The 113,458-nt window shown below is 73.0% G+C and carries 99 protein-coding genes, 1 tRNA gene and 1 pseudogene (1 of these 101 cut by a window edge); 43 read left to right on the top strand and 58 right to left on the bottom strand.

What is annotated here, in order from left to right; all coding sequences use genetic code 11:
- Window positions 1-574, top strand: the 3' portion of a protein-coding gene (locus G6W55_RS19270) for a S1 family peptidase (RefSeq protein WP_175522090.1). Its footprint begins 509 nt before the window's first position; the window shows 574 of its 1,083 coding nt (coding positions 510-1,083); the start codon falls outside the window, past its left edge; the stop codon is at window positions 572-574.
- 75 nt (window positions 575-649) lie between these two features.
- On the opposite strand, the gene G6W55_RS19265 is transcribed toward G6W55_RS19270, so the two are convergent.
- The gene (locus tag G6W55_RS19265; RefSeq protein ID WP_175522089.1) at window positions 650-1,699 is read right to left on the bottom strand and encodes a DUF3533 domain-containing protein; all 1,050 of its coding nucleotides are present in this window, start codon (window positions 1,697-1,699) and stop codon (window positions 650-652) included.
- A gap of 133 nt (window positions 1,700-1,832) precedes the next feature.
- Here G6W55_RS19265 and G6W55_RS19260 point away from each other — a divergent pair, with 133 nt between their 5' ends.
- From G6W55_RS19260 to G6W55_RS19250, 3 genes are all read left to right on the top strand, one after another.
- Entirely contained in the window at window positions 1,833-5,366 is a 3,534-nt protein-coding gene (locus G6W55_RS19260; RefSeq protein WP_175522088.1) for a DNA polymerase III subunit alpha, read from the top strand.
- On the top strand, window positions 5,363-6,331 hold the full coding sequence (locus G6W55_RS19255; protein ID WP_175522087.1) for a hypothetical protein: 969 nt from the start codon (window positions 5,363-5,365) through the stop codon (window positions 6,329-6,331). The genes G6W55_RS19260 and G6W55_RS19255 overlap by 4 nt, the downstream gene beginning before the upstream one ends.
- 188 nt (window positions 6,332-6,519) lie before the next feature.
- Window positions 6,520-7,389, top strand: a complete 870-nt coding sequence (locus G6W55_RS19250) for a triacylglycerol lipase (RefSeq protein WP_175522086.1) — start codon at window positions 6,520-6,522, stop codon at window positions 7,387-7,389.
- A 76-nt stretch (window positions 7,390-7,465) separates the two neighbouring features.
- Here G6W55_RS19250 and G6W55_RS19245 read toward each other — a convergent pair whose 3' ends face one another.
- From G6W55_RS19245 to G6W55_RS19235, 3 genes are all read right to left on the bottom strand, one after another.
- Window positions 7,466-8,536, bottom strand: a complete 1,071-nt coding sequence (locus G6W55_RS19245; RefSeq protein ID WP_175522085.1) for a lytic polysaccharide monooxygenase — start codon at window positions 8,534-8,536, stop codon at window positions 7,466-7,468.
- A 142-nt stretch (window positions 8,537-8,678) separates the two neighbouring features.
- Entirely contained in the window at window positions 8,679-9,200 is a 522-nt protein-coding gene (locus tag G6W55_RS19240) for a DUF402 domain-containing protein (RefSeq protein WP_175522084.1), read from the bottom strand.
- Window positions 9,181-10,110, bottom strand: coding sequence for a GNAT family N-acetyltransferase (locus G6W55_RS19235; protein WP_175522083.1), 930 nt, complete (start codon window positions 10,108-10,110; stop codon window positions 9,181-9,183). The genes G6W55_RS19240 and G6W55_RS19235 overlap by 20 nt, the downstream gene beginning before the upstream one ends.
- A gap of 70 nt (window positions 10,111-10,180) precedes the next feature.
- Here G6W55_RS19235 and G6W55_RS19230 point away from each other — a divergent pair, with 70 nt between their 5' ends.
- On the top strand, window positions 10,181-10,549 hold the full coding sequence (locus G6W55_RS19230) for a GntR family transcriptional regulator (protein WP_175522082.1): 369 nt from the start codon (window positions 10,181-10,183) through the stop codon (window positions 10,547-10,549).
- A 44-nt stretch (window positions 10,550-10,593) separates the two neighbouring features.
- On the opposite strand, the gene G6W55_RS19225 is transcribed toward G6W55_RS19230, so the two are convergent.
- From G6W55_RS19225 to G6W55_RS19200, 6 genes are all read right to left on the bottom strand, one after another.
- Window positions 10,594-11,367: a DUF72 domain-containing protein gene (locus tag G6W55_RS19225; protein ID WP_175522081.1), complete on the bottom strand. Its 774-nt coding sequence runs from the start codon at window positions 11,365-11,367 to the stop codon at window positions 10,594-10,596.
- Window positions 11,368-11,393: 26 nt separating this feature from the next.
- The gene (locus G6W55_RS19220) at window positions 11,394-12,488 is read right to left on the bottom strand and encodes a DUF5925 domain-containing protein (RefSeq protein ID WP_175522080.1); all 1,095 of its coding nucleotides are present in this window, start codon (window positions 12,486-12,488) and stop codon (window positions 11,394-11,396) included.
- Between the two features lie 158 nt (window positions 12,489-12,646).
- Window positions 12,647-13,447: a polysaccharide deacetylase family protein gene (locus G6W55_RS19215; RefSeq protein ID WP_175522079.1), complete on the bottom strand. Its 801-nt coding sequence runs from the start codon at window positions 13,445-13,447 to the stop codon at window positions 12,647-12,649.
- Window positions 13,444-14,511 (bottom strand): glycosyltransferase family 2 protein, encoded by a 1,068-nt coding sequence (locus G6W55_RS19210; protein ID WP_254876332.1) that lies wholly within the window; start codon window positions 14,509-14,511, stop codon window positions 13,444-13,446. Before G6W55_RS19210 ends, G6W55_RS19215 begins: the two co-directional genes overlap by 4 nt.
- Window positions 14,508-15,350, bottom strand: a complete 843-nt coding sequence (locus G6W55_RS19205) for a glycosyltransferase family 2 protein (RefSeq protein WP_175522078.1) — start codon at window positions 15,348-15,350, stop codon at window positions 14,508-14,510. The genes G6W55_RS19210 and G6W55_RS19205 overlap by 4 nt, the downstream gene beginning before the upstream one ends.
- Before the next feature lie 496 nt (window positions 15,351-15,846).
- Window positions 15,847-17,055 carry a S8 family peptidase gene (locus G6W55_RS19200; protein WP_078636887.1) on the bottom strand — a complete coding sequence of 403 codons (1,209 nt, stop codon included), beginning with the start codon at window positions 17,053-17,055 and terminating at the stop codon, window positions 15,847-15,849.
- Window positions 17,056-17,371: 316 nt separating this feature from the next.
- Between G6W55_RS19200 and G6W55_RS19195 the strand changes: the two genes are divergently transcribed.
- Window positions 17,372-18,184: an SGNH/GDSL hydrolase family protein gene (locus G6W55_RS19195; protein WP_175522077.1), complete on the top strand. Its 813-nt coding sequence runs from the start codon at window positions 17,372-17,374 to the stop codon at window positions 18,182-18,184.
- A 3-nt stretch (window positions 18,185-18,187) separates the two neighbouring features.
- Here the strand turns inward: G6W55_RS19195 and G6W55_RS19190 are convergent, their stop codons facing one another.
- The 4 genes from G6W55_RS19190 to G6W55_RS19175 all read right to left on the bottom strand — a co-directional run bounded on the left by G6W55_RS19190 (window position 18,188) and on the right by G6W55_RS19175 (window position 24,825).
- Entirely contained in the window at window positions 18,188-19,804 is a 1,617-nt protein-coding gene (locus tag G6W55_RS19190) for a serine/threonine-protein kinase (RefSeq protein WP_175522076.1), read from the bottom strand.
- A 60-nt stretch (window positions 19,805-19,864) separates the two neighbouring features.
- Window positions 19,865-21,574, bottom strand: coding sequence for a sulfite exporter TauE/SafE family protein (locus G6W55_RS19185; RefSeq protein WP_175522075.1), 1,710 nt, complete (start codon window positions 21,572-21,574; stop codon window positions 19,865-19,867).
- Window positions 21,571-23,115 (bottom strand): lipopolysaccharide assembly protein LapB, encoded by a 1,545-nt coding sequence (locus G6W55_RS19180; protein ID WP_175522074.1) that lies wholly within the window; start codon window positions 23,113-23,115, stop codon window positions 21,571-21,573. The genes G6W55_RS19185 and G6W55_RS19180 overlap by 4 nt, the downstream gene beginning before the upstream one ends.
- A gap of 159 nt (window positions 23,116-23,274) precedes the next feature.
- Window positions 23,275-24,825, bottom strand: coding sequence for a DUF4331 domain-containing protein (locus G6W55_RS19175; protein WP_175522073.1), 1,551 nt, complete (start codon window positions 24,823-24,825; stop codon window positions 23,275-23,277).
- Window positions 24,826-25,041: 216 nt separating this feature from the next.
- Here G6W55_RS19175 and G6W55_RS19170 point away from each other — a divergent pair, with 216 nt between their 5' ends.
- The 3 genes from G6W55_RS19170 to G6W55_RS19160 all read left to right on the top strand — a co-directional run bounded on the left by G6W55_RS19170 (window position 25,042) and on the right by G6W55_RS19160 (window position 26,801).
- Window positions 25,042-25,584: a sigma-70 family RNA polymerase sigma factor gene (locus tag G6W55_RS19170; RefSeq protein ID WP_030797466.1), complete on the top strand. Its 543-nt coding sequence runs from the start codon at window positions 25,042-25,044 to the stop codon at window positions 25,582-25,584.
- Window positions 25,581-26,402, top strand: coding sequence for an anti-sigma factor domain-containing protein (locus tag G6W55_RS19165; RefSeq protein WP_175522072.1), 822 nt, complete (start codon window positions 25,581-25,583; stop codon window positions 26,400-26,402). Before G6W55_RS19170 ends, G6W55_RS19165 begins: the two co-directional genes overlap by 4 nt.
- A 126-nt stretch (window positions 26,403-26,528) precedes the next feature.
- Complete coding sequence (locus G6W55_RS19160) at window positions 26,529-26,801, top strand: hypothetical protein (protein WP_175522071.1); 273 nt, start codon at window positions 26,529-26,531, stop codon at window positions 26,799-26,801.
- Window positions 26,802-26,810: 9 nt separating this feature from the next.
- Here G6W55_RS19160 and G6W55_RS19155 read toward each other — a convergent pair whose 3' ends face one another.
- The 4 genes from G6W55_RS19155 to hmgA all read right to left on the bottom strand — a co-directional run bounded on the left by G6W55_RS19155 (window position 26,811) and on the right by hmgA (window position 31,340).
- Window positions 26,811-28,007 carry a CaiB/BaiF CoA-transferase family protein gene (locus tag G6W55_RS19155; protein WP_175522070.1) on the bottom strand — a complete coding sequence of 399 codons (1,197 nt, stop codon included), beginning with the start codon at window positions 28,005-28,007 and terminating at the stop codon, window positions 26,811-26,813.
- A 72-nt stretch (window positions 28,008-28,079) separates the two neighbouring features.
- Window positions 28,080-29,222 carry a type ISP restriction/modification enzyme gene (locus G6W55_RS19150; protein WP_175522069.1) on the bottom strand — a complete coding sequence of 381 codons (1,143 nt, stop codon included), beginning with the start codon at window positions 29,220-29,222 and terminating at the stop codon, window positions 28,080-28,082.
- A 12-nt stretch (window positions 29,223-29,234) separates the two neighbouring features.
- A complete protein-coding gene (locus tag G6W55_RS19145) occupies window positions 29,235-29,984 on the bottom strand; it encodes a GntR family transcriptional regulator (RefSeq protein ID WP_175522068.1) in 750 nt (249 codons plus the stop codon).
- Window positions 29,985-30,011: 27 nt separating this feature from the next.
- Window positions 30,012-31,340 carry a homogentisate 1,2-dioxygenase gene (hmgA, locus tag G6W55_RS19140; protein ID WP_175522067.1) on the bottom strand — a complete coding sequence of 443 codons (1,329 nt, stop codon included), beginning with the start codon at window positions 31,338-31,340 and terminating at the stop codon, window positions 30,012-30,014.
- Window positions 31,341-31,503: 163 nt separating this feature from the next.
- Here hmgA and G6W55_RS19135 point away from each other — a divergent pair, with 163 nt between their 5' ends.
- From G6W55_RS19135 to G6W55_RS19100, 8 genes and pseudogenes are all read left to right on the top strand, one after another.
- A complete protein-coding gene (locus tag G6W55_RS19135) occupies window positions 31,504-32,040 on the top strand; it encodes a hypothetical protein (protein ID WP_175522066.1) in 537 nt (178 codons plus the stop codon).
- A 98-nt stretch (window positions 32,041-32,138) separates the two neighbouring features.
- Complete coding sequence (locus tag G6W55_RS19130) at window positions 32,139-32,756, top strand: TetR/AcrR family transcriptional regulator (RefSeq protein WP_078632982.1); 618 nt, start codon at window positions 32,139-32,141, stop codon at window positions 32,754-32,756.
- Between the two features lie 95 nt (window positions 32,757-32,851).
- Window positions 32,852-35,083 carry a molybdopterin oxidoreductase family protein gene (locus tag G6W55_RS19125; protein ID WP_175522065.1) on the top strand — a complete coding sequence of 744 codons (2,232 nt, stop codon included), beginning with the start codon at window positions 32,852-32,854 and terminating at the stop codon, window positions 35,081-35,083.
- A 153-nt stretch (window positions 35,084-35,236) separates the two neighbouring features.
- Window positions 35,237-36,632 (top strand): annotated as a pseudogene (locus tag G6W55_RS19120) (CitMHS family transporter).
- A 56-nt stretch (window positions 36,633-36,688) separates the two neighbouring features.
- Complete coding sequence (locus tag G6W55_RS19115) at window positions 36,689-37,915, top strand: MFS transporter (RefSeq protein ID WP_175522064.1); 1,227 nt, start codon at window positions 36,689-36,691, stop codon at window positions 37,913-37,915.
- A 234-nt stretch (window positions 37,916-38,149) separates the two neighbouring features.
- The gene (locus G6W55_RS19110; RefSeq protein WP_175522063.1) at window positions 38,150-39,502 is read left to right on the top strand and encodes an ABC transporter ATP-binding protein; all 1,353 of its coding nucleotides are present in this window, start codon (window positions 38,150-38,152) and stop codon (window positions 39,500-39,502) included.
- Between the two features lie 121 nt (window positions 39,503-39,623).
- Complete coding sequence (locus tag G6W55_RS19105) at window positions 39,624-41,012, top strand: aldehyde dehydrogenase family protein (RefSeq protein ID WP_175522062.1); 1,389 nt, start codon at window positions 39,624-39,626, stop codon at window positions 41,010-41,012.
- Between the two features lie 11 nt (window positions 41,013-41,023).
- The gene (locus tag G6W55_RS19100) at window positions 41,024-42,103 is read left to right on the top strand and encodes a Zn-dependent alcohol dehydrogenase (RefSeq protein WP_175522061.1); all 1,080 of its coding nucleotides are present in this window, start codon (window positions 41,024-41,026) and stop codon (window positions 42,101-42,103) included.
- A gap of 486 nt (window positions 42,104-42,589) precedes the next feature.
- Here G6W55_RS19100 and G6W55_RS19095 read toward each other — a convergent pair whose 3' ends face one another.
- The 3 genes from G6W55_RS19095 to G6W55_RS19085 form a co-directional block, all read right to left on the bottom strand.
- Window positions 42,590-43,522 (bottom strand): DMT family transporter, encoded by a 933-nt coding sequence (locus tag G6W55_RS19095; RefSeq protein ID WP_175522060.1) that lies wholly within the window; start codon window positions 43,520-43,522, stop codon window positions 42,590-42,592.
- A gap of 63 nt (window positions 43,523-43,585) precedes the next feature.
- Window positions 43,586-44,296 carry a helix-turn-helix transcriptional regulator gene (locus G6W55_RS19090; protein ID WP_175522059.1) on the bottom strand — a complete coding sequence of 237 codons (711 nt, stop codon included), beginning with the start codon at window positions 44,294-44,296 and terminating at the stop codon, window positions 43,586-43,588.
- Between the two features lie 61 nt (window positions 44,297-44,357).
- Complete coding sequence (locus G6W55_RS19085) at window positions 44,358-44,999, bottom strand: TetR/AcrR family transcriptional regulator (RefSeq protein WP_085208219.1); 642 nt, start codon at window positions 44,997-44,999, stop codon at window positions 44,358-44,360.
- 99 nt (window positions 45,000-45,098) lie between these two features.
- Here G6W55_RS19085 and G6W55_RS19080 point away from each other — a divergent pair, with 99 nt between their 5' ends.
- The 3 genes from G6W55_RS19080 (at window position 45,099) to G6W55_RS19070 (ending at window position 47,270) form a co-directional block, all read left to right on the top strand.
- Complete coding sequence (locus G6W55_RS19080) at window positions 45,099-46,250, top strand: acyl-CoA dehydrogenase family protein (protein WP_175522116.1); 1,152 nt, start codon at window positions 45,099-45,101, stop codon at window positions 46,248-46,250.
- 60 nt (window positions 46,251-46,310) lie between these two features.
- Window positions 46,311-46,556, top strand: coding sequence for a YiaA/YiaB family inner membrane protein (locus tag G6W55_RS19075; protein ID WP_030797424.1), 246 nt, complete (start codon window positions 46,311-46,313; stop codon window positions 46,554-46,556).
- An 87-nt stretch (window positions 46,557-46,643) separates the two neighbouring features.
- The gene (locus G6W55_RS19070; RefSeq protein ID WP_175522058.1) at window positions 46,644-47,270 is read left to right on the top strand and encodes a TetR/AcrR family transcriptional regulator; all 627 of its coding nucleotides are present in this window, start codon (window positions 46,644-46,646) and stop codon (window positions 47,268-47,270) included.
- A 61-nt stretch (window positions 47,271-47,331) separates the two neighbouring features.
- Here G6W55_RS19070 and G6W55_RS19065 read toward each other — a convergent pair whose 3' ends face one another.
- Window positions 47,332-47,793, bottom strand: a complete 462-nt coding sequence (locus tag G6W55_RS19065) for a MaoC family dehydratase (RefSeq protein WP_175522057.1) — start codon at window positions 47,791-47,793, stop codon at window positions 47,332-47,334.
- Between the two features lie 130 nt (window positions 47,794-47,923).
- On the opposite strand from G6W55_RS19065, the gene soxR reads away from it, so the two are divergent.
- Window positions 47,924-48,394, top strand: a complete 471-nt coding sequence (gene soxR / locus G6W55_RS19060) for a redox-sensitive transcriptional activator SoxR (RefSeq protein WP_175522056.1) — start codon at window positions 47,924-47,926, stop codon at window positions 48,392-48,394.
- A gap of 46 nt (window positions 48,395-48,440) precedes the next feature.
- Here soxR and G6W55_RS19055 read toward each other — a convergent pair whose 3' ends face one another.
- Complete coding sequence (locus tag G6W55_RS19055; protein WP_175522055.1) at window positions 48,441-49,508, bottom strand: RNA ligase (ATP); 1,068 nt, start codon at window positions 49,506-49,508, stop codon at window positions 48,441-48,443.
- Window positions 49,509-49,687: 179 nt separating this feature from the next.
- The gene (locus tag G6W55_RS19050; RefSeq protein WP_175522054.1) at window positions 49,688-50,290 is read right to left on the bottom strand and encodes a hypothetical protein; all 603 of its coding nucleotides are present in this window, start codon (window positions 50,288-50,290) and stop codon (window positions 49,688-49,690) included.
- A gap of 242 nt (window positions 50,291-50,532) precedes the next feature.
- On the opposite strand from G6W55_RS19050, the gene G6W55_RS19045 reads away from it, so the two are divergent.
- Window positions 50,533-53,322 carry a penicillin acylase family protein gene (locus tag G6W55_RS19045; protein ID WP_175522053.1) on the top strand — a complete coding sequence of 930 codons (2,790 nt, stop codon included), beginning with the start codon at window positions 50,533-50,535 and terminating at the stop codon, window positions 53,320-53,322.
- A 24-nt stretch (window positions 53,323-53,346) separates the two neighbouring features.
- Here the strand turns inward: G6W55_RS19045 and G6W55_RS19040 are convergent, their stop codons facing one another.
- Both G6W55_RS19040 and G6W55_RS19035 read right to left on the bottom strand, forming a co-directional pair.
- Window positions 53,347-54,669, bottom strand: a complete 1,323-nt coding sequence (locus G6W55_RS19040; RefSeq protein ID WP_175522052.1) for a serine-threonine protein kinase — start codon at window positions 54,667-54,669, stop codon at window positions 53,347-53,349.
- A gap of 112 nt (window positions 54,670-54,781) precedes the next feature.
- Window positions 54,782-56,029, bottom strand: a complete 1,248-nt coding sequence (locus tag G6W55_RS19035) for a DUF1343 domain-containing protein (RefSeq protein ID WP_175522051.1) — start codon at window positions 56,027-56,029, stop codon at window positions 54,782-54,784.
- 167 nt (window positions 56,030-56,196) lie between these two features.
- Between G6W55_RS19035 and G6W55_RS19030 the strand changes: the two genes are divergently transcribed.
- A complete protein-coding gene (locus G6W55_RS19030; protein WP_175522050.1) occupies window positions 56,197-56,958 on the top strand; it encodes an SDR family oxidoreductase in 762 nt (253 codons plus the stop codon).
- Window positions 56,959-57,112: 154 nt separating this feature from the next.
- On the top strand, window positions 57,113-57,706 hold the full coding sequence (locus G6W55_RS19025) for a TetR/AcrR family transcriptional regulator (protein ID WP_175522049.1): 594 nt from the start codon (window positions 57,113-57,115) through the stop codon (window positions 57,704-57,706).
- A 58-nt stretch (window positions 57,707-57,764) separates the two neighbouring features.
- On the opposite strand, the gene G6W55_RS19020 is transcribed toward G6W55_RS19025, so the two are convergent.
- From G6W55_RS19020 to G6W55_RS19010, 3 genes are all read right to left on the bottom strand, one after another.
- Complete coding sequence (locus G6W55_RS19020) at window positions 57,765-58,979, bottom strand: acyl-CoA dehydrogenase family protein (protein ID WP_175522048.1); 1,215 nt, start codon at window positions 58,977-58,979, stop codon at window positions 57,765-57,767.
- A 5-nt stretch (window positions 58,980-58,984) separates the two neighbouring features.
- A complete protein-coding gene (locus tag G6W55_RS19015) occupies window positions 58,985-60,007 on the bottom strand; it encodes a phosphotransferase family protein (protein ID WP_175522047.1) in 1,023 nt (340 codons plus the stop codon).
- A 166-nt stretch (window positions 60,008-60,173) separates the two neighbouring features.
- Window positions 60,174-60,470, bottom strand: a complete 297-nt coding sequence (locus tag G6W55_RS19010) for a hypothetical protein (RefSeq protein ID WP_175522046.1) — start codon at window positions 60,468-60,470, stop codon at window positions 60,174-60,176.
- Window positions 60,471-60,606: 136 nt separating this feature from the next.
- Here G6W55_RS19010 and G6W55_RS19005 point away from each other — a divergent pair, with 136 nt between their 5' ends.
- Window positions 60,607-61,542, top strand: a complete 936-nt coding sequence (locus G6W55_RS19005) for an NADP-dependent oxidoreductase (RefSeq protein WP_175522045.1) — start codon at window positions 60,607-60,609, stop codon at window positions 61,540-61,542.
- A gap of 44 nt (window positions 61,543-61,586) precedes the next feature.
- Here the strand turns inward: G6W55_RS19005 and G6W55_RS19000 are convergent, their stop codons facing one another.
- Genes G6W55_RS19000 through G6W55_RS18985 form a run of 4 tightly spaced genes read right to left on the bottom strand, consistent with a single transcriptional unit; the run spans window position 61,587 to window position 63,821 of the window.
- On the bottom strand, window positions 61,587-61,910 hold the full coding sequence (locus tag G6W55_RS19000; protein WP_175522044.1) for a DUF202 domain-containing protein: 324 nt from the start codon (window positions 61,908-61,910) through the stop codon (window positions 61,587-61,589).
- Window positions 61,907-62,299: a DUF202 domain-containing protein gene (locus G6W55_RS18995; protein ID WP_030797395.1), complete on the bottom strand. Its 393-nt coding sequence runs from the start codon at window positions 62,297-62,299 to the stop codon at window positions 61,907-61,909. The genes G6W55_RS19000 and G6W55_RS18995 overlap by 4 nt, the downstream gene beginning before the upstream one ends.
- Before the next feature lie 43 nt (window positions 62,300-62,342).
- A complete protein-coding gene (locus G6W55_RS18990; RefSeq protein ID WP_175522043.1) occupies window positions 62,343-62,891 on the bottom strand; it encodes an NUDIX hydrolase in 549 nt (182 codons plus the stop codon).
- A gap of 36 nt (window positions 62,892-62,927) precedes the next feature.
- On the bottom strand, window positions 62,928-63,821 hold the full coding sequence (locus G6W55_RS18985) for a DMT family transporter (RefSeq protein ID WP_175522042.1): 894 nt from the start codon (window positions 63,819-63,821) through the stop codon (window positions 62,928-62,930).
- A gap of 362 nt (window positions 63,822-64,183) precedes the next feature.
- On the opposite strand from G6W55_RS18985, the gene G6W55_RS18980 reads away from it, so the two are divergent.
- The 3 genes from G6W55_RS18980 to G6W55_RS18970 all read left to right on the top strand — a co-directional run bounded on the left by G6W55_RS18980 (window position 64,184) and on the right by G6W55_RS18970 (window position 66,583).
- Window positions 64,184-65,164, top strand: coding sequence for a hypothetical protein (locus G6W55_RS18980; RefSeq protein ID WP_175522041.1), 981 nt, complete (start codon window positions 64,184-64,186; stop codon window positions 65,162-65,164).
- Between the two features lie 74 nt (window positions 65,165-65,238).
- Complete coding sequence (locus G6W55_RS18975; RefSeq protein ID WP_175522040.1) at window positions 65,239-65,979, top strand: molybdopterin-dependent oxidoreductase; 741 nt, start codon at window positions 65,239-65,241, stop codon at window positions 65,977-65,979.
- On the top strand, window positions 65,963-66,583 hold the full coding sequence (locus tag G6W55_RS18970) for a cytochrome b/b6 domain-containing protein (protein WP_175522039.1): 621 nt from the start codon (window positions 65,963-65,965) through the stop codon (window positions 66,581-66,583). Before G6W55_RS18975 ends, G6W55_RS18970 begins: the two co-directional genes overlap by 17 nt.
- 34 nt (window positions 66,584-66,617) lie before the next feature.
- Here G6W55_RS18970 and G6W55_RS18965 read toward each other — a convergent pair whose 3' ends face one another.
- Complete coding sequence (locus G6W55_RS18965; protein WP_175522038.1) at window positions 66,618-68,015, bottom strand: gluconate:H+ symporter; 1,398 nt, start codon at window positions 68,013-68,015, stop codon at window positions 66,618-66,620.
- Window positions 68,016-68,059: 44 nt separating this feature from the next.
- The gene (locus tag G6W55_RS18960; protein WP_175522037.1) at window positions 68,060-68,584 is read right to left on the bottom strand and encodes a gluconokinase; all 525 of its coding nucleotides are present in this window, start codon (window positions 68,582-68,584) and stop codon (window positions 68,060-68,062) included.
- 128 nt (window positions 68,585-68,712) lie between these two features.
- On the opposite strand from G6W55_RS18960, the gene G6W55_RS18955 reads away from it, so the two are divergent.
- Entirely contained in the window at window positions 68,713-69,414 is a 702-nt protein-coding gene (locus tag G6W55_RS18955) for a FadR/GntR family transcriptional regulator (protein WP_085208240.1), read from the top strand.
- Window positions 69,415-69,421: 7 nt separating this feature from the next.
- Here the strand turns inward: G6W55_RS18955 and G6W55_RS18950 are convergent, their stop codons facing one another.
- The 3 genes from G6W55_RS18950 to G6W55_RS18940 form a co-directional block, all read right to left on the bottom strand.
- Entirely contained in the window at window positions 69,422-69,844 is a 423-nt protein-coding gene (locus G6W55_RS18950; protein WP_175522036.1) for a YchJ family protein, read from the bottom strand.
- Window positions 69,845-69,874: 30 nt separating this feature from the next.
- Window positions 69,875-71,215: a M1 family metallopeptidase gene (locus G6W55_RS18945; protein WP_175522035.1), complete on the bottom strand. Its 1,341-nt coding sequence runs from the start codon at window positions 71,213-71,215 to the stop codon at window positions 69,875-69,877.
- A 118-nt stretch (window positions 71,216-71,333) separates the two neighbouring features.
- On the bottom strand, window positions 71,334-75,200 hold the full coding sequence (locus G6W55_RS18940) for a Pls/PosA family non-ribosomal peptide synthetase (RefSeq protein WP_175522034.1): 3,867 nt from the start codon (window positions 75,198-75,200) through the stop codon (window positions 71,334-71,336).
- A gap of 309 nt (window positions 75,201-75,509) precedes the next feature.
- On the opposite strand from G6W55_RS18940, the gene G6W55_RS18935 reads away from it, so the two are divergent.
- Window positions 75,510-76,388 carry an ABC transporter substrate-binding protein gene (locus G6W55_RS18935; protein ID WP_244368132.1) on the top strand — a complete coding sequence of 293 codons (879 nt, stop codon included), beginning with the start codon at window positions 75,510-75,512 and terminating at the stop codon, window positions 76,386-76,388.
- Between the two features lie 57 nt (window positions 76,389-76,445).
- Here the strand turns inward: G6W55_RS18935 and G6W55_RS18930 are convergent, their stop codons facing one another.
- Both G6W55_RS18930 and G6W55_RS18925 read right to left on the bottom strand, forming a co-directional pair.
- Window positions 76,446-79,226, bottom strand: coding sequence for a SpoIIE family protein phosphatase (locus G6W55_RS18930; RefSeq protein ID WP_175522032.1), 2,781 nt, complete (start codon window positions 79,224-79,226; stop codon window positions 76,446-76,448).
- Between the two features lie 177 nt (window positions 79,227-79,403).
- Window positions 79,404-79,491 (bottom strand) — tRNA-Leu (locus G6W55_RS18925).
- A 228-nt stretch (window positions 79,492-79,719) separates the two neighbouring features.
- Here G6W55_RS18925 and G6W55_RS18920 point away from each other — a divergent pair.
- The 3 genes from G6W55_RS18920 (at window position 79,720) to G6W55_RS18910 (ending at window position 82,511) form a co-directional block, all read left to right on the top strand.
- The gene (locus G6W55_RS18920) at window positions 79,720-81,045 is read left to right on the top strand and encodes a M20/M25/M40 family metallo-hydrolase (RefSeq protein ID WP_175522031.1); all 1,326 of its coding nucleotides are present in this window, start codon (window positions 79,720-79,722) and stop codon (window positions 81,043-81,045) included.
- A 156-nt stretch (window positions 81,046-81,201) separates the two neighbouring features.
- Window positions 81,202-81,435 (top strand): chaplin ChpH, encoded by a 234-nt coding sequence (gene chpH / locus G6W55_RS18915; protein ID WP_030797370.1) that lies wholly within the window; start codon window positions 81,202-81,204, stop codon window positions 81,433-81,435.
- Window positions 81,436-81,623: 188 nt separating this feature from the next.
- On the top strand, window positions 81,624-82,511 hold the full coding sequence (locus tag G6W55_RS18910; protein WP_175522030.1) for a chaplin: 888 nt from the start codon (window positions 81,624-81,626) through the stop codon (window positions 82,509-82,511).
- Window positions 82,512-82,598: 87 nt separating this feature from the next.
- Here G6W55_RS18910 and G6W55_RS18905 read toward each other — a convergent pair whose 3' ends face one another.
- Window positions 82,599-82,787, bottom strand: coding sequence for a DUF5703 family protein (locus G6W55_RS18905; protein WP_030381515.1), 189 nt, complete (start codon window positions 82,785-82,787; stop codon window positions 82,599-82,601).
- 47 nt (window positions 82,788-82,834) lie between these two features.
- On the opposite strand from G6W55_RS18905, the gene G6W55_RS18900 reads away from it, so the two are divergent.
- Complete coding sequence (locus G6W55_RS18900) at window positions 82,835-83,545, top strand: hypothetical protein (RefSeq protein WP_175522029.1); 711 nt, start codon at window positions 82,835-82,837, stop codon at window positions 83,543-83,545.
- 93 nt (window positions 83,546-83,638) lie between these two features.
- Here G6W55_RS18900 and G6W55_RS18895 read toward each other — a convergent pair whose 3' ends face one another.
- Together G6W55_RS18895 and G6W55_RS18890 are read right to left on the bottom strand one after the other, a co-directional pair.
- The gene (locus tag G6W55_RS18895) at window positions 83,639-85,801 is read right to left on the bottom strand and encodes a helix-hairpin-helix domain-containing protein (RefSeq protein ID WP_175522028.1); all 2,163 of its coding nucleotides are present in this window, start codon (window positions 85,799-85,801) and stop codon (window positions 83,639-83,641) included.
- A complete protein-coding gene (locus tag G6W55_RS18890) occupies window positions 85,798-86,784 on the bottom strand; it encodes an aldo/keto reductase (RefSeq protein ID WP_175522027.1) in 987 nt (328 codons plus the stop codon). Before G6W55_RS18890 ends, G6W55_RS18895 begins: the two co-directional genes overlap by 4 nt.
- Before the next feature lie 199 nt (window positions 86,785-86,983).
- Between G6W55_RS18890 and G6W55_RS18885 the strand changes: the two genes are divergently transcribed.
- Together G6W55_RS18885 and G6W55_RS18880 are read left to right on the top strand one after the other, a co-directional pair.
- Entirely contained in the window at window positions 86,984-88,039 is a 1,056-nt protein-coding gene (locus G6W55_RS18885) for an LLM class F420-dependent oxidoreductase (RefSeq protein ID WP_030795403.1), read from the top strand.
- 253 nt (window positions 88,040-88,292) lie between these two features.
- Entirely contained in the window at window positions 88,293-89,081 is a 789-nt protein-coding gene (locus G6W55_RS18880; protein WP_175522026.1) for a ferritin-like domain-containing protein, read from the top strand.
- Window positions 89,082-89,137: 56 nt separating this feature from the next.
- Here G6W55_RS18880 and corA read toward each other — a convergent pair whose 3' ends face one another.
- Window positions 89,138-90,133, bottom strand: a complete 996-nt coding sequence (gene corA, locus G6W55_RS18875) for a magnesium/cobalt transporter CorA (protein WP_175522025.1) — start codon at window positions 90,131-90,133, stop codon at window positions 89,138-89,140.
- A gap of 62 nt (window positions 90,134-90,195) precedes the next feature.
- On the opposite strand from corA, the gene G6W55_RS18870 reads away from it, so the two are divergent.
- From G6W55_RS18870 to G6W55_RS18850, 5 genes are all read left to right on the top strand, one after another.
- The gene (locus G6W55_RS18870; protein ID WP_175522024.1) at window positions 90,196-90,882 is read left to right on the top strand and encodes a histidine phosphatase family protein; all 687 of its coding nucleotides are present in this window, start codon (window positions 90,196-90,198) and stop codon (window positions 90,880-90,882) included.
- An 87-nt stretch (window positions 90,883-90,969) separates the two neighbouring features.
- Window positions 90,970-91,560 carry a DUF3090 domain-containing protein gene (locus G6W55_RS18865; RefSeq protein WP_175522023.1) on the top strand — a complete coding sequence of 197 codons (591 nt, stop codon included), beginning with the start codon at window positions 90,970-90,972 and terminating at the stop codon, window positions 91,558-91,560.
- Window positions 91,524-92,357 carry an SCO1664 family protein gene (locus G6W55_RS18860; RefSeq protein ID WP_175522022.1) on the top strand — a complete coding sequence of 278 codons (834 nt, stop codon included), beginning with the start codon at window positions 91,524-91,526 and terminating at the stop codon, window positions 92,355-92,357. Before G6W55_RS18865 ends, G6W55_RS18860 begins: the two co-directional genes overlap by 37 nt.
- Before the next feature lie 124 nt (window positions 92,358-92,481).
- Entirely contained in the window at window positions 92,482-93,711 is a 1,230-nt protein-coding gene (gene mshC / locus G6W55_RS18855; RefSeq protein ID WP_175522021.1) for a cysteine--1-D-myo-inosityl 2-amino-2-deoxy-alpha-D-glucopyranoside ligase, read from the top strand.
- Between the two features lie 181 nt (window positions 93,712-93,892).
- Window positions 93,893-94,870 carry an SMP-30/gluconolactonase/LRE family protein gene (locus G6W55_RS18850; RefSeq protein ID WP_175522020.1) on the top strand — a complete coding sequence of 326 codons (978 nt, stop codon included), beginning with the start codon at window positions 93,893-93,895 and terminating at the stop codon, window positions 94,868-94,870.
- 24 nt (window positions 94,871-94,894) lie between these two features.
- Here the strand turns inward: G6W55_RS18850 and G6W55_RS18845 are convergent, their stop codons facing one another.
- The 7 genes from G6W55_RS18845 to G6W55_RS18815 all read right to left on the bottom strand — a co-directional run bounded on the left by G6W55_RS18845 (window position 94,895) and on the right by G6W55_RS18815 (window position 102,597).
- Complete coding sequence (locus G6W55_RS18845) at window positions 94,895-95,821, bottom strand: PAC2 family protein (protein ID WP_030795428.1); 927 nt, start codon at window positions 95,819-95,821, stop codon at window positions 94,895-94,897.
- Between the two features lie 191 nt (window positions 95,822-96,012).
- A complete protein-coding gene (locus G6W55_RS18840; RefSeq protein WP_175522019.1) occupies window positions 96,013-97,347 on the bottom strand; it encodes an amidohydrolase in 1,335 nt (444 codons plus the stop codon).
- Window positions 97,344-98,096, bottom strand: coding sequence for a nucleoside phosphorylase (locus G6W55_RS18835; protein ID WP_175522018.1), 753 nt, complete (start codon window positions 98,094-98,096; stop codon window positions 97,344-97,346). Before G6W55_RS18835 ends, G6W55_RS18840 begins: the two co-directional genes overlap by 4 nt.
- Window positions 98,093-98,959 carry an ABC transporter permease gene (locus tag G6W55_RS18830; protein WP_175522017.1) on the bottom strand — a complete coding sequence of 289 codons (867 nt, stop codon included), beginning with the start codon at window positions 98,957-98,959 and terminating at the stop codon, window positions 98,093-98,095. Before G6W55_RS18830 ends, G6W55_RS18835 begins: the two co-directional genes overlap by 4 nt.
- Window positions 98,959-100,005: an ABC transporter permease gene (locus tag G6W55_RS18825; RefSeq protein WP_175522016.1), complete on the bottom strand. Its 1,047-nt coding sequence runs from the start codon at window positions 100,003-100,005 to the stop codon at window positions 98,959-98,961. The genes G6W55_RS18830 and G6W55_RS18825 overlap by 1 nt, the downstream gene beginning before the upstream one ends.
- A gap of 17 nt (window positions 100,006-100,022) precedes the next feature.
- Complete coding sequence (locus tag G6W55_RS18820; protein WP_175522015.1) at window positions 100,023-101,564, bottom strand: ABC transporter ATP-binding protein; 1,542 nt, start codon at window positions 101,562-101,564, stop codon at window positions 100,023-100,025.
- Window positions 101,545-102,597, bottom strand: coding sequence for a BMP family ABC transporter substrate-binding protein (locus tag G6W55_RS18815; protein ID WP_175522014.1), 1,053 nt, complete (start codon window positions 102,595-102,597; stop codon window positions 101,545-101,547). The genes G6W55_RS18820 and G6W55_RS18815 overlap by 20 nt, the downstream gene beginning before the upstream one ends.
- Before the next feature lie 323 nt (window positions 102,598-102,920).
- Between G6W55_RS18815 and mtnA the strand changes: the two genes are divergently transcribed.
- Window positions 102,921-103,952 carry an S-methyl-5-thioribose-1-phosphate isomerase gene (mtnA, locus tag G6W55_RS18810; protein WP_175522013.1) on the top strand — a complete coding sequence of 344 codons (1,032 nt, stop codon included), beginning with the start codon at window positions 102,921-102,923 and terminating at the stop codon, window positions 103,950-103,952.
- A gap of 31 nt (window positions 103,953-103,983) precedes the next feature.
- On the opposite strand, the gene mtnB is transcribed toward mtnA, so the two are convergent.
- The 7 genes from mtnB to G6W55_RS18775 form a co-directional block, all read right to left on the bottom strand.
- Window positions 103,984-104,592 carry a methylthioribulose 1-phosphate dehydratase gene (gene mtnB / locus G6W55_RS18805; RefSeq protein WP_175522012.1) on the bottom strand — a complete coding sequence of 203 codons (609 nt, stop codon included), beginning with the start codon at window positions 104,590-104,592 and terminating at the stop codon, window positions 103,984-103,986.
- Window positions 104,589-105,332: an acireductone synthase gene (mtnC, locus tag G6W55_RS18800; protein ID WP_175522011.1), complete on the bottom strand. Its 744-nt coding sequence runs from the start codon at window positions 105,330-105,332 to the stop codon at window positions 104,589-104,591. The genes mtnB and mtnC overlap by 4 nt, the downstream gene beginning before the upstream one ends.
- On the bottom strand, window positions 105,329-105,928 hold the full coding sequence (locus tag G6W55_RS18795) for an acireductone dioxygenase (RefSeq protein ID WP_175522010.1): 600 nt from the start codon (window positions 105,926-105,928) through the stop codon (window positions 105,329-105,331). The genes mtnC and G6W55_RS18795 overlap by 4 nt, the downstream gene beginning before the upstream one ends.
- Window positions 105,929-106,226: 298 nt before the next feature.
- Window positions 106,227-107,840, bottom strand: coding sequence for a glycerol-3-phosphate dehydrogenase/oxidase (locus tag G6W55_RS18790; RefSeq protein ID WP_175522009.1), 1,614 nt, complete (start codon window positions 107,838-107,840; stop codon window positions 106,227-106,229).
- A 45-nt stretch (window positions 107,841-107,885) separates the two neighbouring features.
- Complete coding sequence (glpK, locus tag G6W55_RS18785; RefSeq protein WP_175522008.1) at window positions 107,886-109,427, bottom strand: glycerol kinase GlpK; 1,542 nt, start codon at window positions 109,425-109,427, stop codon at window positions 107,886-107,888.
- Window positions 109,428-109,601: 174 nt separating this feature from the next.
- The gene (locus tag G6W55_RS18780; RefSeq protein WP_175522007.1) at window positions 109,602-110,396 is read right to left on the bottom strand and encodes an MIP/aquaporin family protein; all 795 of its coding nucleotides are present in this window, start codon (window positions 110,394-110,396) and stop codon (window positions 109,602-109,604) included.
- 360 nt (window positions 110,397-110,756) lie between these two features.
- Entirely contained in the window at window positions 110,757-111,521 is a 765-nt protein-coding gene (locus G6W55_RS18775; RefSeq protein ID WP_030795467.1) for an IclR family transcriptional regulator, read from the bottom strand.
- Window positions 111,522-112,341: 820 nt separating this feature from the next.
- Between G6W55_RS18775 and G6W55_RS18770 the strand changes: the two genes are divergently transcribed.
- Window positions 112,342-113,458: homocysteine S-methyltransferase family protein (locus G6W55_RS18770; RefSeq protein WP_175522006.1), on the top strand; the 1,117-nt coding region annotated here is incomplete at its 3' end.

The raw sequence follows: 113,458 nt of genomic DNA, 5'->3' as shown, positions 1-113,458 counted from the left end.
CAAACCCTTCGTGGCCGGCGGCGACGCCATCACCGGCGGCGGTGGCCGCTGCTCGCTCGGCTTCAACGTGGTCAAGGGCGGCGAGCCGTACTTCCTGACCGCGGGGCACTGCACGGAGTCCATCTCGACCTGGTCGGACTCCTCGGGCACCGAGATCGGCACCAACGAGACCTCCAGCTTCCCCGGTGACGACTACGGCCTGGTCAAGTACACCGCCGACGTCGCCCATCCGAGCGAGGTGAACCTCTACAACGGCTCCACGCAGGCCATCACCGGCGCCGCCGAGGCCACCGTGGGCATGAAGGTCACCCGCAGCGGCTCCACCACCCAGGTCCACTCCGGCACGGTCACCGGTCTGGACGCCACCGTGAACTACGGCAACGGCGACATCGTCAACGGCCTGATCCAGACCGACGTCTGCGCCGAGCCCGGCGACAGCGGCGGCTCGCTCTTCTCGGGCAGCAGCGCGGTCGGCCTGACCTCGGGCGGCAGCGGCGACTGCACCTCGGGCGGGGAGACGTTCTTCCAGCCGGTGACGGAGGCACTGTCGGCGACCGGGACCCAGATCGGCTGACGCTCCGCAGCATGTAAGGCTTTTGTGGAGGTCCCGCCCCGCGCGCGAGGGGCGGGACCTCGGCGTGTACGGGGTTCAGGCGGGTGTCCGGCGCCGGTCGCGTACGGCGGCCGCCAGCAGGGTGAGGGCGACCCCGCCGACCGCCCACGCCGACAGGACGAGCAGCGAGGCGGTCATGTCGTTGCCCTCGAAGTAGGCGAGGGAGCGCGCCGACCAGGTGCCCGCGCCCGGGGGCAGCGCCGGGCCGATCGCCTTCCAGAACGGCGGCAGCAGCGGCGGTGGCAGGGCGCCGCCCGCGCTCGGGTTGCCCAGGATCACCACGAGCAGGATGGCCAGCCCGATCCCGGCGAGCCCGAAGAGGCCCTGGAAGGCCAGGGTCGCCGCGCCCACCGCGAAGACGATCAGCGTGCCGAGCCCCCACAGGGCGGCGAGGCTGCCTGGCAGGGCGCCCAGGACGGGTCCGACGATCAGCGCGCCGCCCAGTCCGGCCACCAGCGCGACGACGGCCATGGAGGCAAGGCGGATCACGGCGCGCCGGGGGGTGGAGCGGGTCGCGCCCGAGCTGATCGTCATGATCGACGCGCAGAGATAGCCGCCCACGCACCAGCCGACGGTCACATAGAAGGACGACAGTCCGTTGGCGTCCTGGCTGTCGGCGGGGGCCACGTCGACGGTGCGGACCGTGCGCGCCTCGGACTTGGTCAAGGTGGTGACGAGCGACTCCAGGGTGGCGGCCAGCACCCGTCCGCCGCCGGTGGCGACGAGCAGGGTGTCGGTGGTGCCGGACGGGTCGACGATCAGGGCGCCGTCGATGCTCCGGTCCATGATCTGCGCGCGGGCGCTCGCCCGGTCGGCCACCACACGCGGGTCCAGGGGGTCGCCGGGCAGCCGCTCCAGACGGGTGACCGTCTGCTGGGCGGTGACCTGGGGCGCGACGACTCCGAAGGGCACGTCCTTGGGCCGCGGGTCGTGCAGCGCGCCGACGTAGGAGGCGATGAACAGCAGGGAGAGCGCGACCACGCCGATGACCAGGAGGGTGGCCCGGGGGGTGACGGCGTCCTTCACCTCGTCCAGGAAGGAGGGGGAGGGCGGGGGAGGAGAAGGGGCGCCGGTGCTCTGTGTCATGTCCCCACGGTCCGGGTGGGCGGTCGTTCCCGCAGGTGGGAGGCGCCCGAACGGCTGTCGTACAGATGTTCGGAATTTGGTCTATGGTGGGGGAGGGAGAGTTGGGAACTGATGTTCGATAGTGGAGGTGTGGATGCCCGGCTTCACACATCTGCACACCGTCTCCGGGTTCTCCCTGCGGTACGGCGCCTCGCATCCGGAGCGGCTGGCCGAGCGGGCCGCCGAGCGGGGCATGGACGCCCTCGCCCTCACCGACCGCGACACCCTCGCCGGTGCGGTCCGCTTCGCCAAAGCCTGCGCGAAGGCCGGAATCCGACCGCTCTTCGGGGTGAACCTCGCGACGGCCCCGCCCGAGCCCTCCCCCCGGGAGAGGCGCCGTGTCCCCGTGCGCGGCGGTGCCTTCGTCGACGAGTCGGCCCCCCGGGTCACCTTCCTCGCCCGCGACGGCGCCCGCGGCTGGAGCGACCTGTGCCGGCTGGTGACCACCGCCCACGCCGACGCGGCCGCGCCCACCCCCCTGCTGCCCTGGTCCGGCAACCACGGTGACGCGCTGACCGTCCTGCTCGGACCCGCCTCCGACGTCGGCCGCGCCCTCGCCGCGGGCCGCCCGGACCGGGCCGCGAGGCTGCTCGCCCCCTGGCGCGAGACCTACGGCGACGCCCTGCGGCTGGAGGCCGTCTGGCACGGCCGTACCGGCACCGGCCCCGGCTCCCTGCGGCTGGCCGCCCGCACCGTCGGCTTCGCCGCCGAACAGCGGATCCGGCCGGTGCTCAGCAACGCCGTCCGCTACGCCGACCCCGGCCAGGGCCCGGTCGCCGACGTGCTGGACGCCGCCCGCCGGCTCGTCCCCGTCGACCCGGCCGGGGAACTCGACTCCGGGGCGGCGTGGCTGAAGGACGCGCCGGCCATGCTCGCGGCGGCGGAGCGGATCGTGGAGGCCGCGGGCTTCCGCCGGGACACCGCCCACCGGCTGCTGGAGCAGACCCGGGCGAGCGCCGCCGCGTGTCTGGTCGACCCGGAGGACGACCTCGGCATGGGCGCCGTCCACTTCCCCGAACCGCATCTCGTCGGCGCGGGCCGGCGCACCGCCCAGCGGGCGCTGGCCTCACGGGCGGCGGCGGGCATGGTGCGACGCGGCTACGACCGCTCGGCGGGGGCCCGGCGGTACTGGGAGCGGATGCACCACGAGCTGGACGTCATCGCCCACCACGGCTTCGCCTCCTACTTCCTGACGGTCGCTCAAGTCGTCGACGACGTAAGGGACCTGGGCATCCGGGTCGCCGCGCGCGGCTCCGGCGCGGGCTCCCTGGTCAACCATCTCCTCGGCATCGCCCACGCCGATCCGGTCGAGCACGGGCTGCTGATGGAGCGCTTCCTGTCCAAGGAGCGGGTGGTGCTGCCCGACATCGACATCGACGTGGAGTCCGCGCGCCGGCTGGAGGTCTACCGGGCGGTCATCGGCCGCTTCGGCACCGAGCGGGTCGCCACCGTCGCGATGCCGGAGACCTACCGGGTGCGGCACGCCGTCCGGGACGTCGGCGCGGCGCTGTCCATGGACCCCGCCGAGATCGACCGGATCGCCAAGTCCTTCCCGCACATCCGCGCCCGCGACGCCCGCGCCGCGCTGGAGGAACTGCCCGAACTCCGGGAGCTGGCGGGGGAGAAGGAGAGGTACGGCAGGCTCTGGGAACTGGTCGAGGGCCTGGACGCGCTGCCGCGCGGGGTCGCCATGCACCCGTGCGGGGTGCTCCTGTCCGACGCCTCCCTGCTCTCCCGTACGCCGGTGGTGCCGACCAGCGGCGAGGGGTTCCCCATGGCGCAGTTCGACAAGGAGGACGTGGAGGACCTCGGGCTGCTCAAGCTGGACGTGCTGGGGGTGCGGATGCAGTCGGCGATGGCGCACGCGGTCGCGGAGGTGGCGCGGGCGACGGGGGAGCGGATCGACCTGGACGCGGTCGCGGACGGCGACCCGGCGACGTACCGGCTCATGCGGTCCACCGAGACGCTGGGCTGCTTCCAGATCGAGTCGCCGGGTCAGCGCGATCTGGTGGGGCGGCTCCAGCCGGCCGATTTCCACGATCTGGTGGTCGACATCTCGCTCTTCCGGCCGGGGCCGGTCGCCGCAGACATGGTGCGGCCGTTCATCGAGGCCCGGCACGGGCGGGCGCCCGTCCGCTACCCGCACCCCGACCTGGAGGAACCGCTGAAAGGGACGTACGGGGTCGTCGTCTTCCACGAGCAGATCATCGACATCGTCGCGATCATGACCGGCTGCGGGCGCGGCGAGGCGGACCGGGTGCGGCGCGGGCTGTCCGACCCGGAGTCGCAGGGGCGGATCAAGGTGTGGTTCGCGCAACGCGCGGCGGCCCGCGGCTACGGCGCGGAAACGATTCAGCGCACCTGGGAGATCGTCGAGGCGTTCGGGTCGTACGGCTTCTGCAAGGCGCACGCCGTCGCCTTCGCGGTGCCGACCTATCAGTCGGCGTGGCTGAAGGCGCACCACCCGGCCGCCTTCTACGCCGGGCTGCTCACCCACGACCCCGGGATGTACCCCAAGCGGCTGCTGCTGGCGGACGCGCGGCGGCGGGGGGTGCCGATCCTGCCGTTGGACGTGAACCGGTCGGGCGTCGCCCACCGTATCGAACTGGTGTCTGAATCAGGGGGGTCGGAGGGGTCGGAGGGGTCGGAGGGGTCGGAGGGGTCGGGGAGTTCGAAGGGTTCGGAGAGTCCGAAGGGATCGGAGAGTTCGGAGGGCGCCCCGGGGCGCTGGGGGCTGCGGCTCGCCCTCTCCGATGTGCACGGCATCAGTGAGGCCGAGGCGGCCCGGGTCGCGGACGGGCAGCCGTACGCCTCGCTGCTGGACTTCTGGGAGCGGGCCCGGCCGAGCAGGCCGCTGGCCGGACGGCTCGCCCAGGTGGGCGCGCTGGACGCGTTCGGTGCCAACCGGCGCGACCTCCAACTGCATCTGACCGAACTGCACCGGGGTGCGCGGGGTGCGGGCGGCGGTCAGCTCCCGCTGTCCGGCGGACGGCGGACGGCCTCCGCCGGGCTGCCCGACCTCTCCCCGGCCGAGCGGCTCAGCGCCGAGCTGGGCGTGCTGTCGATGGACACCTCGCGCCATCTGATGGACGACCACCGGGTCTTCCTGGGCGAGCTGGGCGTGGTGTCGGCGCGCCGGCTGCGGGAGACCCGGCACGGGGAGACCGTGCTGGTCGCGGGCGCCAAGGCGGCCACCCAGACCCCGCCGATCCGGTCCGGCAAACGGGTCATCTTCACCACCCTCGACGACGGCACCGGCCTGGTCGACCTGGCCTTCTTCGACGACTCCCACGACGCCTGCGCCCACACCGTCTTCCACTCCTGGCTGCTGCTGGTGCGCGGGGTGGTGCAGCGGCGCGGGCCGCGCAGCCTCAGCGTGGTGGGCGCCGCCGCCTGGAACCTCGCCGAACTCGCCGAACTGCGCGACGGCGGCGGGCTGGACGAGGTGGCGGCCCGGCTGGCGGGGACGGACGGGGCCGAGGGATCCGACGGTGATCCGACCGGCGGCAGGCGCATCCGTCTGTCCACCGGATACGAACTGCATCCATGGGCCGATCTGCGCCCCGCGGGCGAGAACCCCGCGAAGACAAGGAAGTTGTGGCATCAGAGTCCGGGGAGCGCGGGATGACCATCCTCTGTGTACGGTTCGACCTGTCCGCGGCGGGGGCGGCCGTCCTGCCGGAACTGCTCGGTCTGCTGGAGGAGTTCACGCCGGTCGTGGAGGCGCTGCCGCCGGACGGGGCGCTGGCCGATCTGCGGGGCGCCGAACGGTACTTCGGGCGCGGCGCGGTGGAACTGGCGTCGGTGATCCGGGTCCGGGCCCTCGCCCGGTACGGCGTGGACTGCGCGATGGGCGCGGGGCCGGGCCCGATGCTGGCCCGGATGGCGCTGCGGGACGCCCGGCCGGGGGTGACCCGCGCGGTCCCCCGGGAGGGCGGCCGGGACTTCCTCGCCGCGAAGCCGGTCGGCGCGCTGCCCGGCGTGGGCGCCGCCACCGCCCGCACGCTGTGCGAGTACGGCCTCGACACCCTGGGCCGGCTCGCCGACGCGCCCCTGTCCACGGTCCAGCGGCTGGTCGGCGCCCGCACCGGCCGGGATCTGCACGAGAAGGCGAACGGCGTCGACCGGGGCCGGGTCGTCCCGAACGCCGTCGCCGCCTCCCTGGCCACCGAACGCACCTTCGACCGTGACGAGTTGGACCCCGTCCGGCACCGCCGCGCCCTGCTGTCGGCCACCGAGGAACTGGGTACCCGGCTGCGCGCGGTCGAGAAGGTCTGCCGTGTCCTGACCCTCACCGTGCGCTACGCCGACCGCTCGTCCACGGTCCGCAGCCGCACCCTGAGGGAGCCCACCGCGCACTCGTCGGCCCTGACGGCGACGGCGTACGGCCTGTACGAGGCCCTCGGCCTCCAGCGCGCCCGGGTCCGCGCGCTAGCCCTGCGCGCCGAGTCCCTCACCCCCGCCGAATACGCCTCCCACCAGCTCACCTTCGACCCCGCGGACGAGAAGACCCGCCGCGTCGAACAGACCGCGGACCGCATCCGCGCGAAGTTCGGCCCGGGAGCGGTGATACCGGGGGCACTGGCGGCCTGACACACGCCTGCCGGGTGACGGTACGCCGGAAAGGCTGCGTGGCGAACTAACACTGGAAGTTTTTACTGACGCGTAACTTCACACGTCTGCTACTCGTCCGTAACTTGAGGATTGGACATCATCCTCGTGATCCGGATCACAGGGCGCTAGGTCATCGCATTCCCCTTGAGCCGCAAGGAGATCACACGATGCTGCCCTGGAAGCGTGTGCTCAGACCACTCGCCGCACTGCTGCTGGCCGCCGCCGCGGTCACGGTTCCCGCCTCCGCCGCCCACTCCGCACCCGCCGCCGCGACCACGTCGAGCGGCTGGAACGACTTCTCCTGCAAGCCGTCCTCCGCGCATCCGCGCCCCGTGGTGCTCGTCCACGGCACCCTCGCCAACTCGGTCGACAACTGGCTGGTCCTCGCGCCCTACTTGAAGGACCGCGGCTACTGCGTCTTCTCCCTGGACTACGGGCAGCTTCCCGGAGTCCCGTTCTTTCACGCCCTGGGCCCCATAGACAAGTCGGCCGCACAGCTTTCGGCCTATGTCGACAAGGTCCTCGCCGCGACCGGCGCCGCCAAGGCGGACCTCGTCGGGCACTCGCAGGGCGGCATGATGCCCCGCTACTACCTGAAGTTCCTCGGGGGCGCCGCCAAGGTGAACGCCCTGGTCGGCATCGCGCCCAACAACCACGGCACCACCCTCGGCGGCCTGACCAAGCTGCTGCCGTTCTTCCCCGGCGCCGAGGACCTCCTCAACGCCGCCACCCCGGCCCTCGCCCAGCAGGTCGTCGGCTCCGACTTCATGACCAGGCTCAACGCCGGCGGCGACACCGTCCCCGGGGTCCGCTACACCGTCATCGCCACCAGGTACGACGAGGTGGTGACGCCGTACCGGACGCAGTTCCTGACCGGTGACAACGTCAGGAACATCCTCCTCCAGGACCTGTGCCCGCTCGATCTGTCCGAACACGCACTGATCGGGCTGGTCGACAAGATCGCCTTCCACGAGGTGGCCAACGCGCTCGACCCGGCCCGCGCCACCCCCACCACCTGCGCGTCCGTGCTGAGCTGACGGCGGGGGTCCCGCCGGGGCCTGTCCGGCCTGAGCCGCCGGTCAGGCCCCGGAGTCCACAGGGGCGCGGGACGCGTCAGGAGCGCGTCGCGCGCCGCCGCACCGAGGCGAACAGCAGGGCCGAGCCCAGCGCCAGGACGGCCGCGCCGCCCGTCGCGAGGTACATGGTGCTGCTGTCGCCGCCGGTCTCGGCGAGGTTCTTCCCCGCGCCGGCGGCCTTCGGGGCGTTGGGCTCCGCGGCGGCCGGGCTCTCCGTGGCTCCGGCGGCCGCGGAAGGGGTGGGGTCGGTCGTCGTGGTGGCGTCGTCGTCGCCGTGACCGCCGTGCTCGATCGTCGACTTGTCCGCGCCGTCCTCGATCTGCTGCTCCGAAGGGGCGGACGCCTCCGGCGCGGCACCCGGGCCCGAACCGGAACCAGAGCCGGAACCAGAGCCGGAACCAGAGCCGGAACCAGAACCCGAGCCGGAGCCCGAACCGGACCCCGAGCCCCCGCCCGAGCCCCCGCTCGTGGCGCCGCCGAACGCGACGTCCGAGCAGGAGTAGAAGGCCTCCGGGCTGTCCGAGCGCTGCCAGACCGCGTACAGGAGCTGTCGGCCCGAGCGCTCGGGAAGCGTGCCGGAGAACGTGTAGAAGCCGCCCGCCGCGGCCGGGTCGGTGGCCGAGGCCACCGGGTGTTCCAGGTCCAGGTCGGACCAGGCCAGAGGCTGCGCCGGGTCGTAGCCGGCCTTGGTGAGATACACCTTGAAGGTGCCCTTGTGCGGAGCGGTCACCCGGTACTTGAAGGTGTACGATCCGGCGCTCACGCTCGTCGCCGGCCAGTCGGCGCGGGCCAGGTCGAGGCCCTTGAACTCCGCGTTGTTCGCGCTGCACAGCTTGCCGTCCGGGATCAGCTCCTGGTGGCGGCCGTTGGCGTCGCCGATCCGGATGCCGTTCCAGTCGTAGAGCGCCTGTGTCCCGCCGGCCGCGACCGCCGCCCGGCACGCGTCCGACGCCGGGCTCTCGGGACCCTCCGCGTAGCACTGCGCCACCCGGCTCACCGGGTCGCCCATCGAACCGTGCGCGGCCGCCGGCGTGGCGGACAGCGCGGTCAGGGCCAGCGGGGTCAGACCGAGGGCGGTGACGGCGGCGGCCGTGCGGCGTGCGGACATGGGGGAACTCCTCGGAACCGGGACCAGGGTGGTGGGGGCGGCACCTGTGCCGCCCGCCGGAACCAAGAAACCCCGAAAACGGCTGCTGGAGGAGGTCCGGAGCGATCTTTAGGGTGGGCTTAAGGAAGCGCTGAGACTGGGATCAGGAAGATGACGTGCTGTCGTGGAGCAGTGACTCCAGGCCGCCCGCCACGGTCGCGAGCGCCTCCAGTTCGTCCAGGGCGCTCACCGCGGCCGCCGCCGCGGCCGGGTCGCGGTCGGCCAGCCCGCTCTCCGCGAACTCGTCCTCGTCCAGCCGGAGCACCTCCGTGCCGTCGGCGGACCGCCACAGGTCGAGATCGAGGTCCTCCACGACCAGTTGGGTGCCCGAGAGCGTCGCGGGCCGGGTGACGTCGCAGTACCAGCCCTTCAGCGCGCCCGTCGCGGCCCGGACCTCCTTGACCGCGTACCAGCGGTCCCGCCAGTAGTACTCGGTGAAGACGTCACCGGCCTCGAACCGTACGAAGCCGAAGTCCCGTACGCCGTCCCCCGCCCACGGGGCGCGCACCGCGATCCGGGTGCCGTCGTCGGACAGCAGCGCGGCGTTGTAACGGATCTTCGTACGGCCGCCCTTGACGAGGACGACCTCCAACGAGCCCACCGGCTCAGTCGAGTTCGCGGACATGGCGTACCTCCGACGCGTGGATCTCGTACCCGAACCAGGAGTTGACGGCGAGCATCGGCGCGTTGTCCGCGTCGTTGCCCGTGTGCGCCCGGGTGTACCCGGCCGCGCGGGCCCGGTGCAGGGAGGCGTTCTTGACGAGCTTGGCCAGGCCCCGGCCCCGGTAGGCGCGGGCCGTGCCGGTCATGCCCGTGGTGTAGGTGCGGGCGCCGTCGGTGCGGGCCGCGCTGAAGGCGACCGGGCGGCCGTCGGCCACGGCGACCGAGGTCAGCTCATGGTCCAGCAGGGGGTGCCGCCAGGTCTGCGCGAGCCATGCCTCGTAGTCCGACAACTCGGTGTCGATGTCGCCCGGTTCGTCGGACGCCGTCTCCGCGTCCAGCGCGAACAGCGGGCGCGGGTCGTCCGCGAAGTCGGCGGCGGTACACAACTCCACACCGGGCGGCGGGTCCTGGAGCGGCGGCAGTTCCGCCCGCGTCAGGTCGAGGACCAGGAAGTGGGCGCGGCGGCTCGCCCGGTAGCCGTGCCGTTCGGCGAAGGCCCGGTTCGCCGGCTCGTCCAGGACCCAGGCGAACAGCTTCCTCGCCCCGTGGGCCGCGAGGTGCTCCTCGGCCGTCCGGGTCAGCAGGGTGCCCGCGCCCCGCCCGGTGCGCGCCGGGTCGACGTACACGTTGAGGAAGCCCTGGCCGGGCTCCGGGCTGTCGTGGACGAGCCCGGTCTGCGCGGTGCCGACGATCTCGCCGTCCACCTCGGCGACCAGGCTGCGGACATGGGCGTCCGGATCGGCGTGGGCCAGGTCGTGCCGTACGGACCGCGCGGTGAAGAGCACATGGGGCAGCGCGCGACGGCGGACCCGGACGAAGCCCTCGACGTCGGCGGTCGTGTCGGGGCGCAGAGCGCGCACGATGACGGTCATGTCGGCGCACGCTACGGCCGGTGCCGTCCCCGCGCCTCTCATTTTCCGCCGGGTGCGGGACAATCGGACCGTGACCTTGAAGATCCACATCGATGACGGCGCCGCGCCGTACGAGCAGGTGCGGGCGCAGATCGCGGAGCAGGCCCGGTCCGGAGCGCTGCCGGTCGGGTACCGGCTGCCGACGGTCCGGGGGCTCGCCGAGTCGCTGGGCCTCGCGGCGAACACCGTCGCCAAGGCGTACCGGGCGCTGGAGACGGACGGGGTGATCGAGACGCGCGGCCGCAACGGCACGTTCGTGGCGGCCGTCGGCCCCGCCGCCCAGCGGGAGGCCGCGGAGGCCGCGCGGACCTACGCCGAGCGGGCGGTGCGGCTGGGGCTCAGCGAGGAGGAGGCGGCGGCCGCGGTCCGGGACGCGCTGCGGGCGGCGTACGGCGACTGAGGCGACCGGCCGGAGAAGCGGCGCCCGGTACGGGAAGACACAGGTCAGCGCCGGGACGCGAGCGCCCTCGGGGTGCGGGTCACCGTCAGCCGGCCGCGCTCGGCCGTTCTGCCGAAGAGGGCCGCGTCGCCCACCGCCGCGCCGCCGGGGTCGTTGTTGAAGTACGCGTACACGTCCTCCCCGCCGGACCAGGTGGTCGCGATGCGGTCGATCCAGGTCTCCAGGGCGTGCTGGCCGTAGCGCGGCCACGGCTGGGCGCGGCCCTCGTGGAAGCGGACGTAGCCGAAGCCGGCGGTCCGCCACAGCGGGCCTGCCGGGCGGGCGCGGACGTCGGCCCAGCACAGGGCCGCGCCCCGGGTCTCCAGGACCCGCCGTACCGCCGGGGTCCACCAGGACGGGTGCCGCGGCTCCACGGCGACCCGGGTGCCCGGCGGGAAGGCCGCCAGGCAGGTGTCCAGCAGTTCGGGGTCGGCGCGCAGGGTCGGCGGGAGCTGGAGGAGGACCGGGCCGAGGAGGGCGCCGAGGCCGGCCGCGTGGGTCATCAGACGGTGGACGGGTTCCGCGGGGTCGTGCAGCCGTTTGATGTGGGTCAGATAGCGGCTGGCCTTGACCGCGACCACGAAATCCGGCGGCAGCCGCCCGGCCCAGGACGCGAAGGTCTCCCGGGACGGCAGCCGGTAGAAGGCGTTGTTGATCTCCACGGTGGCGAAATGCTCGGCGTACTCCTCCAGCCAGCGCCGCACGGGCACGTCGGCCGGGTACAGGACCTCACGCCAGTCCTTGTACTGCCAGCCGGAGGTGCCGACATACAGGGTCATACCTCCATGGAACCACTTCGGGCTCCCTACAGGTAAAGCCCCGCGTCCGCCCCGGCGCGCGGCTCCGGCAGCGAGGTCGGGGAGGTGCCCCGGCGCAGCGCGTACAGCTCCGCGAGTGTCGCGCCCTCGCGGCCGACGCCCTCCTCGGTGCCCAGCCAGCCGACGGCCTCCCGGCGGGTCAGCGGGCCGACCTCGATCCGGGCGAGACAGCGGCCCGGGCGGACCACGGCCGGGTGCAGCCGCTCCAGGTCCTCGTTGGTGGTGACGCCCACCAGGACGTTGCGCCCCTGGCCGAGCAGGCCGTCGGTGAGGTTCAGCAGCCGGGACAGCGCCTGGCCCGCGGTGTGCTTGGCCTCGCCGCGGATCAGTTCGTCGCAGTCCTCCAGGAGCAGCAGCCGCCAGCGGCCCTTGCCCGAGGAGTCCTCCTCGCCGATCGCGATGTCCATCAGATAGCCGACGTCGGAGAAGAGCCGCTCCGGGTCCAGCACGCAGTCCACCTGGCACCACTCCCGCCAGGACCGGGCCAGGGTGCGCAGCGCTGAGGTCTTGCCGGTGCCGGGCGGGCCGTGCAGCAGGAGCAGCCGGCCCGCGATGCTCTCGGGGGTGGTGCCCATCAGACGGTCCATCGCCTCGGCCACCGGTGCCGTGTAGTTGGGGCGGACCTCCTCCCAGGTGCCCGCGGAGATCTGCCGGGTCGTGCGGTGCGGGCCGCGCCGCGGGGAGACGTACCAGAACCCCATCGTCACGTTCTCCGGCTGGGGTTCGGGCTCGTCCGCCGCGCCGTCCGTCGCCTCCTTCAGCACCTGCGCGGCGAGTTCGGCGGTGGTCGCGGTGACCGTGACGTCCGCGCCGCGGTTCCAGCGGGAGATCAGCAGGGTCCAGCCGTCGCCCTCGGCGAGGGTGGCGCTGCGGTCCTCGTCACGGGCGACGCGCAGCACCCGGGCGTGCGGCGGCAGCAGGGTCGCGCCGGAGCGGACCCGGTCGATGTTCGCCGCGTGCGAGTACGGCTGCTCGCCCGTCGCGAAGCGGCCGAGGAACAGCGCGTCGACGACATCGGACGGGGAGTCGGAGTCGTCGACGGTGAGCCGGATCGGCAGAGCGTCGTGTGGCTGCGCAGACATGCCGCCATGATCCGCCACGGAACCGCCCCGCGCACCCGGTTTCCGCGGTGCGCGCGGTGTGTCGCGTGTGTCCGGTGGATTCCGCCTTGTTCCGTCGGCCGCGGCGGGCACCCCCGCCGCGGCCGACGGAGGTGTCCACCGGGATCCGGGGCGACGGTTCAGACGAAGCCGGACGCCGCCCTGTTCCCCAGGCGTCGGGTGCGGCGGACCACCGCGTAGCCCTTTGTCAGGGTGCGGTCGCGGGCGAAGTGGCGGGTGAGGGAGCGGCCGTCCAGGAGGTGGGCGAACTCCTCGTCGGTGGTGGTGCGGCGTACGGTCACCCGGTGCAGCGCGTACGGGCCCTGGGCGCGGCGGGCGAGGGTGTTGCCGACGGCCAGGGCCTGGGCGAAGCCCAGCCGGCGCACCGCCGTGCGGACCCGGCGGCTGGAGTAGCCGTACGGGTAGGCGAACGACACCGGAGGTGTGCCCAGTTCGGCGGTCACGACCTCCCGGCAGCGGATCAGCTCGGCGCGCAGGTCCGCGTCGTCGAGCTGGTCGAGCTGCGGATGGGTGTGGCTGTGACCGCCGATCTCCACGCCCGCGTCCGCGAGTCGGCGCACCTGCGGCCAGTCCAGCATGGTGTCGAGCCCGCCGCCGGTGTCGTGGGCGCCCCGGATCCAGCCGGTGGAGACGAACAGCGTGGCCGGGAAGCCGTGTTCGGCGAGGACGGGCAGGGCGTGCCGGTGCACGCCCTCGTAGCCGTCGTCGAAGGTGATCAGCACCGGGCGGCCGGGCAGCGGCCGTCCCGCCCGCCAACGGGCCGCCAGGTCGGCCGTGGTGAGCGGGGTGAGACCCCGCTCGGCGATCGCCGCCATCTGTTCGGCGAACGCCTCGGGCGTCACCGACAGGGCCCGGGTGGCGTCGTTCGGTTCGGCGGCGACCGCGTGGTACATGAGGATCGGGACGCGCGCCTCCGTCATGCGGCGTCACCCCGTTCCCGCGCCCCTTCCCGCGCCCTTTCCTCCTCCGGTGCCGGTTCGATCCGCACCACCTCGAACGTCGTCCCGGCCCGGCGCGCCCGCAGACTGCCGACGACGTACCCGCCGGCCGCCGTCAGCACCCCGGCGACGATCGCGCCGGCCCGCCGGGCCCCGCCGGGCCGGGCCAGCACCTGGTCGCGCAGCCCCCGCACCACTCCGGCCGGCAACACCCGCGTGGCGTACCGGCGTTCGGACTCCAGCCCCTTGTCGGTGCCGACGCTGCGCGCGACCAGCGCCTTGGACAGGCCCTCGGCGTAGGTGCGGGTGCGGAAGTAGCCGAAGTGCTCGCGCGCCGCGGGCACCTTGTGGTGGATCACCGCGCGGTCGTCCATCAGCAGGATCGCGTCGGGTCTCGCGCGGGTGAGCCGGATGCACAGATCCGTCTCCTCGCCGCCCATCGGGCGCCGGTCGCCGTCGCGTCCGATGCCGGTGGCGAAGCCGCCCACGACGTCGAACGCGCTGCGCCGGAACGAGGCGTTGCCGCCGAGGATGTTGCGCACCCGGACCCGGCCGTGCGGCAGGCCCCGGTAGGAGCAGCCCACCACCCAGTCGAACTCCTCGGGGAACCAGTCGGGCCGCCGGCCCGAGGACCAGACGGGTTCGGCGCGGCCGCCGACGGCCAGCACCCGGGGGTCGGAGTAGGGGTCGGCGAACCGCCGCAGCCAGTCCCGTTCGGCCACGGCGTCGTCGTCGAGGAAGGCGATGACCTCGCCCCGGGACCGGGCGATCCCGGTGTTGCGGCCGGCCGACAGACCGCGCGGGCCCGCGTTGGGCAGCACCCGCACCCCGTCGTCGTGCGCGTACTCCTTCGCCAGCCGGTCCAGGAGCGTCGGGTTGTGGTCGACGACCAGCAGGGTCTCCAGGGCCGGACGGGACTGGGCGGCCACCGAGGCGACCGCCGCGAGGATGTCCTCCCAGCGGTCCTCGGTGTACGCGCAGACGACGACGGAGATGCCCAGCCCGGTCCCCGACTTGGTGTCCGGCGTGTGGTCCGGAGTGCTCAAGACACCTCTCCCCGGGCCGAGTCGAGCATCGGGGAGCGCCGGGCCGCGCGCCGCAGCGCCCGCCGGTTGGACCGTTCCTTGAGGATCACCCGCAGCACCCGCAGCCCGTCGCGGACGGCGCGCAGATTGCTCACGCCGTGGATGCGCAGGTACTCGTGGCTGGGGATCTCCTGGACCTTGAGGCCGGCCTTGACGACCCGGATGTTCATCAGGGTCTCGACCTCGAAGCCCGTGCAGTCCAGCTCGATCTTGTCCAGGCAGTGCCGCCAGAACGCGTTGTAGCCGTAGCACAGATCGGTGTAGCGGGCGCCGAACTTGCGGTTGACGACGGCGCACAGCGCCCGGTTGCCGAGCCGCCGGACGAACGTCATGTCGTCGGTGCCGCCGCCGTTGGCGAAGCGGGAGCCCTTGGCGAAGTCCGCGCCGGAGACCAGCGCGGACACGTACGACACGATCTCGTTGCCGTCGGCCGAGCCGTCCGCGTCGACCATCACGATGATGTCGCCGCTGCACGCCTCGAACCCGGTGATCAGGGCGTCCCCCTTGCCGCGCCCCTGCTGTCCGACCACCTTGACGCCCGGCCACAGCTCCCGGGCCACCTCGACGGTGCCGTCGGTGGAGTTGCCGTCGACCAGGACCACTTCGTGGATCCAGTCCGGCAGGGTCTTGAAGACGTACGGAAGGTTCTCGGCCTCGTTCATCGCGGGGATGACCACGCTCACCGGCGGTGTGATCGCCAGGTGCGAGGAGATGGGCCGGTAGGCGCCGACGGTCGACGGAGCGTCGGGATCCCGCTCCGACTGGTGCTCCGATGTCGCCGGCTGAAGAACGGAACTCATGAGTCTGGTCCCTCTCGTCCGGTGGGCCGCCCGCCCCTGGGCGGCCCGGATCCACGTCCGGTTCGAAAGGGGGGTTTCTCACCCATGGCGGAACGGTCTCCGCACACCTGCCGGGTGAGCTGGCAAAGCTGACCGGCCACCGGCGAACGACGGCGGCCGACCGCGCGGCACGGCCCGGTCACCAGGTGGCCACCGAGCACGGCACCCCCCTACCGCGCTCCCGCTCCGGATGCCGCCGCGGTCCCTGAGCCCTCCCCTGGAGCCGTTACCGACGGTCCGATGCGAGTGAGATGTATGACGGTATTGATGATTAAGCCCGGATGGCAAGACCTTGGCGGTCCTCTGACCGTTTTGTTCGTTTGACCGTTACACACGGGTGTGCCCGTCCGGGGACGGGTGTGCGGTGCTCGGACACAGGTGTTCCCCGGAGACGGCGGACGCCTCCGGGGAACGGGGGGAACGACAGGCCGGATCGGTCAGATCACGACCACTGGGGTCACGGGACGAGCTTCAGCAGCCGGTTCGGGGAGCCGGTGCCGGGGCTGGTGACCTTGCCGGTGGTCGCGCCGCTCGTCAGGGCGGTGGCGACCTGCGCCGGGGTGGCCGAGGTGTGACCGGCCAGGTAGACCGCGGCCGCGCCCGCGACGTGCGGCGTCGCCATCGACGTACCGGAGATGGTGTTGGTGGCGGTGTCGCTGGTGTACCAGCCGGCCGTGATGGAGGAGCCGGGGGCGAAGATGTCCAGGACAGAACCGTAGTTGGAGTAGCTCGCCCGGGCGTCGGTGCTGGTGGTGGCGCCGACGGTGATGGCCTCGGTGACCCGGGCCGGGGAGTACGAGGAGGCGTTGGCGCTGCTGTTGCCGGCCGCGACCGCGTAGGTCACCCCGCTGGCGATGGAGTTGCGCACCGCGGTGTCCAGGGTGCTGGAGGCGCCGCCGCCGAGCGAGAGGTTGGCGACCGAGGGCCCGGAGTGGTTGCGGGTCACCCAGTCGATGCCGGCTATCACACCGGCGGTGGTGCCGGAGCCGTTGTTGTCGAGCACCCGGACGGCCACGATCTTCGCCTTCTTGGCCACGCCGTAGGTGGAGCCCGCGATCGTGGTGGCCACGTGGGTGCCGTGGCCGTTGCCGTCGGAGGCGGTGGTGTCGCCGTCGACGGCGTCGTAGCCGTAGGAGGCGCGGCCGCTGATCTGGGAGTGGGTGATGCGGACGCCGGTGTCGATGACGTAGGCCGTGACCCCGCTGCCCGCGCTGTCCGGGTAGGTGTACGTGCCGGACAGCGGCAGGGACGTCTGGTCGATGCGGTCCAGGCCCCAGGGGGCGTTGGACTGGGTGGTGTCGGTGACCCGGACGGTCTGGTTCTGCTCGACGGCGGCCACCGCCGGGTCGGCCGCCAGTCTGCGGGCCTCGGCGGCGGAGAGGGTGGCGGTGTAGCCGTTCAGCGCGGCGCCGAACGTCTTCTTGACCGTGCCGCCGTACTCCTTGATGAGGTCCTTGCCGGTGGCCGAGGACGCCTTGAAACCGGCCTGGGACTTCAGGGTGACGATGTAGCTGTCCTGTACGGCGGTGGGGGAGTTCGCCGCGAGGACCCGGCCCTCGGCCGGGGCCGCCTGGGCGGGCAGTGCGGTGAGCCCGCCGACGAGGGCGGCGGCCGCCACCGTGGTGACGGCGGCGGTGCGGATCCTGGTGCTACGCAGGTGTGCCATGACGAGGAAGTCCTCCATCGGGCGCCGCGCGACCCGGGTGGGGCGCGCGTCTGTGGGGGGTGCGCGCGGGGTCGCGTGCACGGCCTCGAACGTCGCGTTCCGTTCTCGGCTGAGGTAAAGCCTCGGTCGACTACAGGCGTAGAACAAGGGAGTTGACGATACGTCAACAACTTTGACATGACCACGCAACGTCGCGATCAAAAAGGGGCGCCTCCCGGCCCCGGTAGGACCGGAAAAGTCTTGGCATGGACACTTCCGGTCAACACGCGTAGTTGCTACGACAGTTATGGCAGAGATCCTGCTAAAGGGAGGTTCCATGAGACGTTCCCGACTTGTCGTATTCGTCAGCTCACTCCTCCTGGCCGCCGGCGCAGCCCTCACCGGGGCGAGTGCGGCACAGGCGTCCGCGTCCCCGCTCGCCGCCGCCGGCGGGTACGTGGCCCTCGGCGACTCCTACTCCTCCGGGGTCGGCGCGGGCAGCTACATCAGCTCCAGCAGCTCCTGCAAGCGCAGCACCAAGGCGTACCCCTACCTGTGGAACGCCGCCCACACCCCCACCTCGTTCACCTTCGCCGCCTGCTCGGGCGCCAAGACGGGCGACGTCCTGGCCAACCAGCTCGGCGGCCTCTCCTCCACCACCGGCCTCGTCTCCATCACCGTCGGCGGCAACGACGCGGGCTTCACCGACGTCATGACCACCTGCGTCACCAGCTCCGACAGCACCTGCGTCAGCCGCATCAACACCGCGAAGGCGTACGTCGACTCGACGCTCGCCGGCAAACTCGACACCGTCTACTCGACGATCCGCTCCAAGGCGCCGAACGCCCGCGTCGTCGTCATCGGCTATCCCCGCTTCTACAAGCTCGGCACGGTCTGCGTGGGCCTGTCCGAGACCAAGCGCTCCGCCATCAACAACGCGGCGGACCACCTGGACACCGCCCTGGCCCAGCGCGCCGCCGCCCACGGCTTCGCGTTCGGCGACGTCCGCACCACCTTCGCCGGCCATGAGATCTGCTCCGGCAACTCATGGCTGCACAGCCTCAACTGGCTGAGCATCGGCGACTCCTACCACCCGACGGCCTCCGGCCAGTCGGGCGGCTATCTGCCCGCTCTCGAGCGCAACGCCTAGCCGCTACTCCGAGGGCGAAGGCGAAGCGGAGGCTCCGTCCGTCGGGGCCTCCGTGGCACACGTGACCGAGAACGGCACGTACTGCGAGGTCGCCTTCACCGGATCGCGCACCTCGACCCCGATCGCGTTGCTGTACGTCCCGTCCTCCGCGTACGTCGACACGATCACCCTGTCCTGCTTCGACTTCCCGCCGCCCGAGGGGAAGTCCAGCGTCTTCCAGGTCTGGCCCGACAGCTCGCCCTCCCGCGACACCCAGCGGTAGGACACCTGTGCGGGCAGCGTCCCCACCGTGATCGTCGCCGTGAAGGCCGGCGCGGCCGAGTCCGGCGGCGGACACGTCCCCGAGTAGTCGGTGTGGCTGCCCACCACATGCACCGTCACCGTCTGCCGCGGCGCCTCGCTGGAGGCGCTCGCGCTCGGACTCGCCTTCGACGGCTCGGCCGTCGGCCCCTCGCTCTCCTCCCGTGTCGGCGACGGACTCACGCTCTCCGTGCGGCCGGCGGTCACTCCCGCGCTGTCGCCGCCCTTCTTGTCGTCGTCCCGGTTCAGCAGCCCGTACGTCAGCCCGGCGATCGCCAGCGCCAGTACGGCCACGCCCGCCACCAGCGCGACCCCGCCCCGGCGGTGCTGCCGCGGCTCGGTCGTCGTCGTGGTGCCCGTCCACGGCGGGCCCCCGGCCGGAGGCGTCGGCGTGACGGCCGTACGGTCCCGGCCCACCGGCTCGGCGGGGGTCGCGACCGTCGGCGGGAACGGCGCGAACGGCACCCCGCGCGAGGTGTCCGGCCGCGGCGTGCCGCCCGCGGCCACCAGCCGCAGATCCCGCTCCGCCGCATCGGCCGGCAGCCGCTCCGCCGGATCCTTGCGCAACAGCCCCTCGATCACCGGCGCCAGCGGCCCCGCCCGGTACGGCGGCGGCAGCTCCTCGTCCACGATCGCGCGCAGTGTGCTCAGCGGAGTGTCGTGCCGGAAAGGGGAGTTGCCCTCCACCGCCGCGTACAGCAGCACGCCCAGCGACCACAGGTCCGACTCGGGACCCGGGGTGCGCCCGAGCGCGCGCTCCGGCGCGAGGAACTCCGGCGAGCCGATCACCTCACCGGTCATGGTGAGCGCGGAGGTGCCCTCGACGGTGGCGATCCCGAAGTCGGTCAGCACCACCCGGCCGTCGTTCGACATCAGCACGTTGGCCGGCTTCACGTCCCGGTGCAGCACCCCGGCGTCGTGCGCGGCCCGCAGCGCGGAGAGCACCTCGGCGCCGATGTGCGCGGCCCTGGCCGGCTCCAACGGGCCCTCGGCGTCGAGCAGATCGGCGAGCGAGACCCCGCGCACCAGCTCCATCACGATCCACGGCCGGCCGTCCTCCACGGCCACGTCGTACACCGTGACCACGTTCCGGTTGGCGACCCGGGCCGCGGCCCACGCCTCGCGCTCCAGGCGCGCGTACATCCGCTCGATGTCGGAGGCCGGCAGCCCGGCCGGGGCGCGCACCTCCTTGACGGCGACCTCGCGGTGCAGCAGTTCGTCCCGCGCCCGCCACACCGTGCCCATGCCGCCCTCACCGAGCGGGGTCAGGAGCCGGTAGCGGCCCGCGATCAGCCGCTCACCACCCGCTTCTTCGGACACCGCGTCCCCCATTCGCACATCGCATCCGGGCGAAAACCCACGCAACCCCACCAACGTAGCTCAGCCCAGTACGGATGCGGCCCCCTTGAGCACAAGGCCGGCCCCGAGAGCCACCACGAGCAGCGCCGACCAGACCGGCAGATTCCGCCGGACCAGCGCCACGGCGGGCCGGGTGGTCCAGCGCGGCTGCCGGTCGAGCAGCCGGGTCGCGCCCGCGCCGAGCCGTACGACCGCGTAGCCGGCCGCCGTGAGGGTCAGCGCCAGCCCGACGCCGTACGCGACGACGAGCAGCAGCCCGAACCAGGCGTGCCCGAGCGCCGCCGCGCCGACCAGCACGACCACGGCCGAGGGGCTGGGCACCATGCCACCGGCGAACCCGAGCAGGATCGTGCCGCGCAGGGTGGGGGCGGTGGCGTGGGTGTGGGTGTGCCCGCCGTGGGTGTGGGTGTGGCCTGCGTGGGTGTGGTCGTGCGTGTGTTCGTGCTCATGGCCGTGGTGGTGGGTGTGTTCGTGGGTGGGGGTGCTGGCGGGGGCGGGGGCGTGCGGGCCCGTGTGCGCGCCGGCCAGTACGAGGCGGCGGGCGGGGGCGGGCTCGTGGTCGTGGTGGTCGTGGCCGCCGGGCCCGTGGGGGTGGTGCGTGTGCGTGTGCCCGCCGTGGCTGTGGGTGTGACCGTGTCCGGGCCCATGCCCGTGCCCATGCCCGTGCCCATGGCCGTGCGACCGGTTGCGCCAGGCCCGGCGGGCGAGCGTGACGCCCGCGACGAGGACCAGCGCTCCGCTGGCGAGGCCCAGCCAGGCGATCACCGAGGGGGCCGCGGCCGAGCCCGCCGTCACCAGGAGGCCGAGGGCGACCACGCCCAGGGTGTGGGTGACGGTGACCGACGCGGCCAGCGGCAGGACGTCCTTCATCCGGGCCCGGCCGCCCCGCGCGGCGGCGGTCGCGGCCATGATGGTCTTGCCGTGGCCCGGCGCGACCGCGTGCATCGCGCCAAGGCCGACGGCGATCACCAGCGCCAGCGCGGCGAAGCCGAGGGTGAGGTCCTGCCGGGCGACCAGATCGTCCAGGGCGCGCGTCCACCGGTCGGCGCCGCGCGGCAGCACGGACGCGGCGGGCGCGTCGCGCCGGTCGTCCTCGGCCAGCGCCGGACCGCCCGGCCGCACCCGCAGCGACGCGGTCGCGGTGTCGGCGGGGGAGGACAGCAACTCCTGCGGGTACGAGGTCAGTTCGCCGGAGATCGAGGTCTTCGGTACGTCGGACGAGGTCAGCGTCGTCCGGTCGCCGCGCGCGGTGATCTCGCGCCAGCCGGGCCCGGAGGAGGCGCCCGCGCTGTGGAAGGCGACGGTGACCGTGTCGTCGGCGGGCAGCGGAGCCGTCAGCCGGCACTCCACCCGCAGCGTGTCGAGCCCGGCCTGTCCGGGCCGTACGACCGCCCGGGCGGCGCCCGCCGTGAGCGGGACGGCGCGGCCGTCCATGGTGACCTTGCTGTCGGAGGCGGCCGTGGCACAGCGCTGCCGCGCCCACTCGGTCGTGCCGAGGCGTTCGATGTCGGGCTTGGCCTGGGTCGCCGGGATCTCGGCGAGGTCCTCGACATGGTCGACCCGGAGCTGTCCGGGGGCGGTGACGAGACCGTCGTACCGGTTGACGGTGAAGTTGCCGAGCGGGTGCGCGCTCGCGGTGGCCGCGGGGAGCAGGGCGAGCGCGCAGCCGGCGGTGAGCACGGCCGCGCCGGACGCGAAGAGCCGGCGGAGGCCGGGGCGACGGGCGTTCACTTGGCGGCCTCCAGTGCCTTCAGTGCCGTACGGGCCGCGCGGGCGCCGGGCGGGGAGAAGCCGGGGTTCAGCTTCAGGGCCGCCGTGAGGTGCGTGCGGGCGTCCTTCGCGTTGCCGGTGGCCTGCTCGATCATGCCGCGGTGGTAGAGGAAGGAGGCGTTGCGGTAGCCGGTCGCGGTGGCCCTGCGGGCGTAGGGGAGGGCCTCGGCGTCCTTGCCGTTGACGTGCAGGGCCCAGGCGAGGGCGTCCGCCGTGTGCACGGTCTGCCGGCGGTCCCACTCGGCGCGGGCCGCGCGCAGCGCCGCCGTCCGGTCGCCGTGGTCGGCGGCGGCCAGCGCGGTGTCCAGGTCGGCGTTGACGCCGTTGGCACGGGCCAGGGCCGTCCAGGCGTCGACCAGGGTGTACTGGTCGTCGGCCTTCGCCCGGTCGCCCGCGGCGCCGCGGGCCTCGTACAGCTCACCGAGTTCGACCAGCGGTCCGGGGAGCGGGAAGCGGGCGACGACGATCTCCAGCCCGGTCAGCGCCTCGGCCCGCCGGCCGCTCGCCGCCTGGGCGCGGGCCCTGCCCTCCAGCGCGGGGAGGTAGTTCTCGTCGGCGGCGAGGGCGCGGGCGTAGTGGGTGAGGGCGTCCTCGTAGTCGCCCTGGTTCCAGGCGAGTTGGCCGATCTGGGTGGCCACGTAGGCGATGTCGCCCGGGGTGGTGGACGAGTCGAGCGCCTGGTCGAGGACACGGCGGGCGGTGGTGACGTCGCCGCGCAGTTCCCGGACGTAGGCATAGCGGGTGAACACCGGTACGCCCGGGCGCCGTTCGTCCGCGAGGTCGGCGGCGCGCGCGGCGTCGTCGTAGCGGCCGAGTTCCACGAGGGCGTCGATCCGGGAGCACAGGGCGCGTTCGCTGTACGGGTTCTGCTTCAGCGCCTCGTCGGCGTACTTCAGGGCGTTCGGGAAGTCGTGGCGGGCGGCGGCCAGGGCGGCGCGGCCCGCGAGGGCCTGGTCGTTGTCCGGGCGCAGTGCGAGGGAGCGCTTGAGCGCCTGCTCGGCCTGCGGGTAGCGGGAGGGGTCGCCGTTGGTGCGGGCCTGCTCGACGTAGGCGAGTCCGAGGGTGGCCCATCCGCCGAAGTCCCTTGGCTGGGCGCGGAGATGGGCCTGAAGAGCGGTGATGCCCTCGCCGAGGTCGGCGCTCGCGAGCAGTCCGGGGGTGACCGCGGCGGCCGTCACCACGGGGGTGTTCCGGGTCTCGTGCGCGGCCCCGACGGCGATCGCGCCGGCGGTGAGGGCCACGGCCAGCATGGCGGCACAGGCCCCGAGTTCGACCATCCGCCGACGCCGCCCGGCGGCGGCGAACCGTCGCACGGCGGCGACTCGCTCGTCGGGGACGGAGACCTCGCTGACCTCGGCGGCCTCGGCGTCCTGCCCGGCGACCGCGTCCGTTTCCGTGACCGAGTCCGCGTCCGCGTCCGTGACCACGTCCGCGTCCTCGGACCGCCGTCCGGATGCCGGGAGTTCGCGCTCCGGCTCGCCGTCGTTCGTACGCGGGGACATGCCTCTCCTCGGTCGCCTGGGTGGATCGTCCTGCGGTGGTGTGGCGCGGCCCGCGCCGTGGGGGATGGGTTACGCGGGCCGCGCCGGTCGATGGGGGCGGGCCGGGGAGCGCAGGTTTCTCCCCGGGCCCGCCCGGACGAACGTCCGGGAACGGAGGGCCTAGTAGCCCCGGTAACCCCGGCCGCCCGTCCCGCGGGTGGCGCGGCGCCACCACATGAGGCCGCCGCCGATGAGGAGGACACCGGCCGCGCCGGCGCCGGCGGACGCGGCGATCAGGGTCGAGTTCGTCTCGGTCGAGGAGGCCGGCTGGAGGGCGTCACCGAGCTGGCTGCGGACGTCGGTGCCGCTGCTGACACCCTTGGCGAGCGGACCGCGCGACCCCTCGGTCGGCAGGGCGACGTAGGGGAACGCCTTCTCGAAGGTCTTGTCGTTCTTGTCGACCGCGTCGCCCAAGTCGTTCTTGGAGCCGACCAGTTCACCCTCGACGACCTGGAGCGAGACGTCGATGACGTCGTCCGTCAGCCGTCGGCCGTTGGGGAAGCCCGCGTTGTCGCCGTCCAGCACGCCCAGCCGCTTGGGGCTGGCGGCCGGCTTGATCGAGGTGTTGAGGCGGAGCTGCTCCGAAGGCTTCACGTACGGCGGCTGGTTGAGGCCCTTGACGCCCTTGAGGAACACGTCGACCAGGTCGTTGCGCGGCTCCGCCGGGGCCTTGATCTTGTAGATCGCCTCGATGAGCTTCGGCAGCTCGGGGTTGGTGACGTTCTTCAGGAACTGGGCGTCCTCCCAGGGCGAGGACGCGTTGAACTTGTCCTTGTCCTTGAGGGGGTTGACGACCTCGTTGACCAGCGGCATGCCCAGACGGGAGACCTGGGAGTAGTAGCCCTGCGCGTTACGGCGCTGGGTGGTGGACCAGATGCCGACGATCGGCTGGTCCTTCGACTCGGTGATCATGTCGGTGGGCACCTGGAGGGCGATCGAGTTGACGTTGTAGCCCTTGAGGGTGTCGTTGCCGACCTCGGACAGGTTGCCGCCGTACAGCAGGTCGAAGACGCGCAGGTCCAGGAAGAACGGGTCGTCGGCCTGGCCGGCGAAGGTCTTCGCGCCGCCGGGGAGCTTGTAGATCGCCTGGTCGCGCAGCTTGGCGTAGTTCGGCATGGACGCCTTGCCCACGTTCGACGGCGCCACCGGCACGTCGTCCGCCAGCTTCGTCTTGTGCACGACCTTCTGGTTCTTGAGCTTGACCAGCTCCAGGTCGTAGGTCTGGGTGACGTTGAGGTCCTTGTCGTCCAGGCTCTCGACCGCACCCGTGTTGTAGAGGAACGTCTTCTTGTTCTTCACATGGGTCTTGAAGGTGTAGCGGAAGAGCAGCTCGCCCTGCGCGTCACCGTTGTTGTCGACGTGGATGTCGTACTGGGCGTCCTCGGCGAACGGGAAGAAGTTCGGGCCGCCCGCCGGTTCCTCGAAGGGGATCCAGTTCGCGACGATCGTCGTCGTGTCCGGATGGTCCGGGCTGACGAACGCGTACAGGTCCGTGTTGTCGTACTGCGGGGTGCCCGAGATGAGGGGGGCCTCCCGGTGGCTGGAGGCGTGGGCCGCCCCCGGCGCCAGAGTGGCCATACCGGCGGCCGCGAGCCCCCCGGCGGCCAGCGCACCGCATATGAGAGTCGCGACGCTCCTGCGTCCCGCGCCGCTGCTGGAGATAGCTGTCATGCCGTCCGTCCTCTTGCCGACCTCTGTGCCAACTTGCCTGACTGGACAGTGATACGAAGCGGACGGCGGATCGGATTGGTCGGGATCCAAAAAGTTTTTCCCGCTGCTCGACCCGCGTTTTCGGATCTATGATCCGTAACCCATCCGGAGGTGTGTCCGTTGCGAATGCCTGGTGTGAGGGGCCGGCCCGGGTGCGGCCGTGGAGAGGGGGACCGGATGGAGGCGGACGAGCTGCTGGTGCTCGTCGCTGGAGGCGATCAGCGGGCCTTCGAGCAGTTGTACGGACTGGTGTCCGGACCGGTGTTCGGGCTTGTGCGCCGGGTCGTACGCGACCCCGCGCAGTCGGAGGAGGTCACCCAAGAGGTGCTCCTGGAGGCCTGGCGTTCGGCAGCACGCTTCGATCCCGGGCGCGGCAGCGCCCTCTCCTGGATCCTCACCCTCGCCCACCGGCGGGCGGTCGACCGGGTGCGCAGCGCACGGGCCGCCGTCGACCGGGAGCAGCGCGAGGGCCGGCGCTATCACGACCCGGCCTTCGACCAGGTGTCGGAGGAGGTCGAGGCGGGCCTGGAACGGGAGTTGGTGCGCCGCTGCCTCAACCGGCTGACGGCTCTCCAGCGTCAGTCCGTGACGCTCGCCTACTACGACGGGTACACCTACCGTGAGGTGGCGGAGCGGCTGTCGCTGCCGCTCGGCACGGTCAAGACGCGCATGCGGGACGGGCTCACGCGGCTGCGCCACTGTCTGGGAGGTGCCGCATGAGCGTCCTCGGTTCGCTGTTCCGCCGCGAGGACCGGCACTCGCTGGCCGCGCCCTACGCGCTGGACGCCCTCGACGCCGACGAGCGCCGCCGGTTCGAGAAACATCTGCGCTCCTGCGACCGGTGCGCCGCCGAGGTGCGCGAACTGGCCGAGGACGCGGTCCGGCTGGCCTGGTCGCAGGCCGCGCCGCCGCCGGCCGCGATGCGTGAACGGGTGCTGGCCGCCGTCCAGCGGACCCCGCAGGAGCCGGTGCGCGCGCCGGTGCGCGAGCGCGCGCCCCAACTGCCTCCGCACGTCTGGGGCACGGAGCCACCGCCCGGACGCTCCCGTGCGCCCCGTGCGCGCCGCCCGCTGTTCGTGCCGTTCGCCACGGCCACCGCGGCGGCGGCCCTCGTGGTCGCCGGGCTCTTCGCCGTCCAGGCGAACCGCGCCCAGGACGAGTTGGCCGCCGAACGCGACCGGGCACGTGAGATCGCCCACGTTCTCGCAGCTCCGGACGCGCGCGCGACGACCGGGGCGGACCAGCGGGGCCGCAGTATCGGAGTGATCGCTTCCGCATCGGAGGGCGAGGCGGTCGTCACGTTGAGCGGATACGGCGAGCTGCCCACCGGACAGGTGCATCAGCTCTGGCTCATGCGCCCCGACGCGCAACCGCGCTCCCTCGGGCTCTTCGCGGGCGACACGCCCTTGGTCGCGACCGGACTCGACACCGCGGCGACGTCACTCGCTGTGACCGTCGAGCCCGACGGTGGGTCAGCTCAGCCCACCAGCCAGCCGATTGTCCAACTCACCCTGAAATCGGTTGGATTCGGAGAGTGATCGAAGAGGGGTCGTCAACCCCCTTATGGGGAAGGTGATTCCCGTGAGCTCGATACACGCGTGCCCGGCCGGGGCGATAGGGTTACCCTGCCCGGGCCGGGTGGACTCGTACGGGTGGGGAGTGACATGGAACAGATAACGATGCGCAGCAGGGCGAGGGTCCCTGCGATCACCTGCGGGAGTACCGCGACCAGTTCGCGGCTCGACCGTCATCTCGCGGTGCTGGGCGGCCCCGCCATACCGCAGCGCGAGACGCTGGAGGCGACCACGCTGATGCGTGAGCTGACCGCCCGTGAGCCCCACGAGCGCAGCTCGCAGGGTGCCCGGGTGAGCCGGGTCTCGCTCTTCGCGCCGCTGCGCCGGCTGCGCCGCTCGCTGTTCGGCGGACACCGGCACTGAGACCCGCGCTCAGGCGGCCACACCGTCCCGGCGCAGCGCTGCGATCTCCTCGTCCGTCATCCCCGCGGCACGCAGCAGCGCTTCGGTGTGTTCCCCGAGCGCGGGTACGTCCCCCATCCGCGCCTCCGACCCGCCCGGCAGTGTGATCGGAGGCAGCAGCGCGCGCAACGGCCCTACCGGCGACCCCACTTCCCGCCACCGCTCACGGGCCGCGAGCTGCGGATGCTCGTTCAGTTCCCGCAGGTCCCTCAGGCGCGCGCACGCGATGCCCGCGGCCTCCAGGAGCGCCAGCGCCTCGTCGGTGCCGAGCGCGCCCAGCGCCTCGCCCACCAGCGCGTCCGTGCGCTCCCGGTGGCGCACCCGGGCCGCGTTCGTCGCGAACTCCGGATCCGTCCCCAGCCCGGGCCGCCCCAGCACCCGTTCGGCCAGCCGCCGCCACTCGCGGTCGTTCTGCACCGACAGCAGCACCCGGCCGCCGTCGGCGGTGGGATAGGCGTCGTAGGGCGCGATCACGGCGTGCGCGAGACCGGTGCGCTCCGGCGGGGTGCCGCCGTGGATGGTGTGGTGCAGCGGATGCCCCATCCACTCGGCGAGCGCCTCCAGCATCGACACCTCCACCGGCCCGCCCCGCCCGGTCGTGCCCCGCCGCACCAGCGCCGCCAGCACCCCCGAGAAGGCGTACATCCCGGCCGCGATGTCGGCCGCCGGGATCCCCGCCTTCACCGGCTGCCCGGGCGTCCCGGTCACCGACACGAGCCCCGCCTCGCACTGCACGAGCATGTCGTACGCCCGCTTGTCGGCGTAGGGGCCGCCGGAGCCGTACCCCGAGACGTCCACGGCGATCAGCCGGGGATGCGCCGCACACAGCGTCGCGGCGTCCAGACCGAGCCGGGCCGCCGCCCCCTGCGCCAGGTTCTGCACGAACACGTCCGCGTCCGCGATCAGCCGCCGTACGACGTCCAGGCCGCGCGGGTCCTTCAGGTCCAGGGCGATGGACTCCTTGCCCCGGTTGCACCACACGAAGTGGGAGGCGAGGCCGGCGGCGGCGGTGTCGTAGCCGCGCGCGAAGTCGCCGCCGTCGACCCGCTCCACCTTGATCACCCGGGCGCCCAGATCGGCGAGCTGCCGGGTGGCGAACGGGGCCGCGACGGCCTGCTCGACGGCGACGACGGTGACGCCCTCCAGGGGCGGGGGAAGTCCATCCATGGAACGGATCATGTCACCGGCCGGGCACCGCGCCGCCTGTGCCCCGGGCCCCGCACCGCCGACGGCACCCGCCTACAGCAGCGCGAACTGGCCCTCCGGGCCCTCCTCCTGGTGGTCCAGTACCGTCGCCGGACGGCGCGAGGTGTCCGGCGGCGGAAGGACGCCCGACGCCCGCAGGTCCGCCGCGCCGAGCCCGTCGGTGACCGTCAACTCCTTCTGCTGCTCACGGACTTCCGCGAGCAGCGCCAACACCGTGATCAGTTCCAGGAGTTCGGAGGTCCAGGTCTGCCGCCAGGCGGTCGGGAGGATCGCCGCGAGGGTGCCCGGTTCGGCGGCCGGTGCCGTGCGGGCCGCGAACCACCGCTCCAGGACCCGGGTTCCGGCCGGTGCCTCGACGTCCCAGGCTTCCGGCGGCACCGGGGAGATCCGCCCCTCGTCGAGGTGCAGGGTCTCCTCCTCGCGGTCGTAGCGCAGGGTGAGCGGGCGGGCCGGCAGCGGGGCGCGGACGTAGGGGCGGCGCCCGCCCGGGAGCTTGGGGCGCTCGCCGTCACGGCGCAGCAACCACAGCGCCCGGTGGCCCAGTTCGACACCCCGCGCCCAGAGCGAGGGGTCGCGGGGGAGCGGCACCGTGAGATCGGGGCGGACCGCGACGAGTGTCCAGGCCAGGAAGTCCAGCGGATCGAGGGAGTGGCCGAGCCGCTCCAGCAGACCCGGCGCCAGATTGGGTTCCGCGCCGCCCGGACGCCGGTACAGCGGGCGGATCCGGCCGCCGCGCACGACGGGCGGCAGCCGGGTCGCCAGCGGCGGCGCGTCCGCCGACTCCACCAGGAACACCTGGTGCGCGTCGGCCACCCGCCACAGCTCGGGGCGGGCCGCGTCGATCAGCCGGTGGTCGGGGAGGAGCCACTGCTCGTCGAAGGGCGCGGCCAGCACCCGTACCGGCTCGGGGCAGGGACCCGCCGCGCGGACCAGCCGCTCGGTGCCGCCGGTCTGCCCCGGGAGCTGGGCCACCGCCGAGTGCGCGGTGCGTGAGCGGGTCGGCTCGAACAGCGCCTCGCGCTCCGGGCCCTGTGCCGCCACCAGCGCGGCCCAGCGGTCCCTGAGCGCGGCCGGGTCGGCGGCCAGCGGCCAGGCCCGGCCGAGGCGCGGCGCGGCGACGGACCACGGCATGAGGTCCGCCAGCGGTGGGGCGTCGGCGTGCGTCACGGTCGGCATGCTACGTCCTGCTCAGGTGGCGTCGAGCGTGACCGTGAAGGAGAAGCGGTCGCCCCGGTAGTGGATGACGGCCGCGTCCAGCACCCGGCCGTCGGTGTCGTAGGTGACGCCCGTGTAATGGAGGATCGGGCTCAGCAGCGGCACCCGCAGCAGCCGGGCCGTCTCCGGATCGGCCAGCCGGGCCTCGACGGTGTCCGTGATCCGGCTGATGTCGGCGCCCACGACGTCCCGCAGCACCTTGGTCATCGGCCAGCGCACCAGATCGTCCGGGTCGATCAGCGCGGCCAGTTCGGGACGGACGTAGTTGCGGGCGTGGTTGGTCGGCTCGCCCGTCGTGTCGTCGCCGCGCAGCCGGTGGTAGGCCGCCACCTCGGCCAGATCCGGGAAGTGCTCGGCGAGTTCGGCGGGCACGGCCGCCGTGCCGTGCTCCAGCAGCTCGGTCGTCATCCCGGACTGCTGGGCCACGATCGCGTCGACCGAGCCCAGCAGCCGCACCGGCGCACCGCGCCGCACGTCCGGCTCGATGAACGTGCCGCGCCTGCGGTGCCGGGTGATCAGCCCCTCGTCCTCCAGCTCCTTCAGCGCCTGCCGCATGGTCAGCACGCTCACCCCGTAGTGCCCGGCGAGCTGCTCCTCGGTGGGCAGCCGCAGCGGGTCCCGGGGCGAGCGGCCCAGTATCGAGGCACGCAGCGACTGCGACACCTGGTACCAGAGCGGCAGTTTGCGGTTGAGGACGATCGAGTCCGGGGCGAAGGAGGTCACGGGCCATCCGTACCCTTCGGGCGTCTTTCAGTGCAAGGGGCGGAAGTGCCGCTCCAGTCCGTTCCACACGTCGTCGTAGCCCTGCTGGAGATGGTCGGCGCCGGCCGCGTGCGGGGTGAGGGTGACCGGCCAGCGCGTCTCGAACATGAACGCCAGACCGTCGTCCACCCGCTGCGGGCGCAGTTCCGCCGCGCTGGCCCGGTCGAAGGTCTCCCGGTCCGGGCCGTGCGCCGACATCATGTTGTGCAGCGAGCCGCCGCCCGGCACGAAGCCGCCCTTCCCGGCCGTCTTCGCGTCGTAGGCGCCCTCGATCAGGCCCATGTACTCGCTCATCACGTTCCGGTGGAAGTACGGCGGCCGGAAGGTGTCCTCGCCCACCAGCCAGCGCGGCGCGAACACCACGAAGTCGACCCCGGCGAGGCCCGGGGTGTCCGAGGGCGAGGTGAGCACCGTGAAGATCGACGGGTCCGGGTGGTCGTACGAGATGGTGCCGATGACATTGAAACGGCGCAGGTCGTAGACGTACGGGACGTGGTTGCCGTGCCAGGCGACCACGTCGAGGGGCGAGTGGTCGTAGCGGGCCGTCCAGAGGTTGCCGCAGAACTTGTTGACGACCTCCACCGGCCCCTCGGTGTCCTCGTAGGCGGCGACCGGCGCCAGGAAGTCACGGGGGTTGGCGAGGCCGTTGGCGCCGATCGGGCCGAGGTCGGGAAGCTGGAAGGGGGCGCCGTAGTTCTCGCAGACGTACCCGCGGGCGGTGTCGTCGAGCAGCTCGACCCGGAAGCGCACCCCGCGCGGGATCAGCGCCACATGGCCCGGCTCCGCGCGCAGCAGGCCGAACTCGGTGCGCAGCAGCAGCCCGCCCCGCTCCGGGACGATCAGCAGCTCGCCGTCGGCGTCGCTGAACACCCGCTCCATCGAGGTGTCGGCGTGGTAGAGGTGCACGGCCATGCCCGTGCGCTGGGCGGCGTCGCCGTTGCCGCCGAGGGTCCACAGGCCGGCCAGGAAGTCGGTGCCCGCCGCGGGGTCCGGCAGCGGGTCCCAGCGCAGCCGGTTCGGGTCCGGCACGGTCTCGGTGAAGGGCGCGGTGCGCAGCCCGCCGTTGCCGGTGCGGGTGAACGCCGGGTGGGCGGCCGACGGACGGATCCGGTACAGCCACGAGCGGCGGTTGTGGGCGCGCGGCTCGGTGAACGCCGAACCGCTGAGCTGCTCCGCGTAGAGACCCAGGGGCGCGCGCTGGGGAGAGTTGCGGCCCTCCGGCAGGGCGCCCGGCACGGCCTCGGAACTGTGCTCGTTGCCGAAGCCGGTCAGATGGGTCAGCCCCTCGGCGGTCTTCCGTGCGTCCCCGCGGTTCATCGTCACTCGCTTCCTTGCGGCCGATTCCTATGCATCACCGTAGGATTGCGGTTTCGCCGGCGCAAGAGGTGCGCCGGTCGTCCTTCGTAAGGACGATCACCGGCGACCGGAACCAGACCCCAGGGGGATCCGTCCGTCGGACCGTTGCTCTAATGTCACCGGCATGTCGTGGTCGCGTGGAGCCGTCGCCGCGCTCGCCGTCTCGGTCCTGCTGCTGACCGGAGCCGCGGGCTGCGGTTCCGACGGTGCCCAGGACCGGGGTGACCTGCTGTCCCCCTCACCCGTGGGCAAGGTCCTCGCCGACACCGACCTCGACGGACGCCACTACCGCGAGGTCGACGCCAAGGGGGCGCCCGCGGTCGGCCTGGAGGTCCAGCCCGACGCCGACGGCGGCTGGGACGTCCGCCTCAAGCTGGCCAATTTCCGCTTCTCGCCCGACGGAGTGAAGGCCCGCGCGGTCACCGGCCGCGGCCTCGCCCGGCTCTACGTCGACGAACGGGCCGTCGCCGATCTGCGCACCCCGTCGTACCGCATCCCGGCCGGCTACCTCCCGCACGGCACCCACCAGGTCACCGTCCGGCTGTACGCGGACGACGGCACGGTGTGGGCGGTCGACGGCAAGGCGGTGGAGAGCACCGCCGACATCACCGCCTCGGAGCCGTCCGGCGAGGCCACCTGGTCCTCGCCCTCGGAACCCTGAGCGGCTGTGAACGGCCGTGCCCGCCCGGCCATGAGTGCATCGGGCATCCTTCCCCGTACTGAGGGGCGAGGTTCACCTGACCACGGCGGAAAGGCATCATGAAGCCCGTGCCCCCAGCGACATCGCTCCGTCGTGCGCCCGTCCAGCGGCGCAGTGCCGAACGGCTCACCAGGATCCTGGACGCCTGCGCCGACCTCCTCGACGAGGTCGGCTACGACGACCTGAGCACCCGCGCCGTCGCCCAGCGCGCGGGCGTGCCCATCGGGTCCGTCTACCGCTTCTTCGGCAACAAACGGCAGATGGCGGACGCGCTCGCCCAGCGCAACCTGGAGCGGTACGCGGAGCGGGTCACCGCACGGCTGGCGGGCGCCCGGCCCGGTGACTGGCGGGCCGCCATGGACGCCGTCCTCGACGAGTACCTGGCCATGAAGCGCACCGCGCCCGGCTTCTCCCTCGTGGACTTCGGCAACCAGATCCCGGTCGGCGTCCGCCAGGCCGAACCCAACCACCGGGTCGCCGACCGTCTCACCGAACTGCTCTCCGGCTACCTCGGCCGCACCCCCGACGAGGACATGAGCCGGATCTTCCTGATCGCCGTGGAGACCGCCGACACCCTCGTCCAGCTCGCCTTCCGGGTGGATCCGCAGGGCGACCCCAAGGTGATCGACGAGACGCGGGAGCTGCTGCGGGCGTATCTGGCGCGGGTCCTGGACTGACCGCCACAGGTCGCGTCGCCCTCACCCTCCCCAGGATGCATACCGGTCGGTATGCTCGGCCGGGAAAGGCGACGCCGCCGTCACCGGGAGGACCCGTGCCCCGCACCGCCCTGCGAATCTGCCCCCTGTGCGAGGCCACCTGCGGGCTGACGCTCACCCTCGAGGGGACCACCGTCACCGGCGCCCGCGGCGACCGGGACGACGTGTTCAGCAAGGGGTTCATCTGCCCCAAGGGCGCCTCCTTCGCCGCCGTCGACGGCGACCCCGACCGGCTGCGCACCCCCCTCGTCCGCCGTGACGGCGAGCTGCGCGAGGCCACCTGGACGGAGGCGTTCGACGCCGTCGCCGCCGGTGTCCGGCCGCTGATCGAGCGGTACGGCCCGCACGCCGTCGGCATCGTCCTCGGCAACCCCAACGTGCACACTGTGGCCGGCGCCCTCTACCCGCCCCTGCTGGTCGCCGGGATCGGCACCCGCAGCCTGTTCACCGCCTCCACGGTCGACCAGATGCCCAAGCACGTCTCCAGCGGACTGCTCTTCGGCGACGCCAACGCCATCCCGGTGCCCGACCTCGACCGCACGAGCCATCTGCTCCTGATCGGCGCCAACCCCCTGGAATCCAACGGCAGTCTGTGCACCGCCCCCGACTTCCCCGGCCGGCTCAGGGCCCTCAAGGCGCGCGGCGGCACCCTCACCGTCATCGACCCGCGCCGCACCCGCACCGCCCGGCTCGCCGACCGGCACGTCGGCATCCGCCCCGGCACCGACGCGCTGCTCCTCGCCGCGATGGCCCACACCCTCTTCGAGGAGGACCTGACCGACCTCGGCGCGCTCACCGGCCACGTCGAGGGACTGGACGAACTCCGCGCCGCCCTGGCCGACTTCACCCCCGAGGCGGTCGCCCCCGCCTGCGACGTCGAGGCCGCCACCGTCCGCGCCCTCGCCCGTGAACTCGCCGCCGCCCCCACCGCCGCCGTCTACGGCCGCATCGGAAGCTGCACGGTCCCGCACGGCACCCTCGGAAGCTGGCTGGTCGACGTCCTCAACATCCTCACCGGCAACCTCGACCGCCCCGGCGGCGCCCTCTTCCCGCAGGCCGCCACCGACCGCACCCCGCGCCCCGCCGGACCCGGCCGCGGCTTCCGGCTCGGCCGCTGGCACTCCCGGGTCGGCCGCCACCCCGAGGCCAAGGGCGAACTGCCGCTCTCCGCGCTCGCCGAGGAGATCGACACCGCCACCGAGGACGGCGAACCGATCCGCGCCCTCCTGGTCGTCGCCGCCAACCCCGTGCTCTCCGCACCCGACGGCGACCGCCTCGACAAGGCCCTCGGCTCCCTGGACTTCATGGTCAGCGTCGACCCGTACCTCAACGAGACCGCCCGCCACGCCGACGTCGTCCTGCCGCCGCCCCCGCCCTCCCAGAGCCCGCACCACGACTTCGCCTTCAACACCCTCGCCGTCCGCAACCAGGTCCGCTACAACCGCCCCGCCGTCCCGCTGGAGGACGGCAGGATGGCCGAGACGGAGATCCTCGCCCGGCTCGTCCTGGCCGTCACCGGCATGCACGGCGCCGACCCCGCCGCCGTCGACGACCTCGTCGTCGGCCGGACCCTCGGCAAGGCCGTCACCGAGGCCCACTCGCCCGTCCACGGCCGCGACCCCGAGGAACTGGCCGCCCTCCTCACCGGCGACAACGGCCCCGAACGCCGCCTCGACCTGATGCTCCGCCTCGGCCCCTACGGCGACGGCTTCGGCGCCCGCCCGGACGGACTCACCCTCGACCGGCTGCTCGGCCACCCGCACGGCATCGACCTCGGACCGCTGCGCCCACGGCTGCCGCAGCCCCTGAAGACCCGCAGCGGACGCGTCGAACTGCTGCCCGCGCCCATCGCCGACGATCTGCCCCGGCTGCGCCAGGCACTGCGCGAACGGCCCGCGGGACTGGTCCTCGTCGGGCGCCGCCATCTGCGCTCCAACAACAGTTGGCTGCACAACGTCCCCGCCCTCACCGGCGGCACCAACCGCTGCACCCTGCACATCCACCCCGAGGACGCCGAACGGCTCGGGCTGCGCGACGGCGGCGCGGTACGGGTCAAGGGCGCCGGCGGAGAGGTGACCGCCCCCGCCGAGATCACCGACGGCGTCCGGCGCGGCGTGGTGAGCCTCCCGCACGGCTGGGGCCACGACCGCCCCGGCACCCGCCTCGCCCACGCCGCCACCGACCCCGGCGTCAACGTCAACCAGCTCCTCGACGGCAGCCTGCTCGACCCCCTGTCGGGCAACGCGGTCCTCAACGGCATCCCCGTCTCGCTCACGCCCGTGCCGTGAGCAAAGCTGTGACCTGGACTTTTGCGCTTATTGCTCGCGCGTCAACGGGTTGTTAACCGTGTTCGGGCGCACCTAACGTCATCGCACCGCCGACCCCCAGACGGATGTCCGGTGGATGTTCAAGGGCGAACGTCAAACGTTAGGTGTCCACTCATGCTGACCGTCCTCGGCTTCGCCATGATCGCGACCTTCCTGGTCCTGATCATGCTGAAGAAGATGTCGCCGATCGCGGCGCTCGTACTGATCCCGGCACTGTTCTGCGTCGTCGTCGGGAAGGGCGCCCGGCTCGGTGACTACGTCATCGACGGCGTCACCAGCCTCGCGCCCACCGCGGCGATGCTCATGTTCGCGATCGTCTACTTCGGTGTGATGATCGACGTCGGCCTCTTCGACCCGATCGTCCGGGCCATCCTGCGGTTCTGCAAGGCCGACCCGCTCCGGATCGTCGTGGGCACCGCGCTCCTCGCCGCGATCGTCTCGCTCGACGGCGACGGCTCCACCACCTTCATGATCACCGTGTCGGCGATGTACCCGCTGTACAAGCGCCTGAGGATGAGCCTGGTCGTGATGACCGGTGTGGCCGCGATGGCCAACGGCGTGATGAACACCCTGCCCTGGGGCGGCCCGACGGCCCGCGCGGCCACCGCCCTGAAGCTGGACGCCGGTGACGTCTTCGTACCGATGATCCCGGCCCTGGCCGCGGGCCTGGCCTTCGTCGTCGTCCTCGCCTACGTCCTCGGCCGCCGTGAGCGCAAGCGGCTCGGTGTGGCTGACGCTGGACGAGGCGCTCGTGGAGGAGCGGGAGACGGAGACCGTGCTGGTCGGCGGCGGCGCGGACAAGTCCGGCTCCGCGGGCGGCGGTTCGGGCGCGGCGACCGCCCTCGGCGACGACACGGACGACGACTTCCAGGGCGGCCTGGACCCTGAACGGCCCACCCTGCGGCCCAAGCTGTACTGGTTCAACGCGCTCCTCACGGTCACGCTCCTCACCGCCATGATCATGGAGCTGCTGCCGATCCCGGTGCTGTTCCTGCTCGGCGCGGCCCTGGCCCTGACCGTCAACTTCCCCCACATGCCCGACCAGAAGGCCCGCATCGGCGCCCACGCCGAGAACGTCCTCAACGTCTCCGGCATGGTCTTCGCCGCCGCCGTCTTCACCGGCGTCCTCCAGGGCACCGGCATGGTCGACCACATGGCCCGCTGGCTGGTGGACAACATCCCCGACGGCATGGGACCCCACATGGCCTTCGTCACCGGCCTGTTGAGCCTCCCGCTCACCTACTTCATGTCCAACGACGGCTTCTACTTCGGTGTTCTGCCGGTCCTCGCCGAGGCGGGCCAGGCCCACGGGGTGTCGTCCCTGGAGATCGCCCGCGCCTCGCTGGTCGGCCAGCCGCTGCACATGTCGAGCCCGCTGGTCCCGGCCGTCTACGTCCTCGTCGGCATGGCCAAGGTCGAGTTCGGCGACCATACCCGGTTCGTCGTCAAGTGGGCCGCCCTCACCTGCCTGGTGATCCTGGGGGCGGGCATGCTGTTCGGGATCATCTGACCGTCGTCGTCACGCCGTTGGACCGCCGTCGTACCGGTTCGGGAAGGACTGCGCCCATGGGGCCCGGGAGGAACCGCGGCTGGCTGCTGCGCCTCGTCATCGCCTTCGGCTTCGCGCAGGGGGCGGTGTCGATGGCCCGGCCCGCCGTCTCCTACCGGGCCCTCGCGCTGGGCGCGGACGAGCGCGCGATCGGTGTCATCGCCGGGGTGTACGCCCTGCTGCCGCTCTTCGCCGCGGTCCCGCTCGGCCGCCGCACCGACCACGGCCGCTGTGCGCCCCTGCTGCCGGTCGGGGTGCTGCTGATATCCGGCGGCTGCGCCCTCAGCGGCCTGGCCGGCTCCCTGTGGACGATGGCCCTGTGGAGCGGGGTGATGGGGCTCGGCCATCTCTGCTTCGTCATCGGCTCCCAGTCGCTGGTGGCCCGGCAGTCGGCGCCGCACGAACAGGACCGGAACTTCGGCCACTTCACCATCGGCGCCTCCCTCGGCCAGTTGATCGGCCCGATCGCGGCCGGCCGGCTGATCGACGACGCCGACCGGGCCGGCAGCAGCGCCCTCGCCCTGCTGGTCGCGGGCGCGGGCTGTGCGGTGGCGTTCACCTCGCTGTGGCGCATCGAGCACCGGGACACGGCACCCGCACCGCGTACGGCGTCCGGCGCGCGCGTCCCGGTCACCCGCATCCTGCGCACCCGCGGTGTCCCGGCGGGCATCCTGGTCAGTCTCGCCGTGCTCTCCGCGACCGACGTCCTCACCGCCTACCTCCCGGTGGTCGGCGACGAGCGGGGCATCGCGCCGTCCGTCGTCGGCGTCCTGCTGAGCGTCCGCGCGGCGGCCACGATCGCCTGCCGACTGGTCCTGACCCCCCTGCTGCGGCTGTGCGGCCGCACCGTCCTGCTCACCACGACCTGCCTCCTCGCGGCCCTGCTGTGCGCCGGGATCGCCCTGCCGGTGCCGGTGCCCTGGCTCGCCGTGATGCTCGCGGTGCTCGGATTCTGCCTCGGGGTCGGCCAGCCGCTCTCCATGACGACGGTCGTCCAGGCGGCCCCCGACGGCGCCCGCTCCACAGCCCTCGCCCTCCGCCTCACCGGCAACCGCCTCGGCCAGGTGGCCGCCCCCGCCGCAGCGGGCCTGACCGCCGGCCTCGCGGGCGCCGCGGCCCCCTTCGTGATGCTGGGCGCGCTGCTCCTGCTGTCATCGGGGGTGGCACTGCGCGCGCCGGGGGCGCCGATGGGGACCAACAGCGGCCGGAGGAAGGCGAGTTCGACCCCGGCACGGAGAACGTGACGGCCTCGCCCGAAGGCGAGTTCGGCGTCCGTGTCGCGTATCCGTCGCCCCTTCGAGTCGTCCGCTCCTGACCCGAATGTCCCGGCGTGCCTTCTCATCTGTCGGACCGTCGTCCCCGATGTGGCCGAGTCTCTTCCCTCCGCCGCCTACGGTCCGTTAACTTCCGTGACTCACAAGCTTCGTGCGCCGCGCCAGCGCTCAGGACCTGCCCGAGAGCACCCGGGGACACTTCTCATGACACGCGCCATCTCCCTGCACGACGTCAGCAAGGTCCACGCCAAGGGCGTCCGGGCCGTGGACCGGCTGTCGCTGGACATCGCGCCCGGCGAGTTCCTGGTGCTGCTCGGCCCCTCCGGCTGCGGCAAGTCCACCGTGTTGCGGATGATCGCCGGCCTGGAGCACATCACCGAGGGCGAGTTGCTCCTCGACGGCGCCTACGCCAACGATCTGCCGCCGTCCCAGCGGGACATCGCGATGGTGTTCCAGAACTTCGCCCTCTACCCGAACATGACCGGCCGCGACAACATCGGTTTCCCGCTGCGCATCGAGGACCCCGGCGCCGACCCGGCCCCCCGGGTGGACGCCACCGCCCGGATGCTCGGCATCGAGGAACTCCTGGACCGCTACCCCGGCCAGCTCTCCGGCGGGGAACGCCAGCGCGTGGCCATGGGCCGGGCCATCGCCCGCCACCCCTCCGCCTTCCTGATGGACGAGCCGCTGTCCAACCTGGACGCCAAGCTCCGCAACCGGCTGCGCGCCGAAATCTCCCGCCTCACCCGCTCGTTGGGCGTCACCACCGTCTACGTCACCCACGACCAGGCCGAGGCGATGTCGCTCGGCGACCGGGTCGCCGTCCTGCGTGGCGGGGTCCTCCAGCAGGTCGACTCCCCGCGCGCGGTCTACGCCCTGCCCCGCAACGTCTTCGTCGCCGCCTTCATCGGCACCCCGCGCATCAACCTCCTGCGGGGTCTGATCCGCGCCCCGCTCGACGGCGCCATGACCATCAGTCTCGGCAAACAGGCCCTGCGGCTGCCCGAACCGCTCTCCCTCGACCACCGGCTGCTGCGGGTGCAGCAGGGCCGGGAGGTGATCGTCGGGCTGCGCTCGGAGGCGGTCCGGATCGCCACGCCCGCCGAGGCCCGCCCCGAGGAGACCCACATCACCGGCCTGGTCGAGCATGTCGAGTTCCAGGGCCACGAGGTGCTGGTCCACTTCAACACCGGCTCCGGCCCCGCCGTCGTCCCCGAACTGGAGGCCCCCCGCCCGGCGCCCCGCCCGGCCCGGCGCCACCGCGAGGGCGGGTTCCTCGACCGGCTGCGGGAGCGCGCGGGCGCCCGCCGGGCCGGGCCGCCCGTGGCGGAGGCGCCGGGCGGGCCCCGGCCGATGCCCGAGCCGCAGGGCGCGTCCCCCGACGGCCGGATCCCCGGCGACCTCGTCGTCCGCACCACCCCGGACTTTGTCCTGCGGTACGGCATGCAGGTCCCGCTCCTCGTCGACACCGCCCACCTGTACGTCTTCGACCAGCACGGCGACCGCGTCTCCCCGGCCCCGGCCCGCCTCCCGGACCTGGAGGAGTGGGAGGCGTAGGGGACCTTGGCCGAGACCCCGACGGGCCACCGTGGCGGGCGGCACCCCGGTGACCCCTGGTGCCGGAAAACTAACGGCGCTAGTTTGGGCCGGACGACGCGGACCGCCCGGAAGGAACGTGATGAAGGCACACGACGGCATCTACCTCGACGGGGCCTGGCGCCCGGCCGCGAGCCGGGACGTGATCGAGGTCGTCGACCCGGCCGACGAGCGGGTGATCGCCCAGGTCCCGGCCGGCGGCCCCGAGGACGTCGACGCCGCCGTACGGGCCGCCCGCGCCGCGCTCCCCGCCTGGGCCGCCACCCCGCCCGCCGAACGCGCGGCCCGGCTGGCCGCCCTGCGGGACGTGCTGACGGCCAGCAAGGACGAGATCGCCGAGACCGTCACGGCCGAACTGGGCTCCCCGCTCGCCTTCTCCCAGGCCGTCCACGCGGCCGTGCCGATCGCGGTCGCCGCCTCCTACGCCGACCTCGCCGCGCGCCACCCCTTCGAGGAGAAGGTCGGCAACTCGACCGTCCTGCACGAGCCGGTCGGCGTGGTCGCCGCGATCACCCCGTGGAACTACCCGCTGCACCAGATCGTCGCCAAGGTCGCCCCCGCGCTGGCCGCGGGCTGCACCGTGGTCCTCAAACCCGCCGAGGACACCCCCCTCACCGCGCAGCTCTTCGCCGAGGCCGTGCACGAGGCGGGCGTCCCGGCCGGGGTGTTCAACCTCGTCACCGGCCTCGGCCCGGTCGCGGGGCAGGCCCTCGCCGAACACCCCGGCGTGGACCTGGTCTCCTTCACCGGCTCCACCGCCGTCGGCCGCCGGATCGCCGCGGTTGCCGGTGCCGCGATCAAGAAGGTGGCCCTCGAACTCGGCGGCAAGTCCGCCAATGTCATCCTGCCGAGCGCCGACCTCGCCCGCGCGGTGAACGTCGGCGTCGCCAACGTGATGTCCAACTCCGGTCAGACGTGCAGCGCCTGGACCCGCATGCTCGTCCACCGCGACCGGTACGACGAGGCCGTGACGCTGGCCGCGGCGGCCGCCGCCAAGTACGCCGACCGCATCGGCCCGCTCGTCAGCGCCGCCCAGCGCGACCGGGTGCGCGGGTACATCGAGAAGGGCGTCGCCGAGGGCGCCCGGCTGGTCGCCGGCGGGCCCGGATCGCCGCGCGAGCGGGGCTGGTTCGTCGCCCCGACGGTCTTCGCCGACGTCACCCCGGACATGACGATCGCCCAGGAGGAGATCTTCGGCCCGGTCCTGTCGATCCTGCGCTACGAGGACGAGGACGACGCCCTGCGCATCGCCAACGGCACGGTCTACGGCCTGGCGGGCGCGGTCTGGGCGGGGGAGGAGACGGAGGCGGTGGCCTTCGCGCGCCGGATGGACACCGGGCAGGTCGACATCAACGGCGGCCGCTTCAACCCTCTTGCCCCCTTCGGGGGTTACAAGCAGTCGGGCGTCGGCCGGGAACTCGGCGCGCACGGGCTCGCCGAGTACCTCCAGACCAAGTCTCTCCAGTTCTGAAGGAGTCCGCCGTGGTTCGTGCCGCCGTGCTGCCCGCCGTGGGCGCCGCCCTGGAGATCACCGACATCGACCTGCCGGACCCCGGTCCGGGCCAGGTCCGGGTGCGGCTCGCCGCCGCCGGGGTCTGCCACTCCGACCTGTCCCTGTCCGACGGCACCATGCGGGTACCGGTCCCCGCGGTGCTGGGCCACGAGGGCGCGGGCACGGTCGTCGCCGTCGGCGAGGGGGTCACCTCCGTGGCGCCCGGCGCCCCGGTCGTCCTCAACTGGGCTCCGTCCTGCGGGCGTTGCCACGCCTGCTCGCTCGGCGAGGTGTGGCTGTGCGCCGACGCGCTCACCGGCTCCGCGGCCGTCTACGCGCGCACCGCGGACGGCCGTGACCTCCATCCCGGGCTGAACGTCGCCGCGTTCGCCGAGGAGACCGTCGTATCCGCCTCCTGCGTGCTGCCGTTGCCCGACGGCATCCCCCTCACCGACGCGGCCCTCCTCGGGTGCGCGGTCCTCACCGGGTACGGCGCCGTCCACCACAACGCGCGGGTGCGCCCCGGCGAGACGGTCGCCGTGTTCGGCGTCGGCGGGGTGGGCCTCGCGACCCTCCAGGCGGCGCGGATCGCGGGCGCCGCCACGATCGTCGCGGTGGACGTCTCCCCGGAGAAGGAGGAGCTGGCCCGCGCGGCCGGCGCCACCGACTACGTGATCGCCTCGGACCGCACCGCCCGCGAGATCCGCGCCCTCACCGGCGGACAGGGCGTGGACGTGGCCGTGGAGTGCGTGGGGCGCGCGGTCACCATCCGCACGGCCTGGGAGTCCACCCGGCGCGGCGGCCGCACCACGGTCGTCGGCATCGGCGGCAAGGACCAGCAGGTCACCTTCAACGCCCTGGAACTCTTCCACTGGGGCCGCACCCTCTCCGGCTGCGTCTACGGCAACAGCGACCCGTCCACCGACCTCCCCGCCCTGGCCGGCCACATCCGCGCCGGCCGCCTGAACCTCTCCACCCTGGTGACCGAACACATCACCCTGGCCGACATCCCGACAGCCTTCGACAACATGCTGGCGGGCAAGGGAGGCAGGGCCCTGGTCGTCTTCTGACCGAACGACGCCGCCAACTCCCGTCAGACCCCCGGACGACGGCCCGCCCGCCGGGACAGGCCCCGCCGCCCGCCGCGGCTCCGGTCGCCGGACTCGCCGGGCGGCGGTGGTCCGGGCCGTCGCGGGGCATCGGCTCGCCGGGATCGGGAAGGGCCTCGCGGAGCGCGACGGCTCCGGTCGCCCTGGGGCGTCAGCCCCCTCGATCGAGGCGGCCCGCCCGGGGACGCCCCGTCGACCACATCGGACCCGGTCGTCCCAGGGGCGCCGGACCCGCCGGTCGGCGGCGCCCCGGTTACCGCGCGGGGGCGGCCCACGCGGGCTGCGGGCCCCGTCGGCTGGGGACCGCCACGGCGACCGCAGGGGCTCCCGTCGCTGCGGGGCGCCGGACCCTTCGGCCGATGCACCCCGTCACCCGCGCCGCGTCAGCCCCCTCGGACCGCGCCCCCGGTCGGCCCGGTCACCCGTCACCCCGCCGCGGCAGCCCCCTCACTCCCGGACATCGGCCCCCTCGGGCCGTCGCGCCGCCGCCCTGTCCCGAGGCGGCCGGGACCGTCCCACCGCCACCCCCGCCAGGCACAGCGCGCCGCCCACCAGGGTGAGCGCCCCGGGGACCTCGCCCAAGGTCAGCCAGGACAGCAGGACGACCAGGGCGGGGACCGCGTACGTCGTCGCGCCCATGCGGCTGACCGTCGTGCGGGCGAGGGCGTAGGCCCAGGTGGTGAAGGCCAGGGCGGTGGGGAAGACGCCGAGGTAGATCATGTTGAGCGTGGCGGAGAGCGGGGCGTCGGACGCGTCGCGGATCAGTTGGCCGGTGAACGGCAGGCACAGGACCGTGCCGGTCAGACAGCCGAACGTCGTCACCTGGAGCACGCTCGCCCGGCCCAGGGCCGGCTTCTGCGCGACGACTCCCGCCGCGTAGGCGATCGCCGCGACCAGGCAGAGCACGACCCCGAGCACCGAAGACCCGCCCCCGCCCGACATCGACAGGCCGACGGCGACCGCCCCGGCGAACGACACCGCCATCCCCGCCAGCAGCCGCGGCGGCATCGGATCACCGAGCAGCCGTACACCGAGCAGGGCGATCAGCAGTGGGCCGATGTTCACCACCAGGGCCGCCGTCCCGGCGTCCACCTGCTGCTCGCCCCAGTTGAGGACCACCATGTAGACCCCGAACCACAGCAGCCCGGACAGCGCGATCCCCGGCCAGGCGGCGCGGGGCGGCCACCCCTCCCGCCGCAGCAGGCAGAGCACCCCCAGCGTCACCGACCCCGCCGCCAGCCGGCCGAGCGCCAGCGCCCCCGGCGCGTACGCCGCACCCGCACTGCGGATCGACACGAAGGCGGACGCCCACAGCACGACGGTGACGACGGCGGCCCCGGCGGCGAGCAGCCCGGTGCGAGAGGTGGCGGTGTTCATCATGATCCCGAGGCTAGGAGGGGTGAGGGTTCAGGGGCTGGCGGATTTCGGACGGTGCGGCGCGGCTCAGCGCAGGGCGGCGGCGTCGATCCCGAGCAGCTCGTCCAGCGCGCGCGAGCCCGCGGCCGTCACCTTCACCGCCCGTTCGCTGCCGATCCGTACGCACCACCCGGTGTCCAGCGCGTGCCGGCACAGGGCCGCGCCCGCGACCCCGGCGAGATGGGGGCGGCGTTCGGTCCAGTCGAGGCAGGCGCGGGCCAGGGGGCGGCGGGAGGTGCGGTCGAGCGGGATGCCGGTGCTCGCGAACCACCGCAGCCCCGGGTCGGTCAGCGCGAACCCGGTGTCCTGGCGCAGCAGCCCGCGCGCGGTGAGCGCGTCGGTGACCGCGATGCCGAGGCGCCCGGCGAGATGGTCGTAGCAGGTGCGGCCGCGGGCCATGGCCGAGCCGGCGGTCGCGGCCCGCAGGGTGCGCGGCGCCGGGCCGCTGTCCGGGCCGGCCTGGGCCACCAGGTCCTCGACGAGCTGGGCGGTCCGCGGCCCGGCGAGCCGTACGTACCGGTGCCGCCCCTGCCGTTCCTCGGCGAGCAGTCCGCCCGCGACCAGCTTGCCCAGGTGCTCGCTCAGCGTCGACGGGGCGACCCCGGCGTGCCGGGCCAGCTCGCCCGCCGTCCACGCCCGTCCGTCGAGCAGCGCCAGCAGACAGGCGGCCCGCGTCTCGTCGGCCAGCAGCCCGGCCAGCGCGGCCAGCCCCGGCGCCCGTACGTCCCTGGTGGTCATGGCCCCCAGCATGCGCCCGGAACGTTTCGGCGCCCGCCGAAGTGTCCCGGCCCCGGGTCGCCTACGCGTTCTCCCGCAGCCGCTCGTACTGGAGCGCCAGCCCCTCCAGCAGGGCCGTCAGCCCGGTCTCGAAGGCCCGCTCGTCGATCTTCTCCTGCTGTTCGGCGAGCCGGTGCGCCTGGCCGAGATGGGGGTAGTCGGCGGGGTCGTAGGCGCTCTCGTCGGCCACGAAACCGCCGGCGAACGAGCCGAGCGCGGAGCCCATCACGAAGTACCGCATCAGCGCGCCGACCGAGGTGGCCTGCGCGGGCGGCCAGCCCGCGGCGACCATCCCGCCGTACACCGCGTCGGCGAGCCGGAGTCCGGCCGGGCGGCGGCCGGGGCCGCGGGCGAGGACCGGGACGATGTTCGGATGGTCGCGCAGGGCGTCGCGGTAGGAGACGGCCCAGTCGTGCAGGGCGGCCCGCCAGTCCCGGACGTCGTCGAACATCGACAGGTCGACCTGGGCGCTCACCGAGTCGGCGACGGCCTCCAGGATCTCGTCCTTGGTGCGGAAGTGGTTGTAGAGGGAGGGCCCGCTGACCCCCAGTTCGGCGGCGAGCCGGCGCGTGGAGACGGCCGCGAGGCCCTCCGCGTCCACCAGCGCCCGGGCGGTCTCGACGATCCGGTCGGTGCTGAGAAGGGGCTTGCGCGGTCGGGCCATGGCGCACATAGTAGGGCTGCGCTTCGAAACTAGCAGTGCTAATTTAAATGTCCGGCTTTCAAGGGCCGGGAGGTGCCGAAAGGGCGAGGTGATCGCGTGGTGAACCTGGGGCTCAGCGAGGAGCAGGAGGCCGTCCGACGGCTCGCCCGGGACTTCGTGGACCGCGAGATCGCCCCGCACGTCGTCGCCTGGGACCGCGCCGAGGAGGTCGACCGGGGCATCGTGAAGAAGCTCGGCGAGGTCGGCTTCCTGGGCCTGACGATCGACGAGGAGTACGGCGGCAGCGGCGGCGACCATCTCACGTACTGCCTGGTCACCGAGGAGCTGGGCCGCGGCGACTCCTCGGTGCGCGGGATCGTCTCGGTGTCGCTGGGCCTGGTCGCCAAGACCGTCGCCGCCTGGGGCAGCGAGGAGCAGAAGCGGCGCTGGCTGCCGGGCCTGACCTCCGGCGCGTCCGTCGGCTGCTTCGGCCTCACCGAGCCCGGCACCGGCTCGGACGCCGGCAACCTCGCCACGCGCGCGGTCCGCGACGGCGACGAGTACGTCGTCAACGGCACCAAGATGTTCATCACCAACGGCACCTGGGCGGACGTCGTCCTGCTCTTCGCCCGCTCCACGGACGCCCCCGGCCACCGGGGCGTCTCCGCCTTCCTCGTCCCCGCCGACACCCCCGGCCTCAGCCGCAGGACCGTGCACGGCAAGCTCGGACTGCGCGGCCAGGCGACCGCCGAACTGGTCCTCCAGGACGTCCGGATCCCCGCCTCCGCCCTGCTCGGCGAGGAGGGCAGGGGCTTCTCGGTCGCCATGTCGGCGCTGGCCAAGGGCCGGATGTCGGTCGCGGCGGGCTGTGTCGGCATCGCCCAGGCCGCGCTCGACGCGGCGGTGCGCTACGCGGGGGAGCGCGAGCAGTTCGGCAGGACCATCGCCCACCACCAGCTCGTCCAGGAGCTGATCAGCGACATCGCCGTGGACGTGGACGCGGCCCGCCTGCTGACCTGGCGCGTCGCCGACCTGGTCGACCGCGGCCTGCCCTTCGCCACCGAGTCCTCCAAGGCCAAACTGTTCGCCTCGGAGGCCGCCGTCCGCGCCGCGAACAACGCCCTCCAGGTCTTCGGCGGCTACGGCTACATCGACGAGTACCCGGCGGGCAAACTGCTGCGCGACGCCCGGGTGATGACCCTCTACGAGGGCACGAGCCAGATCCAGAAGCTCGTGATCGGACGGGCGCTGACCGGGGTCTCGGCGTTCTGAGTACCCACATGAGTATCCGCGCGGATACGGCACGCGACACGTCGGCCGGATGCATTCCCCATGAGTGACACATCGGGCAAGCAGCAGAACACGGCCGCCTTCTACGGTCAGGCCGTCGCGTCCTTCTCCGTGGCCATGGCCGCCACCGCCGTCGGCATCTTCAAGCTGAACGCCGACGCCTGGGTCCGGGCCTTCCTCGCCATCGCCGTCCTGTACCTGGTCACCTCGGCCTTCACCCTCGCCAAGGTGATCCGGGACCGGCAGGACGCGCAGGCCCGTGCCTACAGCCCCTTCGAGAAGCTCTGAGCGCCCGCCCCGCACCGGCTGCCTAAGCGGCCGCTCACCTCGGGCGGTATGGTGGGTGGCTCCGGTACCGAGAGGGGCGAGCGAGCGATGAGTACGGCGGAGGAGACGGCCGGCGGCGAGATCGAGCCGTGGGACGAGGTCACCCCTGACGCGGCCCGGCGACTGCTCGTCGCCGCCGTGGAGGCTTTCGCCGAGCGTGGCTACCACGCCACCACGACCCGGGACATCGCGGGCCGGGCCGGGATGAGCCCGGCGGCGCTCTACATCCACTACAAGACCAAGGAAGAGCTGCTCCACCGGATCAGCCGCATCGGCCACGACCGCGCGCTGGCCATCCTGCGCACGGCCGCCGAGGGCGAGGGCACCGCCGCCCAGCGGCTCGCCGACGCCGTCGGCTCCTTCGTCCGCTGGCACGCGGGGCGGCGCACCACCGCGCGGGTGGTGCAGTACGAGCTGGACGCGCTCGGCCCCAGCGCCCGCGCCGAGATCCTCGCGCTGCGCCGCCAGGTCGACGCCCAGGTCCGCGGGATCATCGAGGACGGTGTGGCCTCGGGGGAGTTCGACGTCCCGGACGTGCACGGCACGACCCTCGCCGTGCTCTCGCTCTGCATCGACGTGGCCCGCTGGTTCAACGTCGACGGCCCCCGCACCCCCGACGAGGTCGGCGCGCTCTACGCCGACCTCGTGCTGCGGATGGTGGGCGCGGCGAAGTAGCGCGCCCGCGCCCCCCCCCGAGCCCCGCGCCCCCCGAGACCCGCGCCCCCCCCGAGGCTCGCTAGAGGTAGTAGCGCGCGACCGACTCCGCGACGCACACCGGCTTGTCCCCGCCCTCGCGCTCCACGGTGAACGCGAGGGTGAGCTGGACCCCGCCGGCGACGTCCTCGACACCGCTGATCACGGCCGTCGCGCGCAGCCGGGAGCCGACCGGGACGGGCGCCGGGAAGCGCACCTTGTTCACCCCGTAGTTGACGCCCATCTTCACGCCCTCGACCGAGATGAGCCGGGGCCCGAAGAGCGGCAGCAGCGACAGGGTGAGATAGCCGTGCGCGATGGTCGTCCCGAACGGGCCCGACGCGGCGCGCTCGGGGTCGACATGGATCCACTGGTGGTCGCCGGTGGCCTCCGCGAACAGGTCGATGCGCTTCTGGTCGACCTCCAGCCAGTCGGTGTGGCCCAGTTGCTCGCCCACGGCCGACCTCAGTTCGTCGGCGGACGTGAAGATCCTCGGCTCTGCCATGTGTCCCGGCCCTCTCGCGCGATGTCCTGCGATGCCCTGCGAAACTTTTCTAAGCGACTGCTTAGCATGGTCGGGTGGGCGGCCGCTGTCAACGGACCCGTGCCGTGACACGGTCGGTAGGCTTCGAGGGGTGCCCCAGATTCCAGAGAAGATCCACGAGCTGACCGTCGGCCAACTCGCCGCCCGCAGCGGCGTCGCCGTCTCCGCCCTGCACTTCTACGAGTCCAAGGGCCTGATCAGGAGCTGTCGCACCGCAGGGAACCAGCGCCGCTACCACCGGGACGCGCTGCGCCGGGTGGCGTTCGTCCGCGCGGCCCAGCGGGTCGGCATCCCGCTGGCCACGATCCGCGAGGCCCTCGCCGAACTCCCCGAGGAGCGCACCCCGACCCGCGAGGACTGGGCCCGGCTGTCCGAGGCGTGGCGGGCCGAGCTGGACGAGCGCATCAAGCAGCTCAACCGCCTCCGCGACCATCTCACCGACTGCATCGGCTGCGGCTGCCTCTCGCTCGACACCTGCGTCCTGTCCAACCCGGACGACGCCTTCGGCCGGCGCGCGACGGGCTCCCGCCTGCTGGTGGAACGGCGCAAGCCCGCGCAGTGAGGAGCGGGGCGGGGGAGCGTGACGCGCCCCCACCCCCCTCACCCGGTCACTCGTACTCGGTCCCGCCCTTGCGGGTCAGATACGCGCCGCTGACCGCCTTGGCTATCGCCCGGCCCCCGGTCACCGGGCTGTACCGCTCGACGGCGGGCCGGATCACGACGCCCTCCCGCAGATGCAGCCCGCGCCCCGACACCGTCTCCCGGCCCGTCGCGATCCCCAGCACCCGCTCACTGTCGTACGGTCCGGTGAACAGCCTCGGCACCAGCGGGAGTTCGCCGTCCAGCAGCTCGGCCGCGTCCAGCCACCGCACCTCGCCGTCGATCTCCGCGGACACGTCGAACGCCGCGTACCCGAGGCTCTCGCGCCGTCCGTCCGCGCCGTACGTCAGGTCCTGGACGCCCGCGCCGAACACCTCGCCGAAGATCCCGACCCGGCGCGCTCCCAGCCGGGCGGCGAGCCGGGCCGCCGTCCCGGCGACGCCATGGCCGCGCACGGCCCGCCAGTAGAGGTTGCGCGGGTCCTCCTTCAGCGCCAGCGACTTGGCGCCGAAGCCCTTCGAGGAGACGTACACCCGCTCCTCGTCCGCCACATACGTCAGCAGGCACGCCGAGCCGTGCAGTTTCTCGGTGAGGACGACCGGCTCGCCCGGTGCGAAGATGCCGGGGTGGCGCTGGATGTTCTCGATGTCGACCCACGGGAGCAGATCCGGCGCCGGCTCGACGTCGCCGCTCATGGTCGGCGGGATCGGCGGCACCCACTTCACGATGCCGAGCCGCTCCGCGAAGTCGGTGCCCTCGGCGGCGGCCCGCGCCCAGTCGACGCCGGCCAGCGCCCGCGGCCGGCACACGATGCCCTGCGACAGCTCGCCCCGCAGCCGTACCGCCTTCACCCGGTCCGAGTTGCCGCCCGCCAGCCGTCCGGTCAGCCCCAGCTCCTCGACCAGCGCGAGGGGCAGCACCGCCTGCTCGGGAATGTAGAGCGCGGCCTCGCCGGTGCGGTAGGCGCCCTTGGCGACGACGGCCCGGTACAGGCCGACCTGCGCCAGTTCGAGGGCGTCGGCGTCGGGGTGTTCATGGACCGTCAGCACTTCTGCGGTGACGCGCAGCGTCGACATACGGGTGACTCCTTCGGTGCCTCAGCTCGGTTTCATCACCGCCAACTCTGCGGACGGGAAACGGGTGGAGCCACGGAATTTCCGGCTGCTAACGTCACGCTCCGGCAGGGACAGGGGGTGCGGCATCCCCGGCGCACCCCCGCCTCGCTCTCGGCGGCGCCGTTCTCCCGGGCCTTCGGTCAGGCCGACATCAGCAGGCGGCCGCGGCGGGCGTACGCCAGGGCCTCCGGGGTGAGCACGGGGCGTGGGACGAGGATCCCGCAGTCCGAGCAGACCGGACCCGAGGACGGCTCGTGGTCCAGGTCGTACTTCCACAGCAGTCGTTCGCCGCCGCAGCCGGGGCAGGAGGAGCCCGGTGCCCGCTCCAGCGCGGCGATCAGCCGGCGCAGCACCTCGGCCAGCGGTTCACGGGGGTGGACCCGCGGGTCGTCGCACCAGGCCACGCCGAAGCCGCCCCAGGTCAGCCGGTGCCAGTCGTCGACACTGCCCGGCCTGCGCAGCCCGTCGTGCTTCTCCTTCTTGCGGCGCTCGGCGAACCCGGCCTCATAGGCCAGCCACACCGCCCGCGCCTCCTCCAGCTCGTCCAGTGCGGCCACGAGCCGCGCCGGATCGGGGGAGCGGTCCTCGGGTCCGAACCCGGCCCGGGAGCACAGGTGGTCCCAGGTCGCCCGGTGCCCGTACGGGGCGAACCGCTCCAGGCACTTGCGCAGTGAGTACCGCCGCAGTGCCAGATCGCACCGCGGATCCCGCACCTGTCTCGCCAGACTCCGGAAACCGGCCATCGCCTTGCACCTCCGTCACATCTGCACCTGTACTTCGGTCAACTCGGCGTCGTCGTACGGACGTCGTCGAGTAGACGTATCGACTCGCGATTCGGCTCCCTTCGATCTCGGTGTGTCCGCGGCCGATCTCCCCCGGGGGCCTCCTCCTGCCCCGTCCCGACGAAAACTTGACGCATGTTCATCTTCAAACTCGGGGATACCGGCGGTAACCTTCCGGCCACCCCCGTCGCTAGGAGCAGCCGATGCCACGGCGAACCTCCCCCACCCCTCTCGTCAGACTGAGAACTCCCGGCGGATTCCCGGGGTTCCCCGGGTTCCTGAAGACCGCGTCCGTATGCGCGCTCGTCGCCGCCCTTCTGTCCCCGTTCGCCCCCACCGCCCGCCCGGCGGCCGCGGCCGAACAGGTCACGGCGGCGAACGACCACTGCGGCGGACAGTGCTCCGACATCCTGCCGCCCGGCCAGAACGGCAACGCCACCCTGGCCCAGATCCTGCTCAACCAGATCTTCGGCACCCAGCCCGAGCACGCCGAGGACCAGTTGGGCCCCTACGCCAACCTGGCCAAGGGCTACCCCACCCTCACCAACGCCACGGTCAACACCTTCTTCAACGACGCCTCCTTCGGGGTCCCGGCCGATCAAGTCGCCTCCACCCTCAAGCCCGCCGGCCGCACCGACGTGACGATCGTCCGCGACAAGAAGACCGGTGTGCCGCACATCACCGGCACCACCCGGTACGGCACCGAGTTCGGCGTCGGATACGCGGCGGCCCAGGACCGGCTGTGGCTGATGGACGTCTTCCGCCATGTCGGCCGCGGACAGCTCACCGCGTTCGCGGGCGGCGACCCCTCCAACCAGGGCCTCGAACAGCAGTTCTGGCGCAACGCTCCGTACACCGAGGCAGACCTCCAGGCCCAGATCGACAACGCCGTCGCCACCAACGGCGACCGCGGCCGGCAGGCCCTCGCCGACGCGAACGCCTATCTCGACGGCATCAACGCCTATATCGACGCCTCCGACAGCGGCCGGTACTTCCCCGGTGAATACGTCCTGACCGGACACAAGGACTCAATCACCAACGCGGGCACCATCGAGCACTTCAAGGTCACCGACCTGGTGGCGCTCGGCTCGGTCATCGGCGCCCTCTTCGGCTCCGGAGGCGGCGGCGAGGTCGACAACGCCCTCTCCCTGCTCGCCGCGCAGGAGAAGTACGGCGTCGTGGAGGGCACCGCGCTCTGGGAGGCGTTCCGCGAACGCAACGACCCCGAGGCCGTCCTCACCGTCCACGACGGCCAGAGCTTCCCCTACGCCGGCAAGCCCGCCGACCCGCAGGGCGCGGCCCTCCCCGACCCCGGCTCGGTCGTCAGGGAACCGCTGATCCACGACGCCACCGGCACCGGCGGCCCCCAGGCGGGCGCCGCCTCGGCCGCCGTCAGCTCGGCGAAGCGCGGCATGTCCAACGCCCTCGTGGTCAGCGGCCGTTCCACCGCGAGCGGCCACCCGGTCGCCGTCTTCGGCCCGCAGACCGGCTACTTCGCCCCGCAGCTCCTGATGCTCCAGGAGATCCAGGGCCCCGGCCTCAGCGCCCGCGGCGCCTCCTTCGCCGGCCTGAGCATGTACGTCGAACTGGGCCGAGGCCAGGACTACGCCTGGAGCGCCACCACCTCCGGCCAGGACATCATCGACACCTACGCGGTCGAACTCTGCCAGGACGACTACCACTACCTGTACCGCGGCACCTGCACCGCCATGGAGAAGGTCGAGCAGAAGAACTCCTGGAAGCCGACCACGGCCGACGGCACCGCCGCCGGCTCCTACACCATGCGGGTCTGGCGCACGAAGTACGGCCCCGTCGAGTACCGGGCGACCGTCGGCGGCAAGAAGGTCGCCTACACCACCCTGCGCTCGTCCTTCATGCACGAGGCCGACTCGATCATCGGCTTCCAGATGCTGAACGACCCGGACCACGTCAAGGGCCCGGAGTCCTTCCAGACCGCGGTCCAGCACATCAACTACACCTTCAACTGGTTCTACGCCGACGCCACGCACACCGCGTACTACAACAGCGGCGACAACCCGGTGCGCGCCCCCGGCGTCGACTCCGAGTTCCCGGCCTGGGCGCGGCCCGCGTACGAGTGGCGGGACTGGGTGCCCGCCACCAACACGGCCCGCTACACCCCGCCGTCCGCGCACCCCCACTCCATCGACCAGGACTACTACGTCTCCTGGAACAACAAGCAGGCCCTGGACTACTCGACGGCGTCCTGGGGCGACGGCTCGGTCCACCGCGGCAATCTGCTCGACGACCGGGTGAGGAAGCTGGTCGCGGCCGGCGGGGTCACCCGTGCCTCCCTGGTGAAGGCGATGGCGGAGGCTGCCCTCGCCGACCTGCGCGCCGAGGACGTCCTGCCGGACCTGCTCAAGGTGATCGACAGCTCCCCGGTCACCGACCCCACCGCGGCCGCCGCCGTCGGCAGGCTCCGCACCTGGCTGACGGCGGGCGGCCTGCGCACCGAGACCGCGGCCGGATCGAAGAAGTACGCCGACACCGACGCGATCCGGATCCTGGACGCCTGGTGGCCGCTGCTGGTGAAGGCGGAGTTCGAACCGGGCCTCGGCACCGGCCTGTACACCGCGTTCACCCGCAACCTGCCCGTGGACGAGTCCCCGTCGGCCGCCCACGGCCCGACCGGCGCGCACGCCGGCAGCGCCTTCCAGTTCGGCTGGTGGAGCTATGTCGACAAGGACATCCGGGCCGTGCTCGGTGAACCGGTGCGGGGCGGGCTGACCCGGACGTTCTGCGGCGGCGGCACCCTCACCGGCTGCCGGGACGTCCTGCTCACCACCCTGAAGGAGGCGGCGGGGAAGACCGCGGCCCAGGTCTACCCCGGCGACACGCTGTGCGCGGCGGGCGACCAGTGGTGCGCCGACTCGATCGTCCAGCGCACCCTGGGCGGCATCAAGCACGGCAACATCAGTTGGCAGAACCGGCCCACCTACCAGCAGGTCGTGGAGTTCACTTCCCACAGATGAGCGGCCGCACGGCGGCGGGCCGGGTCAGCGGATCCGGCCCGCCGCCAGCACCAGCCGCGCCAGCTCGGGGTGCACGATGTCACTGTGCGCCCCGGCCGGCGCACCCCCGCGCCGGACCACCGCCGACGCGTCCACGTTCACACACCCCGCCGCGGGCAGCCGCCCGGTCAGCGCCTCGCCGAGCAGGAACCCGCGCGTCCCCGGCACGGCCCGCACCCCGTTGCGCCCGAGCGCGCCCCACTTGGCGCCGAGCAGATCCCCGATCCCGAACTCCGCGGCGGCCCCGCGCGCGTCGCCCGCCATCCGGGACGCCAGCGGATACATCGTGCCCAGCGCCGAGTCGTGCCGGGAGTGGCAGCACACCAGAGGGCCGTCGATCCGGTTCTGCTGCCCCTGCAACACCCCTCCCGCGCGCGGGTCGTGCGGCAGCCGGCCGGCGAACGCGTAGTGCGAGAAGGCCCCTTGCAGCAGGGTCACGGACTTCACCGACCGCACCCCGCGCGGCAGCCCGCGCAGCGCGAACGACACCAGCCGCGCCCCGAAGCTGTGCCCCACCAGATGCACCCGGACCCCGGGCGCCACCCCGGCCAACCGGCCGGCCAGCGGCCCGAGTCCGCGCTCGCCGACCGTCCCGGCCCGCCGTTTCATGGCGTAGTACGTCGCCTGCCGCAGCAGTTCGTGCGCCCCGTCCCACGGGTCGCGCGGCCCGAACCCCCGCCCCTCGCCCCCGGATCGGGACCCGCGCAGCGCCGCCGCGAAGGTCGCGCAGACGTCCGCGGTGGCCCCGGTGAACATCTCCGGCTCGTCCTGCGGCACCCCCTCCGCCACCGTGTCCGCCGCGAACAGCGCCTGCGGCCCCGGCGGCACGACCTCCACCAGCAGCCGCACCAGCCGCCCGAACTCCGCCAACTCACCCTCCTCGGGCGGCCGTTGCTCCAGCATCCGGGCGATCTGCTCGACCAGCACGGCCCGTCCGGGAAACGTCTCGAGGAGCGCGTGCCGGGTTCCCTCGTCCAGCACCGGACCGCCGGCCGCCGTCACGCGTACGGCGGTCCGCGGGAGGTCGGGGATCGGCTCGTCCGCGAACCGCATCGACGGCCACAGCACCCCCACGTACCCCGTCCGGGCGGTGGGCGCGAGACGCGGGAACGGCTCGAAGAAACGGCTGTAGAGCAGGGTGGCGCCGGCCCGGTCGTTGTTCCAGCCGTGCGCGAAGACCACCAGGTCACGGACCCCGCGCTGCCGCACCCCGGCGAGCAGCCGGTCCCGCTGCGCGCCGTCGACGTCGCCGTCCGCGTCGAAGGTCAGCTCCCAGTAGGGGGCCACGCTCATTGCCGGCTGTGCCATGACAGGCTCCCGTCCCCCGGGGCGACGCGCGATCTGGGCGCATCGTCCCGCCGACGAGGGACTTTGGCCATACGTCCCGGCTCATCCGCACCACAGATGTTTCCGTCCGGTCTCACCCGTACAGCAGATACTCCCGCCGCAGCCGCCGGAACGCCCCCAACTCCTCCTGCCAGCCCGCCACCACGTCCTCCACGCCCGCGCCCGCGTCGATCGCGGTGCGCACCCACGCCGAACCGGTGAGCTTGTCGATCCAGCGGTCGGACCGCCAGGCGAAGCCGCTCCACACCCGCCGCGCGGTCACCAGCAGCCCGATCCCGGTGCGCACGGGGTCGAAGGCGTCCCGGTCGTGCACATGGAGCTGCACCCCGCCCACGGTCGTGCCCTGGAACTTCGAGAACACGGGCGCGAAGTACGCCTCCCGGAACCGCACCCCCGGCAGGCCCAGTTCGTTAGCCGCGGCCGCCCAGCGCCCGTCGATCCCCTCGGCGCCCAGCAGTTCGAACGGCCGGGTCGTGCCGCGCCCCTCCGACAGGTTGGTGCCCTCGAAGAGACAGGTCCCCGCGTACACCAGCGCGGTGTCGGGGGTCGGCATGTTCGGGCTCGGCGGCACCCAGGGCAGCCCCGAGGCGTCGAACCAGTCGGTGCGCCGCCATCCGCTCAGCTCCACGGTCTCCAGCTCCACCGACGCGTCCAGGAACTCCCCGGCGAACAGCCGGGCCAGCTCCGCCGCGGTCATCCCGTGCGCCTGCGCGATCGGCCGGCGCCCGACGAACGTCGCGAACTCCGGGTGCAGCACGGGCCCGTGCGCCGCCCGGCCGGTCACCGGATTGGGCCGGTCCAGCACCATGAACCGCGTCCCGGCCAGCCCCGCCGCCTCCAGACAGTCGTACAGCGTCCAGATGTAGGTGTAGAAGCGGGCGCCCACGTCCTGGATGTCGAAGACGACGGTGTCCACGCCGGAGGCGGTGAACACGTCGGCCAGCGCCCGCCCGCTCTTGAGATAGGTGTCGTACACGGGCAGCCCGGTCGCCGGATCGTCGTGCCGGCCCTCGGAGCCGCCCGCCTGCGCGGTGCCCCGGAAACCGTGCTCCGGGCCGAAGACGGCGGCCAGGTTCACCCGGTCGTCGGCGTGCAGCACGTCGACGACGTGCCGGGCGTCGCGGGTGATCCCGGTGGGGTTGGTGACGACGCCGACCCGCCGGCCGCGCAGCCGCCGGTAGCCCTCGGCCGCGAGCCGCTCGAACCCGGTGCGTGTCACGGACCGGTCCCGGCCCGCCGCGACGGCGGGAGCCGCGGAGGAAGCGACGGCGGCGGGCACCGCGGCGCCGGCGGCGAGCAGGGTTCTGCGGGACGGACGCATGACACTCCCACGGGCCGGAGAGGAAGGTGAGGACGGGCGAGGACGGGGCGAGGACGGGTGGACCTCGCGCCCCTTACGGTGCTGCCGTCGCCCTTTCCTCAAACATACCGACCGGTTAGTCTGGCGCGGAGCCGATTCACGTCGTGTCGCGTCGAAGGAGACCGAGGGTGGAAGCCGTGCAGGATGCCGGAGTCGTCGTCACCGGAGCGGGAGGCGGGATCGGGGCCGCGCTGGCCCGCAGGTTCGCCGCCGAGGGCGCGCGCGTGGTCGTCAACGACCTGGACGCCGGACGGGCCCGGGCCGTCGCCGAGGAGATCGGCGGGATCGCGGTCCCCGGCGACGCCTCCACCGTCGTGGAACCCGCCCGCGAGGCGCTCGGCGGCACCGTCGACGTCTACTGCGCCAACGCCGGTGTCGGATCCGGCGGTTCGGAGGTCGCCGCCCCCGAGGTCTGGGCACAGGCGTGGGACGTCAACGTCATGGCCCATGTCCGCGCGGCCCAGGCCCTGCTGCCGGACTGGCTGGAACGCGGCCGCGGCCGGTTCGTCTCCACCGTCTCCGCCGCCGGACTGCTCACCATGATCGGCGCCGCCCCCTACAGCGTCACCAAGCACGGCGCCTACGCCTTCGCCGAGTGGCTGTCGCTGACCTACCGTCACCGGGGCGTCTCCGTGCACGCGATCTGCCCCCAGGGCGTGCGCACCGACATGCTGGCCGCCACCGGCAGCGCGGGCGACCTCGTGCTCAAGCCGACCGCGATCGAGCCGGAGGACGTCGCCGAGGCCCTGTTCAAGGGCATCGCCGAGGACCGCTTCCTGATCCTGCCGCACCCCGAGGTCGCCCGGTACTACCAGCTCCGCGCCACCGACCCCGACCGCTGGCTGACCCAGATGAACCACCTCCAGCGCACCTGGGAAGCCAACGGCTGACCCCCGCGCCCCACCCGGCCGGGGACCTGGAGCGATACCTCGGCCCCCGTCCCGGCCCCGCCGCGGATGCCGGTACGCTCACCGCTTACCGCAAGGTCAGAACCGGCCACGGCCGGCGGGGCGGTACCCACGACACGAAAGGCAGGTGGCGGCAGTGCCCAGGACGACGGACGGCGCGGAGACCCCGGTCCCGCAACGGCTCCTTGCCGCCGCCACCCGGCTCTTCGCCGAGCAGGGCTACGACCGCACCTCGGTGCAGGAGATCGTCGAGGCGGCCGGCGTCACCAAGGGGGCGCTGTACCACTACTTCGGCTCCAAGGACGACCTGCTGCACGAGGTGTACGCGCGCGTGCTGCGCGTCCAGCAGGAGCGCCTGGACGCCTTCGCCAACGCCGACGAGCCGATCGAGAAGCGGCTGCGGGGCGCGGCGGCCGACGTCGTCGTCACCACCATCGAGAACCTCGACGACGCGTCGATCTTCTTCCGCTCCATGCACCATCTGAGCCCCGAGAAGAACAAGCAGGTCCGCGCCGAGCGCCGGCGCTATCACGAACGCTTCCGCGCGCTCGTCGAGGAGGGCCAGGACAGCGGCGTGTTCTCCCGGGCCACCCCGGCCGACCTCGTCGTGGACTACCACTTCGGGTCCGTGCACCATCTGTCGACCTGGTACCGCCCCGACGGTCCGCTGAGCCCCCAGGAGGTCGCCGACCACCTGGCCGACCTGCTGCTGCGCGCCCTGCGTCCGTAACGGCACACACACGCCGGAGGGGCGGCCGCCCGTGGTGGCCGCCCCTCCGCACGTCACCTCACAGGTACCGCTTCAGCTCCCGCCGCGCCAGCGACCGCTGGTGCACCTCGTCGGGGCCGTCGGCGATCATCAGCGTCCGCGCCGACGCGTACAGGTCGGCCAGCGGGAAGTCCTGGCTGACACCGCCCGCCCCGTGCAACTGGATCGCCCGGTCGAGGATGCCCACGACCGCGCGCGGCGTCGCGATCTTGATGGCCTGGATCTCCGTGTGCGCGCCCCGGTTGCCGACCGTGTCCATCATCCAGGCGGTCTTCAGCACCAGCAGCCGCAACTGCTCGACGGTGACCCGCGCGTCCGCGATCCAGTTGTGGACCACGCCCTGCTGGGCCAGCGCCTTGCCGAAGGCGTCCCGCGCCACCGCCCGCCGGCACATCAGCTCGATGGCCCGCTCGGCCATGCCGATCAGCCGCATGCAGTGGTGGATCCGGCCCGGACCCAGCCGCGCCTGAGCGATCGCGAAGCCGCCGCCCTCCTCGCCGATCAGATTGGCCACCGGCACGCGCGCGTGGTCGAAGACCACCTCGGCGTGGCCGCCGTGGGAGTGGTCCTCGTACCCGAAGACCTTCATGGCGCGCTTCACGGTCACACCGGGCGTGTCGCGCGGCACCAGCACCATCGACTGCTGACGCCGCACATCGGCGCCGTCCGGATCGGTCTTGCCCATCACGATGAAGATCGCGCAGTCCGGGTTCATCGCCCCGGAGATGTACCACTTGCGGCCCGTGATGACGTACTCGTCGCCGTCCCGCTCGATGTGCGTGGTGATGTTGGTGGCGTCGGAGGAGGCCACGTCCGGTTCCGTCATGGCGAACGCCGAGCGGATCTCACCGGCGAGCAGCGGCTCCAGCCACTGCTTGCGCTGCGTCTCGTCGCCGAACTGCGCCAGCACCTCCATGTTCCCGGTGTCCGGCGCCGCGCAGTTCAGCGCGGGCGGCGCGAGATGCGGGGAACGGCCGGTGATCTCGGCCAGCGGCGCGTACTGGAGATTGGTGAGACCGGCGCCGTACTCGGAGTCGGGCAGGAAGAGGTTCCACAGGCCCTGCCTGCGCGCCTCCGCCTTCAGCTCCTGCACCACCGCCGGGGTGTCCCAGGGGGAGGCCAGCGCGGCCCGCTGCTCCTCGGCCACCGGCTCGGCCGGATAGACGTACTCGTCCATGAAGGCGAGCAGCCTGCCGCGCAGTTCCTCGGTGCGTGCGTCGAACGCGAAGTCCATGCCGGTCAGCCTTCCTGGAGGGTGGTCAGTCCGTGCTCGATGAAGACGGGGACGAGATCCCCGATGTGGTCGAAGCCGCGCCCGACCGTCTGCCCCAGCGTGTACCGGTAGTGGATGCCCTCCAGGATCACGGCGAGCTTGAACCAGGCGAACGCCGTGTACCAGGAGACGGCGGACACGTCCCGCCCGGAGCGCGCCGCGTACCGCTCGACCAGTTCGGCGGGCGCCGGATGGCCGGGCGCCGAGGCGGTCGTGGAGACGGGGGAGTCCGTCAGCTCCAGCGGCACGCTGTACATCACCAGCAGACCGAGGTCGGTCAGCGGGTCGCCGAGCGTCGACATCTCCCAGTCGAGGATCGCCCGGATCGTGTCGTCCGGGCCGATCAGCACGTTGTCGAGCCGGTAGTCGCCGTGCACCACGGCCGGCGCGGGCGAGCCGGGGAGCGCGCGGCCGAGTGCCGCGTGCAGTTCGTCGATGCCGGCCAGGTCGCGGCTGCGGGAGGCGTCCAGTTGCTTGCCCCAGCGCCGGAGCTGCCGGTCGAGGAAGCCCTCGGGCCGCCCGAAGTCGGCCAGGCCCACCTCGGCGGGGTCCACCGCGTGCAGCTCCACCAGCGTGTCCACCAGCGACAGCACCGCGTCCCGGGTGCGCTCCGGGCCGAGCGGGGCGAGCTGGCCGACGGTCCGGTACGGGGTGCCCTCGACGAACTCCATGACGTAGAACGGCGAACCGATCACGTCCTCGTCCTCGCACAGCAGCACCGGGTTCGGCACCGGCACACTGGTCGGGTGCAGCGCGCTGATCACCCGGTGCTCGCGCCTCATGTCGTGCGCGGTGGCCAGGACGTGCCCGAGCGGGGGACGCCGCACCACCCAGCGGCTCGTGCCGTCGCCGACCTCGTAGGTGAGGTTCGACCGGCCGCCCTCGATCAGCCGACCGGTGAGCGGGCCGCCGACCAGGCCGGGGCGCTCGCGGTCGAGCAGGGCGCGCAGCCGGTCGAGATCGAGACCTGGCGGGTGGTCGGGGCTCATACGGGGCTCCTGTGGACGGGTGAACAAGACCCCACAATGATGCCGACCGGTCGGTATGTAGTCCAGTGGCCGCACCCAACGTGATCCGGGCCACCCTAAGGCGACGGCTCCCCGCGCAGAAGCGCGGGGAGCCGGGAGGCGGTGTTTTCCGGACGTGCGCGGACGGTCAGTGATCGTCCCAGTGGCCGTCGTGCGCCGCGTGCCGGTGTCCGTCGTGCAGATAGTCCACGTGGTCGCCGTGGAGCACGCTCTCGTGCCCGCACCCCTCGCCGTGCGCGTGCTCGTGGCCGGAGTGCGCGACATGCGTGTCCGGCTCGCACTCGTCCCAGTGCCCGCCGTGCTCACGGTGCAGATGCCCGTCGTGGGCGTAGTCGACGTGGTCGCCGTGCGGCACCTCGGTGTGCCCGCAGGACGGGCCGTGGCTGTGCTCGTGGACGGGGTGCTCGTGGTGAAGGGTGGTCATGGCGCTCACCTTCGCGAGGGGTGCGGTACCGAGGGGTGCGGTACGGGGGGATGACGTCGCACAGGGTGCCACGCCAACGGTACATATCGGGGCATCCCGCTTGCGTGGCGTCCGAGTACCCCGGAGGGTCGGAGGCATGAAGGCCATCAGCTACAGCCGGTACGGCGGCCCCGAGGTCCTGGAGTACGGCGACCGGCCCGACCCGAAGCTCGGCCCCGACTCGGTGCTGGTCGAGGTGCGGGCGGCGAGCGTCAACCCGGTCGACCGCAAGGCCCGCGAGGGCTATCTCGACCCGGTCCTGGACGCCGTCTTCCCGGTGATCCCGGGCTGGGACGTGGCGGGCGTCGTCGTCCGTCCCGGCGCGGGCGTCGTGGAGTACGCGGCGGGGGACGAGGTCATCGGCTACGTCCGGGAGGACGTCCTGTCCCGGGGCACCTTCGCCGAGTACGTCGCCGCCCCGGTGCGCACGCTGGCCCGCAAGCCGAGCGCCCTCACCTGGGAGGAGGCGGCCGGACTGCCCCTGACCGGCCTCACCGCCTACCAGGTGCTGCACCGGCTGCTGCGGGTGCGGCGCGGCGACACCGTCCTGGTGCACGCGGCGGCGGGCGGCGTCGGCTCGATCGCCGTCCAGCTCGCCCGCCATCTGGGCGCCCGGGTGATCGGCACGGCCCGTGAGTCCGCCCACGACTTCGTGCGCTCCCTGGGCGGCGAACCGGTGACCTACGGCGAGGGCCTGGCCGAGCGGGTGCGCGGGCTGGCCCCCGAGGGTGTGGACGCCGCCTTCGACACGGTCGGCGGCGAGACCCTGAAGGTCTCCGCCCAGCTTCTCGCCCCGGACGGCCGCCTCGCGTCCATCGCGGACGCGGACGTCGTCTCCTACGGCGGCCACTACTGGTTCGTCCGCCCCGACGCCGAGGACCTCACCCGGCTGGCCGAACTGGCGGAACAGGGCGCGATCCGCGTCCCTGTGGCCGAGACCTTCCCCCTGGAACGCACGGCGGACGCCCACCGGCGCAACGAGGAGGGCGGCACCCTCGGCAAGATCGTGGTGACGGTCGACCGGGAGACGTGAGGTCACCGGGGGCCGGGCGGGGGTCAGGCCACCCGCGCCCCCGCTCAGACCACCAGCGCCGCCGCGCACACCGCCGTCGCCACCGCGCACAGCGCCGCCCCGGCGGCGAGCCGCGCGGACAGCGGCGCCGGGGCCGTGCCCGCGGTCAGGGCGCGGATGCGGTGGTGGGCGAGCAGCAGGAAGGCCAGCCAGAGACCGCAGCACAGGGCGCAGGCCAGGACCCCGGCGGCCGTCGCGCCGCCGTGCAGGGTGGTCTTCACGGCGAGCACCGCCGCGATCGTGCTCGACAGCGTCGTACGCCGCCAGGCCAGCCGGGTCCGCTCCGGCTGGAGCCCCGGATCCCGGTCCCGCACCGGCCCGGCGGTCATCCGGCCCAGCCCAGCAGCACGACGACGACCATCGCCAGGGCCACCACGGCGACGACGATGCTCAGCAGCGCCGGGAACCGCGACGCCGGCAGGTCCTCGCCCCGCCGCATCGCCCGCTCGCAGCGCACCCAGTGGTTCACCGCGCGCAGCGAGCACAGCACACCCGCCGCGAGCAGCGCGAGCGCCAGCCCGACCCGCCAGCCCCAGCGCAGGTCCGGCAGGAACTGGTCCACCGCGAAACCCCCGCCGATCAGCGCGAGGGCGGTCCGCAGCCAGGCCAGGAACGTCCGCTCGTTGGCCAGCGAGAACCGGTAGTCGGGCGTGCTGCCCTCCGCCCGGATCCGGGCGGGCGCGAACCACACCCCGACGTTCCGCACGAACTTGATCACGAGAGCGACCCTACCCGGGGCCCGCGCGGCGGGCCCCTCCGCGTCACCGCAGCCCGGACTCCCCGGGCTGCACGGACTCTCCGGACGCCCGGTACTCCCTGAGCCGCTCATGGGCCGCGAGGCCGTCCGGCACCCACTCCCACTCGGACAGCCGCCGCTCGACCTCCGCGTCCGGCAGGAAGTCGTACCAGGCGACCTCCTCCGCCTGCGGCCGCACCGGCAGCTCGCAGCGCACCTCGTACACCGCCGACCACCAGCTTCCGCGCGCGCCGCCGTCGTAGAGGAACTTGAACAGGAACGCGGGCCGCGGCAGCCCGCTCACCCCCAGCTCCTCCTCGGCCTCCCGCAGCGCCGCGTCGTCGTAGGACTCGCCCGCGCCGACGACCCCGCCCACGAACATGTCGTACAGCGAGGGGAAGACCAGCTTGGTGGGGGTGCGGCGGTGGACGAAGAGGCGGCCCTCGGCGTCCCGGGCCCGGACGAAGACGCACCGGTGGCGCAGGCCCTCGGCGTAGGCCCGCCCGCGCGGGACCTGTCCGACGACCCGGTCGTTCTCGTCGACGATGTCGAGGATCTCGTCAGCAGCGCTCATACGCCCATCCAAGCAGGCGCGGCACGGCCGCCCGGGTCACTGGGTCTGGAGGCTCGGCAGCCGCTCCCGGGGCGCGGCGCCCTTCGGCATCGCCGGATGCAGTCCGAGCAGCACGATCCCGGCGACGATCGCGGCGAGCCCCGCCGCCTCCCAGGCCAGCGCGCCGGTGTCGGTGCGCAGCCGGTCGCCGAGGAAGCCGACGCCGCAGATGATCCCGGCCAGCGGCTGGGCGGCGGTCAGGGCGGGCAGCGACATCCGCAGCGGCGCCGTCTCGAAGGCGCTCTGCACCAGGACCAGCCCGGTCACCCCGAGGGCGAGCACGGCGTACGGCTGCCAGCCGGTGAACAGCTCGGCGAGACCGCCGTCGCTGAACCGCTGCCCGCTGACCCGGGTCAGGGCGTCCTGGACGCCGTAGAGCAGACCGGCGGCGAGGGCCAGCAGGACCGGGCCGGAGCTGAGCCGGGAGCGTTTGGCGTACGTGGTGAGCAGCAGGGCGAGTCCGATCATCACGCCGATGATCAGCCAGTGCCGGAGGGGATCGGTGAGCGCGGTGCCGCCGCGCGGTTCGCCGGCCACGATGAACGTCGTCACCCCGCCCGCGAGCAGGAGCAGCCCCGCCCAGCCCTGCCGGCCGAGCGGCTGTTTCGTCTGGTGCCGCGAGAGGGCGAGGGCGAACAGGAGGTTCGTCGCGAGGAGCGGTTCCACCAGGGAGATCTCGCCCTGGCCCAGCGCTATGGCGCCCAGGGCCATGCCGGCCACCATCAGCGCGATCCCGCCGAGCCAGCGGGGCACCCGCATCAGGTCGATCAGCAGCCGCAGCGACAGGAAGTCGCCGAGCGGTGCCCGCTGGGCCGCGTTCTGCTGGAGGACGAACCCGAACCCCAGGCAGCAGGCGGCGCCGACGGACAGCACGAGAACCAGAACCGACACGCTGCGTACCTCGATCATCCGGTGCGTTCCGGGAGCGGGGGAGCACCCGGAACCGGGCGGTTGACTCGGCCGGTCGCGGCACCCGGTCCGTGCCGGGAGCGACGGGCGACCTACCGCCATGGTGTGGGCTCCGGACGGCCCGCGCCATGGCGTACGCCACATGAAATGTGTCCGCGGTGCCTCCCCGGGGTACCTCACCAGCGGCGGGGTGCCGTCAACTTCTTTGGTGACACGCTTAGTTGACACCTGTCAGGGCGCGGCCTCACTTGACGCGGACGTTGGCTGGGGATTTGCTGTGCGTGATCGGCCGATCGCGGGCCGATGATCAGAACAGTCACCGAGGAGGATGAGGAAGTCCCGCGGTGCCCCTACCCCCGCTCTCCCACGGCCCGGGCGGCGACGACCGCGCCTGTGACGGCGCGGCCCGCCCCGGACCGGACCCGGCCCTCGACGACGCCGAGGTCGCTGCCGCCCGCGCCGCCCTGGCCCAGGGCCGCCGCCAGGCCGCCCGTGCCCTGCTCCTGCGCACCGGCGACGACTGGGACCGCCGCGCCCACCGGATCACCGTCCTCGCCCACGAGCCGTACGCCGCCGCCTGGGCCCACGACTGGCTGCTCGCCGATCCCGGCACGGCCGACGCCGCCGTCCTGTACGCCCTCGCCCAGGTCCGGCGTGCCCTGCTCGGCAAGGAGGACCGCGACCTCGCCCGCGAGGCGTGCCGGTCGGCCGCCGCGCTCGCGCCCGCCGACCCCACCCCCTGGCTCGGCCTGCTGATGCTGGAGCCGGACGCCGGCCCGGAGGCCGTACGGATCTTCGAGGAGGTGCGGGCCCGGCACCGCGACCATCACCACGCGCACCATCTGATGGTCGCCCGGCTCGCCGAGCGCCGTGCCGGCACCGGCCCCGACCCGCTCCACGAGGTGTACGACTTCGCCGCCTGGGCCGCCGAGCAGGCCCCCGCGGACTCGCCCCTCGCCATCCTCCCGGTCGTCGCGCACGCCGAGCGCTACCGCGTGCTGGCCGCCGGCGGCTTCGTCCCGTGCGACCCGGTGGCCTCCGCGCACTGGCGCGGCAGCCGGGCCCGGGACGTGATGAAGGCCGCCTTCGACTGGCTGCTGGAGTGGGAGCACGACGGCCATCCCCGCCGTCTCGTCGACCTGAACCACCTCGCCCACGCCAAGGTCTGCGAGGGCCGGGGCGCCGAGGCGGCCGCCCTGTTCCGGCACATCGGACCGCACGTCACACCGGAGCCGTGGTCCTACCCGGACCGCGACCCGCACGACGCCTTCCGGGCGGCACGGGCCGACGCCCTCGGCCTCCCCGGCCGGCCGGACGAGGCGTGAGAAGTGATGACGGAAGTCTGACGGCGGCCCGCGATCCCTGGCCCCGCCCGCCCCCGGAGTGCTCGAATGGACAGGTGAATCCCGAACCACCGGACGGACCACCGGAGGAGGGGCGCGGCACCCCCGTCGGCCGCCGGGTCTTCCTCGGCACCCTCGCCCTCGGCGCCCTGGGCGTCGTCGCCGCGCCGCCGCTCCAGCGCGGTCTGGAGAGCTTCCTGGGCGCCGCCGCCGACAAGGACCCCACCGGCCTGACCGGACTGCTGCCCAATGGCGGCGGCTTCCGCTACTACTCGGTGGCCTCCTCCGTGCCGCACCGCGACGCCACGGACTACCGCCTCACCGTCGACGGCCTGGTCGACCGCCCCGCCACACACACCCTCGCCGACCTCAGGGCCCTGCCCCAGACCCGGATGGTCAGGGACGTCCAGTGCGTCACCGGCTGGCGGGTCCCCGACACCGCCTTCGAAGGCGTCCGGCTGTCCGTCCTGCTGGACGCGGCCGGGGTGCGGCCAGGGGCCGGCGCCGTCCGCTTCACCTGCTTCGACGGCACCTACAGCGAGAGCCTCACCCTCGGCCAGGCCCGCCGCGCCGACGTCCTGGTCGCCCTGCGCATGCAGGACAAGGACCTGGGCCACGACCACGGCGGCCCGGTCCGCCTCTACGTGGCCCCCATGTACTTCTACAAGTCCGCCAAGTGGCTCTCCGGCATCACCGTCACCGAGAAGGTGCGCCCCGGCTACTGGGAGGAGCGCGGCTACGACGTCGACGCCTGGGTCGGCCGGTCGAACGGACGGGACGATGAGCCTACGGACTGAGGCGTCGCCGACGGCCCGGATCCCCCGCTTCACCCGCGCCGAACGCTGGATCCACCGCACCACCGCCCTGCTCATGGGCGTCTGCGTGGTGACCGCGGCCGCGCTCTACGTCCCGGAGTTCGCGCAGCTCGTCGGCCGCCGTGCGCTGGTGGTACGGGTGCACGAGTGGGCCGGTCTCGCCCTGCCGGTGCCCGTCCTCGCGGGCCTGGCCTCCCGCGCCTTCCGCGGCGACCTCGGCCGGCTGAACCGCTTCGGCCCGCACGACCGGCGCTGGCTGCGCGCCGCCCTGCGCCGGGACCGGAGGCGCGCGGAACGCCCGGCGGGCAAGTTCAACGCCGGGCAGAAGATCTACGCGGCCTGGATCGCCGGGGCGACGCTGGTGATGCTCGGCACCGGGCTGCTCATGTGGTTCACCCACCTCACCCCGGTGCAGTGGCGCACCAGCGCGACGTTCGTCCACGACTGGCTGGCCCTGACGATCGGGATCGTGCTCGCCGGCCACATCGGCATGGCCCTCGGCGACCCGGAGGCGCGGCGCGGCATGCGGACCGGGGCGGTGAGCCGGGAGTGGGCGGAGCGGGAACACCCGCTGTGGCGGGACTGAACCGGCCGCGCCCACTCCCGGTGGTGGTCCGCCGCTACAGGATCAGCGACAGCAGCAGGACGAATCCGCCCGCGACCACGGAGATGATCGTCTCCATCACCGACCAGGTCTTGACGTTCTGGCCGACGGTGAGCCCGAAGTACTCCTTGACCAGCCAGAACCCGGCGTCGTTGACATGGCTGAAGAAGAGCGAGCCGGCGCCGATGGCGAGGACCAGCAGGGCGGTGTGGGTCGTGGACATGTCGGCCGCGAGCGGGGCGACCAGACCGGCCGCCGAGATCGTCGCCACCGTCGCCGAACCGGTCGCCAGCCGTATCGCCACCGCGATCAGCCAGGCCAGCAGCAGCGCCGGGATCGACCAGTTCTCGGAGATCTCCAGGACCATCCGGCCCACGCCGGAGTCGATCAGCGTCTGCTTGAAGCCGCCGCCCGCGCCGACGATCAGCAGGATGCCCGCGATGGGCGCGAGCCCCTTCTCCACGACCTGCGCGACCCGCTCCTTGGAGAAGCCGGCGGGCCGGCCCAGCGTGAAGATGCCGAGGAGCACGGCGGCGAGCAGGGCGATCATCGGGGAGCCGACGACGTCGAAGACACGCTGCACGGTGTGCGTGGGGTCGTCCACGACGATGTCGACCAGGGCCTTGGCCAGCATCAGCACGACGGGCAGCAGGATGGTGACCAGGGTGGCGCCGAAGCCGGGCCGCTTGTCCAGGTCCTCGGAGGGGCGCTGCGGGATCATCCGGTCCGGGGCGGGGACGTCGACCCAGCGGGCGGCGGTGCGGGAGAACAGCGGGCCCGCGATGACGACCGTCGGGATCGCGACGAGCACACCGAGCGCCAGGGTGACGCCGAGGTTGGCGCCGACCGCGTCGATCGCGACCAGCGGACCGGGGTGCGGCGGCACCAGGCCGTGCATCACGGACAGTCCGGCCAGCGCCGGGATGCCGATGCGCATGAGCGAGTAGTTGCCGCGCCGGGCGACCATCAGCACGACGGGGATCAGCAGCACCACGCCGACCTCGAAGAACAGCGGCAGACCGATCACCGAGGCGATCAGCACCATCGCCCACGGCATCGAACGGCCGCCGGCCTTGGCGAGGATCGTGTCGACGATCTGGTCGGCGCCGCCGGAGTCGGTGAGCATCCGGCCGAGGATCGCGCCCAGCGCGATCAGCACGCCCACACTGGCGACCGTGGCGCCGAGTCCGGTGGTGAAACTGAGGATGACCTTGTCCAGCGGTGCCCCGGCGAACGCGCCGAGCGCGAGCGAGCCGATGGTCAGCGCCAGGAAGGCGTGCAGCTTGAACTTGGTGATGAGCAGGACGATGACGGCGATGCCCGCCACAACGGCGAGGCCGAGCTGAGCGTGGCCGGCCGAGGTGATCGGCTCGACGGTGTCCGCTGCCAGCATCTCGACGCTGAGTCTGGTCACGGGGATTCCCTTGCGATACGGGGGACGGGGGAGGGCGTGGGGGGTTACCCGACGGGTTCGGGTTCGGGGAGATCGCCGAGCGCGCCCGCGGCACGGGCGGTGATCTCCTCCGGGCCGCCGGTGACATCGACGGTGACGCCCGCCTCGTCCGCCGTGAGCGGTTCGAGGGTGGCGAACTGGGAGTCCAGGAGAGCGGTCGGCATGAAGTGACCCCGACGGTGCCCCATCCGGTCCTCGATCAGCTCCCGGGAGCCACTGAGGTGCAGAAAGACCAGTCCGGGGGCGGCGGCCCTGAGCCGGTCGCGGTACGACCGCTTCAGCGCCGAGCAACTGACCACCCCGCCGAGCCCGGTCCGCTCCTGCGCCCAGCCGCCGATGGCGTCCAGCCACGGCAGCCGGTCCGCGTCGTCGAGCGGGGTGCCCGCCGACATCTTGGCGATGTTGGCCGGCGGGTGGAACTCGTCGCCCTCGGCGTAGGGGACGCCGAGCCGGGCGGCGAGCAGCGGACCGACCGTGGTCTTGCCCGTTCCGGCGACGCCCATCACGACGACGACGTGGGGGGTGTGCATCACTGCCTCGCTGTCCTGTCGACACCTGATGTCGACGCCACTGAAACGCATTAGGTACGACTATTCAAGAGTGTGTGACATATAAGTCTGACTTTTTAGCGGGGTGACGCACCCCGTACTCTGAGTGCATGACCACTCCGGGCCGAGGTCTGCACGGCCATGTACTGGAAGCACTCGGCCCCGCCATCACCGCCGGTGAGTACCCGCCGGGCAGTGTGCTGCGCACCGACGAACTGGCCCAGCGCTTCGAGGTCTCCCGCTCCGTGATGCGCGAGGCGGTCCGCGTCCTGGAGTCCATGCACCTGGTCGAGTCGCGCCGCCGGGTCGGCGTCACCGTCCGCCCCAAGGCCGAGTGGAACGTCTACGACCCCCAGGTCATCCGCTGGCGGCTGGCCGGCGCCGACCGCCCGCACCAACTGCGCTCGCTCACCGTGCTGCGCTCCGCGATCGAACCGGTCGCCGCGGGTCTGGCCGCACGCCACGCCACGGCGGCCCAGTGCGCCGAGCTGACCGAATGCGCGCTCGGCATGGTCGCCCACTCACGCGGCCACCAGTTGGAGGGCTACCTCCTGCACGACGTGGCCTTCCACCGGGTGATCCTCACCGCCTCGGGCAACGAGATGTTCGCCCGCCTCGGGGACGTGGTCGCCGAGGTCCTCACCGGCCGCACCCATCACGAGGTCATGTTCGAGGACCCCGACCCGGCCGCCGTCACCCTCCATGTCGACCTCGCCGAGGCCGTCCGCGAGGGCGACCCGGCCCGCGCCGAGGCCCTGACCCGCGAGATCACCGCCGGCGCCCTCCAGGAACTGGACATCCTGGCCCCCTGAGCCGGCCCTACCGGTGCTCCCCGTCCACGTACACCCACGCCCCGTCCACCCGCTCGAACCGGCTGACCTCGTGCAGCGCGCCGCCCCGGTAGGACGCCCGGAACTCCACCGTGCCGTTCGCGTGGAAGGCCGTCCCGCCGTCCACCGCGAGCACCTCAAGGCCGGTCCACCGCATCCCGGGATCCAGCTCCAGCCCCTCCGGCCGGGTCCGCGGATGCCAGGTCCGCACCAGATACCCGGCGTCCCCCTTCACGAACGCGCAGTACCGCGACCGCATCAACGCCTCGGCCGTGGGAGCGGCGCCCCCGGAGTGATACCGCCCGCAGCAGTCGTCGTAAGCCTGCGGGAGACCACAGGGGCAGGCGCCCCCGGCCTTCGGCGCGGCGGAGGAGACGGAGGAGGAGGCGGGGCGGCGGGTACGTCGTGACATGCCCACATTGTGCCGAGAGCCGCCCGAGGGCTACGCCACCCGCGCGTCCTGCGTGGGCAGCGGCGGCAGTTCGGGGCGGTCCAGCCAGGCCGTCAGGAGGGTGTCCAGGGGGTCGTCGGCGTGGCGGGCGACGTGGGAGCGGAAGGTGGCGGTGGAGACCGCGCCGCCGCGGTGCAGGCCCGCCCAGGCGCGCAGCATGCGGAAGAACGGCTCGTCGCCCATCGCGCAGCGCAGCGCGTGCAGGGTGAGGCCGCCGCGTTCGTAGAGCCGGTCGTCGAACATCGACTTGCGGCCGGGGTCGGCGAGGCGCAGGTCCTGCGGCCGGCCGGACAGCAACCGGTGGGCGGCGGCGGCCAGTTGCTGGGCGGTCCGGCCGCCCGAGCGCTCCGACCACAGCCACTCCGCGTACTTGGCGAAGCCCTCGTTCAGCCAGATGTGCCGCCAGTCGGCGATCGACACGCTGTTGCCGAACCACTGGTGGGCCAGCTCGTGCGCCACCAGACGCTCCGAACCACGGGCCCCGTCCACATGGTTGACGCCGAACAGCGACAACCCCTGGGCCTCGACGGGGACATCGAACTCCTCGTCGGCCACGACCACGGCGTACTCGTCGAACGGGTAGGGCCCGAAGAGCCGTTGGAACAGGTCCATCATCGCGGGCTGCCGGGCGAAGTCCCGGGAGAACTGCGGCAGCAGATGCGCGGGGATGTGCCCGTGCATCGGCACCCCGCCGAGCCCCGGATCGCCGAGCAGCACCGTCTGGTACTTGCCGATCGACAGTCCGACCAGATAGCTCGACGTCGGCGCCGCCTGCTCGTACACCCAGGTCGTCGTGGACGCCTTGGTGGTGCGGGTCAGCAGCCGGCCGCCCGCCACCACCGAGTACGCCGACGGGGTGGTGATCGAGATGAGGTAGGTCGCCTTGTCGGCGGGGCGGTCGTTGCAGGGGAACCAGGAGGGCGCGCCGGTCGGCTGGCTCGCCACCAGCGCGCCGTCCGTCAGCTCCTCCCAGCCCAGCCCGCCCCAGGGGCTGGAGACCGGCTTGGGATTGCCCGACCAGTGGATCTCCACGGTGAACGCGGCCCCCGCGCGCAGCGGCTTCGCGGGCCGCATCCGCAGCTTGCCGCCGCGGTGGGTGTAGGTGGCCTGCCGTCCGTCCACCCGGACCCGGCCGATCCGGAAGTCGGCCAGATTGAGCTGGAACTCGGTCAGCGGCGCCCGGCCCGCGATCGCGTTGATCCGGGCCGTGCCGGAGAGCCGGTTGGGGCCGGGCCGGTAGTCCAGCGTGAGTTCGTAGCGATGCACCCGGTACCGGGGATCGCCGTTGTCCGGGAAGTACGGGTCCGGACCCACTGACTGCTGCACTGCCACTTCCGCGTCCGCTCCCTGCGCCGTGCTCCAACCGCCGCCGACCCACCGGCCGCCGACCCACCAGGCGCCCGCGCACCCGCCGTCGGCACACCGCCCGCCGGGTCCGGGGTGCCCGCTCTCAGGGGCGCCACGCCTCGATCGGGTTGCCCAGCCACCGGGTGTCGTCCGGGACGGACTCCGCGGCCATGACGAGCGACGCGGGACCCAGCGTCGTACGGGCCCCGACCGTGCTGCCGGGCAGCACGATCCCGCCAGGGCCCAGCGTGGCACCCTCACGGAGGACCACAGTATCCGTCCGCAAGATCCGGTCGTGGAAGAGGTGAGTCTGGAGCACACAGCCCCGGTTGACCGTCGCCCCGTCCTCCAGGGTGACCAGGTCCGCCTCCGGCAGCCAGTAGCTCTCCACCCACACCCCCCGCCCGATCCGCGCCCCGAGCCCGCGCAGCCACACCGCCGTCACCGGCGTCCCCGGCACGGCGGCCCCCAGCCACGGCACGGCCAGCACCTCGACGAAGGTGTCCGCCAGCTCGTTGCGCCACACGAAGGAACTCCACAGCGGATGCTCCCCGCCGCGGTGCCGCCCCACCAGCAGCCACTTCGCCACCACCGACGCCGCCCCGGCCGCCACACCCGCCCCGAGCAGCACCGGGCCGCCCAGCAGCGGCGCCCAGCCGCCCAGCGCGCACAGCGCCGCCACCGTCAGCACGGCCAGCGCCGCCGAGCAGAACACCGGCACGATCCGGCACAGCTCCACCAGGCCCCGCGCCCACAGCAGCCGCGCCGGCGGCTCATAGGTACGGCTCCGGTCGCCGTCGGCCGCGCTCCGCGGCAGCCTCACCGGCGGCAGTCCCAGATAGGAGCTGCCCTTCTTCGCCTTCTTCGGCGTCGCCGACAGCACCCCGACCAGCCCGCCGTCCGGCACCGACCGGCCCGGCGCGGTCATCCCCGAGTTCCCGAGGAACGCCCGCCGCCCGATCTCCGCCCGCCCGATCCGCACCCAGCCGCCCCCCAGCTCGTACGGCGCGGTCAGCGTGTCGTCGGCGAGGAACGCGCCCTCGCCGACCGTGGTCAGACTCGGCAGCGCCAGCACCGTCGACACCTCGGCGCCCCGCCCGATCCGCATCCCGAGCAGCCGCAGCCACAGCGGGGTGACCAGCCCGGCGTACAGCGGGAACAGCGTCTCGCGGGAGCGGTCCATCAACTGCGTCACCGTCCACGCCTGCCAGCCCACCCGGCCGTGCGTGGGATGCGTGCCCTCCCGCAGCCCGACGCTCAGCAGCCGTACGGCGACCAGCAGCAGCACCGCGTACGCCAGCCCGTAGGCCAGCGTCGCCGGGACCAGCGCGAGAACCGCCCCGCGCAGCGCCCCGCCGAGCCCGAGACCGGGGGTGACGAACTCCCGCGCGACCAGCAGCGCGGCCCCGGCCGCCGCCACCGGCAGCAGATTCAGGCCGACGCCGCTCACGCCGTACATCACCCGCCAGAACCTGCCGCGCGCCGGCCGCTCCTTCGGCCAGTTCCGCTTGGCCTTGCCGAGCTTGACCGCGGGCGCGCCCGCCCAGCGCTGCCCGGTCGGGACCTGCCCGGTGACCGCCGAGCCGGGCGCCACCTCGGCCCGCTTGCCGACCCGGGCGCCCGGGAAGAGCAGGCTGCGCGTGCCGACGACGGCGTGCGCGCCCACCTTGACCGCGCCGATCTCCAGCCGGTCGCCGTCCAGCCAGTACCCGGACAGATCCACCTCGGACCCGACGGCGGCGCCCCGGCCCAGCTTCAGCAGCCCGGTGACCGGCGGCAGCGAGTGCAGATCGACGTCAGGCCCGATCCGGGCGCCCAGCGCGCGGGCGTACCGCTCCAGCCACGACCCGGTCAGCGAGACCGCCCCGGTGGTCTCGGCGAGCCGCTCGGCCGTCCACAGCCGCAGATGCACCGACCCGCCCCGCGGATACCGGCCGGGCGTCACCCCTCGCAGCAGCAGCCGCGCCCCGCCCGCCGCGAGCGCGATCCGCCCGGGCGGAGTGAACAGCACCAGCACGCCGACGCCCAGCAGCCACCAGGGCGCGGCCGGCAGCCAGGCGTACCCGGGCAGCAGACGGCCCACCGCGGCCAGCGCGACCCACCAGCGCAGCCCCAGCAGGGCCGCGAGCGGGACCAGGATCAGAAGCTGCGCGAACTGCGCCCGTCTGGGCACCGGCGCCACCGTCCGGCGGTCGCCGTCCTCCCGCACCGACGCCTCCAGCCGGCGGGCCAGCTTGCGCAGGGTCGGCTGCTGGTAGACGTCCAGCACGGCCGCGCCCGGATAGCGGGTGCGCAGCCGGGTGGTGAGCTGGGCGGCGGCCAGGCTCCCGCCGCCGATCGCGAAGAAGTCGTCGGTGGCCGAGGCGACCGGCAGGCCCAGCACCTCGGTCCACTGCTCGGCCAGCCACGCCTCCGTGCCGTACAGCCGCTCGCCGGGGGCCTCGACGCCCTCCAGCGGCCAGGGCAGCGCGTCACGGTCGACCTTCCCCGAGGTCCGGGTCGGCAGCTCGGCCACCGGCGCGAGCAGCGGCACCAGGGCGGCGGGCAGCCCGGCGCGCAGCTTCTCCACGGCCGCGGACCGGTCCCAGCCGTCCTGCGTCACCACGTACCCGACGAGCAGTTGATTGCCGCCCCGCGCGGTCCGTACGGCGGCCGCGGCCCCCGCGACACCGGGCAGCGCCTGGAGCGCCGCGTCCACCTCGCCCAGCTCGATCCGCCGCCCGCCGAGCTTGATCTGCTCGTCGGCCCGCCCCAGGAACACCAGCCCCTCGGCGTCGGCCCGCACCAGGTCACCGCTGCGGTACGCCCGCTCCCAGCCCAGGGAGGGCAGCGGCGCGTACTTCTCCGCGTCCTTCACGGGGTCCAGGTACCGGGCGAGCCCGACCCCGCCGATCACCAGCTCACCGCTGCCGCCCAGCGGCACCGGCTCCCCGCCCTCGTCGACGACGGCCAGCTCCCAGCCGCGCAGCGGCAGCCCGATCCGCACCGGCTCCGCGCCCGACATCAGCGCGGCGCACGCGACCACGGTGGCCTCGGTCGGCCCGTACGTGTTCCACACCTCCCGCCCCTCGGTCACCAGCCGCTGCACCAGCTCGGGCGGGCACGCCTCCCCGCCGAAGATCAGCAGCCGGACGTCGTTGAGGGTCTCGGGCTCCCAGAGCGCGGCCAGGGTCGGCACGGTGGAGACGACGGTGATCTCCTGCTCGACCAGCCACGGCCCGAGATCCGCCCCGCTCCTGACCTGCGCCCTGGGCACCGGCACCAGACAGGCGCCGTGCCGCCAGGCCAGCCACATCTCCTCGCAGGAGGCGTCGAAGGCCACCGACAGTCCGGCCATCACCCGGTCGCCGGGCCCGATCGGCTCCTCGGCGAGGAACAGCGCGGCCTCGGCGTCCACGAACGCGGCAGCGCCGCGATGGCTCACGGCGACCCCCTTGGGCCGCCCCGTCGAACCGGAGGTGAAGATGATCCAGGCGTCGTGCCCGACCCCGGGCCGCCCGGCGCTCGTCCGGCGTTCGGCGCTCCCGGCCGGGGCGATCTCGTGCCCCGCGCCGATCACCGCCCGCACCCCCGCCTCGCCGAACACCAGCTCGGCGCGCTCGTCGGGGTCCTCGGCGTCGACCGGGACATAGGCGGCACCGGCCGCGAGCACGGCCAGGATCGCCACGTAGAGATCGTTGGTGCCGGACGGCACCCGCACCCCCACCCGGTCGCCGAGGCCCACCCCGGCGGCGGCGAGCCGGCCCCTGAGCCGCTCCACCTCCACCGCGAGCGCCCGGTAGGTCAGGGGCGTGGTGCCGTCGTCGAGGGCCCACTCGTCCGGGTACGACCGCACGGACGCGTCGAACACGTCGACCAGGGTCCGCGGGGAGGCGGCGGGGCCGCCGGAGAAACGTGCCGTGTCACCGAGCTGTACGCGGATGTCGTCGTCGAGCAGGCCGAGAGCACTGCTCTCGTCAATGGCTGCCATCGGTCCTCGCGTCTCGATCCCGGAAGCCTCCGGGGCGCCGGCGGGCCCGCAGGTCTGCCTGGGGTTGTCCGGGCCGGCTCCGTAACAAGCCGGAAATTTTAGTACGACGCTAAGGACGCCCCTTGTGGACAGCCACCGGACGGACCCGTCCGGGGGACCCGTGACGAACCGCGCACCCACCGTGACCTGCACGGCTCACGGGCCGGAACGGGGCCGGGGAGACATCGGCCACACCAGGGTTCCGGCAGTCATATGGTTCGAGGTGATTTATGGTGACTCAAGGAGTATGCCCCTACCGGAGGTGCAATGATGCGCGCCGCGGCAGCGATCGTCTCTCTGGCTGTCGGTGTGGCGCTCATCGTCGCGACATCGGCGTGCGACCAGAACGGCTCGAAGTCGTCGAACGCCCACTACGGCGACTGCCCCGTCTCGGGAGAGTACGGCGAGTTCCATCTGACGCCCGAGACGGCGGGCGCGCTCACGGTCAAGACGACGCTGCCCGCGCCCGGCTGGTGGAACGGCGACACCGCGGACACCGTCAAGAGCGGCTACGAGTACTGCATGGCCGCCAACATCGCCTACCGGTCCGGACTCGACCGGGTGAAGGTCCTCAACGCCCCGTTCCCGCAGGTCGTGTCCGGCCGCACCTCCGACTTCGACCTGGCCCTGGCGCAGATCACCATCACCCCGGAACGGAGTAAGGTCGCCGACTTCTCCCCGCCCTACCTCTCCTCGACCCTCGGCGTGCTGATCAGGGACGGCGAGAAGATCGACGAGAACAACATCCGGGACGTCCGCATCGGCGTGGCCGAGGGCACCACCGGCGAGCAGTTCGTCGAGGACCGCATCAAGCCGACCCGGCCCGTCACCGCCTTCGCCAACGACCCCGAGATGATCAGCGCGCTGGAGGACGGCCGGATCGACGCCGTCGTCCACGACACGACCATCCTGCTGGCCTACCCCCAGAAGCAGGAGAGCCGGGTGAGCCTCATCGGCCAGTACCGGACCGACCAGGGCTACGGCGCCCTGTACCCGAAGGGGTCGCCCGACCGGGACGAACTCGACCGGATCATCCGCCAGCTCATCGACGACGGCACGCTCGCCAAGCTGTCGGCCGTCTACCTCGGCGCCGCCTTCGGCCGGGACCCGGCCAAGATCCCGTACTTCACGGTCGACGACAACTCCTGAGCACTCCCCGGGGGCTCCCGTCGCGGTTCACGGTTCGCCGGTTCACAGGGCGCCGGTTCACAGGTCGTCCAGCAGCAGTCCGCTCAGATCCCCCGCCGCGCCCGCGTCGAGCGCCTGCTCCGCCCAGATGATCTTGCCCCGGTCGGTGTACCGGGTGCCCCACCGGCGGGACAACTGCGCGACGAGGAACAGACCGCGGCCCCCCTCGTCGGTGGAGGCCGCCCGGCGCAGATGCGGGGAGGTGCTGGTGCCGTCGGCGACCTCGCAGATCAGGCTGTCGCGGTCGCGCAGCAGCCGCAGCCCGATCGGGTTCGCCCCGTACCGGATGGCGTTGGTGACCAGTTCGCTGAGGATCAGCTCGGTGGTGAACGCGGCCTCGCCGAGCCCCCACGCCTCCAGCCTGCGGGTGGCCTCGGCGCGGATCCGGGGCACGGCCGCCGGATCGTCGGGCACCTCCCACTCCGCGACCTGGTCCGGGTCGAGCAGCCGGGTGCGGGCGACGAGCAGCGCCACGTCGTCGCCCGACCCGGCGCGCAGCATCGCGTCGAGCACCGTCCGGCAGGTGTCGTCCAGATCGTCGTCGTACGTCTCGGCGAGCACCTCGCGCAGCATGGCGAGCCCGACGTCGATGTCCCGCCCCCGGGCCTCCACCAGGCCGTCGGTGTAGAGGACCAGCCGGCTGCCGGCGGCGAGCCGCAGGTCGGCCGTCTCGACCGGCAGCCCGCCGCCCACGCCGAGCGGCGGCGCGACGGGGATCTCGGGGAAGCTCACGGCGCCGTCCGGCGTGACCAGCGCCGGACCGGGATGGCCCGCCCGGGCCAGCACACACCGCCCGGAGACCGGGTCGTAGACCGCGTACAGACAGGTGGCGCCGGTGACGGACTCGGTGTTGCCCTCGGCCGCCGCGTCCTGGTCGATCCGCGCGACCAGGTCGTCCAGATGTGCCAGCAGCTCGTCCGGGGGCAGGTCCAGGGCGGCGAAGTTGTGCACCGCGGTCCGCAGCCGGCCCATCGTCGCGGCCGCGTGCAGACCGTGCCCGACGACATCACCGACCACCAGCGCCACCCGGGCCCCCGGCAGCGGGATGACGTCGTACCAGTCGCCGCCCACCCCCGCCTGGGCGGGCAGATACCGGTGCCCGACCTCCAGGGCGGACAGCTCCGGGAACGTACCGGGCAGCAGGCTGCGCTGGAGGGTGACGGCCGTGGTGTGCTCGCGGGTGTAGCGGCGCGCGTTGTCGATGCACACGGCGGCCCGGGTGGCGAGTTCCTCGGCGGGGGACAGGTCGTCCGGCTCGAAGGGCTCCTGCTCCGACCGCCAGAACTCCACGATCCCCAGCAACTGGCCCCGGGCCTGGAGCGGCACCGAGATCATGGAGTGGATGCCGTACTCGACGACCCGCCGGGCCCGCTCCGGGTCCTGGGCCCGCCAGCCGTCGGCGACGGAGAGGTCCGCCACCAGGACCGGCCGGCCGGTGGTCATCCCGGTGGCCACCGGGTTGCCGGGCACGTACCGCAGCAGCGTCCCGACGGGGTTGAGGGGCGCGTCGCCGAGGATGCCCGCGGACGCGACACGGCGCATCTCGGTGCTCGCCCCCGTCGGCTCACCCCCGTGCAGCACGGGCTCCACCAGCTCGACGGTCGCGAAGTCGGCGAACCGCGGGACGGCCACCTCGGTCAGCTCCTCGGCGGTGCGCCGGATGTCGAGGGTGGTGCCGATCCGGGTGCTGGCCTCGTAGAGCAGTTGCAGACGCCCGCCCGCCACGTCCGCCCGGCCTGCGAGCGCGCGCAGCTCGGTGGTGTCCCGCAGGGTGGCCACGCTGCCGCCCTTGTGGCCCACCGGCCGCACATTGACGGCGAGCAGGGTGTCCCCGGCCAGGAAGACCTTGTCCGTGGCCGCCCGGCCCGACCCGAGCAGCGCGGCCAGGGCCGGGTTCAGCCCGAGCCCGGTGACCGGCTTGCCCTCGGTCTCCGCCGGCAGGGCCAGCAGCCGCCGCGCCTCGTCGTTGACCAGCAGCAGCCTGCCGTCCGCGTCCAGGATGATCACGCCTTCGCGGACGGCGTGCAGCACCGCGTCGTTGTGCTCGTACATCCGGGTCATCTCGACCGGGCCGAGACCCCGGGTCTGCCGCCGCAGCCGCCCGCTGACCAGCGCCGATCCACCCGCGGCCAGCAGCAGCGCGACACCGCCGGCCGCGAAGATCACCGGCAGTTGGTGCTGCACCACGCTGGTCACCTTGTCCACCGTGACACCCACGGTGACCAGGCCGACCGCGTCGCCCTTCTCGTCGAAGACGGCCACCGTCGAGTCGACCGCCTTGCCCAGACTGCTGTCGAACGTGGTCTGGTGCGGCTCTCCCTCCAGCGCCTCCCCGTAGGAGGTGGAGACGTGCTTGCCGATCTGGTCCGGGTCCGGATGCGTCCAGCGGAAGCCGTACGGGCTCAGCGCCACGACGTAGTCGACACCGGTCTTCTTGCGCACCGCCTCGGCGTGCGGCTGGAGCGCCGCCGTCGGGTCGTCGCTCTGCATCGCCTCCGCGGTGCCCGGCGCGTTCGCGAACGACTCGGCCGCCACCAGGGACCGGTCGCCGGCCTCCTGGATCGCACGGCTGCGGTCCTGGATCACGAGCACCGTCACGGCCGTGGCGATGAGCAGCAGGACGACGACCAGTTGCAGCAGGAAGACCTGACCGGCGACGCTGCGCGGCCTGCGCCACGACAGCCGGCGTCGGCCGGCCGCAGGGTGACGGGCCGTCGGACCGGCGTCCGGCGGCCCGGCCGGCGGCGGCGCGCGGTCGTCCTGCCGGCTCACTGGGGCATATCGCCCGAGTCTGCCCATTCCCTCAGTATCGGTGACCTGCCCGAACGGCGCGGCTCAGAAGCGGCCGGACGGGCGGGGAGGGGGCCGGGAGGGCCCGGGGGGTACGACGACGGGGGTACGACGAAAAACCGGTGAGTCATACGACTCACCGGCGATTCGTGAAAGGATCGGGGACGATCTCGCGGATCTTCCCGCTGGTGTCCGAGGGGGGACTTGAACCCCCACGCCCGATAAAGGGCACTAGCACCTCAAGCTAGCGCGTCTGCCATTCCGCCACCCGGACAAGGTGTCTGTCGCGTGGGGTTTCCCCCGCGGCGACGTCGTAAACATTACCAGGCTTTCCGGGGTGCCCGATCACACCGGCCGGCCCGGACGCGGTCGGCGTGAACGGCGTGTGACGGGCGGGGACCGCTCTTGGGAAGGGGGACACGGCGGGGGAGGATGGGACAAGACCCGGTCGCCGTGCGTCACGGCACCGGGGACCACCAGCAGTGACAGCGGGAGGAACAGCGTGAGCGCGACGGACACGGGCAGGAGCGTCACCGGTGAGGACGAGGTCGTGGACCTCTGCCGCGAGCTGATCCGGATCGACACCAGCAACTACGGCGACCACTCGGGCCCGGGCGAGCGCAAGGCGGCGGAGTGGGTCGCCGAGAAGCTCGCCGAGGTCGGGCTCGAACCGAAGATCTTCGAATCGCACCCGGGGCGCGCCTCCACCGTGGCCCGGATCGAGGGCGAGGACCCGTCCCGGCCCGCGCTGCTCATCCACGGCCATCTCGATGTCGTCCCGGCCAACGCCGACGACTGGACCCACCACCCCTTCTCGGGTGAGGTCACCGACGGCTGCGTGTGGGGGCGCGGGGCCGTCGACATGAAGGACATGGACGCCATGACCCTGGCGGTCGTCCGCGACCGGCTGCGCTCCGGGCGCAGGCCGCCCCGCGACATCGTCCTCGCCTTCCTCGCCGACGAGGAGGCCGGCGGCACCTACGGCGCCCGCCACCTGGTCGACCACCACCCCGACCTCTTCGAGGGCGTCACCGAGGCGATCAGCGAGGTCGGCGGCTTCTCCTTCACGGTCAGCGAGGAGCGCCGGCTCTATCTGATCCAGACGGCCGAGAAGGGCATGCACTGGATGAAGCTGACCGTCGCCGGCACCGCCGGCCACGGTTCGATGATCCACCGGGACAACGCGATCACCGAGCTGTCCGAGGCCGTCGCCCGCCTCGGCCGCCACACCTTCCCGGTGCGCGTCACCAAGACGACCCGGGCGTTCCTCGACGAACTGGGCGACGCCCTCGGCACCGAGCTGGACCCGGAGGACATGCAGTCGACGCTCGCCCGGCTCGGCGGCATCGCCAAGCTGATCGGCGCCACCCTGAGCAACACCGCCAACCCCACTCAGCTCGGCGCCGGTTACAAGGTCAACGTCATCCCCGGCGAGGCCACCGCGCACATCGACGGACGCTTCCTGCCGGGCCACGAGGAGGAGTTCCTCGCCGACCTCGACCGGATCCTCGGCCCGAAGGTGCGCCGCGAGGACGTGCACTCGGACAAGGCTCTGGAGACCTCCTTCGACGGGGCGCTCGTCGAGGCCATGCAGTCCTCGCTGCTCGCCGAGGACCCGACCGCCAAGGCGATCCCCTACATGCTCTCCGGCGGCACCGACGCCAAGTCCTTCGACGACCTCGGCATCCGGGGCTTCGGCTTCGCCCCGCTGAAGCTGCCCCCGGAGCTGGACTTCGCGGGCATGTTCCACGGAGTCGACGAGCGGGTGCCGGTGGACGGCCTCAAGTTCGGCGTCCGCGTCCTCGACCGGTTCATCGACGCGTCCTGACGATCCGGTCCGCGATCGGTCCTTTTATTCGGGCGCCTGTACGGGTGTTCCTGAGAAGAGTGAATGCGCCGATAAGCGCGTAGCCTCATTAATTCCTCCTCGTTACTGGTGTTGCGGTCGGCTGATGCGGATCGCTTTTGCCAACAAGGAGGAATAATGATCAAGAAGGTCGTCGCTGCTGCGGCTGCCACTGGTGGGCTGGTTCTCGCGGGCGCGGGCATGGCCGTCGCCGACGCCGGTGCCCAGGGTGCCGCGGTGCACTCCCCGGGCGTCCTGTCGGGCAACGTGATCCAGGTCCCGGTACACGTCCCGGTGAACGTCTGCGGCAACACGATCTCGGTGATCGGGCTGCTGAACCCCGCCTTCGGCAACGCTTGCGTCAACAAGTGACGTCGACCCGTTAGAGGGGTCGTCCACACCGTCGGCCCCGGAGCGCTCCCCATGCGCTCCGGGGCCGACGGCTCTTTTCCGAAGGAATGGCCGAAAACTCGAACGGCTCGAACTGCACCAAGAGCTGTAATGATGCGGGGAATTCGGGCCGAGGACCAGAGGACCAGAAGGAAAGCAGGGATTCAGCAATGCGACACGTCACCCGCAAAAGCCTTATGACCGTGGCGGCGGCGACGGGGGTGATCGCCGCCGCGGGCGGCTACGCCCACGCCGACTCCGGGGCGAACGGCGCCGCCACGGACTCGCCCGGCGTGCTGTCCGGCAACTCGGTGCAGGCACCGGTCAACGTCCCGGTCAACGCGTGCGGCAACACCATCGACGTCGTCGGGATCCTCAACCCGACCTTCGGCAACTCCTGTGCCAACAAGGGCGGGGGAGGCTCGGGCGGCGGCTACGGCGGCGACCAGAGGAGCAACGGCGGCCACAAGGGCCAGGGCCAGGGCCAGCACAGCGGCAGCGGCGGCCACGGGAGCCAGGGCAACCACGGCGGCCAGGGCGGGAACGGGGGCCGGGGCGGCAACGGCGGTCACGGCGGCCACGGCGGTCATGGCGGCTCCGGCGCGCACGGTGGCTCCGGGGGCGCGCACGCCGGCGGGCACACCGGCGGTTCACCCGGCGTGGGCTCAGGCAACAACGTCCAGGTGCCGATCGACGTGCCCGTCAACGCGTGCGGCAACAGCATCGACGTCGTCGGGATCCTCAACCCGGCCTTCGGCAACGACTGCGCGAACGGCGACGTCCCCCGGGACCGCCACCCGGGCAAGCCGCCCGTCCGCGGCCACGAGAACCCCGGCCACCAGGCCCCCGGCCAGTCCAGCCCGACCGTGCCCGAGGTCGTCCCGGCCGCCCCGCAGCAGGTGACGCCCGCCCACACCGTGAGCCAGAACCGGACCGTCGCCGCCCCGCAACTCGCCGAGACCGGCAGCGAACTGCCCCTCGGCCTCGCCCTGCCGACCGGCGCGGCCGCGCTGCTCGCCGGCGCCCTGCTCTACCGCAAGGCGCGCCCCGCCGCGTGACCTCGCGCGACCGCGTGAACGACGGAGCGGGTCCCGCCGACGCGGGGCCCGCTCCGTATGTGTCGATTCCGTATGTGTCGACTCACCTCACCACGTGGCGCGCGCCTGGCGGATGATCCGCCGTCGCAGACGCACCCTGCGGCTGCCGTCACGCATCAGGCTGAGGCGGTGCAACTCCCAGTGTCCGTACTCGGCATGGTCGGTCAGCAGTCGTGTCGCCTCCTTGCGGGAGACCCCGCGCGGTACGTACACGTCGACAAATTCGTATTCCGGCATCGCATCTATTGTGCGGGCTGGGGCCCGGTACGGATAGCGTCTGCACTATGTCTGATGCTGCGCAGCCCACCGCTGCCGAGGTACGTGCCGCCGCCGAGGCGGTCAAGACCGCGCTCGACCGTCACCTGGCGGCGGTCGAACGCAGGACGGGGGAGGACGACCCGGGCGTCTACGAGGCGTTCAACGAGCTGGCCGCGGCCGCCGAGGTGTACGACGAGCTGCTCTACGACCGTTTCGACGAGGTCACGCCCTTCGAGATCCCCGGCACCGAGGACCTGCCGCCGTACGCGGGACCGGAGGAGCCGAACGCGGTGAGCGTGCTGCTGCGCCGGGACTACGCCGTCGCGGAGCCGCAGCGGCTGCTGGCCCAGGCCCAGCGGATCGAGGCGGCGGACGACGAGGGCGGCGCGGAGGTGGCCGGCACGGTGCACGGCGCGCTGGGCATCCTGTTCGGCGAGTTCGAGCCGGACGAGATCGCCTCCCGGCACAAGGAGTTCGGCCTGGAGGAGGGCGACTCCACGCTGTGGGTGCTGGCGGCCGACGAACCCGCCGACCCGGGCGAGTGGCTGGAGGCGCCCTTCGACCAGGCCGACCCGGAGCGGGTGATCTGCCGCTTCGACGTGAGCGCGGTCTTCGACGACGACGATCTCGACGACGAGACGGACGAGGCGGACGACGGGGACGACACGGACCTCGAAGCCGACCTGGACGAGCTGGAAGAGGACGAGGACCTGGAACCGCTGGACGCGGATCGCTGACGGGCACAGACAGAGGGCGGCGGCCGCCGGGGACGACACCCCCGGCGGCCGCCGCCGTTCCGTGTGCCGACCGCGCCGGTCCCTGAGCCTTGTCTAGCCTGCCGGGGGCACCTGGGTGCGCAGCAGCAGCGGGAGCCGGGTCGTGCGCGGCTTCGCCGGGACCTCGGCGACCGCGCGCGGCAGCGCCTGGTCCACGCCGTGCACCACGGACAGATGCCGCTCTGCCCGGCCGAACGCCGTGTAGACCCAGGGGCGGGACAGCGACTGCGCCGCGTCACCGGGGAGCACCACGACCGCCGCGGGCCACCGGCCGCCCACCGCCTGGTGCGCGGTCAGCGCCCACCCGTGCCGCACGGACCGCTCCACCCGCTCCTTGGCCACGACCACCGGGCCGTCGGCGCAGGTCAGGTGCAGCCCCTCCGCGTCGGCGTCCACCACCCGGCCCGGCACCGAACGGCCCGGCGCGGGGGAGTGGACGACCAGGTCACCGGGGTCGAAGCCGCCGAAGCGGCCCGGGCCGGGGTTGAGCCGCTCCTTGAGCGCGGCGTTCAGCGCGCGGGTGCCGGCGGCGCCGCCGTGCCCGGGAGTGATCACCACGGTCTCTCCGGGGGCGAAGCCGAAGGCGCGGGGCACGGAGTCGGCCACGAGCTGCACGGTCCGGTGCACCGCCTCGCCCGCGTCCCGCACCGGCACGATCACGATCTCCTTGCCGGGCGCCTCGACCTGGTTCAGCTCGCCGACACCGATGCCGGAGACCAGTTCGCCGAGCGGACCCGGGTCGGGGGTGCGCGAGGCGATCTGCGGGCACACCCGCGCCGCCAGCAGATCGGCGAAGACCCGGCCGGGTCCGGCGGACCACAGCACCGCCGGGTCACCGCTCAGCACCAGCCGGGCGCCGTCCGGCAGCGACTCCGCGACCGTCGCGGCGGTCTCCACGTCGAGCAGCGGGGCGTCCGTCAGGACCAGCAGATCCAGGGCGAACGCGCCCTCCGCGTCCCGGCCGGGCCCCTCGCTGCCGGCGAGCAGGCCGGGGAGGGTGACCACGGCGCCCTCCGCCCCGGTGCCGTCCGCATCGTCCGGCAGGAGCGCCGCGAAGCGGTCCCGTCCGTCGGGGGTGTGGCAGGCGGCCACCGCACGCAGCCCCCGGGCGCGGGCCGCCGTGAGCAGGGCGGCCGGTTCCGCGCGGGCGGCCTCACCGCCGGTGTGCAGCACCAGTCCGTGTCCGGCGACGGCCCGGACCAGCTCGGCCGCGCTGCCGGACAGACCCTGCGGCTCCCACTCCGGGGACGTCTCCTTGGCAAGGGAGTTGACGATCCGGGCCAGCGCGTCGGCGAGGCTCTCCTCGGCGAGCGCGTACCGCTCCAGACCGACCAGGACCCGGACCGGACGGGACTCCTCGGCGTCCTCGTCCTCGCCCTCGGCGGCCTTGGCGGGGGTGGCGCCGGGCTCGTCCAGGGCGTCCTGGAAGGCGAGGACGTCGCCCTCGGCCAGGGCGCTCTGCACGGCCGCGTCCGCGTCCGGCACGGCCTGGCGGCCGAGCGCGGCGGTCAGCGCGGGCAGTTCCAGGGCGGTGTGACCGGCCAGCGCGGCCTGCTCCAGCAGCCAGACGGTGACGGCCCGGCCGCGTCGCTCGTCGTCCGGGGCGCACTCGGGGCCCAGCAGCGCGCGGGCGAACCCGTCGGCCTGCTCGGGCCGTACACCCGTGACCCGCAGCAACTGCCAGGGGTCGTCCCGCAGCAGCTCCCCGGCTCCCTCGCCGAGAGCCGCCGCGGCCTGCGACGCCAGGTTCTCCGGTGCGCCGCCGTCGGCCAGCACGCGGCGTACGGCGTCCACGGTGTCCGGAGCGGGCGCCGGGGGAGCGGTGGGCTCGACGGCCGGCGGACGCGCGGGCCGTACGGGCTCGGGTGCGGGGCGGCGGGGGGCGGGCTCCGGGTCGGCGAAGGCGCTGGCCGGGGGCTTGGCGCCGCCCTCGACGGCCCGCACGGCGGCGAGCAGGTCGGCCGCCTTGCCGCTCAGCTTGGTGCCGGCCGCGATGGGCTCCGCCCGCTCGGCCCTGCGCCGCTCGATCCGCTCCCGCTCCAGCTTCTGCGCGGCCAACTCGGCCTGCGCCTCGGTGAGCTGGGGGGAGTCGCTCCCACCCTCCCCCTCACCGCCGGCGGCGGGCTCCGTCGCGGGCCCGCCCCCCTCACCCTCCGCCGTCCCCGGCCCGGTGCTCCCCGGCCCCGTGTTCTCCGTGGTCTCCGGCTCGGTGCTCACAGCGTGCTCCAGTCGTGATCGGGGTAGCGGTGCACGGGCGCCGACACGTCGTCCAGAGCCCGGCAGATCTCGTCAGGAAGACTAAGCGCCTCCACTGACAGTGCCGCCGTGAGCTGCTGTGCGTTGCGCGCGCCGACGACCGGCGCGGCCACCCCGGGCCGGTCGCGGACCCAGGCCAGGGCGACCTGGAGCGGGGTCACGGCGAGGCCGTCCGCTGCGGTCGTCACGGCGTCCACGATCCGGGCGGCGGTGTCGTCGAGATACGGCTCGACGAAGGGCGAGAAGTGCTCGGACGCGCCGCGCGAGTCGGGCGGCAGCGCGTCGCCCCGGTACTTGCCGGTGAGCACGCCCCGGCCCAGCGGGGAGGAGGGCAGCAGCCCGATGCCCAGGTCCAGCGCGGCCGGCAGCACCTCGCGCTCGATGCCGCGCTGGAGCAGCGAGTACTCCATCTGGGTGCAGGCCAGCCGGGTCCGGGTGCCCGGCGCTGCGAGCTGCCAGGTGGCGGCCTTGGCGAGCTGCCAGCCGCAGAAGTTGGACACCCCGGCGTACCGGGCGCGGCCGCTCGCGACAGCGATGTCCAGAGCCTGGAGCGTCTCCTCCAGCGGGGTGTCCGGGTCGAAGGCGTGGACGTGCCACAGGTCGACGTAGTCGGTGCCGAGGCGGGCGAGGGAGGCGTCGAGCGCGGCGAGCAGATGGCCCCGTGAGCCGTCGAAGCGGCGGTCCGGGTCGGGCACGCTGCCGGCCTTCGTGGAGACGATCAGGTCCCGCCGGGGCACCAGGCCGTCCATCAGCCGTCCGAGGAGGTACTCGGCGTCCCCGTCGCCGTACACGTCGGCCGTGTCGACCAGGGTGCCGCCGGCCTCCCAGAACGTCTTCATGAGGTCCGCGGCGTCGTGCTCGTCGGTGTCACGCCCCCAGGTCAGGGTGCCGAGCCCGATGCGGGACACACGCAGGCCGGTGCGGCCGAGATGCCTCTGCTCCATGGACGCCGAGATTACTGGCCAGAACTGGGCCGTGGGTTGCCTGTGGATAACCGAATTTCCCCGCGTCAGCCCCCGGATGCCGCCCCTCCGACCGGACGGCCGGCCGCGCGATGCTCACCACACCGGCCTCCCCGACCTCCCGGGCCCGCGCTAAGGTCGGGACAACAGCGTCGTTACTGATCAGTAAGGGGAATCGGCCATGCAGCTCGGGATCAACCTCGGCTACTGGGGCGCGGGAATGGACGCGGACAACCTCGCCGTCGCCCAGGAGGCCGACCGGCTCGGGTACGCCGTCTGCTGGGCCGCCGAGGCTTACGGGTCGGACGCCGCCACGGTGCTCACCTGGGTCGCGGCCCAGACCGAACGGATCGACGTCGGCTCGGCCATCTTCCAGATCCCGGCGCGGCAGCCCGCGATGACGGCGATGACCGCCGCCACTCTCGACTCGCTCTCCGGCGGCCGCTTCCGTCTCGGTCTCGGCGTCTCGGGCCCGCAGGTCTCGGAGGGCTGGTACGGCGTCAAGTTCGACAAGCCGCTGTCCCGGACCCGCGAGTACGTGGAGATCGTCCGCAAGGCGATGACCCGTGAGCGGCTGTCGTACGAGGGCGAGCACTGGACGCTGCCGCTGCCGGGCGGTCCGGGCAAGCCGATCAAGCTGACCGTGCACCCGGAGCGCGAGCACATCCCGCTGTACATCGCCGCGATCGGCCCGAAGAACCTGGAGCAGACCGGCGAGATCGCCGACGGCGCCCTGCTGATCTTCCCGTCCGCAGACCACCTGGAGGACACCGCGATCAAGTATCTGCGGGCCGGGCGCGAGAAGGCGGGCAAGACCCTCGACGGGTTCGACGTCTGCCCGACGCTGCCGCTCGCCGTCGGCGACGACAAGGACGTCGAGAAGCTCGCCGACACCTTCCGCCCGTACACCGCGCTGTACGTCGGCGGCATGGGCAGCCGTAAGCAGAACTTCTACAACCAGCTCGCCCAGCGGATGGGCTACGAGCAGGCGGCGGCCGAGGTCCAGGACAAGTACCTGTCCGGCGACAAGCAGGGCGCCGCGGCCGCGGTCCCGCACGACCTGATCGACGGGACCACGCTGCTGGGTTCGGTGGAGCGGATCGCCGACCGGATGAAGGCGTACGCGGCGGCCGGTGTCACCACCCTGACGCTCGCGCCCGCCGGCTTCACCCTCGACGAGCGCCTCGCGTCCCTGCGGGCCGGCACCGAGGCCCTGGAGCTGGCCGGCCTCGCCTAGAAAAGACGGGCCGACGGCCCGGAAGTTACCGCGGCCGTGGTGGGGGCTCGGGGGTCTTCCCCGCCACGGCCGTCATCGAGAACAACGCGCCGGGAGGCGCGCGGTTACGCCTCCGGCGCGACTCGGCGCGTCCTCCTTTTGGCGCAGTTGTCCGACCAAGCTGTTGCAGCACCCCTCCGGCCGCATTTGACTCGTTGTTCGCGGAGTCCCGCGCCTCGCGGAACCCCGCGGCTACGCGGAGAGGGGTCCCCCGATGCTTACGGCCAAGAGCCTGTTCCAGGAGATCATCGACAACGACGAGTCCTTCGCGCTGTTCTGCTCCATCGCCGCGGGCGGGGAGTCGCAGGGCGGCTGGGAGAACGCCAGGATCGCCGCGCTCGTCCCGCCGGACGAGCGCGCCCTCGCCCCCCGGATCGCCCGCCACGGCGCCGACGAGGACAAGCACGGGCGGATCTTCAACGCGCTGATGAAGAAGCGCGGCCTGGAGCCCGTCCCGGTGCCCTCCGACACCGACTACACGATGCTCCTGGAGCGCGGCGGCATCGGCCTCGCCCACGACCGCCTCAAGGCCGACGAGCCGCTCACCGTGCAGGACATCGTCACCTACCTCTCCCACAGCCGGGTCACCGAACAGCGCGCCTCCGAGCAGATGGAGCTGCTGCGCAAGCACTTCGGGGACGACCCCGGCATCGGCCGCGCCGTGAAGATGATCTCCAACGACGAGGACAACCACCTCGCCTACTGCCACGAGGAACTCCTGCGCTTCGCCCGCGCGGGACACGGCCGCGCCATCCAGCGCACCCTGCGCGCGTGCGCGCTCGCCGAGATCCGCGTCTACCGGGACGTCAGCCTCGCCGTCATGGCCCACATGGGCCGCATCCTGGGCTGGTCGCGTCCCAGGGCCGCCGTCCTCGCGGCCGGCATCCACGCCGTGTACGCGTGGGAGCGGTTCGCGGGCTGGCGGCGCATGGTGTCCCTGGAGATGCCGGAACGGCGCGACGCGCTCGGCGGCCCCGCCACCACCGCCGCCGAGTTCGCCTGAGCCACAGCCACAGCCACAGCCACAGCCGCAACCACGCGTGCGTGCCGGTGGCGCCCCTACAGCCAGCCCCGCCGCTTGAACAACCGGTACAGCAGCACCTCCAGCACGGCCATCACCCCGATCACCGCCGGGTAGGACCACACCCAGTGCAGCTCCGGCATGTGGTCGAAGTTCATGCCGTAGATCCCGGCGATCATCGTGGGAACGGCGGCCATGGCGGCCCACGCCGAGATCTTCCGCATGTCGTCGTTCTGCCGGACGCTCATCTGCGCGAGATGCGCGGACAGCACGTCGGAGACCAGCCGGTCCAGGGCCTCCACGGACTCGTTCACGCGCGTGAGGTGGTCGCTGACGTCCCGGAAGAAGGGCCGCGCCCGCTCGTCCACGAAGGGCACGCCCGAGCCGGGCGCGCCGGTGTCCGCGAGCCGGGTCATCGGCGGCGCCAGCGGCCCCGTCGCCCGGCGGAACTCCAGCACCTGCCGCTTGAAGGTGTAGATCCGCGACGCGGTGTTCCGGGACCCGCCGCCGTCCGGCGAGAACACCTCCGCCTCCAGCTCCTCCAGGTCCGTCACCAGCTCGGTCGACACCTCCAGGTAGTGGTCCACGGTGGCGTCGGCGATCGCGTACAGCACCGCCGTCGGCCCCTTGGCCAGCAGCTCCGGCTCGTCCTCCAGACGCCGTCGTACGGCGGTCAGCGGGGAGCCCTCGCCGTGCCGCACGGTCACCACGAACGCGTCGCCGAGGAACACCATGACCTCGCCGGAGGACACCGCGTCGCTCTCGGACTCGTACACCACCGGCTTGAACACCAGGAACAGCGAGTCGTCGTAGACCTCCAGCTTGGGCCGCTGATGGGCGTGCAGGGCGTCCTCCACGGCCAGCGGGTGCAGCCCGAACTCGCGGGAGACGTGCTCGAACTCGCTCTCGGACGGCTCGTGCAGCCCGAGCCACACGAATCCCCCCGACGTACGTGCTTCGGCCAGGGCGTCCGACAGGTCCTTCGGGCCGTCGGTACGCCGTCCGTCCTGGTACACGGCACAGTCGACGATCACGGAGCGCATTCTCCCCTCGGGCGACGGTCAGTGCATACGCGTGTGCGCCTACGCTGGGCCGCATGCCCACGCTGATCCTCGTCCGGCACGGACGTTCGACCGCCAACACCTCCGGAGTGCTCGCCGGCTGGACACCCGGTGTCAGCCTCGACGAGCGGGGCACCGCCCAGGCCGCCGCACTGCCGGGGCGGCTCGCCGGGCTGCCGCTCAGCGAGGTCGTCGCCAGCCCCCTGGACCGCTGCCAGGAGACCGTACGGCCCCTCCTGGACGCCCGCCCCGGGCTGCCGCTGCACACCGACGAGCGGATCGGGGAGTGCCACTACGGCGACTGGTCCGGACGCAAGCTCGCCGAACTCAAGGACGAACCCCTGATGGAGGTCGTGCAGGCGCACCCCTCCGCCGCCGCCTTCCCCGGCGGCGAGTCCATGCGCGCCATGCAGACCCGCGCCGCCGAGGCGGTGCGCGAGTGGAACGCGCGCGTGGAGCGCGACCACGGCGCCGACGCCGTCTATCTGATGTGTTCGCACGGCGACATCATCAAGTCGCTCGTGGCGGACGCTCTCGGGCTTCATCTCGACCTCTTCCAAAGGATCTCCGTAGAACCTTGTTCCGTCACAGCGATCCGTTACACCCGGCTGCGGCCCTTTCTCCTGCGGCTCGGCGACACCGGCGACTTCGCATCTCTGGCGCCGCGCGAGGAACCGCCCAACGGTGACGCGACGGTCGGTGGCGGCGCGGGCGCACCGTGATCGTCCGCCGCAGTAGGGTGAAGCGGTCCACACGCGCGCGTACACGCATGGACGTTCCCGAAACCCCGACTCCCATGGAGACAGGACGTGTCCCGTCAGGTGTTCCTCTACGACCCCCCGGACCGCTTCGTGGCCGGTACGGTCGGACTGCCCGGGCGCCGTACCTTCTTCCTCCAGGCCACCGCGGGCTCCCGAGTGACCAGTGTGGCCCTGGAGAAGACCCAGGTCGCCGCGCTCGCCGAGCGCATGGACGAACTGCTGGACGAGGTCGTACGCCGTAGCGGCGGCAGCGCCGCCGTGCCCGCGATGGCGCCCGCCGAGAACTCCGACACCGGCCCCCTCGACAGCCCCGTCGAGGAGGAGTTCCGGGTCGGCACCATGGCCCTCGCCTGGGACGGCGAGGAGCAGCGCATGATCGTCGAGGCGCAGGCCCTCGTGGAGCTGGAGGCCGACTCCGAGGAGGACCTCGCCGAGGCCGAGGAGCGGCTCCTCCAGGACGAGGAGAACGGCCCCCCGATGCTGCGGGTCCGCCTCACCGGCGCCCAGGCCAGAGCCTTCGCGAAACGCGCCCTCGACGTCGTCAACGCCGGCCGGCCGCCGTGCCCGCTGTGCAGCCTGCCGCTCGACCCGGAAGGACACGTATGTCCGCGCCAGAACGGATACCGTCGCGGGGCGTGACCACCACCGACCCGGCCCACGCCGACCTGCTCGCCCACGGCGAGCTGACCGTGCGCGGCCGTATCCGCGACGCCTCCAACGCCGCCCTCTACTGCACCGTCGCGCACGAGGGCCGTGAGGCGGCCTGCGTCTACAAGCCCGTCGCCGGGGAGCGGCCGCTGTGGGACTTCCCCGACGGCACCCTCGCCCGGCGCGAGGTCGCCGCCTACGAGGTGTCCCGGGCCACCGGCTGGGACCTCGTCCCGCCCACCGTGCTGCGCGAGGGCCCCTACGGCGAGGGCATGTGCCAGCTCTGGATCGAGGCGGCCCCCGGATCCGAACTGCTCGCCCTGGTCGACGCGGAGGAACCGGAGCCCGGCTGGAAGGCCATCGGGTTCGCCGAGACCGGCGAGGGCCGCCCCGCGCTGCTGGTGCACGCCGACGACGCGCGGCTGCGCCGGCTCGCCGTCCTCGACGCGGTCATCAACAACGCGGACCGCAAGGGCGGCCATCTGCTGCCCACCGCCGACGGCCGGCTCTACGGCATCGACCACGGCGTCACCTTCAACGCCGAGGACAAGCTGCGCACCCTGCTGTGGGGCTGGGCGGGTGAACCCCTGACCGCCGAGGCCGTCGACGTCCTCCAGGGCCTCCAGCGCGCCCTGGAGGCCCCCGGACACCTCACCGGCACCCTCGCCGCCCTCATCACCCCCGCGGAGCTGGACGCCACCCGCGCGCGGGTCGACGCGCTCCTCGCGTCCGGAAAGCACCCCGAGCCGGGCGGGGAGTGGCCCGCGATCCCCTGGCCGCCCGTCTGAACCACCACCTCACGCCCCCACGGCACCCCCTGCACATCGGCCGGAATCCGGCAAGAGCGCCTTCCCGGCCATCCGGTGCGCTCCGGTTCGTGACCGGGACAACGGTCCGGTTACGCTCATGTACATGCATGCCTGGCCCGCTTCCGAGGTCCCCGCCCTGCCTGGTCAGGGCCGCGACCTGAGGATCCACGACACCGCGACCGGTGGTCTCGTCACCCTCGACCCCGGTCCCGTCGCCCGTCTCTACGTCTGCGGCATCACGCCGTACGACGCGACCCACATGGGTCACGCGGCGACCTACAACGCGTTCGACCTCGTTCAGCGCGTGTGGCTCGACACCAAGCGGCAGGTTCACTACGTCCAGAACGTCACCGACGTCGACGACCCGCTGCTGGAGCGCGCCGACCGCGACGGCATCGACTGGGTCGCCCTGGCCGAGAAGGAGACGGCACTCTTCCGCGAGGACATGACCGCCCTGCGGATGCTCCCGCCGCGCCACTACATAGGCGCGGTCGAGGCGATACCCGGCATCGTCCCGCTCGTCGAGCGGCTCCGGGACGCGGGCGCCGCCTACGAACTGGACGGCGACATCTACTTCTCCGTCGAGTCCGACCCGCACTTCGGCGGCGTCTCCCACCTCGACGCGGCCGCCATGCGGCTGCTGTCCGCCGAGCGCGGCGGCGACCCGGACCGCCCGGGCAAGAAGAACCCGCTCGACCCGATGCTGTGGATGGCCGCCCGCGAGGGCGAGCCGAGCTGGGACGGCGGCTCGCTGGGCCGCGGCCGCCCCGGCTGGCACATCGAGTGCGTCGCCATCGCCCTGGACCACCTCGGCATGACCTTCGACGTCCAGGGCGGCGGCTCCGACCTCGCCTTCCCGCACCACGAGATGGGCGCCTCGCACGCCCAGGTGCTCACCGGCGAGTTCCCCATGGCCAAGGCGTACGTCCACGCCGGCATGGTCGCCCTGCACGGCGAGAAGATGTCCAAGTCCAAGGGCAACCTGGTCTTCGTCTCCCGGCTCCGCGCCGACGGCGTCGACCCCGCCGCGATCCGGCTCACCCTGCTCGCCCACCACTACCGCTCCGACTGGGAGTGGACCGACCAGGTCCTCGCCGACGCCGTCGCCCGGCTGGACCGCTGGCGCGCCGCCGTGTCGCGGCCGGACGGCCCGCCCGCCGAGGCGCTGGTCGAGGAGATCCGCGAGGCCCTCGCGCACGACCTCGACGCCCCGGCCGCGCTGGCCGCCGTCGACCGCTGGGCCGCGCTCCAGCAGGAACGGGGCGGCATCGACACCGGCGCGCCCGGCGTGGTCTCCCGGGCCGTGGACGCCCTGCTCGGCGTCGCGCTGTAACCCGCAGGCGAGGGGCGCCCATCGCGTTCGGCGCGGCGGGCGCCCCTCGCCCGTGCTCACTGTCGAGGTGCTGTCGACCGGCTGTCCGCGGCTGCGGCCGCGGGCCGTGTGTGGTGGGCTGGACGCCCGTCGACCGTCCACCGGCGCCGAGGGCGCCGGTCCCTACGCGGAAGGACGCTCCGTGGCACCCACACACGGTTCCTTCGCACGGCCCGCACACCCCCTCTCGCGCCGCGGCCTCCTCGCGGCCGGCGCCGCGACCCTGGGCGCCGTCTCCCTCGGCACACCCGCCCACGCGACCGCCCCCACAGCACCTGATGTGATCGCCCTGCCCGACGGCTTCCGCCCCGAGGGCATCGCCGTCGGCCGCGGCCCCTACGCCTACCTCGGCTCGCTCGGCGACGGCTCGATCTACCGCGCCGACCTGCGCACCGGCCGCGGCCGGATCGTCTCGCCCGGCCCCGGCACCCCCGCGGTCGGCCTCGAACTCGACGAGCGGGGGCGGCTGTTCGTCGCCGGACGCGACACCGGCGCCCGCGTCGTCGACGTGCGCAGCGGCGAGATCCTCGCCTCCTACCGGCTCGCCGCCACCACCCCCACGTTCACCAACGACGTGTTCCTCACCCCGCGCACGGCCTGGTTCACCGACTCCCACCAGCCCACCCTGTACGCGCTGCCGCTCGGCCGGCGCGGTGAACTCCCGGCCGCCGACGCCGTCGTACGGCTGCCGCTGACCGGCGACTGGACCCAGCAGGGCCCCGAGGGCACCGTCAACGCCAACGGCATCACCCGCACCCCCGACGGCTCGGCGCTGCTCGTCGTACAGTCCGGCGCCGGACTGCTGCACCGGGTCGATCCGCGCACCGGCGTCACCCGGCTGGTCGATCTGGGGGACGCGGCCCCGCTCACCAACGGCGACGGGCTGCTGCGCGTCGGACGGACGCTGTACGTCGTGCAGAACCGGCAGAACGCGATCGACGTGTTCACGCTCGCCGCCGACGGGCGCCGCGGGGTCTTCCGGCGGCGGATCACCGACCCCGACTTCGACGTGCCGACCACGGTCGCGCGGTACGGGAACCGGCTCTATCTGCCCAACGCGCGGTTCACCACGCCGCCGGCACCGGACACGGCCTACTCGGTGGTCGCCGTCCCGGCCTGACGCGCCGGTCCGGTTCTCCGCCGGTCAGTCCTCCGACGAGTCCTCGTCGTCGTTCTGCGGCTTGGGCGGCTTCGGCGGACGGGTCCGCTCCCCGGGACCGGGCGGGCCCCCGCCGTCGCGGCGCCGCAGATAGCGCTCGAACTCACGCGCGATCGCCTCGCCGGACGCCTCCGGCAGCTCCGCAGTGTCGCGGGCTTCCTCCAGCGTCTGCACGTACTCGGCGACCTCGCTGTCCTCCGCCGCCAACTGGTCCACGCCGACCTGCCAGGCACGCGCGTCCTCGGGCAGCTCGCCCAGCGGGATACGCACGTCGATCAGGTCCTCCAGCCGGTTCAGCAGGGCCAGGGTCGCCTTCGGGTTCGGCGGCTGCGACACGTAGTGCGGCACGGCCGCCCACAGCGACACCGCGGGCACGCCCGCGTGCGTGCACGCCTCCTGGAGGACACCGACGATGCCCGTCGGACCCTCGTACTTGGTCTCCTCCAGGTCCATCCGCCGCGCCAGGTCGGCATCGGACGTCGTACCGCTGATCGGGACCGGACGGGTGTGCGGGGTGTCGCCCAGCAGGGCGCCCAGGATGACCACCAGCTCCACGCCCAACTCGTGTGCGAAGCCCAGCAGTTCGTTGCAGAACGACCGCCAGCGCATGGACGGCTCGATCCCGCGCACCAGCACCAGGTCCCGCGGCTTGTCACCGCCGACCCGCACGACCGACAACCTTGTCGTCGGCCACGTGATCTTGCGCACGCCGGCGTCCATCCACACCGTGGGCCGGTTCACCTGGAAGTCGTAGTAGTCCTCGGCGTCCAGCGCCGCGAACACCTCGCCCTTCCACTCCCGTTCCAGATGCGCGACCGCGGTGGAGGCGGCGTCGCCGGCGTCGTTCCAGCCCTCGAACGCGGCCACCATGACCGGGTCGATCAGCTCGGGTACCCCCTCGAGCTCGATCACCCAGCGCCTCCTTCCGACGTGCCCTCGCCTGACCACCCAACCTTACGGCGTTTCGCGGGGGCGCCCGCAGCCCCCTTGCACGGGGGAGTGAACGGATCACTGCCCCGATCCTCACCCCCGGACACCCCCGCCCGCGCACAGCCTCACGCGCGGGCGGGCTCACGCACCCACAGCCTCACGCGCGGGCGGCCTCAGGCCGGTACGTCCGCGCTCCGGCCGGGGTGCGAGGCGACCAGCGCCTCCAGGTCCGCGATCGCGGCCCGCTCGTCCAGCGTCGTCAGCACGCGGTCCCGCATCAGCACCCGGCCGTCCACCACCGTGTCCCGCACGTCCGAGGAGTGCGCCGCGTACGCCAGCGTCGACCAGGGATCGTGCGCCGGACGCAGATGCGGCGCGGCCAGGTCGAGCACGACGAGGTCGGCGCGCTTGCCCACCTCCAGCGACCCCAGCCGGTCGCCGAGACCCAGCGCCCGCGCCCCCTCGACCGTCGCCATCCGTACGGCCTGCTCGGCGCCGACCGCCGTCGGGTCGCCGCCCGCTTTGTGCACCAGCGCCGCCTGCCGCACCGCCCCCAGCACGTCGAGGGAGTTGGAGCTGACCGCCCCGTCGGTGCCCAGGCCCACGGTCACGCCCGCGCTCAGCAGCCGCGGCACCGGCGCGATCCCGCAGCCCAGCTTCAGGTTGGACACCGGACAGTGGGCGACGGCCGTCCCGGTGCGGGCCAGCGCCGCGATCTCCGGGCCGGTCAGATCCACCGCGTGCGCCAGCAGCACGTCCGGGCCGAGCAGCCCGAGCGAGTCCAGCAACTCCACCGGCCGCTTGCCGTACTTGACCTCGACGGTGGCCACCTCGGTGGCGTTCTCCGCCGCGTGGATGTGCACCAGCGCCCCGAACTCCCGCGCCAGCGCGAACACTTCGGTGAGCTGATCGGGCGAGAGGGTGTACGCGGAGTGCGCGAACACCACCGGCCGCTCCCCGTCCCGCACCGACTCCGCGCGCGCCGCCAGGTCCCGGCGCGCCCACGCCGTCCGGTCCTCGTAGGCGAGGCCGTCGGGCGGCTCGGGCACGTCCATGAAGGTCGGCCCGGTCAGCAGTCGCCAGCCCGCCTCGCGCGCGACCCGCTCGGCGGCCTCGTGGAACCAGTACATGTCCAGCGCCGAGGTGACCCCGGCCCGGACGCTCTCGGCGACCGCCAGCCGTACCGCCGCCGCGACCGCCTCGGGCGCCAGCAGGTCCGCCTCCCAGCGCAGCACCCGCTCCAGGAACCCCTGGAGGGTGACGTCGTCGGCGCGGCCGCGCAGCAGCGTCATCGCCAGATGCGTATGGGTGTTGATCAGCCCGGGCAGCACCAGGCAGCCCCCGGCGTCGATCTCCGTCCGCGCCGTGTACCGCGTCCTGAGATGGCGGGCCGGGCCGACGGCGACGATCTCGCCCCCGTCCACCGCGACCGCCCCGTCCCGCAGGACCGTCCCGGCGTCGTCCGCGGTCAGGACGTCACCGCCGTGCACCAGCAGGTCGACGCTCACGCCCCCGCCTCCTCGGCCAGCAGCCGCAGCGCCTCCAGGGACACCACGGCGCCGCGCTCGACACCGGCCGCGACGACCTCGCGGTGCGGGTCGTAGCCGCCGGTGGCCTCCTCGTCGACCAGTTCGTCGGCGTTCGCCCCGTCGATCACCAGCACACCGCCGGCGACCAGACCGCGCAGCGAGGCCGTGACCAGCAGCGCCGACAGCTCCATCTCGATGGCGGCGAGCCCGGCGCCCTCGTAGGAGAACAGCGGGAGCAGCCCCGGCTGGAAGGCCGCCCGGGTCCACACGACACCGCGGTGGTGCGGGGCGCCCTGCTCGCGCGCGGCCCGCTGGAGCGCGAACACCGCCTCGGGCGCGGCGACCGCCGGATACTCCGGGGGCAGAAGCTGATGGGTGACGCCGTCGTCGCGGACGGCCGCCTCGGCGACGACCAGATCGCCGTCCGCGATGCCCGGCCGGATCGCGCCCGCCGTGCCGAACCGCAGGAAGGTGCGCACGCCGGCGTCGGCCAGCTCCTGGAACAGCAGGATCGCGCCCGGCGCGCCCACCCCGTGCGAGGCGACGACCACCGGCACGCCCTTCCAACTGCCGCTGAACACCCGGTACTCGCGGTGGTACGACACCTCCTCGGCGCCGTCCAGGAGCGCGGCGACGGCCGCCGCGCGCGCCGGGTCGCCGACGACCACGGCGTGGGCGGGCAGCCCGGTGCGCGGTATGCGGGTGATGGGCAGGAGGTCGTGCGTCATGAACGTGCTCCAGAGGGACGGGGACGGCGACGGCGGCGGGCCGTCGTGAGGAAGAGCGCGCCGAGCGTGACGACGTACGGCGCGGCGTCGGTCGCCTGCTGCGGCAGACCGAGGCCCTGGAGCCGGAAGCCGGCCGCCTCGGCGAGCCCGAAGAGCAGCGCGGCGAGCAGCACGCCGAGCGGTGCCGCCCGGCCCAGCATGACGGCCACGACCGCGATCCAACCACGCCCCGCGGTCATGTTCTCGGAGAACAACGTCACGTTTCCCAGGGCGAGTTGGGCGCCCGCGAGACCGCACAGCACTCCGGACAGCAGGATCGCGCCGTACTGGTAGGAGGCGGGGCGTACGCCCAGCGTGGCCGCGGCGTCCGGCGCCTCGCCCACCCCGCGCAGCCGCAGCCCCCACACATGCCGGGACAGCAGCACACCCGCCACCGCGACCGCCACCCACGACAGGTAGGCGAGCGGGGTGAAGCCGCCGATCAGCGGCAGTCCGGCCAGCGCCGGATCGTCGAAGGTGCCCTGCACGCCGAAGACCGTCCGCAGCAGGAAGCTGGTCAGACCGACGGCGAGCAGGTTCATCGCGATGCCGAGGACGACCGCGTCCCCGCGCAGGGTCACCGCGCCCACCGCCAGGATCAGGGAATACCCGGCCGCCGCGAGTGCGGCCGCGAGGACCCCCAGCCAGGGGCTGCCGGTGAACCAGCTCGTCGCCACCGCCGTGAAGCAGCCCATCAGCATCATGCCTTCGAGGCCGATGTTGAACACGCCCGCCCGCTCGCACAGGGCGCCGCCGAGGGCGGCCAGCAGGATCGGGGTGAGGGCGCGCAGCGCCGACAGCAGCAGATCGGAGTCGAGGAACATCAGACCGCCTCCCTCTCGCGGGAACGGCGGCGCAGCAGACGGCCGGGAAGGCGCAGCCGGGCCGCCAGGAACACGATGACGATCGCCTGGAGCACCTGCGTCAGCTCGCGCGGCACCTCCGTGGTGCGCTCCATCGCCAGGCCGCCGACCTGGAGGACGGCGAAGAAGAACGCGGCGACCAGCGTGCCCAGCGGCGCCGCGCCGGCCAGCAGGGCCGCCGTCAGACCGGTCCAGGTGTAGCCGGGCGCGGTGAGCGAGCCGTCCACGAACCGGTACGGGAAGCTCAGCACCCCGATCGCGCCCACCAGACCGGCGAGCCCGCCGGAGACCGCCATCAACCGCAGGGTCAGGCCCCGGCGTTCGACACCGGCGTAGGCGGAGAACCGCGCGTTGAGGCCGGTCATCCGGATCTCGTAGCCGACGGCGGTGCGCCGGTCGGTGAACCAGTAGGCGGCCGCCGCGAGGACGACCAGCACCAGCCCGAGGGTGACGGTGGAGTCGCCGAACGCGGGCAGCGCCACCCCGTCCGGCAGGGCGCGGGTCTGCGGCAGGCTGGAGCCCGGTTCCTTGAGCGGATAGCGGGCCAGATAGGAGGCCAGCGACACCGCCGGGTAGCTCAGCAGCAGACTGCTGACCAGCAGCGGCACCCCGAAGTGGTTCTCGCACAGGGCCGCCAGCACCGCGTACCCGGCGCCCGCCGCGACGCCCGCGAGGAGCGCCAGGGCGACGGTGAGGGGCGCGGGCAGCGGCGAGGTGAGCCCGGTGACCGCGGCGGTGATCCCGCCGAGGACCATCTGTCCGTCGCCGCCGAGGTTGATCAGCCCCGCGCGCAGCGGGATCGCGAGCGCCAGCGCGAGGCCGAGCACGCTGGTGCCGGTGGTCAGGGTCGCGCCGATGCCGTCGCCGCCGAGCGCGCCGGTCAGCACGGCCCCGTACGCGGTGAGCGGGTCCGCGCCGGTTCCGACGAGGAACAGGGCGCCGATGAGCAGGCCCGCGAGCACGGAGAAGGTGAGGGGGGAGCGCAGCGCTCCGGATATGCGTGTCATGTCAACGGGTCCGCGTGTCATGGCCGTTCGGCCGCCTCCGTGGTCGTCGCGGCCGTCCCGGCACCCGCCATCGCGAGGCCCAGGGTCCGCTCGTCGGCGTCCTCCTTGGCGTACGCGGCCGCGATCCGGCCCTCGTACATCACCAGGACCCGGTCCGCGAGCCCCCGGATCTCACTGAGTTCGGCCGACACGAGCAGCACGGCGTGCCCGGCGTCGCGGTAGGCGATCAGCTCGTCGTGGATGGTCTGGACGGCGCCGATGTCGACCCCGCGGGTGGGCTGCTCGACGAGCAGCAGCGGGGCGTCATGGGCGAGTTCACGGCCGATCAGCAGCTTCTGGAGGTTGCCGCCGGACAGCGCCGAGGCGGGCACCTCGGTGGTCGCCGCCTTGATCCCGAACCGTTCGACGAGCCGCCGCGCATGGGCGCGCACCGCCGCCGGCGGCAGCAGACCGCGGGCGGACAGGGAGGTGCGGTGATGGCCCATCGCCAGGTTCTCGGCGACCGACGCCGCCGGTGCCGTACCGACCGCGTGCCGGTCCTCCGGCACGTACGCCAGGCCCTTCGCGCGGCGTTCGGTGGCCGAGGCGTGCGTGATGTCGTCACCGGCGAGCGCGACGCGCCCGGCGGTGACGGGACGCAGCCCGGCCAGCGCCTCGACCAGCTCGCTCTGCCCGTTGCCCGCGACGCCCGCGATCCCGACGATCTCCCCGGCGTGGACAGTGAGGTCCACATCGTGGACGGACGCGGTGTGCAGCCCGGTGACCTTCAGCACCTCGGCGCCGGGGGTGCCCGGCGGATGGAGGCGGTCCAGCTCCACCGCGCGGCCGGTCATCGCGGCGGCGATCGCGTCGGCCGTCGTCGTGGCGGTGTCCAGCCGGGCGACCACCCGGCCGTCGCGCAGCACGGTCACCCGGTCCGAACCCTCCAGCACCTCACGGAGCTTGTGGGTGACCAGGACGACCGTACGGCCCTGCGCGGTCAGCGACCTGAGGACGGCGAACAGGGCGTCCGCCTCCGCCGGGGTGAGCACCGCCGTCGGCTCGTCCAGGACGAGTGTGCGGGCGCCGCGGTGCAGCAGCTTGAGGATCTCCACCCGCTGCCGCAGCCCCACCGGCAGATCGCCCACCCGGGCGTCCGGATCCACCGACAGGCCGTGCTCCTCGGCGAGTTCACTCACCCGGCGGCGGGCGGCGGCCCGGTCGACCAGACCGAAGCGGCGCGGTTCGGCGGCGAAGACGACGTTCTCGGCGACCGTCAGCGAGCCGAACAGCTTGAAACTCTGGTGGACCATGCCGAGTCCGGCCGCCATCGCGTCCGACGGGCTCGTGAAGCGCACGTCCCGCCCGTCGACGCGCACCGATCCCGAGTCGGCGCGCTCCATGCCGTACAGGATCGACATCAGCGTGGACTTGCCCGCGCCGTTCTCGCCCATCAGGGCGTGGATCTCGCCGCGGCGGACGGTCAGGTCGACGGCGTCGTTGGCGAGCGTGCTGGGGAACCGCTTGGTGATCCCCCGCAGCTCGACGGCGAGTTCGGGTTCAGCTCGCGGCGGGGTCATCGACCTTCAGCTCTCCGGACACGATCTGGTCGCGCAGCGCCTCGACCTTCGTCAGGACGTCCTTGTGCTCGGCGATCACGCACTGGGAGGACTCCACCCCGTCCTCCAGACCGGTCAGGCTGATCCCGCCCTCCTTCAGGCCGTACGACACCGTGGTGCCCGTGGTGCCGCCGAGGACCGCCTCGACACCCTTCGCCACGGCGACGTCCGTGCGCTTGATCACGTTGTCGACGACCGTGCCGGGCGCCGCCGTGCACTGGTTGACGTCCACGCCGTACGCGAACGCGCCCTTGGCCTTGGCCGCCTCGAAGACGCCGTAGTTGCCGGCCGCGGCGGCGGCCATCAGGTGGTCGTAGCCCTTGGCGAGCAGGGTGTTGGCCTGCTCCTTGGCGCGGGCCGAGTCGTCGAAGGGGGACTGGCCGCCGACGAAGCGCGTGGAGGTCTCGGTCTTCGCGGCGACCTTCCTGGCGCCGGCCGCGAACGGGTCGCTGTAGCGGCGGAACTGGGGCGTGTCGAGCACGTCCACCGCGCCGACCTTGCCGGACTTGCTGAGCAGGCCCGCCTCGGCGCCGGCCAGGAAGACGCCCTCGTGCTCGCGGAACACCGCGCAACTGACGTTCGCGAACGTCTTGGTGGTGCAGGCGTCCACGATCAGGAACTGCTGCTTCGGGTGCTTCTGCGCCTGCTGGGCGACGACGTCGGCGAACTCGAAGCCGACCAGCACGATGACGTCCGGCGCGGCGTCCACCGCGGCCTGCACGTTCTGCTGCTGGGAGGCGGCGTCGGTGGACTCGTAGACCTTCCGGGTGCCCTGGTGCTGCTTCGCCGCGCTCTCGATGCCGGTGACGGCCAGCTTGAGGAACTCGTTCTGCCCGACGGCGTCCGGGGTGACCAGGGTGAAGGACTTCCCGCTGCCGCCGTCCGCGCTGTCGGACGTGTCCTTCTTCGCGGCGGCGTTGCACGCCGTGGCGGCGCCCACGAGCAGGGCGGTGGCGGTGACTGCGTGCAGGGTACGGCGGGTTCTGCGGGACATCGGGGGACCTTCCGGGGATACGGCGAACCGCGCTCGACGGCGAGCGGGTGAAGAGGGAGGAACGGGTGAAGAGAGGGCGAGAGCCTGAGGGGTGACGGGGCGCCGGGGCGGAGGTCAGCGTCGACAGCCGTCGCCGCAGCACCGGCCGAAGTCGAGGAAACGGCGCTTGGTCAGCATCACGGTCTCCTCCTTCGTCTCGGTCCGCGGACTGGGTTCTGGACAGTACCACCCGTTTCCAGACAGGCGTACGGCTGTCTCGAACTATGGTTCTCCCAGGTCATGTACGGTGTCGGACACCACAGGAACATCAGGAGTGTCCCGTTATGTCCCAGGAACTGCGCGCCGTCGCATGGACCGGAACCGGCCTCGCGCTGATCGACCAGACCGTCCTCCCGCACCGCACCGAGACCGTCGACGTCCGCGATGTGGACACCCTGGTGGACGCGATCCGACGGCTCGTCGTGCGCGGCGCCCCCGCCATCGGCGCGGCCGGTGCCTACGGCGTCGCCCTCGCCCTGCTCCAGGGCGCACGCGAAGGCTGGACCGAGACCGAGGTGCGCGCCGCCGTCGCCCGCGTCCGCGAGGCCCGCCCCACCGCCGTCAACCTCATGGTGTGCGTCGACCGGGTCATGACCCGCTTCCCCGAAGGACTCGACGCCGTCCTCGAAGAGGCGGCCGCCGTCCAGCGCGAGGACGTCGAGGCCAACCGCGCGATGGGCGCCCACGGCGCCGACTGGCTCCTCCGACGCGTGGGCGGGGAGCGGCCGTTGCGTGTCCTCACCCACTGCAACACCGGCGCCCTCGCCACCGCCGGGTGGGGCACCGCCCTCGGTGTCGTCCGCGAACTCCACGCCCGCGGACGCCTGGAGGTCGTCTACGCCGACGAGACCCGCCCGCTGCTCCAGGGATCCCGGCTCACCGCCTGGGAGTTGGCCCAGGAGGGCATCCCGCACTACGTCCAGGCCGACGGGGCCGCCGCCGGGACCATCCTGCGCGGCGAGGTCGACGCGGCGATCGTCGGCGCCGACCGGATCGCGGCCAACGGCGACACCGCCAACAAGGTCGGCACGGTCGGCGTGGCCCTCGCCTGCGCCGACGCCGGCATCCCGTTCCTGGTCGCGGCGCCCACCACCACGGTCGACCTCGCCACCAAGACCGGCGACGACATCCACATCGAACTGCGCGGCGAGGACGAGGTGCTGGAGTGGGCCGGCGTCCGCACGGCACCCGCAGCCTCCCGCGGGCACAACCCCGCCTTCGACGTCACACCGGGACGCCTGGTGACCGGGCTGGTCACCGAGCGCGGTGTCCTGGAGGTGTCGGCGGGCGAACTGCCGGGCGAGCGGCCGGGATAGCCCGGAACAGGGAGGGCGGGGGAGGAGCTGGTCAGCGCCTGGTCAGCTCCAACTCCAGCAGCCACTCCACCACTTCGGTGTGATGACGGGCCTGGCGCGGGCTGTCGCCCCACACGTACAGCCCGTGGCCCGCCACCACCACCGCCGGCATCCGGGGCTCACGGGCCGCCTCCAGACGGTCCCCGAGCACCTTCATGTCCTGGCTGTTGGCGATGACCGGCAGCGTCACCTCGACGTCGTGCGCGGGCTGCCCCACGCCCTTGAGCATCTCCAGGTCCCGGAACACGATCCCGCCCGGGTGCCGGTGACCGAGCGCCACGGACGCCACGGTGTGCACGTGCACCACAGCGCCCGCACCCGTCAGCGCCGCCACCCGCGCGTGCAGCTCGGCCTCCGCCGACGGCCGCCCGTCCCCGACGGCCGTGCCCTGACCGTCCACCAGCACCACGTCCGCGGGCGTCAGTTCACCCTTGTCGTGGCCGCTGGCGGTCACCGCGAGGCGCAGCGGATCGCGTGAGAGCACCACGGACAGATTGCCCGAGGTGCCCCGCATCCAGCCGAAGGACGCGAAGCGGGCGGACTCGGCGGCCAGGACCGCGCCCGCCTCCTCCAGGTCGAGTGCGCTCATCTCGGCGGTCATGCGGTGCTCCCGGTGGTGCTGGTCGTGCTGATGGTGATCTCGTCGAACGTCCCCGCCTGCGGGTGGTCGCCGACGCCCTGCTCGTAGTACGGCTCCCCGGGCCGCCGGATCCCGGCGGTGTGCCAGCCGGCCGCACGCGCGGCGTCCAGCTCGCCGGGCCGGTCGGAGAGGAAGAGCAGCCGGCCGCCGGGGATCCCGGCCGATCCGGCGATCCGGCGGTACGACGCCGGTTCCTGCTTGGGGCCCGCATTCTCGGTGTCGTAGAGGCCCGAGAGGAGCGGGGTGAGGTCGCCGTCCGGGCTGTGGCCGAACCACGCCCGCTGCGCCGGCACCGAGCCGGACGAGTAGACGTACAGCCGCAGCCCCGCCGCGTGCCAGGCCCGCAGGGCGGGGACGACGTCGTCGTAGAAGTGCGAGACGAGGTCGCCGCGTGCGAAGCCCTCCGCCCAGACGATGCCCTGGAGCGTCTTGAGCGGGGTCGCCTTGCGGTCGTCGTCCAGCCAGGAGTTGAGCGTCTTCTCGATCGCGTCCGGACCGGCGTCCGGGTTCCCGCTCAACTCCCGTACCTGGGCGATCGCGCGCGCCACGGCGGGTTCGTCGGCGCGCTCGGTGAGCAGGGCGGCGAAGCGGGCGCGGGAGTACGGGTACAGCACGTCGACGACGAAGCCCGTGGCGCTCGTGGTGCCCTCGATGTCGAGCACCACGGCGTCCACGTCGAACGGGTGGTGGCGCAGGCTCACGCGGCGGCCCGGTCGCCGTCGTGACCGGCCGCGATGGTGTCGTAGTCCGGGAAGCGGGAGGCGATGGTGGAGCCGGTGAAGCTGCCGACCCAGCCGTCCTCCTCGTGGAAGAAGCGGATCGCGGTGAACGACGGCCGGGTGCCCATGTCGAACCAGTGCGTGGTGCCGCGCGGTACGCCGAGCAGGTCGCCCTTCTCGCAGAGGACCGCGTGCACCTCGCCGCCGGCGTGCAGATAGAAGATGCCGGAGCCGGAGACGAAGAAGCGGACCTCGTCGTCGTCCTCGTGGGTGTGCTCCTGGAGGAACTTCTCGCGGGCCGCCTTCGCCTTCGCGGGGAACTCCGGGTCGTCACTGGGGTGCAGGCCGAGGACGTCGACGGTGGTGAAGCCCTCCTCGGCGTTCAGCTTCTCGATCTCCGGGCCGTACGCGGCGAACACGGTGTCGCTGTCGGCGTCGTCAGGCACGTCCTCGCGGACGGGCCACTGCTCGTAGCGCACGCCGAGCGGCTTGAGGGCCTCGGCGATCTCGGCGGGGTCGGAGGTGCGGCGGACCAGGGTCTCCGGGCCGGTCTCGGGCCAGGTCGTCAACAGGGTCATGGAGGCAACTCCGTGCGTCTGGAAGGGGTGGGGGTTCCGTGATGGTAGCTCCGGATGCCGTGTACACCGACCGTGATCACGGTGTTGTCTCATATCGCGAGATTCGTGTCCATTTCATGTCGGGAGTATGTCCTGACCGGCGAAAACGCGGCGCGTGGCGGGGCATACGGAAGGGGCGGCTCCACCGGAGTGGAGCCGCCCCTTCCCGGTTCGGGCCCCGGGTACGGCGGGGCCCTCCCCTGTCACCCCGCGCCGGTCAAAGGGGAGTGGACCGGGACGGGGGAGGCATGCGGGCGCGTCACTTCTTGTCGAGCACGTCCTGCACCTTCGCGCGCACGTCGTCCGTGGCGAGACCGCGGATCGTCAGCGTCGTACGGCGCCGCAGCACGTCGTCGGCCGTCTCGGCCCACTCGTTGTCCCGGGCGTAGACGACCTGCGCCCAGATCTCGGGCGCGTCCGGGTGGACCCGCTCGCCGAGCCGCGGGTCCTCGTTGGCCAGCCGGGCGATGTCGAAGGCCAGCGAACCGTAGTGCGTCGCCAGGTGCTTGGCGGTGTCGGCGGCCATCCGCGGGCCCGGCGCCGGGTGGTCGACCAGGAGCCGGTGGGCGACCGCGCGCGGGTTGGCGACACCGGGCAGCGGCAGCTTCTTCGGCAGCGAGGAGATCGGCTCGAAGTCGTCGCCGAGGGGATGCCCGGGCAGCGCCTCCAGCTTCTGCATCACGGTGCGGCCGATGTGACGGAACGTCGTCCACTTGCCGCCCGCCACCGACAGCATCCCGCCCCGGCCCTCGGTCACCACCGTCTCGCGCTTGGCCTTGGCGGTGTCGCCGGGCCCGCCCGGCAGCACCCGCAGACCGGCGAAGGCGTACGTGATCAGGTCCCGGTCGAGCTGCTGGTCGCGGATGGAGAACGCGGCCTCGTCGAGTATCTGCGCGGTGTCCTTCTCGGTCACCGACACGTCCGCCGGATCGCCCTCGAACTCCTCGTCGGTGGTGCCGAGGAGCAGCATGTCCTCCCAGGGCAGGGCGAACGTGATCCGGTACTTGTCGATCGGGGTCGCGAGCGCGGCCTTCCACGGCGAGGTCCGCTTCAGGACCAGGTGCGCGCCCTTGGACAGCCGGATGGACGGCGCCGCGTCCGGGTCCTCCATCCGCCGCAGGTGGTCGACCCACGGGCCGGTCGCGTTCAGGACGAGCCGGGCGTTCACCCCGAACTCGTCGCCGGTGAGCCGGTCGCGCAGCTCGGCGCCCGTCACCCGGTTGCGGGTGAAGCGCAGCCCGCTGACCTCGGCGTGGTTGAGGACCACCGCGCCCGCCTCGACGGCCGCGCGGACCGTCATCAGCGCCATCCGCGCGTCGTTCATCTGGTCGTCGCCGTACACGGCCACGGCCCTGAGGTTGTCGGTGCGCAGCTCGGGCACGTCCTGCGCGGCCTTGGCCGGCGAGAGCAGATGCCCCACGCCGTCACCGAAGGCCGACAGGGCGGAGTAGGCGAAGACGCCCGCCCCGAGCTTCGCCGCGCCGTGCGGCCCGCCCTTGTACACGGGGAGGTAGAACGTGAGCGGGTTCGCCAGATGGGGGGCCACCTGGCGGGAGACCGCACGGCGCTCGAAGTGGTTCTCCGCCACCAGCTTCACCGCGCCGGTCTGGAGGTAGCGCAGACCTCCGTGGAGCAGCTTGGAGGAGGCGGAGGAGGTGGCGCCGGCGAAGTCGCCGGCGTCGACCAGAGCCACCCTGAGGCCGGACTGCGCGGCGTGCCAGGCGGTGGAGATGCCCAGGATGCCGCCGCCGATCACGAGAAGGTCGTACGACGCCTTGGAGAGCTGCTCCCGGGTTTCGGCGCGGCTCGGGTTGGAGCCGGAGGCCGGGCGCGTACCGAGGGCAGGCACGGACTGGAGGGTGGGACTGGTCATGTCGGGTTCTTACTCCTCTTCAGAGCTGTCGGGACGGGTTCCGCGTCAGCTCTCGTCCTCGTCGAGCCAGCCCATGGTCCGCTCCACGGCCTTGAGCCAGCTCTTGTACTCACGGTCGCGGGTCTCCGCGTCCATGCGGGGGGTCCATTCGGCGGCCCGCCGCCAGTTGGCGCGCAGGTCGTCGGTGCTGGTCCAGAAGCCGACGGCGAGACCGGCGGCGTAGGCGGCGCCGAGGCAGGTCGTCTCGGCGACCATCGGGCGCACCACGGGGGCGTCCAGGAAGTCCGAGAGGGTCTGCATCAGCAGGTTGTTGGAGGTCATGCCGCCGTCGACCTTGAGGGCCGCGAGTTCGACGCCGGAGTCCTTCGTCATGGCGTCGGTGATCTCACGGGTCTGCCAGGCCGTGGCCTCCAGGACGGCGCGCGCGAGGTGCGCCTTGGTGACGTACCGGGTGAGACCGGCGATCACACCGCGGGCGTCGGAGCGCCAGTACGGGGCGAACAGTCCGGAGAAGGCCGGCACGAAGTAGGCGCCGCCGTTGTCCTCGACCGAGAGCGCGAGCGTCTCGATCTCGGCGGCGGTGGAGATCAGGCCCATCTGGTCGCGCATCCACTGCACCAGCGAACCGGTGACGGCGATCGAGCCCTCCAGGGCGTACACCGGCTTCTCGTCGCCGATGCGGTAGCCGACGGTGGTCAGCAGCCCGGAGTAGGAGTTGATGATCTTCTCGCCGGTGTTCATCAGCATGAACGTGCCGGTGCCGTAGGTGGACTTGGCCTCGCCCTCGGCGAAACAGGTCTGGCCGAACAGGGCCGCCTGCTGGTCGCCGAGCGCGGAGGCGACCGGGATGCCGCCCAGCAGGTCGCCCAGCTTGCCGCCGGTGACCTCGCCGTAGACCTCGGCGGAGGAGCGGATCTCGGGGAGCATCGACAGCGGGACTCCGATGGACTCGGCGATCTTCTCGTCCCACTCCAGCGTGTGCAGGTTCATCAGCATGGTGCGGGAGGCGTTGGTGACGTCGGTGTAGTGCTTGCCGCCGTCGACACCGCCCGTCAGGTTCCAGATGACCCAGGTGTCCATGGTGCCGAAGAGGATGTCGCCGGCCTCGGCGCGCTCGCGCAGGCCCTCGACGTTGTCGAGCAGCCAGCGGGCCTTGGGGCCGGCGAAGTAGGAGGCCAGCGGCAGGCCGGTCTCGCGGCGGAAGCGGTCCTGGCCGACGTTGCGGCCGAGTTCGCGGCACAGGGCGTCGGTGCGGGTGTCCTGCCAGACGATGGCGTTGTGGACCGGCTCACCGGTGTTCTTGTCCCACAGCAGCGTGGTCTCGCGCTGGTTGGTGATGCCGATGGCCTTGATGTCGTCGCGGGTGATGCCGGCCTTGGCGACGGCTCCGGCGACGACCTCCTGGACGTTGGTCCAGATCTCGTTGGCGTTGTGCTCGACCCAGCCCGGCTTGGGGAAGATCTGCTCGTGCTCCTTCTGGTCGACCGAGACGATCCGGCCGTCCTTGTCGAAGACGATGCAGCGGGAGGAGGTGGTGCCCTGGTCGATCGCGGCGATGAAGGGGTCGGCGGTGTGGGCGTCGGTCACGGTGTGCTCCTGGGGTGTTCCGTGGAAGAGGGCTGTCTGTACGGCGCGGTGCTCGGTGCGTGGTGCTCGGTGCGTGGTGCGTGCGGTGGAGGCCGGGCGGTCGGGCTCGGCCTCCACCGTGGGCCTGCGTGTGGGCCTGCGTGCTCCTCAGCAAGTGCTCCTCAGCGCATGCTCCTAAGCGAAGGCGACGTTGTAGATGCCTGCCGCGACGGCGCCGCCGATCAGCGGTCCGACCACGGGGATCCAGGCGTAGCCCCAGTCGGAGCCGCCCTTGTTGGGCAGCGGCAGAAGGGCGTGGACGATACGCGGACCGAGGTCACGGGCCGGGTTGATCGCGTAGCCGGTCGGGCCGCCCAGGGACAGACCGATCGAGACGACGACGAGCGCGGTGATCAGGGCGCCGAGGGTGCCGAGGCCGTCGCCGTCGGCGTTGAGGCCCTGGGTGAGGACGGCGAGCACCAGCACCACGGTGCCGATGATCTCCGTGGCGAGGTTCTGCCAGACGACGCGGATCTCCGGGCCGGTGGAGAAGACTCCGAGGACCGGGCCGGCGCCCTGCTCCTGGGCCTCGACGGCCTTGGCGGCGGTGGCCTGCGCCCCCGGACCGCCGACGATCTCCCTGTCGGTGAGGTGGGCGTGGAACTGCCCGTAGTAGGCGACCCAGACCAGGGCCGCGCCGATCGCGGCGCCGAGGAGCTGGCCCGCCCAGTAGACCGGAACGTTGCTCCAGTCGTCGTCCTTGATCGCGAGCGCGAGTGTCACGGCCGGATTGAGGTGGGCCCCCGAGAGGGGGGCCGAGGTGTAGACGGCCGTCAGTACGGCGAAACCCCACCCGAAGGTGATGGCCAGCCAGCCGGCGTTGCGGGCCTTGGAGGCCTTCAGCGTCACGGCGGCGCAGACGCCGCCACCGAGCAGGATGAGTATGGCGGTACCGATGGTCTCGCCGATGAAGATGTCGGAGCTGGACACCCGCGACTCCTTTGTCGTTCGTCCAAGGGGCCGAACACCGGGTCCCGCCGGTGTTCGGACTGCCCTCGGGGTGAGAGCTGTGCCGGCCCTTGGCGTTGCCACACTCTAGCGCTTATTGCCGGTAGGTGTTCGACAATGCCGACCGATGGACGGGAGTCTTGCTCCGGCCTCACGAGTGCGTCAAGGGTTCTGTTATCGAAAGTGCGATCGTTATTGATCGAGGCTGCTTATCGGTGTTCCGGTGGCTTCGGACGGTGAGCGCCACTCTGCCGTAAATGTCCCGTTGAGTGGAGTTTTCAGCGTAGGCGGGCATGCCGAAAGCCGGAACGCCCACGGCGCCCCGGTGTGTTCGTGTGTTGCTCAGAAGCGTCCGGCGCCCAGGTCCCGCGACACCGCGCGGGCGCAGTCCCGTACGGCCGCGATCAGCTCGGGGCGCAGCTCGCCGTCCCTGGCCAGCCGCTCCACCGCGCCGGTGACGCCCACGGCTCCCACCGGCATCCGCCGCCGGTCGTGGATGGGCGCGGCGATGGAGGCGACGCCCTCCCAGGTCTCCTCCACGTCCGCCGCGTACCCGCGCGCGCGGGTGAGGTCGAGGAGCTGCTCGAAGTCGTCCAGGTCGCACACTGTGCGGTCCGTGAACGCCTTGCGGTCGGCCTCCACGACCTCGCTGTGCGCGACCGGGTCGTAGGCGGACAGCACCTTGCCCAGCGCCGTGGAGTGCAGCGGCTGCATGGCCCCGATCTCCAGGACCTGCCGGCTGTCGTCGGGCCGGAAGACGTGGTGCACGATCAGCACGCCCTGCTGGTGCAGGACGCCCAGATGAACGCTCTCACCGCTGGAACGGGCCAGGTCGTCCGTCCAGACCAGCGCCCGCGCGCGCAGCTCGTGCACGTCGAGGTAGGTGGTGCCCAGGCGCAGCAGCTCGGCGCCCAGTTGATAGCGGCCGGACGGCTCGTCCTGCTCGACGAACCCCTCCTGCTGGAGGGTGCGCAGAATCCCGTGGGCGGTGCCCTTGGCCAGGCCCAGCGAGGACGCGATGTCCGACAGGCCCAGCCTCCGCTCGCCGCCCGCGAGCAGCCGCAGCATCGCGGCCGCCCGTTCGACCGACTGGATGTTCCGTGCCATCGCCCGTCCTGTCTCCGTCCCCTACCGCTGTTCGGCAATGTCGAACACTACCGGTCGATGCCGACCTCCCGCCAATGCCCAGCCGACATGTCTTACGCCACCCGGGCCCCGAACGACAGCCCTGGGAGCCCCCTTTATCGGCCGCCTGGAGACTACGGGGAACCTGCCGGCGGCTTTCCGGAACCCCTCCGGGGCCCTGCCGGGGACCTTCTGGGGCCCGCGGGACCCTGCCGGGACCCGCATGCCCCTTCGGGGGCTCGTCCGGTCCCCGCCAGAGACCTGGACGCCCCCTTCGGGGACTCGTCCGGTCCCCGGCCAGGGATTCATCAGCCTCCGCCGGCGATCTGCCTGGCCTCTGTCGGGGCCCCGTCCGGCCCCTGCTGGGGACCCCTGCGTGTCCCTGGGCACGACCCGTTCGGACCCCGCCCGGGCCTTATTTGCGACCCGCCCGGGTGGTGCCGTTCGCAACCCGTCCGGACCACGCCCGGGCGGGCGCTCCGGGCTCGCCCGGGATCCGCTCGAGGGCGGCTCACGATTCGCCAGCGACCCGCTCGTGCCGCGCCAGGGAGCTGGTGGGAGCCCGACAGCGGTCGGGGTGGAGCCCGCTCGGGCCCTGGTGGGGACACGTTCGCGGTGCGGCAGCAGACCCGTCCGGCTGCCGGCCCCGCCCCTCCGCCGGTCCCGCGACGCCGTCGTCCGGCACATGGACGGGCTGACCATACTGCGGCCGGCCCGGCTACGCTGGCGGCGTGCGTACCTCCTCGGGCGGGGCCCGGGGTGGCGCAAAGCCGACAGCCGTCGCATTCGAGGGAGCCCATTCATGGCCTCTGTGCCGCCGACCCCTTCCGCCGACAGCCGGACCCGTGTGTCCGCGCTCCGAGAGGCCCTGGCCACCCGAGTGGTGGTCGCCGACGGAGCCATGGGCACCATGCTCCAGGCCCAGGAGCCCACGCTCGAGGACTTCGAGAACCTCGAGGGCTGCAACGAGATCCTCAACGTCACCCGGCCCGACATCGTCCGCTCCGTGCACGAGGAGTACTTCGCCGCCGGCGTGGACTGCGTCGAGACCAACACGTTCGGCGCCAACTTCGCCGCGATGGCCGAGTACGACATCCCCGAGCGCGTCCACGAACTCTCCGAGGCCGGTGCCCGCATCGCCCGCGAGACCGCCGACGCCTTCGCCGCCCGCGACGGACGCACCCGCTGGGTCCTCGGCTCCATCGGCCCCGGCACCAAGCTCCCCACCCTCGGCCACGTCGCCTACGGCACCCTGCGCGACGCCTACCAGCAGAACGCCGAGGGCCTCATCGCCGGCGGCGCCGACGCGCTGATCGTCGAGACCACGCAGGACCTCCTCCAGACCAAGGCCGCCGTGCTCGGCGCCCACCGCGCCCGCGCCGCCGCCGGCCTGGACGTCCCGCTCATCGTCTCCGTGACCGTCGAGACCACCGGCACCATGCTCCTCGGCTCCGAGATCGGCGCCGCCCTGACGGCCCTGGAGCCGCTCGGCATCGACATGATCGGCATGAACTGCGCCACCGGCCCCGCCGAGATGAGCGAGCACCTGCGCTACCTGGCGCGCAACGCCCGCATCCCGCTCGCCTGTATGCCCAACGCGGGCCTGCCCGTGCTCGGCAAGGACGGCGCCAGCTACCCCCTCACCGCCTCCGAGCTGGCCGACGCGCAGGAGAACTTCGTCCGCGACTACGGCCTCTCCCTGATCGGCGGCTGCTGCGGCACCACCCCCGAGCATCTGCGCCAGGTCGTCGAACGCGTCCGCGACCTCACCCCCGCCCCGCGCGACCCCCGCCCCGAGGCCGGCGCCGCCTCCCTCTACCAGAGCGTCCCCTTCCGCCAGGACACCTCCTACCTGGCCATCGGCGAGCGCACCAACGCCAACGGCTCCAAGAAGTTCCGCGAGGCCATGCTGGAGGGCC

This window comes from Streptomyces sp. CAI-85 (assembly GCF_013363615.1).
GTDB classification, from domain to species: domain Bacteria; phylum Actinomycetota; class Actinomycetes; order Streptomycetales; family Streptomycetaceae; genus Streptomyces; species Streptomyces antibioticus_B.
Note: the sequence above shows the minus strand (reverse complement) of the source record. Positions and strands in the feature narration are given on the sequence as shown.

Bases quoted from the DNA above. Each gene is read 5' to 3' on its own strand.
- G6W55_RS19265 (WP_175522089.1), bottom strand. From the start codon at position 1,699: ATGACACAGAGCACCGGCGCCCCTTCTCCTCCCCCGCCCTCCCCCTCC.
- G6W55_RS19260 (WP_175522088.1), top strand. From the start codon at position 1,833: ATGCCCGGCTTCACACATCTGCACACCGTCTCCGGGTTCTCCCTGCGG.
- G6W55_RS19255 (WP_175522087.1), top strand. From the start codon at position 5,363: ATGACCATCCTCTGTGTACGGTTCGACCTGTCCGCGGCGGGGGCGGCC.
- G6W55_RS19250 (WP_175522086.1), top strand. From the start codon at position 6,520: ATGCTGCCCTGGAAGCGTGTGCTCAGACCACTCGCCGCACTGCTGCTG.
- G6W55_RS19245 (WP_175522085.1), bottom strand. From the start codon at position 8,536: ATGTCCGCACGCCGCACGGCCGCCGCCGTCACCGCCCTCGGTCTGACC.
- G6W55_RS19240 (WP_175522084.1), bottom strand. From the start codon at position 9,200: ATGTCCGCGAACTCGACTGAGCCGGTGGGCTCGTTGGAGGTCGTCCTC.
- G6W55_RS19235 (WP_175522083.1), bottom strand. From the start codon at position 10,110: ATGACCGTCATCGTGCGCGCTCTGCGCCCCGACACGACCGCCGACGTC.
- G6W55_RS19225 (WP_175522081.1), bottom strand. From the start codon at position 11,367: ATGACCCTGTATGTCGGCACCTCCGGCTGGCAGTACAAGGACTGGCGT.
- G6W55_RS19220 (WP_175522080.1), bottom strand. From the start codon at position 12,488: ATGTCTGCGCAGCCACACGACGCTCTGCCGATCCGGCTCACCGTCGAC.
- G6W55_RS19215 (WP_175522079.1), bottom strand. From the start codon at position 13,447: ATGACGGAGGCGCGCGTCCCGATCCTCATGTACCACGCGGTCGCCGCC.
- G6W55_RS19205 (WP_175522078.1), bottom strand. From the start codon at position 15,350: ATGAGTTCCGTTCTTCAGCCGGCGACATCGGAGCACCAGTCGGAGCGG.
- G6W55_RS19200 (WP_078636887.1), bottom strand. From the start codon at position 17,055: ATGGCACACCTGCGTAGCACCAGGATCCGCACCGCCGCCGTCACCACG.
- G6W55_RS19195 (WP_175522077.1), top strand. From the start codon at position 17,372: ATGAGACGTTCCCGACTTGTCGTATTCGTCAGCTCACTCCTCCTGGCC.
- G6W55_RS19180 (WP_175522074.1), bottom strand. From the start codon at position 23,115: ATGTCCCCGCGTACGAACGACGGCGAGCCGGAGCGCGAACTCCCGGCA.
- G6W55_RS19175 (WP_175522073.1), bottom strand. From the start codon at position 24,825: ATGACAGCTATCTCCAGCAGCGGCGCGGGACGCAGGAGCGTCGCGACT.
- G6W55_RS19170 (WP_030797466.1), top strand. From the start codon at position 25,042: ATGGAGGCGGACGAGCTGCTGGTGCTCGTCGCTGGAGGCGATCAGCGG.
- G6W55_RS19165 (WP_175522072.1), top strand. From the start codon at position 25,581: ATGAGCGTCCTCGGTTCGCTGTTCCGCCGCGAGGACCGGCACTCGCTG.
- G6W55_RS19160 (WP_175522071.1), top strand. From the start codon at position 26,529: ATGGAACAGATAACGATGCGCAGCAGGGCGAGGGTCCCTGCGATCACC.
- G6W55_RS19155 (WP_175522070.1), bottom strand. From the start codon at position 28,007: ATGGATGGACTTCCCCCGCCCCTGGAGGGCGTCACCGTCGTCGCCGTC.
- G6W55_RS19150 (WP_175522069.1), bottom strand. From the start codon at position 29,222: ATGCCGACCGTGACGCACGCCGACGCCCCACCGCTGGCGGACCTCATG.
- hmgA (WP_175522067.1), bottom strand. From the start codon at position 31,340: ATGAACCGCGGGGACGCACGGAAGACCGCCGAGGGGCTGACCCATCTG.
- G6W55_RS19135 (WP_175522066.1), top strand. From the start codon at position 31,504: ATGTCGTGGTCGCGTGGAGCCGTCGCCGCGCTCGCCGTCTCGGTCCTG.
- G6W55_RS19130 (WP_078632982.1), top strand. From the start codon at position 32,139: ATGAAGCCCGTGCCCCCAGCGACATCGCTCCGTCGTGCGCCCGTCCAG.
- G6W55_RS19115 (WP_175522064.1), top strand. From the start codon at position 36,689: ATGGGGCCCGGGAGGAACCGCGGCTGGCTGCTGCGCCTCGTCATCGCC.
- G6W55_RS19110 (WP_175522063.1), top strand. From the start codon at position 38,150: ATGACACGCGCCATCTCCCTGCACGACGTCAGCAAGGTCCACGCCAAG.
- G6W55_RS19105 (WP_175522062.1), top strand. From the start codon at position 39,624: ATGAAGGCACACGACGGCATCTACCTCGACGGGGCCTGGCGCCCGGCC.
- G6W55_RS19095 (WP_175522060.1), bottom strand. From the start codon at position 43,522: ATGATGAACACCGCCACCTCTCGCACCGGGCTGCTCGCCGCCGGGGCC.
- G6W55_RS19090 (WP_175522059.1), bottom strand. From the start codon at position 44,296: ATGACCACCAGGGACGTACGGGCGCCGGGGCTGGCCGCGCTGGCCGGG.
- G6W55_RS19085 (WP_085208219.1), bottom strand. From the start codon at position 44,999: ATGGCCCGACCGCGCAAGCCCCTTCTCAGCACCGACCGGATCGTCGAG.
- G6W55_RS19075 (WP_030797424.1), top strand. From the start codon at position 46,311: ATGAGTGACACATCGGGCAAGCAGCAGAACACGGCCGCCTTCTACGGT.
- G6W55_RS19070 (WP_175522058.1), top strand. From the start codon at position 46,644: ATGAGTACGGCGGAGGAGACGGCCGGCGGCGAGATCGAGCCGTGGGAC.
- G6W55_RS19065 (WP_175522057.1), bottom strand. From the start codon at position 47,793: ATGGCAGAGCCGAGGATCTTCACGTCCGCCGACGAACTGAGGTCGGCC.
- G6W55_RS19055 (WP_175522055.1), bottom strand. From the start codon at position 49,508: ATGTCGACGCTGCGCGTCACCGCAGAAGTGCTGACGGTCCATGAACAC.
- G6W55_RS19050 (WP_175522054.1), bottom strand. From the start codon at position 50,290: ATGGCCGGTTTCCGGAGTCTGGCGAGACAGGTGCGGGATCCGCGGTGC.
- G6W55_RS19045 (WP_175522053.1), top strand. From the start codon at position 50,533: ATGCCACGGCGAACCTCCCCCACCCCTCTCGTCAGACTGAGAACTCCC.
- G6W55_RS19040 (WP_175522052.1), bottom strand. From the start codon at position 54,669: ATGGCACAGCCGGCAATGAGCGTGGCCCCCTACTGGGAGCTGACCTTC.
- G6W55_RS19035 (WP_175522051.1), bottom strand. From the start codon at position 56,029: ATGCGTCCGTCCCGCAGAACCCTGCTCGCCGCCGGCGCCGCGGTGCCC.
- G6W55_RS19020 (WP_175522048.1), bottom strand. From the start codon at position 58,979: ATGGACTTCGCGTTCGACGCACGCACCGAGGAACTGCGCGGCAGGCTG.
- G6W55_RS19015 (WP_175522047.1), bottom strand. From the start codon at position 60,007: ATGAGCCCCGACCACCCGCCAGGTCTCGATCTCGACCGGCTGCGCGCC.
- G6W55_RS19010 (WP_175522046.1), bottom strand. From the start codon at position 60,470: ATGACCACCCTTCACCACGAGCACCCCGTCCACGAGCACAGCCACGGC.
- G6W55_RS19005 (WP_175522045.1), top strand. From the start codon at position 60,607: ATGAAGGCCATCAGCTACAGCCGGTACGGCGGCCCCGAGGTCCTGGAG.
- G6W55_RS19000 (WP_175522044.1), bottom strand. From the start codon at position 61,910: ATGACCGCCGGGCCGGTGCGGGACCGGGATCCGGGGCTCCAGCCGGAG.
- G6W55_RS18990 (WP_175522043.1), bottom strand. From the start codon at position 62,891: ATGAGCGCTGCTGACGAGATCCTCGACATCGTCGACGAGAACGACCGG.
- G6W55_RS18970 (WP_175522039.1), top strand. From the start codon at position 65,963: ATGAGCCTACGGACTGAGGCGTCGCCGACGGCCCGGATCCCCCGCTTC.
- G6W55_RS18960 (WP_175522037.1), bottom strand. From the start codon at position 68,584: ATGCACACCCCCCACGTCGTCGTCGTGATGGGCGTCGCCGGAACGGGC.
- G6W55_RS18955 (WP_085208240.1), top strand. From the start codon at position 68,713: ATGACCACTCCGGGCCGAGGTCTGCACGGCCATGTACTGGAAGCACTC.
- G6W55_RS18950 (WP_175522036.1), bottom strand. From the start codon at position 69,844: ATGTCACGACGTACCCGCCGCCCCGCCTCCTCCTCCGTCTCCTCCGCC.
- G6W55_RS18940 (WP_175522034.1), bottom strand. From the start codon at position 75,200: ATGGCAGCCATTGACGAGAGCAGTGCTCTCGGCCTGCTCGACGACGAC.
- G6W55_RS18935 (WP_244368132.1), top strand. From the start codon at position 75,510: ATGCGCGCCGCGGCAGCGATCGTCTCTCTGGCTGTCGGTGTGGCGCTC.
- G6W55_RS18930 (WP_175522032.1), bottom strand. From the start codon at position 79,226: ATGGGCAGACTCGGGCGATATGCCCCAGTGAGCCGGCAGGACGACCGC.
- chpH (WP_030797370.1), top strand. From the start codon at position 81,202: ATGATCAAGAAGGTCGTCGCTGCTGCGGCTGCCACTGGTGGGCTGGTT.
- G6W55_RS18910 (WP_175522030.1), top strand. From the start codon at position 81,624: ATGCGACACGTCACCCGCAAAAGCCTTATGACCGTGGCGGCGGCGACG.
- G6W55_RS18905 (WP_030381515.1), bottom strand. From the start codon at position 82,787: ATGCCGGAATACGAATTTGTCGACGTGTACGTACCGCGCGGGGTCTCC.
- G6W55_RS18900 (WP_175522029.1), top strand. From the start codon at position 82,835: ATGTCTGATGCTGCGCAGCCCACCGCTGCCGAGGTACGTGCCGCCGCC.
- G6W55_RS18890 (WP_175522027.1), bottom strand. From the start codon at position 86,784: ATGGAGCAGAGGCATCTCGGCCGCACCGGCCTGCGTGTGTCCCGCATC.
- G6W55_RS18885 (WP_030795403.1), top strand. From the start codon at position 86,984: ATGCAGCTCGGGATCAACCTCGGCTACTGGGGCGCGGGAATGGACGCG.
- G6W55_RS18880 (WP_175522026.1), top strand. From the start codon at position 88,293: ATGCTTACGGCCAAGAGCCTGTTCCAGGAGATCATCGACAACGACGAG.
- G6W55_RS18870 (WP_175522024.1), top strand. From the start codon at position 90,196: ATGCCCACGCTGATCCTCGTCCGGCACGGACGTTCGACCGCCAACACC.
- G6W55_RS18860 (WP_175522022.1), top strand. From the start codon at position 91,524: ATGTCCGCGCCAGAACGGATACCGTCGCGGGGCGTGACCACCACCGAC.
- mshC (WP_175522021.1), top strand. From the start codon at position 92,482: ATGCATGCCTGGCCCGCTTCCGAGGTCCCCGCCCTGCCTGGTCAGGGC.
- G6W55_RS18835 (WP_175522018.1), bottom strand. From the start codon at position 98,096: ATGACGCACGACCTCCTGCCCATCACCCGCATACCGCGCACCGGGCTG.
- G6W55_RS18830 (WP_175522017.1), bottom strand. From the start codon at position 98,959: ATGTTCCTCGACTCCGATCTGCTGCTGTCGGCGCTGCGCGCCCTCACC.
- G6W55_RS18825 (WP_175522016.1), bottom strand. From the start codon at position 100,005: ATGACACGCATATCCGGAGCGCTGCGCTCCCCCCTCACCTTCTCCGTG.
- G6W55_RS18820 (WP_175522015.1), bottom strand. From the start codon at position 101,564: ATGACCCCGCCGCGAGCTGAACCCGAACTCGCCGTCGAGCTGCGGGGG.
- G6W55_RS18815 (WP_175522014.1), bottom strand. From the start codon at position 102,597: ATGTCCCGCAGAACCCGCCGTACCCTGCACGCAGTCACCGCCACCGCC.
- mtnA (WP_175522013.1), top strand. From the start codon at position 102,921: ATGTCCCAGGAACTGCGCGCCGTCGCATGGACCGGAACCGGCCTCGCG.
- mtnB (WP_175522012.1), bottom strand. From the start codon at position 104,592: ATGACCGCCGAGATGAGCGCACTCGACCTGGAGGAGGCGGGCGCGGTC.
- G6W55_RS18795 (WP_175522010.1), bottom strand. From the start codon at position 105,928: ATGACCCTGTTGACGACCTGGCCCGAGACCGGCCCGGAGACCCTGGTC.
- G6W55_RS18790 (WP_175522009.1), bottom strand. From the start codon at position 107,840: ATGACCAGTCCCACCCTCCAGTCCGTGCCTGCCCTCGGTACGCGCCCG.
- G6W55_RS18775 (WP_030795467.1), bottom strand. From the start codon at position 111,521: ATGGCACGGAACATCCAGTCGGTCGAACGGGCGGCCGCGATGCTGCGG.